Raw genomic sequence first — 98,991 nt, forward strand, 5'->3', positions numbered from 1 at the left:
AGGTCCTCGCGCAGCTTAGCGGCATTCTCCTCGCCTACACGACGGTCGAGTTCATCGCTGTCGATATCAACCTCCACCTTATCGGTTACACGCTGCTTGTCGGGTGTAAAGAGGTCGAGCTTCTGTTCGTAGATGTTATATACGCCCTTGAACTTAGCGCCCTGGTTGATGGGCCAAGACAGTGGACGGACCTTGATTTCGAGTTCCTGTTCCAGTTCGTCGAGGAGGTCGAAGGGGTCGCGACCCTCACGGTCCATCTTATTGATAAAGATGATCACGGGTGTCTTACGCATACGACAGACGGTCATCAGCTTACGGGTCTGGGTCTCCACACCCTTGGCACCGTCGACCACGATGATGGCCGAGTCGACAGCCGTCAGTGTACGGAAGGTATCCTCGGCGAAGTCTTGGTGACCCGGGGTGTCGAGGATGTTCACCTTATATTCTATATCTGAGCCTTCCGGCGTATAGTCGAACTCCATCACAGAGGTAGATACAGAGATACCACGCTGTTTCTCTATATCCATCCAGTCGCTGGTGGCGGTCTTCTTGATCTTATTGTTCTTTACGGCGCCCGCCACTTGTATCTGTCCACCGAAGAGAAGGAACTTCTCCGTCAGTGTAGTCTTACCCGCATCCGGGTGCGATATAATCGCAAATGTTCTTCTACGTTCTATTTCCTGATTCATACTTCTTTTACTTTTAGGCACGGATTACACGGCTTTTTATAAAAGACGCGGCTTTTTTTTCGTCCGGTGGCCATTCTTTCGTTACTTCCTTTTTACTTTTAGGCACGGATTACACGGATTAACACGGATTTTTTGTTTTTTCTGTTCCGTTGTATCGCTTGTTCTCCGTGAATATCTTTCTCTTTACCTGTACTGAATGACCAAAGTTTATCAGTAAGCCTACTTTCTTATTGCATGCCGTAAGATAGTTTACCAACTGCCATTCGTGCTCAGGTCTTAAATCTACAACTGCTTTTAATTCTACTATAACTTCATCTTCTACTAGCATATCGGGGATATAATGTCCCACGACTTCACCTTTATAAAATACATCTATCTGTTTCTGGCACTCACACTTCATTCCACGACCAGTTAATTCTTTGTAGAGAGCATTTCCGTAAACAGATTCAAGAAATCCGAATCCCAGTTCCCTGTGTACTTCCTGTGCAGCTCCAATAATCTTTCTCGTTATTTCTTCGTTATATAACATAAAAATAAATCCGTGTTAATCCGTGTCGCTCGGCTTTGCCGCTTGGCTCGTCCAAGAATCCGTGCCTAAAGATTTCGTGCCTAAAAATGCCAGCCTAAAAATCTAGCTTCTCGATGCACTGCTTGAGGCTCTCTTCCCAGTAGGGGATTTCGAGGGCGTAGGTGGATTTGATTTTAGTCTTGTCGAGCACGGAGTAGTGCGGACGGGCGGCGGGCGTAGGATACTCTGCGGTGTGCAGGGGGCGCACCTTGCAGTCCTTAATGCCTGCTATACGGTGGATGGCCTTCGCAAAGTCGTACCACGAGATGACACCCTCGTTTGAGAAATGATAGATACCTGGCACCACACCCTGATTGATGGCGGTGAAGATGGCCACGGCCAGGTCGCGCGCATAGGTGGGTGAACCGACCTGATCGAAGATAACGCCCAACTCACGTTTCTCGTTACCTAAGCGGATCATCGTCTTCACGAAGTTGTTGCCAAAGGTAGAATACAGCCATGCCGTACGAACGATCATGGTCTTGGAGCATGCCTGCAGAGCAGCCTTCTCACCATCGAGTTTCGTAGCGCCATAGACACTGTTCGGACAGGTGGGCTCATCCTCGGTATATGGGATATGATTGGTGCCGTCGAACACGTAATCGGTTGAGATCTGAATCATCCATCCCCCACGCTTCTCGATGGCCTTGGCCAGCAATCCCGGGGCGGTGGCGTTCAGCTTATGGCACAGTTCCTGGTTCTCCTCTGCCTTATCCACGGCCGTGTAGGCAGCGCAGTTCACGATGCCGTCGATCTGGTTGTCGGTGACAAAGCGGTTGATGGCTGCCTCATCGGTAATATCCAGTTCTTGCTGAGGCAAGCGACCTTGAAGGTCGAGCGCTGCCACATCGGTATTAAAATACACGTGCTGGGGATTATTCTTCTCCAGCAGCTGTATCTCGTTTCCAAGCTGTCCGTTACATCCTGTTATTAATATCCTCATATGCTTCTTTCTTCTTTAGGCACGGATTACACGGATTTACACAGATTCTTTCCGTATCCGTCTTATCCAATGCCACTCTTTATTCTCTTTTATTTTGGGCACGGATTAACGCGGCTCTCTTTTAGAGAAGCGCTGCTTTCCTTTCGCGCAGCCAGCCGTGTCTTTTTATTAAAAGCCGTGTAAATCCGTGCCTAATATTATCATTCGAACTTAAGACCTTCTTCTTTATCTTTTTTGTAATAATCAGAGAGCATGCCGATGAAGGTGGTGATTTCCTTGACGGCATGTTGCGTGTCGGGCGAGATGTCCTTATGCTGCAAACGCAACAGCATCACGCCATAGAGGGAATTGAAACAGGTCTCTATCTCGTTCTCTTCCTTATTGGCACCACGGTTGCGCAGTTCCACGATAAACGGGAGCACCTTGTAGTACTCTGTGTTGTAGAAAGGGAACTTGGTAGACTGAAGCAACTGACTGTGAAGCTCGATGAGCATCTGCATCGTCACCCGATTAATCTGCAGATGACCCTTCTCACGACAACCTTCCTGGTTCATCATCCGAATCAGGTTGCCATACCAGTCGATTGCCTCTTCTTTCTGTTCGTCGCTATAGTCGAAGCGTTCTATCCACTCGCGCTTGATACGCGTCAGCGAGCAGTCGAAAGCCCTGATAGTATCCTCGACCTGCCACATATACAGCAGATATTCGGCAATATTCTTTTTTCTTAAATCCTGTGCAATAAACATATATCCTAAAAAAATCTATACATAAAAAAGCATCACTTAGAAGAAACGCACCAGATTGGTGGTTGTTCCCAAGAGCATAATCACCGAACCGATAATCACGGCAACGCCGATAGCCTGATTGATAATCTTGATGCCGTTGTTATCGAACTTCGTACGAATCTTATCGACCAGCCATGTGAGGCCCCACCACCAGAGCAGCGCACCGCCCACAATGCTCGCAAAGCCCACCAGCATCTCGAAAGGATGGTTGGGCAGCACAAACGCGAACTGGGCATACATGGCCAGAAACAGGAATACGATAAGCGGATTAGAGAAGGTTACGAGAAAGGCCGTCCACGCGTTATACCAAAGCGAACCCTTCTGCAGGCCTGACTGGTGCATCTTTCTCGTCGGATCGGAACGGTAAGTGTAAAGACCGAAACAGAGCAGCATGATACTACCTGCGATCTGAAGATAGAAGCGATTCTGGTCATTGGTAATGAAGTCCATCACGAACGACATACCGAAACCTGCGAATGCTGCATATATAATATCGCTAAAGGCTGCGCCAAACCCTGTGGCAAGACCAAACCACCGGCCTTTGTTCAGCGTGCGCTGAACACACAGGATACCTACCGGCCCCATAGGGGCACTGGCAATTACCCCGATCATCATCCCCTTGAAGATGAAATCTAATATATTTATTGGTACATGAAACGGCATAACGGGTGCAAAGGTACAAAAAAAGGCTGAAACGGGAAAGAAAACAAAGGTTTTTCACAAAAGGGAATCGTTAATTTCCGTAAAAATGAGAGATATCCGCAAGTTTTTCTTTACCTTTGTGGCTTGTAAGCGAAAAATCAAAATAAAAATAAAACTATAACAATCATGAATGAACAAAATGCATTGCTAAAGCCGTATGTTATCGGCTTAAACTTAGGAGGAACAAACTCTGTATTCGGCATCGTAGATTCCCGAGGCGACATCAAGGCCACCACAGCCATCAAAACCGGTGGTTATGAGAAGGTTGAGGACTATGTTGATGCTTGTGTAGATGCCCTGCAGGTCATTATCGACCAGGTTGGCGGCATCGAGAAGATCAAAGCCATGGGTATCGGTGCTCCTAACGGAAACTTCTATAACGGAACCATTGAGTTCGCTCCAAACCTGCCATGGGCTCACGATGGCGTAGTGCCCCTCGCCAAGATGTTCAGCGACAAGCTGAATGGCATTCCCGTTGCCCTTACCAACGATGCCAATGCCGCTGCTATCGGCGAGATGGTCTATGGTGTGGCCCGCGGTATGAAGAACTTCATCGTCATCACCCTTGGAACGGGTGTAGGCTCTGGTATCGTGGTAAACGGCCAGCTGCTCTACGGACACGACGGTTTTGCCGGTGAGTTGGGACACGTGACAATGGTTCGCGGCGAAGAAGGCCGTCTCTGCGGTTGCGGTCGTACTGGTTGTCTGGAGTGCTACTGCTCAGCAACAGGTGTAGCACGCACTGCCCGTGAGATGCTGGCAAAGACCACCCGTCCGAGTCTGCTTCGCGAGATGAATCCCGATGATATCACCTCACTCGACGTATCCATCGCTGCAGGCAAGGGTGACGAACTGGCCAAGGAGATTTATGAGTTCACAGGTAAGATGCTGGGTGAGGCCTGCGCCGACTTCGCAGCCTTCTCATCGCCTGAGGCATTCATCTTCTTCGGCGGTATGGTTAAGGCCGGCGAACTGATTATGAAGCCCATACGCGAAGCCTACAACGAGCACGTGCTGAAGATATTCAAGAACAAGGCACAGTTCCTGGTTAGCGGACTTGACGGCGCTTCTGCAGCTGTACTCGGTGCTTCAGCTATCGGCTGGGAGGTTTAACAAGAAGAAACAAGGAAAGACTAAACAATGAAAAAACTACTATCTACTACTCTGCTGCTCATGGTCTCAGGACTATGGGCAGCAGCCCAAGAGGTGCCACAGATTGCCAATGTCATGGCCAGACAGACTACGTCGCTGAATGGTGAATGGAACTACATCGTGGATGTTCAGGAAGAAGGCTATTACGACTACCGCATGAACCCTATGCGTTCGGGATTCTTCGTCAACGCAAAGCCACAGCGCCCTGAGGATCTGATTGAGTATGACTTCGACAAGAACCCCACACTGAAGGTCCCTGGCGACTGGAACACACAAGACGACAGACTGTTCTTCTATGAGGGAACGGTATGGTACAAGAAGAGTTTTGAATACCACCCGCAGGCGGGCAAGCGCACACTGCTCTACTTTGGAGCGGTGAACTATGATGCGCACGTCTACGTGAACGGTCAGAAGGCCGGTCACCATCAGGGCGGCTTCACACCGTTCAACTACGATGTGACCGACTTCATGAAAGACGGAGAGAACGTGGTCATCGTGAAGGTTGACAACAAGCGCCATGCCGAGGATGTACCCACACAGATATTCGACTGGTGGAACTATGGCGGCATCACGCGCGACGTCTGTCTCGTCACCGTTGAGCCGACCTACGTTGAGAACTACAAACTGCAGTTGAAAAGCTTAGAAGGCAGATTAGTGAACTTCAGCGTGAAGCTGAATCGTGAAGAGGCAGGGAGACTTGTGACGCTAAGCATTCCTGAGCTGAAGATAAAGAAGACCCTCACCACGGCTGCCGACGGCACAGCCAGCATCAGCATGAAAGCCAAGCCTCAGCTATGGTCGCCCGAGAACCCTAAATTATATAAGGTGGAAATCAAGCTGGGCGAAGAAACCATCTGCGACGAGATAGGTTTCCGCACCATTGAGACAAAAGGCAAGCAGATTCTGCTGAACGGTCAGCCCATCTTCCTGAAGGGGATCAGCATTCATGAGGAAAAACCCAACGGCGGCGGACGCGCCAACTCTACGGAAGATGCGCATACGCTCCTGTCATGGGCCAAGGAACTGGGCTGTAACTTCGTACGTCTGGCTCACTATCCCCATAATGAGTATGCTGTTCGTGAAGCAGAGCGCATGGGTATGCTCGTATGGTCGGAGATTCCATGCTACTGGACGATTGCCTGGACAAACCCAGACACCTATGCCAATGCAGAGCGCCAGCTGACCAATATGATACTTCGCGACCAGAACCGTGCTAACGTCATCATCTGGAGCGTGGCCAATGAGACCCCGCACTCTGAAGCACGCGACGCTTTCCTCAGCAAGCTGGCCAAACGTGCCAGAGCTTTGGACGACAGCCGTCTGATCTCCATGGCTATGGAGGTGACCTCGGCATCGAACTATCACAACAAGTTGCAGGACAACATGCACGAATATGTTGATGTGGTCAGCTTCAACCAGTATATCGGCTGGTATCGCGATGTGAACGACGCACCGAAGATGACATGGGAGATTCCATACGAGAAGCCTGTCATTATCAGTGAGTTTGGAGGAGGCGCCAGATACGGTCTGCATGGCGAGAAGAACCAGCGATGGACTGAGGAATTCCAGGAGAATCTGTATCAGGAGAACACGGCTATGCTCGACAAGATCGATGGTCTGGCAGGTACCACCCCATGGATCCTGAAGGACTTCCGCTCACCACGTCGCGTGCTCACAGGCATTCAGGACTTCTACAACAGGAAAGGCCTCTTCAGCGATAATGGCGAGAAGAAGAAAGCCTTCTTTGTGCTGAAAGACTGGTATAGCAAGAAATAATCATCAACATAGACCAATATGGCAGATATCTTAGAAGAAATCGTTGCAAACAAAAGAAAAGAGGTAGAGGTATTCAAGCAAGAGCTTCCTTTTGCTCTGTTGGAAGAGAGAGTGAACAACATCAAAGGCGGTCTCTCAATATCCATGTCAGCCAACCTAAGGAACTCTGGTTCCGGCATCATAGCCGAGTTCAAGCGCAAGTCACCGTCGAAAGGATGGTTCAGCAAAGAGGCATCGATCAAGGTGATTGGCAAGAGCTATGAGGAAAACGGTGCCACGGCGATGAGCGTGCTGACCGACACCAAATACTTCGGTGGAAGTCATCAGGATCTGACAGACGCCCGTATGGCAGACATCAAGCTGCCCATACTGTATAAGAACTTCATCATCGACGAATACCAGCTGTATCAGGCCAGACTGTATCAGGCCAACACGGTTCTTCTGATAGCTGCCTGTCTGTCGAAAGACGAATGCAGACAACTGATAGCAAAGGCTCACGGACTGGGTCTGGAGGTGCTATTGGAGATGCATACGGAGGCAGAGACCGAATATGCGGAACTGGAGCCCGACATGTGCGGCATCAACAACCGCAACCTCGGTACCTTCGTGACCGATGTCAACAACTCCATCCGCCTGGCAGGGCTTCTGCCCGACAACATCGTCAAGGTGAGCGAGAGCGGCCTGTCGAACCCAGAGACCGTGAAGATGCTAAGAGGACTCGGTTTCAGAGGTTTCCTGATGGGAGAACACTTCATGACGCAACCTGACCCGGGAGCTGCCCTGAGTCAGTTTATAGCAAAACTGCAATAACACAAGAGGGGAACGATAACGTTTACGTTATTTTTCCCCTTTTTTAGTTCATGGTCTCACACTTTATTCGTATCTTTGCACAGCAAACTACTAGAAATAAATAATGTACTGTATGAAGAAGTATTTTCAATTACTGGCACTTTGTCTGCTGTTCCCCATGACCCTGTCGGCTCAAGGCTGGAACGACGCAGAATACAAACAGATAGAGCAAAGCATCCGTGTACCGCAGTTCGCAAACAAGACGTATCTGATTACGAAGTACGGGGCAAAGGAGACGAATGCCGCCGCACAGAACCAGAAAGCCATCCAGAAAGCCATCGACCTCTGTTCAAGGAAAGGCGGCGGTAAGGTCGTTGTACCTGCCGGGCATAAGTTTCTGACCGGAGCTATCACACTGAAGGACGGTGTAAACCTGGAAGTGCAGGAGGGAGCCGTACTTGAGTTTGTTTTCCTACCCGAGTTATACCCGATCGTTGAGACATCATGGGAAGGGCTGGAGTGCTTTAACCTCTCCCCATGCGTATATGCCTTTAAAGCCAAGGATATTGCCATCACCGGTAAGGGCATCATCGACGGTGGCGGCAGCAACGACACCTGGTGGCCCTGGAACGGCAGTCCGCGCTTCGGATGGAAAGAGGGCATGATCAGTCAGCGCGGTGGCTCACGTGCCCGTCTGCTGAAGAACGGCGAGGACGGCATCCCCATGTATAATGAGAAAGGCGAGCGTTCACCAGAACGTGTGTTCGGTGCGAAAGACGGACTGCGCCCACAGCTGGTGAGCTTCAATAAGTGCGAGGGCATCCTGCTGGAGGATATCACCCTGCTACGCTCTCCTTTCTGGGTGATTCACCCCCTCCACTCTACCGACATCACCGTACGACGTGTAAAGATGATCAACGATGGTCCTAATGGCGACGGCTGTGACCCGGAGTGCTGTGACCGCGTACTGATAGAAGACTGCTTCTTTAATACCGGCGACGACTGTATTGCCATCAAGAGCGGGCGCAACCGCGACGGCCGAGAGCGTAACATGCCCTCGAAGAATATCATCATCCGCAACTGTGAGATGAGAAACGGGCATGGCGGTGTCGTTGTCGGTTCTGAGATCTCTGGCGGTTGTCAGAATGTCTATGCCCACGACTGTGTGATGGACTCTCCTGAGCTGGAGCGTGTGCTGCGCATCAAGACCAACAGCTGCCGCGGCGGTATCATCGAGAACATCAACATGAAGAACATCAAGGTGGGTGTCTGCAAAGAGAGTGTGCTGAAGATCAACCTCGACTATGAGCACAACGAGATCTGCTGCCGTGGCAACTACCCTACCGTGCGTAATGTCTATATGGAGAATGTCACCAGCGAGAAGTCACAGTACGGTGTACAGATTATCGGGCTCGAAGAAGACACCTACGTCTATGACATCAACGTCAAGGACTGTCATTTCAACGGTGTGAAAGACGGAAACCTCATGAGCGGCAAGACGCGTAACATCAACTTCGACAACCTTTTCATCAATGGCAGTCTGGCTTTGCTCAAAGCCCCTTACGAGCATTACTCCGAGTGGCTCACCTATTCTGAGATGAAAAGGACACCGAAGTCCTACCTCCTCGACTTTGCCAAAAAGCCCCGATGGAGCTATGTGATGGGTATCGAACTGGAATCGATGCTCGACACCTACCTGAGATACGGTGGTGAGGACATCCGCAAGTACTGTCAGGAATATACCGACACCATGATCAATGCCCGAGGCGACATCCGTACTTACAAGATTGAGGACTATAACCTCGATCAGATTCGTACCGGTCACTTTGTGGCTCGCATGTATCAGCTCTATCCGGAGAAGAAGAACCTGCTGGCCATACAGACCCTGATGAAACAGCTGAAGGACCAGCCCCGCACCATTCAGGACAAGGTATTCTGGCACAAAGCCATCTACAGCTATCAGGTATGGCTCGACGGCATCTTCATGGGACTGCCCTTCTATACCATGACAGCCCGCGACCTGCTGAAAGCCAAGGACGCCAGGAGAATCTATGACGACGCCGTCGATCAGATTACCGTGACCTATCAGCGCACATACGATCCAAAGACTGGATTGAACCGTCATGCCTGGGATGAGACCAAGGAGATGTTCTGGGCTGACAAGGAGACAGGACAGACCCAGCACTGCTGGGGAAGAGCGCAGGGTTGGTTCTCGATGGCACTCATCGAGCTGCTTGATGCCCTTCCCGAGAGCTACGCGCGTCGTGCCGAGGTCATCGACCTGCTACAAAAGGACCTTGACGCCATCATCAAGTGGCAGGACAAGGACAGCGGCGTCTGGTATCAGGTGATGGATGAACCCGGACGCGAGGGCAACTATCTCGAAGCCACCTGTTCCTCCATGTTTGCCTATGTGCTGTTGAAGGCCTACAACAAAGGCTATCTCGGTACCAAGTACCGCGATGCAGGCATCAAAGCCTATCAGGGTATTATCAAGAACTTCATTCGTGTGAATGCCGACAAGACCATTTCCCTGACAAAATGCTGCGAGGTGGCAGGCCTGGGACCCGGTGTCAGTGCGAAAGTGCTGAAGGCGGCTCCCAACGTCAAAGAGAACAAACGGCGCGACGGCTCGTTTGAGTACTATATCAGCGAACCTGTACGCGACAACGATGCCAAGGGCGTAGGTCCGTTTATCTGGGCATCACTTGAGATAGAGAAGTTAGGATATAATATAAACAACGTGACGGCCTCCATAGACCGTCACGCTGTTGTTAATCGTAATAACCCCGTCATCACCGAGGCTGACAGGCTGTCGTCTCTCTCAGTGGGCAACGGCCACTTTGCCGCAACGGTCGACGTGACAGGTCTGCAGAGCTACCCTTTTGAGTATGAGACAGGTGTGCCCCTGAACACGATGTCGGACTGGGGATGGCATGAGTTTGAGAACACCAAGGGACTGACACCACAGGAGAGTGAGAAAGCCTTCGACTTCGGACACGGCCATCAGGAAGTCTACGCCGTGGAATACAAGAAGGATGAAGACGGGCGCCACAAGGAGGCTACGGAATATTTCCGTATCAATCCCCACCGCCTGAACCTTGGTACGATTGGCCTCAGCCTCAAAGACAAGCAGGGACAACCGCTGTCTCTGGCATCACTCAAGGCTATCCGTCAGGAACAGAAACTATGGGACGGGGAAATAGAATCGACCTTCAGAGCCGATGGCGAACAGGTGGAGGTAAGCACGGGCGTTCACCCAGACAAAGACGCCCTCTATGCCAGGATCAAGAGTAACCTGCTGAGAGACCAGCGGGCAACCGTCACACTGCGTTTCTCCTATCCGACAGGAAAACATGCCGATGACGCCAATGACTGGACGAAGGCAGAAAAGCACCAGTCTGTCGTCATCAGTCAGGACAACCACTCTGCACTCATCAGGCGGACGCTCGACAAGACCGTCTACTACGTACGTCTTCAGTGGGAAGGTCACGCAACGCTGCAAGTCTGCGACAATCATGTGTTTGAGTTGACGACAACCGACGACGTTCTGACTTTTGCCGCAGAGTATCTGAACGAGGCTCCTGCAAAGGCCATTGCCTATGAGTACGATCAATATCACAAGGCCACCCTGCGCCATTGGAACCACTGGTGGAAGGCAGGTGCCATCGTTGACTTCTCCCAATGCACAGCCCTGCAGGCCAAGGAATTGGAGCGAAGGGTGGTTCTCTCACAATACCTCACCCAGATCAACTGCGCCAACAACATGCCGCCACAGGAGACCGGACTGACGTATAACTCATGGTTCGGACGCCCCCATCTGGAGATGACCTGGTGGCACGTGACAGACTTTGCCTTATGGAACCGTCCTGAAACCGTTGCGCAGATTCTGAGATGGTATAACGATACCGCATACCCTGTCGCACGCCAGATTGCTGAGCGCCAGGGGTTCAAAGGCGTGCGTTGGATGAAGATGACCGACCCATGGGCCGGTGAGGCACCCTCTAACACGGGTTCCTTCCTCATCTGGCAGCAACCCCATTACATCTATCTGGCCGAAGAGATGTACCGGGCCAGGCCATCGGCAGAGACCCTGAAGACCTACGGCGAGCAGGTAGAAGCCACTGCCGAGTTTATGGCCGATTTCGTGACCTTCGATAAAAAGACCGGGCGCTATCAGCTCAGGGGAGCCACTGCCATGCAGGAATCCATCACCAAAGACATTGCCCATAACCAGCCCTTCGAACTCGCCTACTGGCAGTATGGTCTGGCAGTAGCACAACAATGGCGTGAACGCCAGGGTAAACAGCGCATCGCACTTTGGGATGATATCATCAACAAGCTCTCGCCCCTCCCCGAAGCTGGCGGCATCTATACTGCCGGAACACCCCTTGGCGGCACCATTATCTCAGAAGCCTTCGATCCCTTCGACGCCACAGGCAAACCCGCCCAGACCTTCGCCGACAAATGTCGCAACGACCACCCTGCCGTTCTGGGTGCCTGCGGTATGCTGCCCAGCGAGAACACCCCTTATACCTTATTATATGATAAAGAGCGAATGAAGCAGACGCTCAACTGGGTGATGCAGAACTGGAACTGGCAGACCACATGGGGATGGGACTACGGTATGATAGCCATGACTGCCGCCCGTCTGGGCGATCCAGAGACAGCCCTCAAGGCCCTGCTCATCGACAGTCAGAAAAACGCCTATCTACCCAATGGCCATAATTTCCAGACCCCAGATCGCCTGCGCATCTATCTGCCGGGCAATGGCGCCCTGCTCACCGCCATCGCCATGATGTGTGCCGGTTGGGACGGCTGCACCGAGCCCCTCAACCCGGGCTTCCCCCACGACGGCACCTGGAACGTCCGCTGGGAGGGATTGCAGAGAATGCAGTAAACAGATATCTAACGTAAACGTTTGCAGGAGAAAATCGATATGTTTTAGTATTATTTCATATAATAATCCGTAACTTTGTAGCCAATATATGAAATCTAGAATTATAAACTTAAAATATCTCTTTTAATAATTTATTTATCTATAACTAAAACTAACGTGTATGAATCATCAAATCAAAAGAGCCTCTATGGCTTTGCTTTTGTCTGTGTTCTGCTTCGTAGCTTACGCTCAGAAGTCAGTCACGGGTACAGTGAAGGATGCTACAGGTGAGCCCATGATTGGTGTAAGTATTCTCGTAGACGGCACTACCATCGGCGCAGTGACCGACTTCGACGGTAACTTCACCATCAAGGACGTTCCTGAGAAGAGTGTCCTGAAGATCTCTTACATCGGTTACAAGGATCAGAAGATCGACGTGGCTGGTAAGAGCAGTATCAATGTAACCATGCAGGAAGACGCTGCAGCCCTCGATGAGATCGTGGTTGTGGGTTACGGTACGATGAAGAAGAAGGACCTGACGGGTTCGGTTTCAAGTGTGAAGACCGAAGACCTGGCTAAGGTTGCCGGTGCCAACGCCCTGGCTGCCATGCAGGCTAAGGTTCCTGGCGTAGACCTTCAGCAGAGTAACGGCGGTCAGGCCGGTGAAGGCGTGAGCATGACGCTCCGTGGTAACCGTTCACTGCTAGCAGGTAACGGGCCATTGGTTATCGTCGACGGTGTGGAGTACGGCTCTACTCTTGACATCCCCGCCAGCGACATCGAGTCGATGGACATCCTGAAGGATGCCGCCTCTACCGCTATCTACGGTACCAAGGGTGCCAACGGTGTTATCCTGATTACCACCAAGCGCGGTTCTGCTGGCCGCACCAAGGTCAGCTTTAACGGCTATCTGTCGTTCAACAGCGCTACCGGTATCGTGAAGCCCATGTATGGCGACAAGGAGGTGCAGCGTCTCATCGACAAAAAGAACTACGAGGATGCTGCAGCTAACGGCTGGAACTTCACCAACTCGGCTACTGCTGCCGACGTGCTGACCTTCAACCTCGAAGACGGTACACCGACACTTGACATCTACAACAACAAGAGCTATACCGACTGGCTCGACATGGTGCTCGACAGCAGTGTTTCGCAGAACTACGAGGTATCAGTCCAGGGTGGTAACGAGAAGACGAACTTCAACATCTCTCTGGCTGCCATGGACGACAAAGGTCTGCTGAAGGGCGATGAGTACAACCGCTACACAGGTCGTGTGAACATCGACCACCAGATCAATAAGATCGTAAAGGTAGGTGCCAGCCTCTCTTATGCTTACAAGAGCAACGACAAGATGGCCGGCGGCGTATTCAACCAGGCACAGAAGATGACCACCATCACCCACGCCTACCTCAACGACGGCAGCATCAACGCGACACCTAACCCCTGGTATGCCGCCCACTGTTCGCCGCTGCTCAACGACGATGGCGCCTACCAGCGTAACATCGAGAGCAGCCGCTTCTTCGGCAGCGCTTATCTGCAGCTGAACCCCATCAAGGGCATGACGCTGAAGTCGCAGTTCACCGCCGACCGCAGCACCTCTCGCGACGGTCAGTATCAGGACTATCACAGTCAGGTTCGTTATCAGAGCCCTACAACGACCTATATCAGCAATGACCGCAGCACTGGAACGAAATATGTATGGCAGAACACCGCCAACTACAACAAGGAGATTGGCAAGCACGACTTCACCGTTCTGCTCGGTCATGAGATGTCGCAGTATGTTTCAGAGACCAGCAGCATCAGCGGTGACGCTGGTTCTGAGAGCTATAAGAAGAGTGCTTTCTACGATGTGAGCAAAATTGGCACTCCTACTGTTTCTACCAGCTACGTAAAGAGCTCTATGCTGTCATTCTTCGGACGTGTGAACTACTCGTTCGATGGTAAGTACCTGCTGCAGGCATCAGTACGTGCCGATGGTAGCTCAGTACTCGCCGAGGGTCACAAATGGGGTTACTTCCCCTCTGTATCTGCCGGCTGGCGCCTCTCAGAGGAGAGCTTCATGGCAGGCACCAAGTCTTGGCTCGACAACCTGAAGTTCCGCGTATCATGGGGTCTCTCTGGTAACTCCGCCATCTCGGCCTATCAGACACTGGCAACCATCTCTTCTATCGTTCCCAACTCTACCGACAAGGCACCCATGACCATGGCTAACCCCGATCTGACATGGGAAAAGACCGCCGCTCTGGACTTCGGTCTCGACTTCGCCATCCTGAACGGTCGCGTTTATGGTAGCATCGACTACTACAACAGCAACACCTACGACCTGCTGTACTACAAGACCGCACCTCCCTCATCGGTATTCACCAGCACCATCTCTAACGTCGGTAAGACCAAGGGCAGCGGTATCGAGATCTCGCTGGGTGCAGTACCCGTTAAGACCAAGGACTTCACCTGGGACCTGACAGCATCAGCAACATTTGCCAAGGACGAGGTAAAGGAACTGGCCGACGGTATCGAGCAGTTTGTCGATGGTATCAACATCCTGAAGGTTGGCGAGCCTGTATCAGCATACTATGCATACGACATGGACGGCTGCTGGGGTATCGGCGAGTTCGACCAGTACCTGGCTGCTCACCCCGGTTTCGAGAAGCCACAGGCTGACTACGGCGATCCCGGTACACCGAAGGTTGTCGACACCAACGGCGACAACAAGATCGACGACGCCGACAAGATTGTCTACAACCGCTCACCGAAGGCTATTCTCGGTCTGGGAACCACCCTTACCTATAAGGATTTCTCACTGAGCATTCAGACCATGGCCCGTCTGGGTGGCTACCTGAGCTACAGCGGCTACGGTCTCTACCTCTACGACAACGCAAACTGGGGCGACCTGAGCTATTGGACTCCCGACAATCAGGGTGCCGACATACCTTCTCCTGGATGCGCAGGTGCTACACCAACCTTCTACAAGAGCGCCATCCAGATCCAGAAGGGCGACTACTTCAAGATCAAGGACATCACCCTGAGCTACAATCTGCCGAAGAATATCGTGAAGAAGGCATTCATCAGTAATGCACGTATCTACTGTTCTCTGAAGAACTACTTCACCTTCAGTCACTTCGACAACTACGACCCTGAGCGTGGCGGTGCTGTAAACTTCCCGCTGATGAAGCAGGCTGTAGTAGGTCTTAACGTAACTTTCTAATCCAATAATGAGTATCGATATGAAAAAGATATTAAGCATGTTATTTGCTGCCACAGCCATTGGCTTCGGCGCAACCTCCTGCTCAGACTTCCTGGAGGAGGACAACAAGACTGGTGAGACTGCCGACCTGGCGTACAACACCATATCGGGTATCGACGGACTGATTCAGTCAGCTTACACCTACACACACGGCTGGTGGGGTAAGGAACCGTCACTCGGACTGTCTGAGATGGGCAGCGACCTGTTCTATTTTGGTTACGACAACAAGCAGAAGTCTATGCTGAAGTATGACATCTCTGCAGAGGCACTTGGCAGCAACGTGGCCGACAACCCCTGTCTCGACGAATACTGGGAGATGTTCTATGCCGGTGTCGACGTATGTAACAACGCCCTGAAGTATGTGCCCGAGTGCAGCGTGATTGACGACAACAAGAAGGCAGCCTACCTGGCTGATGCCTACTTCCTCCGTGCGCTCTACTACTCACAGATGGTAGCTCTGTGGGGTCCGATTCCCTATAACTCAGAGCCAGTGAACAGCATCAACAACACACCTGTACGTGTGCCGGAGGCTGAGGTATATGCCAATATCCTCGCCGACCTGAAGCTCTCGATGGAGAACTATAAGAAGGCCAACGTCATGACTGCCAAGGCAGCCACCGGTACCGGTCGCGCCTACTACTATTCTGCCGAGGCGCTCTATGCCCGTGTAGCACTCTACGCTGCTTCATGGCTGGGACAGAGCCAGTACTACAACGAGGCCCTGACTGCCGCTACCGATGTTATCAACAACTCGGGTGCCAAGTTCTACAGCCGCTACAGCGACACCTGGAACATGAATAACGAGGAGGCTACCGTTAACACAGAGAACCTCTTTGCCGTTCACTATTCAAACGACCTCTCAGCAGGTCGCGACAACTGCGTGCCCTACCGTTACTCTGGCGGTGGTACAGGTCAGTACAACTCGCTCATCACCCGTACAGGCTATGGCCGTCAGGGTGGTAGCGCCACTCACCTGATGTTCCCTTCACTGTGGAACAACGGATGTGACGACATCGGTCCTAACGGACAGACAGACAAGTCGATCTTCTTCCGTATGGCTGCCGGTAAGACCACCATCAAGAGTAAGATGACAGGCGAGAACATTGAGTGCGGCAAATACTACTCTCCCTACGGACGCGGATTCACCCGTTACCTGCCCTCACTCTACTTCTGGCAGCTGCTGGAGAGCGTGAAGGAGACCGACCAGCGCTACAACGGCACACTGCTTACCAGCTACCGCATTCCTTACGAGCTGTCGCAGAACGCTGCAAACTACCCAAAGATGGGTGAACAGGAGTTCAAGGACTACGAAGAGGCTTACAAGGAAGACGGCAACTATTTCAACGGTGGTGGTATCGCCATCCTCTACAGCATCCTCGACGGTGACTCTGAGGAAGGTAAGGCCCTCCAGGCTGAGGCTAAGGACAAGTACCGTCTGCAGTTTGCTTATGGTGGTGACATCCCCGTTTACACCAGCGGCGATCCTAAGACCGCTCTGCCCACCGAGGGTGGCAAGGCTGTTTCGGATGTATATGGCGACGCCCGCTACAAGAGTGAGAAGATCGAAGGCCGCCGTTCATACCCTTGCATCAAGAAGTACCTCGACGACCAGTACAATGCCAACTATCCCACTCACGACCTGAGCTATCGCGACATCATGGTGCTCCGTCTGGCAGAGATGTACCTCATCAAGGCTGAGGCCGAGCTCGCTACCGGCGGCAACGCTCTGGCTACGATCAACGAGCTGCGCAAGGCCCGTGCCATCAGTGGCAAGGACAACACCATCAGCGGCACCGTCGACATCGAGACTATCCTGAAGGAGCGCGCCCTCGAGCTCTGCGGTGAGTACCAGCGCTGGTTCGACCTGAAGCGTACCCACACGCTCATCAGCCACGTGAAGGCTTACAACGCACAGGCCAGCGGCAACATCGACGTGAAGCATTACTACCGTCCTATTCCTCTCAACGAGCTGGAGGCTGTAACCAACCGTGCTTCAGTATCAGTTGCTCAGGATGCAAACGGCGTACTGCAATACACTTCTACAGCAGAAGGTATGTGGCAGAACCCAGGCTATTAATCCTACAGATTAAGATAAGCTGAATAAGAAAGGTGCGTTCCGTTTCAGGGACGCACCTTTCTTTTCCATGCCCTACTTCGGGCAATGATATTTTTCCTCAGACACTCACTGTAAAGCTACGGTTCACAGCTGTGGATGTCGCCTACATTCAAGAAGTCCTTGTAGGCAGGATATTCAGAACCGCTATAACCGCTGACCACCAGCACATGATATTCAGGTCTTTCAGCAGTTTATTGATTCTGCTATGACGTTATTGTTATCGTCAGCACCAAGTTGATTACCTGATGCTGACAACAATCTTCTTCTGGTCTCTGTCGTCGCTGGAGTTGCCAACCATGAGCTCATACTTACCAGGAACGACCCGCATGGTGTTGGTCTTGACATCCCAACCCTCGAAGCAATTACGGGGCAGATCGATGGTGACATTCTTCGACTCTCCAGGCTTAAGGGACACCTGCTGATAGGCACGGAGCGTCTTCAGCGGACCTTCCTTGTCGGACAGATTGCGGATATAAACCTGAACAGTCTCAAGCCCCTCCTTGTCTCCCGTATTTCTCACGTTCACGCGCAGTTTCTGACCGTTATACGAGGGCTTACCTATCTCAAACCGCGTGTAGCTCAGTCCGAAGCCAAAGGGGAAGAGGGCCTCACCCTGATAATAGCGGTAAGTACGGTTCTTCATCGTATAATCGAGGAAATCGGGCAGTTCGTCGGTATTCTTATAAAAAGTCACAGGCAGTTTGCCGCTGGGGTTATAGTCGCCATAGAGCACTTCTGCCAAAGCCGTTCCACCTTGTTCGCCGCCATACCATGCCTGAATAATGGCATCGCACGATTCGAGTTCGGGCGTGAGCGCCATTGCCGAGCCAGAGCAATTGACGAAGACAACCTTTTTCCCTGCCTGATGAAGCATGGCCAACGTCTCGCGCTGAGCCTTAGGCAGTTCGATACTGGTGCGGTCGCCTCCCTTGAAGCCTTCTTCGTTGACACGCATCTCCTCGCCTTCGAGTTTGGGCGAGATACCGCCAACAAAGACAACCGTCTCTGTGTCGCCAATCTGTGCCAGCAGTTCCTGATGGGTAGGTGCCACCTTATGCTGGATATCGAAGCCAAGGAACGCAAAACCGCCCTCCTGCACATAGTCTATCTGTACGCGGTAGTGCTGTCCTGCCTTTACCTCCATCTCCTTCTGAGCGCCCTGGATGCGCTGACGCACCTGCCAGATGTTCACAAGCGTATCGCCATTTACGATGAGGCGCACCTTGTCATCGCCATTGATGCTGAAGATGACCGTCTCGTCTCTTGTAGGTATGAAGGTGGCATCCAGACGGGCAGAGAAGTTCTCAAGGTTCACACCAGGCGCAAATACAGTGTTACCGCCATTGCTCAGCATGATGGGCGACGTGAAGTTAGCCGTGGCAGCTGGCACTCCCTGCATCTCTGTATTATTATAATAGGTGGCCTGCATGCCTTTACCACCAAGAGGTGATTTCAATTCGCCAAACCGGCTCTCAAAGACCTCATTACGGGTCAGTCCGCATCCACTGATGAACTCGGCCTGTGGTGCCAGAGTCTGAATGCCTTCGAGGGCAGTAACGGTGCGAGTGGCGAAACCGGAGTAGTTGCCCCACTGCATCACACTGTCGACGGCATTAGCACCGAGCACAACAACCTTTGCGCTTTTCCGGAGAGGCAGCACGTTGTTTCTGTTCTGTAACAGTACGATGCTCTTACGGGCCATATCGAGCGCCAGTTGCTTATGGGCATCACAAGCCACGACACTCTCAGGAATCTTCGTCCACGGGTTCAAGTCATCACTATCGAGGTCGCCCAGTTCGATACGGGCTATCAGTAGGCGGCGCAGACTTCTGTCGAGATCGGCCTCCTTGATATCACCACGGCGCACGGCCTCGGGCAGATTCTTATATTCCGAACCGCACTCCACATCAGTTCCAGCCAAGACGGCCTGAGCAGAGGCTTCTGCCTGATCCTTGGCCGTATTATGCCATTTAGGCAGGAAATCCCGAATGGCACCACAGTCGCTCGTGATCAGTCCGTCGAAGCCCCATTCGTCGCGCAGGATCTGCTGCTCATAGCGGGTCTGTGAACAGCAGGGCTGTCCGTCTATACGCTGATAGGCACACATCACCTCAGCCACCTTGCCCTCCTGCACCAACGCCTTAAAGGCAGGAAGATAGGTTTCCCAGAGATCACGCTCGGGCAGATTCTCCACATTGAACTCATGGCGGTTCCACTCCGGACCACTATGTACGGCGAAATGCTTGGCACAGGCCAGCAGTTTGCGATACTTGCTGATACCGAGGTCCTCACCGTTATAGCCTACCCCTTGCAGACCGCGCACCACAGCCAGTCCCATCTTCGATGTCAGATAAGGGTCTTCACCATAGGTCTCCTGTCCACGTCCCCAACGGGGATCACGGAAGATATTGATATTCGGTGTCCAGAACGACAGGCTCTGATAGCGTTGGATGTCGCCGCTACGCTTAGCCTGTTGGGCTTTTACACGAGCCTCGTCGCTCACAGCCGTAAACACTTGGTGAAGCAGGGCATCATCCCACGAAGCAGCCATACCCATTGTGATGGGGAAAACGGTGGCGAAGCCATTGCGGCCGATGCCATGGAGCGCCTCGTTCCACCATTGGAACTGCGGGATGCCCAGTCGTTCGATGGCGGGAGATGTGTCCATCATCAGACTGACTTTTTCATCAAGGGTCAGTCTGCCTAACAGATCGTCGGCACGCTGGGAAGCAGTGAGATTTACATTCTGATAAGGAAGCATCTGGGCATGAAGGCCTGCCGCCAAACCAAGGCAGCACAGCAAAGAGAGTAGTTTGTTCATATTCGACTTTGTTTTGATAATCTTGAAATTATTGTTTTTGTTATTTCTGCGACAAAGTTACGAAAAGTCGAGAGCAAAACAAAGGAACTCGTTCCTTTTTTTGCCGAGACGGAGTAATTTCGCCATCTTTGATGGCAAAGTTACGAAAAAAAAAGAAGAAACATACCATATTCTATTTTTTTTCATATCTTTGTGGTCAGAAACATCTAAGGACCAATGAAACAAAAAAGACAATGGATACTGGCTGCCATCCTGACTTTATGGTGCAGCAGCGCAACAGAGACTTGGGCTCAGTTGCAAAGAACAGAGGATTTTCATAGTCGCTACACGCTGACAGAAGCGGTGGTACTGAGTCGTCACAACATACGATCTCCACTGTCGGGGCCCGAATCGGCACTTGGCAGAATCACACCCCACGAATGGTTCGACTGGTTGTCGGCACCAAGCGAACTGTCGCTACGAGGCGGCGTGCTGGAGACAATGATGGGACAGTACTTCCGCAAGTGGCTCGTGAGCGAGGGACTGATGAAAGAGAACGAGACACCAGCCGAAGGGACCATGCGTTTCTATGCCAACTCCATGCAGCGCACCATCGCCACAGCACAGTACTTCTCGTCGGGCATGCTGCCCGTGGCCAACATCGCCATCGAGCACCATTACGATGTGGGGACGATGGACCCTGTTTTTACACCACAATTGACTACCGTGAGCGATGACTATCGTGAGCGAGCACTACAACAGATAGCTGAACTTTTCGGCAATGGCGAGATGGCTGGTATTGGACAGAAGATGAGTGCCAGCTACGCGCTACTGGAGCAGGTGCTCGACATCAGTCGGAGTATGGCCTGCCAGCAGGGTGACACCTGCAACTTCAAGACCGACGACACGGTAGTGAAACTGGAACTGAACAAAGAGCCTGGCATGACGGGCGGACTGAAGCTGGCGTGCTCGGCTGCCGACGCTTTAGTATTGCAATACTATGAAGAGTCCGACAAACAGAAGGCAGCCTTCGGTAAAAACCTGAATGAAGAAGACTGGAAGAAGCTGGCCTCTATTCTGAGCAGGTATGGCGAGGTGCTGTTTACCGCTCCCCTGATAGCCGTCAACGCGGCTCATCCGCTCTTACAGGAGATGCTGACCGAGCTGCAGACTGAGGGGCGTCACTTTACGTTTCTCTGCGGTCACGACTCCAACATCGCCAGTGTGCTGGCTGCCTTAGGTGTGAGTGACTATGAGCTGAAAGGGGCCATAGAACAGAAGACACCCATAGGATGTAAACTCGTTGTGGAGAAATGGCTCGGAACCGACGGCAAGGAATATGCAGCACTGAACCTCTGCTATCAGAGTGTAGACCAACTGCGGCAGCTTCAGTTGCTGACACTAGAGAACCCACCTGCTGTGTACAGTCTGCGACTGGAGGGACTAACCGCCAATGACGACGGACTCTATCTGCTGTCTGACCTGAAGAAACGACTTCAGGAGCGGATAGACGAATACGACTCGCTGACAACGGGCATAACCACTACACGCCAAGAAGTGGCATCGCCGATTAAAACCTGAGACTGCCGTCGTAATTGAAGATAGACTTATCGGTATCTACCTCCTGATCGTAGAAATGAACGGCACTGTCGTTCATCTTAGGATGCTGGGTCTGAATCAACTTGATAATCTCTGCTCCAGCCCAAAGGGTCGGACCATAACCATGAGCAGCCATCACGTGGACAGGGCGATAGGCGTAGAAAGCAGCATCGAAAGCCATGCCTGTGCCTACACATACATTCTCTACCTGTCCATTCTCATTGACAGAAGCATTCACCGCCTGCCAGCCAAGAAGCGCTATTGGTCCGAAGGCCTTGGCATCGAGCCAGCCTTGATTAACAGCATGAGCCAAGCAATAGGTATAGATGGCTGTAGCAGAGGCTTCAAGATAGGTATCACTGCGGTTGAGCAACTGATGCCAATAGCCGTCATGATGCTGGAGTGCTGCCAGAGAGGTGGCGTGGGCCTTGAGCAGTTTCAGGATGTCAGCACGCTGGGGATGATCCTGCGGCAATACGTCGAGAACCTCACACATCGTCAGGATGGCCCAACCGTTGGCACGTCCCCAGAAAAAGGCGGGATGAGGATCCATCGACTCCACCCAACCATGACGGAACAGTCCCTTCTCGGGAACCCACATACGACTGGCAAACTGAAGCACCTGACGGGCAGCCTCATCGTAATACCCACCGTCGCCAGTGAGACGCCCCATATAAGCCACGGTAGGAATACCCATAAACATATCGTCGAGCCACACGGTATTCTTCTGTGGACGGAGGCGGGCAAAGGTGCCATCGCTCAAACGATACTCTTTGTTCATGATATAGTCGGCATAATTGTCGATGAGTGGGCGCAGAGGCTGTTTGGCATCCCTGAGCAACGACTTGATCATGGAACAGCATACGGCTCCCGCGTCGTCGAGGGCATGCGGATCGATGACCCTGCGGATATTCACATCAATGGTCTTATGCTTGGCATACACCTTCTGAGCGACAGGGAAAAGAGCTGCCAACAGCTGGTGGCGACGGGTGACATAAGCGAGATAAGCCTCATCGCCCGTAGCGTCGTAAGCAGCCAGCACACCAGAGTAGGTGACGCCCCACTCATAGCTGGTAAGGCGGAAGCCGCCCTGCTTCAGTTGGGTATCAGCATCGAAATCCTTCAGACTCACCTCTCTGCCCGTTGACTTATCGACCAGCAGAGCCGGGGTCTCCGCATCAATATAGCGGAGTACACGATCCATGGTCTGTTTCACGCTCTCGGCCGTCGGAATGCCATAGCCCAACTTGTAAGCGGGCTTCATGAGATGGAGCGGTGTGTTGTTATCGTTGATCTGCGCTCTTCCAGACAAGGGGAGAAGAGTAAAAAGACAAAAGAGCGAAGGGAATATTATTCTTGTTCTCATAACGTTTTTATTTCAGGAATGGATTAACGGTATTGTCAGGCCCCAGATAGAAACCGGGTTCTGAGGGTTGGTTATACCCTACGTTCTGAGCTGCCACTGAGAGACGATAGGGAATGTCCTGCATCAGGCAGTTGATGCGGTAGTCGGTAGGGATGGGCGATACGAAGATACGCAGTTCACTGCTGTCAGGCGTGCGTGCTATCACCTCCTCACGCCAGTCGCCCAGGATATCAGCCGACAGACATGGATTCGACTTGGTGCCGTTGTTGAACACCACACCTGGGAATCTCACCACATCGATGATAGCATGATTGGTCCAGTCGTACTTCGAAACGGTTTCGCGGTCGAGCAGTTCACGCAACAAGTCACCATCCCACCAGATACCAAAGTTGACCGAGAGGTGGCGCCCGTTGAGTATGAGATGCTGCTGGTGCTGGGGATCGTCGGGGTCTTGTGCTGAATAGATGACTTCGCCCTTGATATTACGGATGCCATGACTGTCGCTGCTCCACATCTCAAGTCCAGGATTAGCAGGATCGATATCAGCTGCCATACAACGGCCTACATCGCTCTTCGAAGGTACCTGGAAAATCACCTTACCAGTGGCGGCATCGCGGAGTTCTGAGCCGTCGCGACGGTTCTCATGACAATCCCACACCTGAAGGCGTGTGCTCCGGGGGTCAAAGGCCATCAGATGGATGGCATCACCATGCCCCATGCCTGTGTTATAGAGTCCACGGCCATCATGATCGACAGCCATCGAGCCGTAGGTAATCTCGTCACAGCCATCACCATCGACATCGGCCACACGCAGGTTATGATTTCCTTGTCCTGCATAGCTGGCCCACTCTGGTTTGTCGGTATCGAACACCCAGTGCTGACGAAGTTCATGTCCATCCCAATCCCAAGCCGCAATCACAGTACGGGTGTAGTAGCCTCGGCAGAAAATGGCAGAGGCATGTCTGCCATCGAGGTAGCCCACGCCAGCCAGCATACGGTCGGAGCGGTTGGCATAGCTGTCGCCCCAGTCCATCAGATTGCCACGCTCAGGGATATAGGGTTTGGAGTCCATCACCTCGCCAGTGAGTCCGTTGAACACACTAATGAATTCCGGACCTGCAAGGATGCGGCCTGTCATGGGTCGTTCCTGACGATTATACTTACCCCACTCCTTCTCGGGTGTGGGATTCTGAGCATCGGGCTGCGGACGATAGCGATAGTCGGCAAGGCTATCACCTATGACACGGCCCTTTGAGTCGCGGGTGCCGTCAGCAGTACGGACAATAAACTCTGCGCACCCGTCGCCATCAAGGTCATATATAATAAAAGGTACGTAGTGGGCACCACTACGAATGTTGATTCCCATATCGATACGCCAAAGCAGTGTGCCGTCAAGACGATAGCAATCGAAAAGCGTAGGACCAGTAAAGCCATCGTGAGCATTGTCGTGAGCGTTGGTGGGGTCCCACTTCAGGATAATCTCATATGCTCCGTCGCCATCGACATCAGCCACCGAGGCATCGTTGGCAGTATAACTATAAGAACGCCCGTCAGGGGTTACGCCGTCAGCAGGTTTCTGAAGTTTCACAGGAAGATAGTCTTCGGGGGCATCGGCTGCTAGGACGTACTTTCCTTTTCTGCCACCTCCTCGCACCTCATAGACGGCACCACCACTCAAAGGCTGCTCATCGATGAAGAAGGTACCACCCTTCTTCAATGGACTCTTGTTAAGTTTCTGACCGTTACGGTATACGTCGTATGGCTCTCCTACCCTATCCGACATCAGCGTTCGCCAACTGAGAATGACCTTTCCCTTTTGGGGAATGGCAACAACACCACGATCGAGATGTTCGATATTCATCTTCGTTAAGTTATAATGGGGGCCTTCACTTCCACAAGGCATCTCATTCTTGCTGGCACAACCGGAAATCATCCCCGATAGCATTGCGCCCAGCACAATCTGCTGTATCTTCATATCTAATTCAGTAGTTTATGCGTGCAAAGTTAGTCATTCCCGACTAATAATAACCATATTATTTGATATTCCAACCCTATTTTCTGATAAAACAAAAGCCAGTCCACATTCTGTTAAGCGGACTGGCTTGCTTATAGTCTGTATAGGAATGACTACTTCTTTTCCCCAGCCTTCTTGGTAGCAGTCTTCTTGGCTACAGCCTTCTTGACTGCCGGCTTCTTCTCGGCTGGTTTCTTCTCGGCCTTAGCAGGCTTTGAACTCTCAAGTTTCTCTAAACGAGCCTTGAGACGAGTAATCTCCTTGTCCTTCATCTCAATCTCATCACCCTGGTTCTTGATGGTGGTGAGCAGACTCTCGAGCTCATCATTATCAATATCGAGCGGATAAAGTGCATTCACCCTGTTGATGAAGTCGCCCAGGATATTCATATAGTTGGTGAAAGCATCGAACGGGCCGCTATAGATACCACGGTCAAGACCAACGTTAGAAGGCTTGGTGGTCATGAAGCGGAAATTGTTGCTTGCCTGCAGGTAATCCCAGTCCTGATTGATACGGGGGTCATCGGCAATACGCAGGCGATCGGCTACGCTATAAAGTTTATTAAATGCCTCGTGCTGCATAGCGTTACCAAGCCAGGAACTGACATCGCGCTCTTCATCGACCCACGACAGCGTATCGGGCACATCAAGCTGACTGACGCTCTTGCAGGCCTTGCAAATCTCAGTAGGCGTCATGAAGTTGATACCTTTTGCCTTGGCGCAGGCAGGCAGTGCACGGATAAAGTCGAGAATGTTGGAACTAAGCGGCTGGGCAATACCCAGGGCAGACAGTTCCATGAAGATATTAATAATCTGCTCTTCTTCAGGCATTCTGGCAATACGATCGATATAAGCGTCAGCAAAGAGAGGATAGCCATCCCACTCTGAGTTGTTAAAGCGCAGAGAGATATCATCACTCAACTCAATATCACGCAGCAACAACTTGAGGTTGGGAGCCTGATTGCAGTGATACAGATAATGAGGCGACTTCCAGCCCAACACATGTTTGGCACCTTCGGTGAGCATGCCCTTAAAGCCCAAGGCTGCAATCTGAGCACCGATATCATCGCTGTAGATGAGCGAAGAGTTGCGAGCTACGGTTGGCTTCCTGCCAAAGAGTTCTTCAATCTTGGCAGCCTGCTTCTTCACATCGAGCGCAAAAGTCTCGGGGTTGGCCAGTGAAGACAGACCATGGCTGTAAGGCTCGGCCAGGAACTCCACACAACCCGTATCGTTCATCTCCTGCAGTTTCTCAATCACCTGCGGGGCATGCAGTTCCAACTGTTCGATACCAGTACCCGACAGAGAGAATGCCACCTTGAAGAACTTGCCATTCTCCTTGATCATGTCATGGAGGGTATTGAGGGCTGGCATATAGCTACGCTCGGCAATGTCGGTGATGCTGCGCTCGTTCTCGTAATCGTCGTAGTAATAATGATCGGTACCGATATCGAAGAAACGGTAGCGCTTCAGATGAATAATCTGATGTATCTCGAAATATAAACAAATCGTTTTCATATCTTTTACTTTTTTACCTTTTTACTTTTTTACCTTTTATTCTTCCCATCCCAAAGTCCTTCTATAGAGCGTGCGTATCCAGCGCCCCACCTTCTCCCACGTTATCTGATCGACCTCGTTCTTACCCTCCTCCTTGAGATACTGGAAGAGCGACTCGTTGTGGCAGATAGAATAAATGGCATCGGCAAGCGCGTGGATGTCCCAGTAGTCAACCTTGATACAGTTGTCGAGAATTTCAGCACAGCCCGACTGCTTTGAAATGATAGTAGGCGTTCCGCACTGCATAGCCTCCAATGGCGAGATACCAAACGGTTCGCTTACAGAAGGCATAACATATACATCAGAGTCTTTCAGGCACTCGTAAACCTGTCGGCCACGCATGAAGCCCGGGAAATGGAAGCGATCGGCAATGCCACGCTCAGCGGCAAGCTGTATCATGGCATCCATCATATCGCCAGAGCCCGCCATACAGAAACGCACGTTACGGGTACGGTGAAGCACCATCGTGGCAGCCTCAACAAAGTACTCGGGCCCTTTCTGCATGGTAATACGGCCTAAGAAGGTAACCACCTTTTCCTTACCAGTATGGTCAGGACGGGGAATATCCTGGTATTCCTGCGGCAGCGGATATACGGCATTATGAACCGTATAGCACTTACGAGGATCCTGATGATACTGGTTGATAACCGTCTGACGTGTCAGCTCCGACACACACATGATACAGTCGGCCCAGTCCATGCCGTTCTTCTCTATCGAGTAAACTGTGGGGTTAACTTTACCACGGCTGCGATCGAAATCAGTAGCATGAACATGAATGCAGAGCGGCTTTCCGCTCACCTGCTTGGCATGGATACCGGCAGGGAAGGTGAGCCAGTCGTGAGCATGGATGATATCGAACTCCTCAGCGCGAGCCACCTGACCAGCGATAATAGAGTAGTTATTGATCTCCTCGTGCAAATTGCCAGGATAGCCCCCGGCAAACTCCATAGCACCGAGGTCGTTCACATTCATATAATTGAAATCGGCATAGATATGTTCACGAAGTTTGAAATAGTAATCAGGATCCATAATGTTACCTACACGCTGCTTCACATAGTCGTAACTGACATCGCGATAAGCTATGGGCACAGCATTCATGGCTACGATACGACAGGCATGCTGGCTTTCATCGCCGAAGGGATGAGGCAGACACAGCACCGTCTCTATATCGCCCTGAGCTTTCAGTCCTTCGGAAATACCGTAATTAGCTGTGGCGAGTCCACCGAACACATGAGGAGGATACTCCCATCCAAACATTAATACTTTCATAGTCTATCCTCCTTATTTTTGATATGAATACTTATCCATGAGCTGTAATGTACGGAGAATCTCTGCAACGTTCATAGCAAACGACATGGCACCGCGTCCGTTGAATGGCGGGTTACCATCGAACAGCTCAGAAATAGTTCCAATAGCATGATAATCCATCTCGTCCTCATAACCCACCAGCTGACGCTCGATGAAGCTGAGACGACTGCGCTTGTAAAGCTTCAGACAGGCTTCCATATAAAAGCCTCCCAGCCAAGGCCAGGCAGTGCCCTGATGGTAAGCGTAGTCACGCTGCGTCTGCGGCCCAACATAAATGGGGTTATAGCCACCGCTTTTCGGTGAGAGCGAGCGCAGTCCCTTTGGTGTCAGCAGTTCACGTGTACATATATCCACCACACTCTTCATCTGCTGCTGGTTCAGCGGCGAATAGTCGAGCGCTACGGCAAAGATCATGTTCGGACGTACACTCCAGTCCATCATATTTCCATCTACATAGTCGAGCAGATATCCATATTCGTTAACGAACGTATCAACAAACGAAGCCTTCACCTTGGCAGCAATGGCCTCAACTTTCTCAGCACCTTTGACATCGCCTTTCTCCGCTGCCATTGAAGCGCAGAACTTCAGCGTGTTATACCAAAGGGCATTGAACTCTACGATATAGCCAGAACGGGGAACAACAGGCCTCCCGTTAGCTGTTGAGTTCATCCAAGTGACAGCCTTATCACGACCATTAGAGTAAAGCAGCCCATTCTCGTCAAGGCGGAGGTTAGGATGCTTTCCATCCAGAATGAAACGTACAATGTCCTGAAGCAGTTTGCCATACATCTCAAAACACTTGTCGCGACCTACCTCCTTAGCATACTGCTGCATGGCCCAGACAGCCCAAAGGGGCACATCGGGCTGCTCCACCTCATACAACTTTCCTGTAATGGGTTTCTCGTCCATAAACTCACGAAGCGCCTTCTCTGCGGTCTTCATAACCTTCTCGAAATAATCGACCTCACCAATAGAGAGCGTCAATCCCGGAAGAGCAATGAATGTATCGCGAGCACGCGACTTGAACCAAGGATAGCCAGCCAACAAGTAACGGTCGTTGTTCTTCTCACGCTTATGGAACTGATGAGCGGCAGTCACCAGACAATGATAGAAGTTGTCACGAGGCACACGCTCGCCAACCTCTTCATCAAACAGAGCCTTCAGGCTCGAAGTCTTTATCTGCGAAGTCGATCCGGAGAAAATGATACTCTCGCCTTTCTCGATTGGCATTTCGAAGTAGCCCGGTACGTAGAGGTCCTCATTAGAAGCATAACCACGTTCCTGCTCCTTGGGATATTCCACGCCACGATACCAGTCGGGCTGGAATATGAACTCGTTTTTCTTTGAGAACTGCATGTAAAGGTCAGGGTATCCGGCATACATACAAGTCTTGATGCCATTGTCGACCTGACTGAACTCACGGCTGGCCGTATTGTTTTCATGAGTAAACTGGCGAACGGAACGGAACGCCAAGAAAGGACGGAATCTCAAGGTTGTGGCAGAATGAGCCTCTACCAATGTATAACGGATGAGAATACGGTCTTCATAATGCTGGAAAATCACTTCCTTCTTCAGCACTACGCCACCGACACGATAGGTTGTCGTAGGTACAGTCGTGGCATCAAACTCACGAATGTACTTGTGTCCATTAGGACTGAAGTTATTGCCTTGATACTTATGCAGCCCCAGGTTGAATGCTGCTCCATGCTGGATGACCGTACAGTCGAGCGAGGACAAGAGCACATGGTTATCATCGTCGAGTTCCGGTACAGGTACAACCAGCAGACCATGATACTTACGCGTATTACAGTCAACCAGCGTTGAACTGCTATAAGCGCCAGATCGGTTGGTCCTAAGGAACTCACGACGAAGACTCTCCTGCAGGTTTGTCATCACGGCTTTTTCTAATCGTAAATAACTCATAGTTCCTGTAAAGGTATTTTAATAATAGTAATACATTAGTCTTTAATTCCCCAAAGGTAGGTATTTTCAATCAAGTGGCAAAGGAATTCCCGATATTTAACAAATATTTAAGCAAAAGCTGGCAAGTTTCAGTAACTTGCCAGCTTTTTTATGCGGGAATCAGGAAATTAATCACTTCCAACTCGACATTGACACTGAAGGCTCCTACAGGTGTTTTCATCAGTCGTCCATCAACGCCAACCATGGCATGTTTAGCCGACTCCACCAATACTTCTTTCGTGCGGTAGGGGTGCACACTGCGGTGATTCAGGAACCTGCCAGTCACCAAGAGCCATAGTCCTTCAATAAGCTGAACCACCTCTGGGTGATAGACCACCGAGACATCAAGCATGCCATTATAAGGTACGGCATTAGGTGTCTGACCATACCCAAGACCACTACCAATACAAACGGTCATCACCTTACGGTCGATTACATCGCTATTGATCTTCAGTTTCATCTTATACTCCATACGATGGAAGAGCATGACAAACAGTGACGAAACAAAAGACAAGGTACGCGAACCAAACAGGCGACGGGTCTGACGGCGCAGATTCATGATATCAGCCGTCATACCGATATTGACGCAGTTAAGGAAATAGCGATGACACCGCTCTCCACGGGCATTAGAGTAACGGATACAGCCCAGATCGACCTTGCGCACTCTGTGCTGGACAAGCCAATCAACGGTCTGTTCAACCTTATACTCATCGAATTCCCAGAAACGTGCAAAGTCATTCATCACGCCATTGGGAATAACACCTAGAGCAATACTGTCTCTAACAGCCTTTTCTTCCATCATCAGACAGTTTACGGCATCGTTCAGCGCAGAGTCGCCTCCAACAATGACAATGGTTTTGTAGCCATTAGATATCATCATCTTCATCAGACGTTCCACACTATTACTCGTCTCGCTCTGCACAAAGTCATAATTAACCCCGCGCTCATCGAGCACTTTCTGGATTTTCTCCCAACGTTTACGTTTGTTGGTGGCACCTGCCTTTGGACAATACAAGATGCCCCACTTTCCTGTTTCTACTGCCATAATTGCCTAATACTATTTATCTTTTCCTCCATCGGGAGGGTCGCGTCTATCCAATGAATCACAAAGCCCCGTCGCTCCATTCCCCTGAACCACGTCATCTGACGTTTGGCAAACTGGTGGATAGCAATCTCCAGACGGGTAAACATCTCATCATAAGTGGACTGCCCTGTCAGATACTCCGTCACAAACTTATATTCCAGTCCGTAATAAATCAGGTTTTCTGCAGGAATACCCTCATTGAGCAAGGCCTTGACTTCATCAACCATACCGTTCTCCAAACGAGACTTCAGGCGACGGGTGATCTTCTCACGCCGCAGTTCACGATCGATATCAATACCGATAATCAGCGAATCCACTGACGGTAATTCACGCCGGGGCGTAGGATGCTCCAGATTGTAAGTCTCTATCTCAATGGCACGAATGGCACGCTGACACGAGTCCACATCGGTCTTGTTATGCATATTAGAACCGCTCTGCGCCTTCAGACCTACAAGCATCTCAGTAAGTTCGCCCAGCGACTTGCCTTCCAACCTATCGCGAAGTTCCTGGTTCTGAGGAACAGGCGACAGCTTATAACCTTTCAGTACGGCTTCGATATAAAGTCCTGTACCTCCACAGAGAATAGGCACTGTGCCTCGGTGCCGTATTGCTTCATAGACATCGAAGAAATCCTGCTGATATTCAAAAAGATTATATTTCGTACCCGGCTCACGGATATCTATCAGATGGTAAGGAATCGGCTGACCGTCAACGACATAGTCTTCCAAGTCCTTTCCCGTTCCGATATCCATCCGACGATATACCTGACGAGAGTCGGCCGATATAACCTCGCCACCAATCTCTGCTGCCAAGTGAGCTGCGACAGGCGTCTTTCCTGAAGCAGTGGGTCCAAGTATCGTTATCATCTTCTGCATATCGTTTGCAAAGATACATAAAAAAAGCCGTCCGACAAAATCAGACAGCCAGTTTTTTGATATTATATCCTTATTTACTTCCTGCTATGAATTCATTACCATTCCATGTCATACGCTTCTCAATCTTTCCAGCAGGTACGTAGAAGGTGTAGACAATGGTCTTTCCCCGACGAGGCAGACTATGCGTCGTAGCAAATGTGCCAGGAGGAGCATCGAACTCCAGACCTAAATCCACAGCAGAAGCCACTCTCATCTTACGGGTGGTATTGTCGTATTTATAAAATGTAACACCAGTATACTGTCCGGCAATGGCTTGTCCATTCTGGTAATAGTCATTAGAAACAGCCACCAGCTTGTGCTTCCTATCGGCATAATTCCAATAGCAGCACTCAATGACCATTCTGTTTTCCCCCATCTCAGATTCTTCGAAACCCACATAACCATTCTGCGTATCAACAATCAGCAGGATGTTTCTTTTCATACACCTTAAATTATATAATATTAGTTTTGTCCTATGCGTGACCTGACAGAGAAGCCACCCTTCAGATCCTCGACAGTCAGTTCCACCAGCTGTTTCTTGCTAAGGTTCGATTCGCCTGCCAAGCGGTTAGCCTGCTGCTGAATACTCTTTTCAAACACATTACGGGCAAAACGGGCATTACCGAAGTTACGGTCTTTATGAGCCACGACATCATTGAACTGTTCCTTAAGAAAAGCTTCGGCACCATCGGCCAGGACATACTGATTCTTCTTCATATACATCTTGAAGATTTCAGTCAATTCTCCGCCAGAATAGTCAGGGAAATCGATATAGCGATTGAAGCGCGACTGAAGTCCGGGATTAGAGTCGATAAAACGCTTCATCTCATCCTTATAGCCGGCAATAATCACCACCAGTCGGTCACGATAGTCTTCCATACGTTTCAACAGCGTTGAAATAGCCTCCTGACCATAGTCGTTGCTGTTGCCTCCTTCAGGAACAAGTGAATATGCCTCATCGATAAAGAGAACTCCATCAAGAGCCTGACGAATGACCGTATCCGTCTTAAGTGCTGTCTGTCCCATATACTTAGCCACCAATCCGCCACGGTCGGTCTCTACCGTATGTCCCTTCTTTAACACACCAAGATCTTTGTAGATACGTCCCACGATACGGGCCACAGTGGTCTTACCAGTACCTGGCGATCCATAAAACACGAGATGATAAGACACCTTGGCAGTTTTCAGCCCCTGTGCCTCACGCTGTTTCTGCAGTTTCACGAAGTTGGCCAGTGAGCGCACTTCTTTCTTCACATCACCCAAGCCAATGAGTTCGTCGAGTTCGGCATAAGGATCACCTTCCAACGGTTCATTTACGACGACGGAGTCATTCTTCTCCACCTGTTCTGTCTGTTGCACGGATTCATTAGCTGTATCTTTCTGCTCTTCGTCATCAACAAAGATACCGACAACGATCAACAGCACAACGAAACCTATACTCAGACAGCCACAGCCCTTGAGCGTTTTACCCATCATCTCCTTAAAGTCATTTATATCCATGCCAAAAGAATATCTTTATTTTCTACCTTACGTTATTCTGGAATTATCTGGGGCCGACATCTCGGGGCTTAATACTCGTGTCGAGCGGATTATCCACAAATTTAGTTTTCCCCTGCAATTGCTCAGATATGTCGATGCTGCCAAGATTCTGTATGGGGTGATATATCTCACATCTCATCAGATAGAAGGTATTATCGAGATCAAAAAGAGGTGCATCGCCCCAATTTGCGAAGAAGCGGCAGTCAGAGAACGACAGTCCCTCGTTGCCCCATCCTTCGACGAGTGCAAATTCACGGTTGTTAAAGAAGTCACAATCGGAAAACCTGACAGCTATGCAACTGCGCAGCTGCATGATACCATAGGTACAATCATGGACGTTAGAGTTAAGCATTGCGAAATCAGTGGTTTCCATGAGGTCGAGTCCGTATGTCCCACAGCCATACAAGTCGCAATCCTTCACCACGTTCTGTCGTCCGCCATTCACGCCGATAACACCTCCGGAGCAATAGCCGCCTTCTGTATGGCCGATGGTGAGGTTCTGCACTTCACAGTGGTCACAGTTTATGAAATAAAGACAATAAGAATAGCGGGGGTCTACCTCTATACTTGAATTCTTTCCACCTCTGATAATCAGATTACTCATATTGACAAGAGCCAGCTGCTGTCCGTCGAACACACTCTCACTCACTACCAGAGGGCTCTTACTGACAATCGCTGAGGCATCAGCAGTCCAGCGCCTTCCAACGCGACCATTAAACTCTTCTTCGTTCTCAAGAATACGAGAGAGGTTCAGGTGCACATTGTCAGCAATCTGCACGATATGGTTCGATCGCAGATTAGCAATAAAACCGGCTTCATTGTAGACCTCACTGACCTCCGCACCATCGAGCTCGTCAGGACCACGCCCATCATCGGCAAGTCCGCCAGGAAAGTCCTCTGGCTTGGGGAAATAGCCACGCTCTTCATCAGGTACCCGCTCCTCGCTCTTGATAAGCTGAATGTTCAATTGTTCAATGATATTAAGCCGAATGTCTTTATTGTTACTACCAGGCTTATACCAAGGCTGGGCGCCAAAATGCTCCTGAAGGTCCTTCGACTGGAACTTCCAGCCATGACGGGCAAGAATCTCGTTGCGCATCAACCGTAACTCTTCCTTAGAGAATCGGGCCAGATAAGTTGTGTTCAGCAGACAATTGGCAAGCTGCTCACTCACTGGTTGCTGCTCCATATATCGTTCAAAAGCGAGACTATTCTCCAGATTATCAGGCGTCAACGTCATCTCCCACACTGCGTCGCCCTTGAGATTACGCACGACGAGAAAGTACATACCCTCCTGACGGATATACTGCACCCTCCAGCCAACCTTAGCACGAAGAGCCTCAGCCTCCTCATCAGTACCAGTGAGAATATACTCACCAGACTTGTCGGCAACCTTTGTCAGATGGAATACGAATCCACCCTCATGATTACTTACGCCATTCATCGTGACACTGTTACCCACCACTTTTGCGGTAAAGAGTACAGCACCGTCAAACCACTTGCTGTTATTCAGAATGGTCTGTGCCTGAGCGCCACAGAGGACGCACAGACACAATACCATTGATAATACTATCTTCTTCATAAACGTTATTCTGATTTACACTTCTGTCACAGAAGCTGTTGCCGAACCTTTCTGTTTAGCCTTAGCAGCCAGCTCCTTCAGTTTATCCTTGCCTTTAAAGGCAAATACCCAGATGAGGAAACCTGCCAGAGCCAGGAGAGTGATGCCAAGCAGAGGACGATAGAACAGCCATGCGATGGCAATGATAATAAGACTCCATGCGATACCAATAACCGTGCATACAATACCAATGCCCCAACCAAAGATATTCGCGATAAAAGGAACAACCTTGAGAATCGTCGAGAGGAAGCCAAAGATGCCCTTCAATCCGCCAATCACCATCAGGATGCCGACCAAACGGAATATCCAGAGCAGGGCATTGTTCGACTCTTTAGCTGCGTCGATAATCTCATCACCGCTCTTTTTTCCCATCACCAGTGTTTGGAAACGCTTACCGTTCTTGGCTTTGAACGGCTTGAAGCTGTCGCCATCTACCACAGCCATCACAGTCACCTTGGCAGGTACCACCTTCTCGAATGTCACGCGAACGTCACCAACCTCAGGAGAACCTGGCACACGACCATAGTAAAGCACGTTTCCGGCCTGATGGATATACGCCAGATCTTTTTTGTTTTCGGCATTAGCCATCAGACTGTCTGTAACAGCCTTGATAGAGTCGTTATATGCCTGAATAGAATCAATCACCGCCTTGGCTGAATCAGAGAGCAAAGCCCTGACGGAATCGGGGATAAGCAACTGCTGAACAGGCTGTTGCTGTTGAACAGGTTGCTGTTTCTTGACGACGCCATAGAAGCGCTCATAGGCTGCCTGAGCAGCCTTATCAAACTGCTTCAGCAGATCCTCGCTGATGGCCAGTTCCATACCTTCGTCCGAAGATATCTGGTGAATCAGGCTCTCACTCAGCTTATAGGCGCCAAACGATACATTCTCGGCATACTGCTCAGCATCCTCAACAGTAGTGAGCACCATATTCTTCTTCTGATAGGCAGGATCCTTGAACTGACTCGAGTCAATAGGACGCCTCACCCACTCCTTTGAATATGTATAGGTTGTTGTGGTTACTTCCTTACCACCCAGTTTGTCTTCACTCTTCTCCTGGGCATGCTCTACCCACTGGTAGTATTCCACTGTACGATGCATGGCTATCGCCTTGGCACCAATGCCAAACTGAGCATCGATAAGCGAGTCTTCCGTAGTAGCCATCGCCGTACCACAGATCAATTCCCCTTCCAGCGATGCGTCTTTCTTGTTAGGATTCTCCATTTCCACATAGGCATTCCCTGCCTCGTTAAGCATCTTCTCTGTTTTCACGGCACGTCCTTCGTTCCACCACAATAATGCCGTTCCAAGTACGAATAACAGCAGGCCACTGCCAATAGCCCTGAACGAATTGCCCACACGAGTACCATACCCAGTAGTAGATGTTTCTGTATAAGCCATAATTTTAATGTATTAAGTTAATATGATCAAATGTCAATGAATACAGCTATAGTTTGAAGAATCCGAAGAAATACATCACGGCCACGCGACGCTTATTGGTCATCTGCTCTACCTTACCGATAATAGAACCATTCTTTCGGATATCGCCGTTATTCTCAACCTTTCCGACAATGGAACCTCCAAGACGGATATCACCATTCGACTCTACTCTACCGATGATAGAGCCGCGCTTGCGGATGTCGCCATTGTTCTCAATCCTGCCTTCGATGGAGCCGCCAACACGGATATCACCATTTGACTCGAACCGGCCCACGATGGAACCATTAAGGCGCACGTCACCATTCGACTCAATCTTACCAACCACACTGCCACCCTTGCGAAGCGTGTCGCCCATCACGTTGACATTCACTGCTATTAGTAAAGCAACGGCCATAGCCAGTCTCAAAAAGTTACTTTGTTTTTTCATCTCTCTCTTAAGTTTTTAATTTTGTTATTAATATGGTTTGATTTATTTATTATGCTTTTTCAACTGTTGACGGATTCGCTCGTCGACGAGGGCTTCTAACTCAGGTTGCAGTTCTGCCACCCGTTCATCAACCACCCGTCTGACGAGTCTTTCTTGGTCCATCAGAAAACCTAGATAGTCTGTTGCCAGTTGTCTGGCTTGCTTTTGTCGATCCGTCTTCTTTTGCATTTAGCTATTTATATCTATGGCTAAAGATTATATCGCTGCAAAGATACAAAGAAACTTTTTACATCATGTGAACATTTTCTTCCAAAACACCCTGCAAAATCTTCCAAACTGCCATATTACCCCCTAAAACGAATAAAAAACAGGTCTTTCGAGTACAATGGAAGAGAAATAATTGTATATTTGCAGAAAATATTCAATTAACTAAAACCAGCATCATTATGAAAGTAGGAATTCCAAAAGAGATTAAGAACAACGAGAATCGCGTGGGCATGACCCCTGCGGGAGTAGCAGAATTATCACGTCGCGGTCATGAAGTGAGTGTGCAGCACACAGCAGGCGAAGGCAGCGGTTTCTCTGACGACGACTATATCAAGGCCGGTGCCCGCATACTGCCCACCATCGAGGCTGTGTATCGTGAGTGCGACATGATAGTGAAGGTGAAAGAGCCCATCGAACCAGAATACGAGCTCGTTCGCCCCGGTCAATTGCTGTTCACCTATTTCCACTTTGCCTGTGAGCGCGAACTGACTGAGGCCATGCTCAAGAGTAAGGCTGTTTGTCTGGCCTACGAAACCGTCCAATTGCCCAACGGTTCACTTCCTTTGTTACAGCCCATGAGCGAGGTGGCCGGTCGCATGGCGACACTCAATGGTGCATACTACCTGCAGAAGACCAAGGGTGGCAAGGGTAAACTGATTAGCGGTGTACCAGGTGTGAGTCCTGCCAAGGTGCTTGTCTTGGGCGGTGGCGTGGTTGGCGAAGCAGCCGCAATGATGGCGGCTGGCCTAGGAGCTGATGTGACCATCGCCGATATATCCCTGCCCCGTCTGCGCCAGCTTGACATCGAGACGCCTGCCAATGTTCATACTCTCTACTCCTCTGAGCATAACATCCGACAGATGCTTCCGACAGTGGATATCATCGTGGGTAGCGTACTCGTACCAGGCGACAAGACTCCCCACCTCATCACCCGCGAGATGCTGAAACTCATGGAACCGGGCACAGTACTCGTCGACGTTGCCATCGATCAAGGCGGATGCTTCGAAAGTTCACGACCTACCACCCATAGCGACCCTGTGTATATTGAAGAAGGCATCGTACACTACTGCGTGGCAAACATCCCCGGCGCTGTACCCAACACCTCTACCCTTGCCCTGACCAATGCGACCCTGCGTTATGCCATTGCTCTGGCCGACAAGGGCTGGCAACAGGCATGCAAAGACGATTCCGCCTTGGCCAAAGGACTTAACATTGTAGAGGGGAAAGTGGTTTACAAAGCCGTAGCCGACGTCTTCAATCTTCCTTGCGGAAATATCTGATACAGACTTTCCGCAAGACAGAAAATATTACTGTCCTCGATATTGTGAGGGAGTAACGCCATAGGCACGCTTGAAAGAGCGGCCAAAGGAATTTGTCTCGTCGTAGCCACAAAGGGTGGCTACACGGGCGATAGACATATCAGGATTGTCGGTCAGGAGCTTGGCGGCACGCTCCATCTGGATGGCTGAGATGAAGGCTTTGGGCGACTCGCCTGTAACACTCATCAGACGACGGCGGAAAGTCTGCACACTCATATTCATCTCCGAGGCAACAGCCTCGACACCATACTGACCTGTAGAGAGACCATCGTTGACCACCTGAACAAGACGCATGACAAAGAGACGATCTTCAGTGGCTACGTCCTCCTGAGAATTCTGCTCAGTCTCCTCTTTTATTTGTGGTTCAACCTCGCCCACCTCAGCAATACGCATATTCTCTATCTGGCGGATGAGTTCCTGCATGCGCAGACGATCACGACGACTGCGCCAAAGGCCAAACCCAAGGAGAGCCAGCAGCATGATGACACCAGCGATGAGATAAATACGACGCATCTGAAGCAGGCTGATGTTCTCGGCCTGAAGTTGGCCGTAACCATACTCAACGGCATACTTGGTCAGCAGTTCACCAGTGTCCTTATCATAGATCGAGTCACGAAGCGCCATATACCGGTCGTTATGCTCCATGGCCTTATCCGGATCGGTGTGGCGAAGCGATTCGTAAAGTCCCTGACGACTCATAGCCTCATTGTAGAGGTCATGCTGGGCAAGGAAAATGTTCAAGGCCTCATTGAAATAAGTAACAGCCTCACCGTCCTTGCCTTCGTTATGCAGCATCAGTCCCATCTGATTACAGGCGATACCTAATGAGTGTATGTTGCCACTGGCACGTAGCCCGGGGATAGCCTCATCGAGCGCCTTACGTGCCTCATCATGACGTTTCAGGGCAATCAAGGCACTGGCACGTTCAGCCTGTCGGACTGCCATCTTATCCTTACGGCCCAACTTTTGCTCCATCTCATAAGCCATGGTGGCATACTGCAAAGAGCGCTCATCCTGCTTCAGGTAGTGGTACACCTCAGAAGCCATGCCATGCAGTATGGCCAGACGCTGTGGATTGTCGGCTTTCTTAGAATACTCTATTCCCTTGAGAACATATTTTTCAGCTTCCTTAGGCTGGCGCATCGACATATAGATAGCTGCCAACGTATTGAGGCTTGACGACATAGCATCAGGATCGCCCGACTTCTCATCGAGCACATAACACTGCTTTGCATACTTAGCTGCCTCATTGAAATCACCAAGACGGATATTGATAATTGCCAACAGGTTCAGGCAATCGGCCTCGCCCTCGGCATTACGCTCACTACGCATGGCATTAAGCGCCTGAGCAGCCACCCTCTGAGCCTCAGCATACTGCTGAAGACTATACAGGCTATCGGCCTCATTCGCTAGTAGTTCGCCCTTACTGCCATCAGCGGCCAGAGCCTCCAAAGGCAGCAACAGGGTCAAAAGGATACACCAGAAAAACGTCTTTAGTCTCATTTCGGCGACAAAGATAATAATAAGTGAGCGAATAACCAAAAAAAAGCACAAAAAAAAGCCACCCGATATAAAATCGAGTGGCTCATGGTTTACCTATATGGGCTAATATTATTTCAGCTCTGCGAGGTACTTAATGGTGCGAACCATCTGAGAAGTGTAAGAGTTCTCATTGTCGTACCAAGAAACAACCTGTACGAGTGAGTTACCGTCCTCCATCTTGCTTACCATGGTCTGGTTAGCGTCGAAGAGTGAACCGAACTTCATACCGATGATGTCGCTAGAAACGAGCTTCTCCTCGGTGTAACCGAATGACTCGTTCTGAGCAGCCTTCATGGCAGCGTTGATGCTCTCAACAGTTACATCACCCTTAACAACAGCGTGCAGGATAGTTGTAGAACCTGTAGGAGTTGGAACGCGCTGAGCAGCACCGATCAGCTTACCGTTCAGCTCAGGAATAACGAGACCGATAGCCTTAGCAGCACCAGTTGAGTTAGGAACGATGTTCTGAGCACCGGCACGAGCGCGCTGAACATCACCCTTGCGCTGAGGACCGTCGAGAATCATCTGGTCGCCAGTGTAAGCGTGTACAGTTGTCATGATACCGCTCTGGATTGGAGCCAGGTCGTTCAGAGCCTTGGTCATAGGAGCCAAGCAGTTGGTTGTACAAGAAGCAGCTGAGATAACAGTGTCAGCAGGAGTCAGAGTCTTGTGGTTTACATTGTAAACGATAGTAGGCAGATCGTTACCAGCAGGAGCTGAGATAACAACCTTCTTAGCACCAGCAGTCAGGTGAGCAGAAGCCTTCTCCTTAGATGTGTAGAAACCTGTGCACTCCAGAACAACGTCTACGTCCAGCTTACCCCAAGGCAGCTCAGCAGCGTTAGGAATAGCATAGATAGTGATCTTCTTACCATCAACTACGATGAAGTCCTCACCAGCCTCTACAGTGTGCTTGTTCTCACCGAACTTACCGCAGAAACCACCCTGTGCTGTGTCATACTTCAGCAGGTGAGCGAGCATCTTGGGGCTTGTCAAGTCGTTGATAGCTACTACTTCATAACCTTCAGCCTCGAACATCTGACGGAATGCGAGGCGACCGATACGGCCAAAACCGTTAATTGCTACTTTTGTCATTTTTACTTAAATATTTAAAGGGTTTATACCTAATTTACTAACTATTTTGCGCAAAAAATGCACTTTTTTCTTTTTTCGTGTGCAAAGTTACAAAAAAAAACCTATATTTGCATCAGATTTCTGTCTTAAATAAGATTAAACAGAACAAATTAGTCAACATTGGCACTTCAGAGAGAAGTATACTTTTGAGATTGCAAAATGCAGATTACAATTCTATAAACAATAAATATTAATCATTAACTATTAAACATTAAAAGTTATGGGATTTATTAAGGAATTCAAAGAGTTTGCCGTTAAGGGCAATGTAATGGACATGGCTGTCGGTGTTATCATCGGCGGCGCGTTTGGTAAGATTGTTACAAGTCTGGTAAACGACATCCTGATGCCTGTCCTCGGTATCTTGACTGGCGGTATCGACTTTACAGGCTTGAAGGCTACCATTGGCGATGCCAACATCACCTACGGACAGTTTGTTCAGAGTGTCATTGATTTCGTTATCATCGCATTCTGTATTTTCCTGATGATCAAGGGTATGAACAAACTCAACAAGAAGAAGGAAGAGCCCGCTCCCGAAGCACCTGCAGGTCCTACACAGGAAGAGCTGCTGGCAGAGATCCGCGACTTGCTGAAGAACAAGTAAGCCCCTATACCTTATTTATATAATAATAGCCCCACCGACTGGTGAGGCTATTATTTTTTCAATACTCTACCTTATCCGTTTTCTCGCTCCACAGACGAAACGTTTCCAGCGCCTCATCACGAAGCATGGGGATGATAGGAACACTGCGGTTCTCCAGCGGTTTATCCATTTCGTCGTAGATAAAATCGTCGGCAAAGTCGATCTCACGGGCATCCTTACGGTTGTTACCATAGTAGATACGCTCGATGTGTGCCCAATAGATGGCACCAAGACACATGGGACATGGTTCGCACGAGGTATAGATAGTGCAGCCAGTGAGGTCGAACGTGCCCAGTTTCCTGCACGCCTTGCGAATGGCGTTCACCTCGGCATGAGCCGTAGGGTCATTGTCGACGGTAACACTATTGGCACTACCAGCCACAATCTCACCATCCTTCACGACCACAGCCCCGAAGGGGCCACCGCCGTTCTTCACGCTCTCATTGGCCAGACGGATAGCCTCGCGCATCATCTCCTTGTCTTTCTCTGAGATATAAAACACTTTGTCCATAAGCATCAGGATAAAGGGGTTCTACTTATTCCCACTCGATTGTTGCGGGTGGTTTTGAAGAGATATCGTAGCAAACGCGGTTCACGCCACGCACCTTATTAATAATCTCGTTAGATACCTTAGCCATGAAGTCATAAGGCAGATGAGCCCAGTCGGCAGTCATCGCATCGGTAGAGGTTACGGCACGCAGGGCCACGGGATGCTCATAAGTACGCTCATCACCCATCACACCTACCGAGCGGACCGTGCTCAGAAGGATAGCACCAGCCTGCCAGATCTGATCATAGAGCGACACCTCGATCTCACCATCCTGCATCTCTGCAGGCACCCCGGCAGCCAGCACCTTACGTGCTTCCTCGCCAGAGAGGCGTACCTTATACTCACGGAGTCCGCGGATATAGATATCGTCGGCATCCTGAAGAATGCGCACCTTGTCAGGCGTGATATCACCGAGGATACGAACGGCAAGACCGGGACCAGGGAAGGGGTGGCGCGTAATCAGATGCTCAGGCATGCCCAGCTGACGTCCTACACGACGCACCTCGTCCTTGAACAGCCACTTCAGCGGTTCACAGAGCTGCAGGTGCATCTCCTTGGGCAGTCCGCCTACGTTGTGGTGGCTCTTAATCACCTTACCGGTGATGTTCAGCGACTCAATGCGGTCAGGGTAGATAGTGCCCTGAGCCAGCCACTTGGCATCGGTAATCTTCTTTGCCTCGGCGTTGAACACCTCCACGAAGTCGCGGCCGATAATCTTACGTTTCTGTTCTGGATCGGTCACACCAGCCAGGTCAGAGAAGAACTTCTCGCTGGCATCCACGCCAATCACATTCAGCCCCAGCACCTTGTAGTCTTCCATCACCTGCTGGAACTCGTTCTTACGCAACATGCCGTGGTCAACGAAGATACAGGTCAGGTTCTTGCCAATGGCACGGTTCAGCAACACAGCAGCTACTGAAGAGTCGACACCACCCGAGAGCCCCAGGATAACGCGATCCTGCCCCAACTGCTCTTTTAGTTCTGCCACGGTAGAATCAACGAATGAAGCGGCGCTCCACTCCTGCTTACTGCCACAGATGTCTACCACAAAGTTCTGCAGCAGCTGTTTGCCCTGCAACGTATGGAACACCTCCGGATGGAACTGCACTGCCCATACAGGCTGCTTGGTAGAAGCGAAAGCAGCATTCTTCACATCAGCCGTAGAGCCGATTACCTTGAAATCCTCAGGAATGGCAGTGATGGTGTCGCCATGACTCATCCACACCTGTGAGTGCTGTTCGAAGCCTTTGAACAAGGGATTAGTAGTGTCAACCGTCTGAAGGTTGGCACGTCCGTATTCACGAGAGTCGGCTTTCTCAACTCGTCCACCCAGGGTATGGCTGATGAACTGTGCGCCATAGCAGATGCCCAGCACAGGCAACTTACCTACGAACTGCGACAGGTCGACCTTGAAAGCCTCCGGATCGTGTACTGAGTAGGGCGAGCCACTCAGGATAACACCAATCACAGAAGGGTCATCCTTGGGGAACTTATTGTAAGGCATAATCTCGCAGAAGGTGTCCAGCTCACGAACACGACGACCAATCAACTGAGTCGTCTGTGAGCCGAAATCCAAAATAATAATCTTCTGTTGCATAAGTCTTATAATTGTTTAATGAATGTTTCTGCTTGTTCCAGCGTGTCGAGCTTGCCCACATCCATGAGTCGCAGGTCTTTCTTCTCCAGACCCATGAAGGCAAACTGATGACAGTACTTCAGATAGAAATCCATGATACCGAAACGCTCCGGCATCTCAGCGAAGAGGGGATATATGCGAGGCCACAGCACATGGATACCACTGAAGGCCAGACGCTTCATATCGTCAGGGTCGAGCCCGGCATACGGACTCTTCACCTCACCAGTCTCGATGTTCGTCCAGCCGTCGAGTATCATCTCGTCGTCGAAGAGCAGATAGCGCTTCGTCTGCCGCTGACTTACCACCAGCAGGGCGTCGGGTGTCGCCTCGCTGTCAGCAGCGATGAGCGAGTCGAAATCAAGATTACTCAGAATGTCCACATTATGAATCAGGATGGGACTATCCTTATCGAAGAGCGGCAGCGCTTTCTTGATGCCTCCGCCTGTTTCGAGCAGTCCACACGTCTCGTCAGAGATACGGATGTCGACATCAAAATTGTGATTTGCCTGAAGGTAGTCGACAATCTGCTGTGCAAAATGGTGGACATTGACAACGATGCGCTCATAGCCGGCAGCCTTCAGCTTCATGATGACATGCCACAGCAGAGGCTCTCCCCCTACCCTTACGAGTGCCTTCGGCATCGTGTCGGTCAGCGGTTTCAGTCTTGTACCGAGCCCTGCGGCAAAAATCATCGCCTGTTTCATCTTTGGCGTGCAAAATTACTCAAAAGTTTCCATCTACACAAATAAAACTCCTGTTTTTTTCCCGTCGGCATGCTTATTCCGCAGCCTCAAGGGTCTGTGTGATATTCTGTTCACGATGGGTGATGCGCACCTCAACGCCGAACTTCTCATGTATATGCTCAGCCAGATGCTGGGCAGAATAGACAGAGCGGTGCTGACCACCCGTACATCCGAAACAGAACATCAGCGATGTAAAGCCTCGCTGGATGTAGCGCCTCACATGAGCATCAGCCAGTTTATATACCGAGTCGAGGAACGTCAGTATCTCCCCGTCGTCTTCAAGGAAGCGGATCACGGGCTCGTCGAGTCCCGTCAGTTTCTTATATGGCTCATAACGGCCGGGGTTGTGCGTGCTGCGACAGTCGAACACGTAACCACCGCCATTACCGCTCTCATCCTGAGGGATACCCTTGCCGTAAGAGAAGCTATACACCTTCACCACCAGCGGTCCTTGGGCATCGTACTTCGAGAAAGTGGCGGGTCCGTCCTGCGGATGCGCCTTATAAGGGTTCAGCTCTGTGGTCTTATAGCCGTCGGCACGACTGGCCGTGGCCTCTATCTGCTGGAACTGTGGCAGTTCTGTCAGCTGTTTCAGTATCTCCATCAGATAAGGATAGTCGAACCGCGAAGAGCTGTTCAGGAGTTCACGCAGGTTCTGTATGGCAGGCGGTATGCTGTCGATGAAGTGCTTCTTCTGCTCGAAATAGCCACGGAAGCCATAAGCGCCCAGCACCTGGAGTGTGCGGAAGAGCACAAACAGCGACAGGCGGTTGGCGAAGTGGCGCACAGGAGGCACCTCGGTATAGTCCTTCAGCGAGTTGTAGTACTCATACACCAGATCGCGGCGCAGCTTGTGGGGATAGCGTGCGGAAGCCTGCCAGAGGAACGAGGCCAGGTCGTAATAATACGGTCCCTTGCGTCCGCCCTGATAGTCTATGAAGTAAGGTTTCCCATCGCCGTCCAGCATCACGTTGCGTGCCTGGAAGTCACGATACAGGAAGCAGTCGCCCACTTCGTATTCGTCGTTAGTCAGGTCCTTGGCCAGCAGTCGGAAGTCAGCCTCGAGCTTCAGCTCATGGAAGTCTATCTCCGTTGCCTTCAGAAAGCAGTACTTGAAGTAGTTCAGGTCGAACAGCACGCTGTCCACGTCGAACTCAGCCTGCGGATAGCAGTTCGAGAAGTCGAGGCCGCGCGCCCCGCGGATCTGCACGTTGGGCAACTCACGGATGGTACGCTTCAGCAGTTCCTGCTCCTTCAACGTGTAACGTCCGCCAGCCTCTCGTCCGCCACGCACGGCGTCGAAGAGCGAGGTCGAACCAAGGTCGGTCTGCAGATAGCGCAACTGGTCGTCAGATGCCGCCAGTATCCTGGGGACTGGGAGTTTGCGCCGTGTAAAGTGCTCCGTCAGGTAGATGAAAGCATGATCTTCGTCACGACTGGTGCCCACGACACCCACTACGCTCTTCCCGTCGCTGTCTGTCAGACGGAAATAGGTGCGGTTGCTGCCGGCACCAGGAATCTGCTGAACGTTAGCAGGCTCTTCCCCCTTCCATTGTTTATAGAGTTCTAACAACTTTTGCATATCGCCTGCAAAATTACGACTTTTTTACGAGACCTCCAAACTTATTGCAAAGTAATCGCCATCAATCCTATCACCACATCGTTAGAGAGTGTGCGCAGGGTGAGCGATTTCAGTTCCTTCTCCGGGTTCAGTGTCATGCGCAGCATCTGCGCCGCCCCACCGGGTATCTCTCGCCCATAGACACCTTGAATACCGAGTGCCTTACCCAGGTCACGGCTCACATCGCCTGTTGACAGACAAACGCGATAAGGGCGCAGGCCTGCCGTCTTGAAGGCCTTGCCGTCTACATAGTAGTCCTGCTCTATGGGGCACCAGTTGTCAGGATTCCTCAGTGCCAGCGTGTCAGTCGAACCGTCGGCATAGGTTACTATCACCAAGCCGTTGTCTATGCGACTCTGCATGTGGTTGGTCGACCCTGCCATCAGCAGGTAAACGCACTTAGCCCTGCCCTTCAGAGGGATGACCACAGAGTCGGGATAGTTGTCCCAAAGAGAGGTATAGATGATGTTCTCGCCCTCTGCCGGCGTACGGAACGGAACGCCTGCCACAGTAAAGACGCCTTTCCTGATGAGCGTACGGAACACGGAGTCGTTGATCTCTGCCGTCAGTTGCGGATGACACCATTCGCCAATGCCCTGCTTGGGAATCTGCAGCGTCGTCGACTGCGGGCGCGGACTCAGATATTCGTTCTTGAAGATATCATCCACCTCGGCATTAAACCGCCTGTCAATCTTCACCTGGCGGAACGCCTTCGTCAGGTCAGGCTCTGCCACTCCCGGCACGGAGGGACTACTCGCTTCTGCCGAGTCTGGCACTGACACAGAAGCGCCGTCCCTTGGTGTTGTCCGCTGTACAGAAATCAGCTGATGCGCCTCGTCCGTACCCTCGACATCACGATACGCACCGTCGCCAAGGTTCTGTCTCAGCACAATCTTCAGCGGCTGACGGAAATGCTGGGTAATCTCATAAACGTCGTAATCGTCCTTTCGTGTATATTTATATTCCAGATAAGGCGTCTTCACGCTGGCGTTCTCCCACTCCGCAGGGAATCCCGGACGGATGATGCACTTCCCGTCCAGCGCCTGAGGGATGATGCCGAACAGCCCCTGCAACAGCGTGCGGCTGCTGATGCCGATGCAGTCGCCGAAGTCGCGATAACACTCTCCACGGGCAGCGTCGTAATAGCTGATCTGTCCGAAGTTGCCGGGACTGGCGCCGTAATACATCTGATCCAGCACGTTCGCCTTCATCAGACGGTAGCCCTCCTCAGCCCTTCCTGCCTCGAAATAGGCCAGCGCCGTATGCATCACCTCGGCAGCCGCCACGTTGTTGATGCTCCACGAATAGGGCAGCCAGTCGCTCGTCGAGATGGTCTGATAGCCCGTATCCTCTACGTCGATATGAGGGATGTGCCTGTCCACATAACGGGTGGCCTCATAGGCCTGCTGAGGCGTACAGGCGCCGCAGTCGATGGGCGTATAGATGCTCCACACGGCAGGATGGTCATGCTTACGCTTCAGTCCCATCGCGTCCTGACACTCTGCCCACACGCCTTTTTCTGGCAGCCACAGGCGTTCGTTCATCGCCTTGAGGATAGCCTCGGCCTCTGTGCGATAGGGCGCTGCGTCCTCACCGAGCAACTCAGCGATACGAGCCGCCAGCTTATTGCCGCGATAGTTGTAAGCCGAACTGTGGGTCACGGCGCCGCCGCTGTAATAGAGGGCATCGGATGCCCAGATGCAGCAGTAGGCATCGTAGAGGTGATCGCCGTCAGGGTCGTAGTTGCGCTTCTCCCATGCCAGATGCGATGTCAGCACAGGCCACATCTTGCGCATATAGGTTGTGTCGGCGTCGTACTGGAAGTGCCACAGCAGTTCGTCGACGTAGTTCAGGTTCATATCATAGTGGTGCATCTGGTCGTTGCGCTCAGGATTGCGACAGATGTAGCCGTTCGAGTACATCTGCGTGCCCCACTTCTTCTCGGCTCTGGCAAGATTCATGGTCGTGTCCTGCGAGGGATGGGGAATCACGGGCTCTACCTCCGTCACCTGACTCTTGGCATAGGCGTCGAAGTGGCTCACAGCCCTGTCGTTCCACCCCAGCACATCGCCCAGATAGCCTGCCCGCCACCCTGCCAGCGGCATGCGCCAGCCTATGCAGCCATGCAGCCACGTCTGTCCGTCCCAGTCGCCATCAGCCGCCAGCGTCAAGGCCCCGCCAAGGGTATTGATAAAGGGGTCGGGCGTCTGGAACTGGATGCGGCCAGACAGTTCCTTAAAATATGAGACAGAAGAAGAGAACAACTGATTCGCCTCCTGGAAAGGCATATCCACGACTTGGTCGAGCTTAACGACAACAAACGCGACATCCCCTTCTTTTCCCATAATAGCTGAATCAACTGTCACCTCATCGGATAATGGTTCAAAAACGCCAGGAGGATCAGCCCCGATATCGCCGTTACGATGCAGTTTAGGCTGGGCAATAGGGGCCGACAGGACTTTTATGCTGAGCCTTTCCCTTATTGCCTCCAAATCAGAACACGACGCTGATTTGGAGAACATAAACACAGCCCCTTCCTCTTGAGGCAATGCGACAGCCATCACATACAGCGTCCACTTCCAACGTCTGTCTCCAACGAGGTAATGACGGATGCCATTACGATACCAGGCCCTGCACATAGCCGCAGAATCAAGTGGCACGCCATTCACCTCAAAACGGATATTGCGGTGATGCCCCTTCTTGACGACTGCGAATACTGGACGGTCACTGGTTTCCAACCGCCAGTCTGTATGACTGCCATAAAGCGCCCTCGTAAAACGATTCGTTCCGTTCTCACAGAAGAAGGCATTACCCTGAGGCTCATACTGCAGCCGTCGCTCTACCCCTATCTTGTCGAGGTTATACGACGTCGACTCAATAAAATCGCCTATTTTCTGCTTCTGCGCAGAAGCCAGCGTACTCAGAAGCACAGCGTATAGTAGTATCCGTTTTCTCATCGTGTTTGTTTTGGTGCAAAGGTACGATTAAACGAGAAGAAAACCAAATAATATCCGTTATTTCTATTAACTGCCAGACCTCAGAACGAGTAAAACAACACGACAAAGTGGCTCGTGAGAATCGTGTCTTTACGAGCAAGCCGCCCTTCGGCCGCAAATACGCGAGTTTTGAGCCATTTCCGTAAGTCATTGAGAACATGAACGTTACAAACAAGCCTTATTTCCAGCCCTCGTTCAGACGTCATCTTTCGGAACAAAACAAGTTGTTTTGTACCCGAAGAGACTATCTCCATCCCCCGTGGAGACTACTTGAGCGCGCATAAAACAACTTGTTTTACACAAAAAAGGGTAGACTTTACGCCGAATAAACCCTAAGTTTGCTACCGACAAACCCCAAGTTTCATTACGGCAAACCCATAGTTAGGCGTAATGAAACCCCAAAAGCGCCTCCCGCCGCCCTAGATTGAGCCAGCCGAGAGGCGCTTTTTCAGGCATGTTTTATTGACAATTATCTTATTTTACAGCCGATACGTTCCAAGGCATAATCTTAAATCTTGGGCTGTCATCATTTGAAAGTCAGAATGCAATAAACGCACGAACTGCGAGGAAGTCCATGGTCTTTGTTGGAAAGTTATCAATTATCATACCTGACTCTCCACCAAAAGCTACACGCACAACGTTATTGATACTATTCTCCGAGGTCGTCCAGTAATTACGATGTTGGACAATTCTCTCAGCACCTGAAATAATTAACTTAGAAGACAAATCATTAATCACGGAAATATTGACACTTCCTGACGTTACAGAGCCAAATGCCCCACCATTTGAACTGGTAGTAATACCAGCACCAAAGGTGTTCAGCACTTTAACCCATTGCCCGACACCTGGCAAGAACCAGTTGGATAGACCTGATGCAAAACTAGGGGCATAGGCACCTGCGGCTGCTCCTGTTGGATATCTTGCCACCAACGTATTGGTACTACTAATACCAGTCATGTCACTAATAGCAGAAGAAAGCGTTGTCCGCTTCGTCAGCCCGGCATCCTGCCCTGTTGGCCCCCATATAATACCAACGTGAGTATCTTTCATAGAAATTGCTAAACCACGATAAACAGAGCTACTTGCATCAGCAGAGCCTGCAGCACCAACATAAACTACTACAGCTTTGACTGTATGATTATGAACTTGAGCAAGAGTACCATAGGGATAGGCTTTACCATTTTCTACAATCACCCAGCCTGGCTTGATAGAACTGCTTGTGAGCGCCACACCTGGGTCAATCCTCGCTTCGCCAACACCTTCGTTGCGGAACAGACGGACAAGGAATGAGTTTGGTATATAATATGTATCTATGCATTTATCTACCCACAGATTTCCATTACCAAAGGAGAAACGACGGACATAACTATGACTGTTTTCCGTATACTCCTTAGTCGACCAATGTATGCCAAACGTATTTAACTGAGAATCAGCAGCACCACTAATAAGACTACCATTGTCATAACGCCACCCGGCAGCATAGAACTGGCGTTTCAGAGCTCCCTCATCTTCATTCAGCGAAGTCCAGAAAGAGGCATCGTTCATATAGGCCGCAAGCTTTGTGCCCAACGTTGCATCATTCTTATCCAAGTAATCAATTAGTTTGGCCGTAATGGTCATCACATGGGTGGATGCGTTGAACTCATATTTCCATGCGCTGCAATAAGGCGTACCAAGGAAGCGGAGGGCATAGCGGACATTGGCTGTCGTATAAGTGCTCCAATACGACCAGTCAGCAATACCGGCTTTAGTATCATCGCTGTAGCCGAAGATACAAGCAGGCGCAGAACCAACAAGACCGCCCGACGGCTGGAAGTCTGTACTGTTGAATACCTCATCGCTAACAGGCAACACACTATACCACTCCTTTAAAGTGGGCAGATGATACTTAAAACCTGTGGTGCCGTCTGTAATATCACCAGCCCAGTAAGTATCGTAAGAAGAGCCTGTTTTCGAGAAGTAGCCCATAGCGTCGTACCAACTATAGCACTGAGCAGAGCCTGCTGCAGCGGGATTGGTCTCTAAGGTGACAACCTTCGTGCTATAATTATAGCTCTTCACGTTGTTCTCGGCCACATACCATAGGGGATTCAGGCGTTTGTCTTTGTTATCACACTTCACGTTGTATATATACTTGGCGTTCTCGGCGAACGTGGCCACCGTGTTGGGAACGGTGACCGTGACATTGCCCATGGTGATTGTAAGCACGCCCGACGGTGCTGCCTGTGGCGGAATGACCGCCTCGAAGACACCATTACCAGTATGGCGGGCGGTGATGGTGGTGGCTGTGCCGCTGGCTGTGCCAAGGGCACCAGTAGAGGGATTGATCGTGATGGAGGGCTTCACGTTCCTTACCTTCACCGTGACATTGGTTACGTTGCTGGGGATCAGCCCGATGCCTGCCGTAAGGTTCACCTCGATCTTCGACAGCTTATGCGTGAAGTTCAGGGGTGCGCTGCCTACGGTCTCATAGCTGCCTGAGCCCTCACCATAGTGAAGGTCGGACTTCTCGTAGTTGCCCGTGGCGCTCTGGTCGGCCAGCACGGTATGCGTCAGCGTGCCGATGGCCGTGCCCTCAGCAGGAGCAGTAGAGAAATTGCCATGAACGGCACGGAAGGTGAGACCGTCGCCGTCACTGGGATAATACTTCGTTGAGCCCGTCAGACCGCCGCTGCCATCAGAGGTCAGCGTCCAGGCTTTCAAAAAGGCGTATGTGCCAGCACTGCCCTTATCGGCCCATACATAGACCTTCTCACCGTTGGCAATGGCCGTCTCGTAAAGGCCTCGGGTGGCGCGGCGGCTCGTCAGCTCCTTCCACGCCTCGCGGCTCCAGGCCGTAGCATCGCCTGGCGACAGCGTCTCTGCGGCTACAGACGCCGTCAGCTGTATGGACATGGGGGACACTGCCCGCCTTTCCTCGTAGGAAGTGCAAGCGCCCAACAACAGCAATGCCACTATAATCGTTATATTAGTTTTCATGTTCATAACTGATAGATTTACCTTACTTGGGGGCAAATATACGCAAAAATGTGTGAATTAAGAAGAAAAAAACGCAAAAGAAAGTTAAAGAGAGGTTATTTTGTCAAGATTCCGGTCAGTTAAGGGACTTAAAAAAGCGACTGTCTCACGACAACCGCTTCCAAAAAACAAACTACTTAAAAACTAATCTACTAAAACAAATCAAAAAAATATCTTTTACTCAAAAGTCTCTAATACTATCTTGATAAAGGAATAGACTCCTTTCCACGCTGCAAAGGTAATACCTTTTTTTATTTTGCCAAGCATTTAAGCGTAAAAATAACATTATTCGTCTATAAAATACTAAAAAAGAGGGATGAATTCAGAAATCCATCCCTCTTTTTGTTATGTTGGCTTAGCAAAAATATATCATTTCGCCAAGTGCATATTATACTCAATTGATTACATCATGCCACCCATGCCTGGGGCACCTGCCATCGGCATAGCGGGCTCCTTCTCGGGCTTGTCGCAGATGAGGCACTCAGTGGTGAGGAACATACCTGCGATAGAAGCGGCGTTCTCGAGAGCAACACGAGCAACCTTGGCAGGATCGATAACACCAGCCTCGCGCAAATCCTCGTACTTGTCGAGACGGGCATTGTAACCGAAGTCGCCCTTACCCTCGCGAACCTTCTGAACAACTACGGCACCCTCGCCACCAGCGTTGGTGACAATCTGGCGCAGAGGCTCCTCGATGGCGCGACGGATGATGTTTACACCAGTCTGCTCGTCGGCATTGTCGCCCTTCACGTTGGCAAGAGCCTCCTGAGCGCGGATGTAGGTAGTACCGCCACCAGCTACAACACCTTCCTCGATGGCAGCACGGGTAGCGCAAAGTGCATCGTCTACACGATCTTTCTTCTCCTTCATCTCGACCTCTGAGTTAGCACCTACGTAGAGAACTGCTACGCCACCAGCCAGCTTGGCCAGACGCTCCTGCAGCTTCTCCTTATCGTAAGAAGAGGTTGTATTCTCAATCTCCTTCTTGATCTGAGAGATACGATCCTGAATGCCTTGCTTGTCGCCAGCACCGTTTACGATAGTGGTGTTGTCCTTAGAAACAGTTACCTTGTCGCAAGTACCCAACATCTCGAGGGTAGCCTGCTCAAGCTTCAGACCCTTCTCCTCGCTGATAACTACGCCACCAGTGAGAACAGCGATATCCTCGAGCATGGCCTTACGACGGTCGCCGAAGCCAGGAGCCTTGACAGCGCAGATCTTCAGACCACCACGCAGACGGTTTACGACGAGTGTGGTCAGAGCCTCAGAGTCAACATCCTCGGCGATAACCAGCAAGGGGCGTCCGCTCTCGGCAGCAGGCTGCAGGATAGGCAGGAAGTCCTTGATGTTAGAGATCTTCTTATCGTAGATCAGGATGTAGGGGTTCTCCATCACGCACTCCATCTTCTCGCTATCGGTGATGAAGTAAGCTGATAGGTAACCACGGTCGAACTGCATACCCTCGACAACACCGATGTGTGTGTCGCGGCTCTTGCTCTCCTCGATAGTGATGACACCATCCTTAGAAACCTTGCGCATAGCCTCGGCCAACAGCTCACCAATCTCCTTATCGTTGTTGGCTGATACGGTAGCAACCTGCTCGATCTTATCGTAGTTGTCGCCAACCTGCTCAGCGCTCTTAGCGATGTGCTCAGTAACGGCCTTCACAGCCTTGTCGATACCACGCTTCAGGTCCATTGGATTGGCACCGGCGGTAACGTTCTTCAGACCCTCTGATACGATAGCCTGTGCCAGGATGGTAGCAGTTGTTGTACCGTCACCAGCGTCATCGCCAGTCTTTGAGGCAACGCTCTTAACGAGCTGAGCACCTGTATTCTCGAACTTATCCTCGAGCTCGATCTCCTTTGCTACGGTCACACCGTCCTTGGTGATCTGAGGAGCACCGAACTTCTTCTCGATAACGACATTACGACCCTTAGGACCGAGTGTTACCTTTACTGCGTTAGCCAACTGGTCAACGCCCTGCTTCATAGCGTCGCGGGCGTCAATATTGAATTTGATATCCTTTGCCATAATTCTTATTTATATTTAGGGAGACAGGTAAACAGTCTCCTTGTCTCCATTATTTAACTTTTACTTCTCGATGACTGCTAAAACGTCAGACTGACGCATCATAAGGTATTTTGTGCCTTCGAACTCGAGCTCGGTGCCAGAGTACTTGCCATAAAGGACCTCGTCACCCTCTTTGAGGACCATAGCCTCATCCTTGGTGCCCTGGCCTACGGCCTTGATTGTTCCATGAAGGGGCTTCTCCTTTGCGGTATCAGGAATAATAATGCCGCCGACTTTCTCTTCTGCAGGTGCTGGCAATACCAACACGCGATCTGCTAATGGTTTGATGTTCATAATCTTGAAATATTTTAATGTTTATACCTTATTAATATATATGGCGAGACAGTCTTACGACCATCTCGCCATATTCTCAGCCAAAACCGTGCCAACTCTTATGGTTGTGCCAACTTGTCAGCGACTTGTGCCATTGATCGTGACATTCTTAACCACAGAACGCTCTATCATGGTTTTGTCGAAGGCATCTTTCTCGTCGGTCACATCCACGTCCTCGAATGAGAAGTCCACCAGACGGTACTTGTCGGAGGTACCTACATCGAAGAAGTTCCTGGTCTTCATCTGAATGTTCCTGATGTATATATTATTGCACTGCGACAGGGGCATGTCGTCGCGCTGCTCGGGTTTATAGAACTGTGTCCAGGGGCGGATCACAAGGAACGAGCCACACTGTCCCTTGATATCCTCGACACGGACATACTCATAGTGTTGGGGAGTGTCAGGACGCATCTTCAGCCAAAGCACACGGCTGGCGGCTTTCACATCGATGCGGCGCAGGATGATGTTATGATCGAAAAGGCTCTCAGAGCCCAGCGTCAGGCAGCCATGCACCTTACCATAGGTACAATCCTCGATGATGATGTTGGAGCAGGGACCATTATCGGGATTCTGGTCGGCCCAGGTGCCCTTGCCGCCTTTCAGTACCACAGCGTCGTCGTTGACATGCATATAGCAACCATGGATGAGCACATTCTTGCAGACGTCGAGGTCGATGGCATCAGTACTCGGCCCACCCCGACGGGGATCAACGGGCGTTACGTTCTCGGTAGGCGCAAAGATGAAGCAGCCCAGATAGCGTACATTCTCACAACGATACAAGTGGTTGGTCCAGAAAGGAGAGTTGATGATCTTCACATCCTGAACAGTGACATTCCTGGAGTTGGAGATATAGACGTTTCGAGGGCGCATGGCCTCAAGGTTGGTGCACTGGGGATTGTACTTACGACGGATCCAGAACTCCTCCCAATATTTCTGTCCGTTACCGTTAATCGTGCCAGGACCTGTGATTGTAAAACCGTCGACGCCATCGGCATTGACCAAGGCTGCGAAGTAGTCGAGCGTCTGACCTTCCATACGGGTCTTCACAATCTGGAAGTCACGGATGCGGTCGGAACCTTTCAGTTCACCACCCTCCTCTATCTTCAGATGGGTACCAGGCTTGAAGAACAGTGAACCACTCAAGAACGTGCCACGGGGAATGACTACCACGCCACCGCCCTCGGCAGCACAACGGTCGATGACAGTCTGCAACTGCTGAGTCTGCACGCCATCGGCATAGCGATCGACACCATAGGCTGTAACGTCGTAGTGTTTCAACCCAGAGAGATCGACCCTGCTCGTATCAGAGAACCATGCCGAGATTTCCGTACCGTCGGGCCATAAATCAACAGCCTTGACTTTGCGTTTGCCAAAAGCTACTGCCGTAACAGCCAGCATCAGCACAAACAATAAGATTCTATTTTTCATTGCTTAAGTGATTAGTTTGGGGTGCAAAGATACAGAAAAACAGGATAAATACCAAATTTTTCGCTTTTTACTTTGGTTATTCGCTCTTTTTACACTATCTTTGCCCACAGTTTACGTAAACCAACAACTAATTATGAAGCAGTTTTTTAAAATGACTCTGGCCACAATATGTGGTATTGCCATCTTCCTGGTGGTATCTGGACTATTTCTCGTGATCTCACTGGTTGGCATGATTGCCAGCGATTCAGCATCGACCAAGGTAAGGGACAATTCTGTCTTCGTAATCAAACTGGACGGGATTGTCAACGAGCGGGCTGAAAGCGGTTCGCCTCTTGACGCATTTCTGAATATGGGAGACATGAGCGCCATGGGCCTTGACGACCTGAAATCATGTATTAAGAAAGCCAAGAACAACGACAATATAAAAGGTATATATCTGGAAGGTGGTGTGGCCTCCTTCGATTCGCCTGCCACTGCTCAGCAGTTGCGCGACGCTCTGAAAGACTTCAAGAAGAGCGGTAAGTGGATCGTGGCCTATGCCGACCAATATCTGCAAGGAGCCTATTATGTTGCTTCTGTGGCAGACAAGATCTACCTAAACGCCGAGGGTGCCATTGACTTCAAGGGACTCGGCGGCAAGGGCGAATACTATAAAGGGCTCTTCGACAAGCTGGGCATCAAGTATCAGGTGGCTAAAGTCGGAAAGTATAAGAGCTACGTGGAGAGCAACACCCTGACGGGCATGAGCGAGTACGACCGCGAACAGCGCACCGTATTATATAACGGCATCTGGCAGTACTGGCTGAAGGATATCGCCGAGAGTCGCAAGGTGACACCTGAGCAGCTGAACAAGTTGGCCGACGAAAGCATCGTGGCTTTTCTAAACACAGACGACTACGTGAAAGCCAAACTCATCGACAAGGTGCTGTTCCCTGAAGATATCAAGGCAGAGATCAAGGGGCGTCTGAAGCTCGACGAGGATGACGACGTCAACCAGCTGAGTCTGGCAGACATGCTGAACGTGAAGACAAAAAACAAGATGGATGGCGAGAAGATTGCTATCTACTACGCATATGGCAACATCGTTGACAGCGACGCCATGGATCTGCTGTCGGGCTCTGGCCACAACATCGTAGGTAAGTCCACTGCTGAGGATCTGCGCAAACTGGCAGACGATGACGACGTGAAGGCGGTGGTGTTCCGTGTAAACTCTGGCGGCGGTAGTGCTGTTGCTTCTGAACAGATCCGCCATGCCATCAAGCTGCTGAAGGCCAAGAAACCTGTGGTTGTATCGATGGGTGGTGCAGCTGCTTCCGGTGGTTACTGGATCAGTTCATTGGCCAACTACATCATTGCAGAACCGACCACCATCACCGGTAGCATCGGTATCTTCGGTCTTATTCCTAACTTCAGCGGCCTGGTAACTGACAAGCTGGGTGTGACCTTCGACGGCGTGACCACCAACAAGTTTACTGACTACGAGACCAACCTCATACTTAGCAAGGATAACGCTGAAGAGATGAAACAGTTGCAGACTTACATAGATCGTGGTTACCAGAACTTCCTGAACATCGTATCGGAAGGTCGCGGACTGAAGCCTGCCGAGGTTGACTCAATCGGACAGGGCCGCGTTTGGCTGGCTACTGATGCTGTAAAGATCAAGCTTGTAGACAAGATCGGCAGTTTGGGTGACGCCGTGAAGAAGGCTGCCGAACTGGCCAAACTGGATGAATACTACACGTCTGCCTATCCCACAAAAGGCAGTTGGCTGGATCAGTTCATGTCTTCTGAAGAGAAGGGCAGCTATCTTGACAGCAAGTTGCGCCAGGAGTTACAGGTACTGCTTGGCGACCTCTACGAACCTCTGATGGAGATCCGCCAGACCGTGAAAGACGGTAGCGTTATTCAGGCTCGTATGCTCGAAGATATCCGTGTAAAGTAAATACGGGATGGAAGGCGATTTCATCAATATCAATAAAAAGCTATTACCCCTGGGGTGGCTCTATGGCATAGGCGTAGGCTTCAGGAACATGCTCTTTGAGATGGGTGTCTTGAAGAGTCAGTCCTATAGTATACCTATTATATCTATAGGCAACATCACGGTGGGTGGCACTGGCAAAACACCACATGTGGAATATCTCATCAGACTGCTGAAAGGCAAGATGAACGTGGCCGTACTCAGCCGAGGCTATAAGAGGAAGAGCCGAGGGTTCCTAGTAGCTCAGGAGGACACACCCATGCAGAAGATTGGCGATGAGCCTTATCAGATGAAGCAGAAGTTCCCTGAGATTACGGTGGCTGTCGATAAGAAGCGTACGCGTGGTATTGAAAGACTCACTGCAGGAGCGGCGAAGAAAGACATTGATGTCGTTCTGCTCGACGATGCCTTCCAACATCGATACGTAAAGCCTGGCATTAACATCCTGCTGACAGACTATCACAGACTCTTCATCTATGATGAGCTGTTGCCTGTAGGCAGACTGCGTGAGCCGATAAGAAGCAAGGACAGAGCCGATATCGTGATCGTGACGAAATGTCCGCGAGACCTGAAGCCGATGGAGTTTCGTGTCATCACCAAGGCACTGAGCCTCTATCCCTATCAGCAGCTCTATTTCTCTACCCACGAATATGACACACCTCGTGCGCTGTTCCCTGAGGCGGCCGACCATCAGACAGCACCAAAGAGCATCGACTATCTGGCCGGCAAGAACGTTCTCCTCCTGACAGGCATTGCATCGCCTGAACAGATGGAACACGACCTGACACCTATCGTTGCAAACCTGACACCGCTCAGTTTCAGCGATCATCATCAATTCAAATCTAAGGACGTGACACGAATCAACGACACCTTCAACTCCCTGCCTGAGCCAAAGATGATTGTTACGACGGAGAAAGACGCAACACGACTTACTCAGGTTGAAGGACTCAGCGAAGAAGTGCGCAAGAGCCTATACGTTCTTCCCATTCACATCACCCTGATGCAGGATCAGGAGAAGGTGTTCAATAAAAACATTTTAGGTTATGTACGAAAGAATTCAAGAAACAGCATCCTGGCTAAAGGCAAGGATGACAACAAATCCAAAGACAGCGATCATACTGGGGACAGGCCTCGGACAATTAGCTTCAGAAATCACTGATAAGACAGAGTACTCCTACTCTGATATTCCCAATTTCCCCGTTTCCACTGTAGAAGGTCACTCCGGTAAGCTGATCTTCGGAAAGTTAGGTGATGTAGACATACTGGCCATGCAGGGACGCTTTCACTTCTATGAGGGCTACTCGATGAAGGAAGTGACATTCCCTGTTCGTGTAATGTATGAGCTGGGCATCAAGACGCTCTTTGTATCGAACGCAGCTGGTGGCATGAACCCAGAATTCAAAATCGGCGACCTGATGATTATCACCGACCATATCAACTTCTTCCCAGAGCACCCGCTTCGCGGCAAGAACTTCCCAACAGGTCCGCGTTTCCCCGATATGCACGAGACCTACGACCAGAAGCTGGTGGCCATAGCAGATGAGATAGCCCGCGAAAAGGGTATCAAGGTTCAGCATGGTGTTTATGTTGGCGTACAGGGTCCGACCTTCGAGACACCTGCAGAATATAAGATGTATCGCATATTGGGCGGAGATGCCGTAGGCATGTCGACTGTCCCCGAGGTAATCGTAGCTCACCACTGCGGCATCAAGACTTTCGGTGTTTCGGTGATTACCGATCTGGGAGGCTTTGACGACCCTGTTGAGGTGAGTCATGAGGAAGTACAGGAGGCTGCTAACATGGCACAGCCACTGATGACAGAGATTATGAGAGAAATGATAAAACGTAACTAAGCATGGATATAGCAAAACTGGGAGAATTCGGTTTGATTGACCGACTTACAAAAGACATAGAAATCAAAAACGAGAGCACAAAGTATGGTGTAGGTGACGACTGTGCCGTGCTCTCCTATCCTGATAAGGAAGTACTCATCACCACCGACCTGCTGATGGAGGGAGTACACTTCGACCTGACTTACATAGACCTGAAGCATCTGGGCTATAAGTCGGCCATGGTGAACATCAGCGATGTGTTTGCCATGAACGGTACACCTCGTCAGCTGACAGTATCCCTGGCCCTCAGCAAGCGTTTCACCGTAGAAGACATGGAGGAGTTTTACAGTGGACTCCGACTGGCCTGCGACAAATGGAACGTAGACATCGTTGGTGGCGACACCACATCTTCTTATACCGGACTGGCCATCAGCATTACCTGCATCGGTGAGGCCCGTAAGGAAGATATCGTGTATCGTAACGGCGCTAAAGACACTGATCTGGTATGTGTCAGTGGCGACTTGGGCGCTGCTTATATGGGACTACAACTGCTGGAGCGCGAAAAGAGCGTATACTACCAGCAGGTGGAGGAAGCACGTAAGAAGAACGACAAGCGTGCCTTGGAAGAGCTGTCACACTTCCAGCCCGACTTCAGTGGTAAAGAGTATCTGCTTCAGCGTCAGTTACAGACGGAGGCGCGTGGTGACATCATAGAGAAGTTGCGTGAAGCAGGCATCAAGCCTACCGCTATGATGGACATCAGCGATGGTTTATCATCGGAATTGCTTCACATCTGCAAACAGTCTGGTGTGGGCTGCCGTATCTTCGAAAAAAACATCCCCATCGATTATCAAACTGCCGTAATGGCCGAAGAACTGAATATGAACGTCACAACTTGCGCACTTAATGGAGGCGAGGATTATGAGTTGTTATTCACTGTTCCCATAGGCGATCATGAGAAAATCGAGCAAATAGAGGGAATCAAGCTGATTGGACACATCACAGACGCCAAATTCGGAAAAGTGCTCGTAACCCGTGATAATCAGGAGTTTGAGTTGAAAGCACAGGGGTGGAACCCACTTTCATAGATAACTTTTTTCAAAAAAAGTCGCTCAAATATTTGGTGGGTTCAAAAAAAGGTTGTACCTTTGCACCCGCAAAACGAAAGGAATTGCAAATTGACATGATGGTGCCTTAGCTCAGTTGGTAGAGCATCGGACTGAAAATCCGTGTGTCCCCGGTTCGATTCCTGGAGGTACCACTCCTCCTTTCATTAGCCCGGTTTCGCATAATGGCGGCCGGGTTTTTTCTTTATAACCTAAACAGTAAGCAATATGGGTATAGTTATTGGTATTGATGTGGGCATCTCGACCACAAAGATTGTAGGAATTAAGAACGGTAAGGTATCGGCTCCGATTCATATCACAGCTGCCGACCCCATCACTTCTCTTTATGGTGCCTTCGGAAAATACCTGCACGATAACGACATCGACCTGAAAGAGGTTGAACAGGTGATGCTGACTGGTGTAGGAGCTGCCTATATCGATCAACCCATCTACGGACTACCGACAGCCAAGTCTGAAGAATTTGTTGCCGACGGCCTCGGGGCCCGTTTTGAATCAAAACTCGATCACACCATCGTGGTATCTATGGGAACAGGTACATCGTTCGTGAAATGCGATGGCAACGAGATGAAGCATATAGGTGGTATCGGCGTTGGAGGCGGAACACTGCAAGGACTGGCTCGTATCATGCTCAACACCAGCGATATCAAACAAGTGGCAGAGATGGCCAAGCATGGCAACATACGCCATATCGACCTGACCATCGGCGATATCAGTGCAATCCCCGTTCCCGGACTTACAATGGACACGACAGCATCGAACTTTGCCAACGCCAAGAGCGATGCTTCAAAGGAAGATATTGCCGCCGGTCTTATACACATGGTACTACAGTCGATAGGATCAGCCGCCTGGCTCGCTTCGCTCGGCAGTGACATCCGCGACTTCGTGCTCATTGGCAATCTGTCGCTACTGCCCCAATGCAAGGAGGTATTCCCCGCCCTTGAGACGCTCTACAATATCCGGTTCCACATTCCCAAATATTCGCAGTATTGCACAGCCATCGGAGCAGCCCTCGACTATACAATCAATGGCACCAAATAAAAAAGTTATCAAAAAAACGCCAAAATATTTGGCAGATTGAAAGATAATACATAACTTTGCAGCCGAAACGTTACAAAAATAGCAAAATTAGAACAAAATGATTATATCAGCAAACAATTGGTGGTGGCGCAACTCAAGATTAAAAGAATCGTGAGAAGATAGCCGCGTACCTGAGTTTGTACAAGAAATAATAAAAGGCCTGTCGTTCTTACGACGGGCCTTTTAAAGTTTAAACAGGGATTCAATATAAAACAAATAAAAATATGAGCAATTATCAAGTTGACAAAAACGGTTTCTACGGAGAGTTTGGAGGCGCCTATGTGCCAGAGATTCTCTACAAATGTGTTCACGACCTGCAGGAAGCCTATCTGCCGATCATTGAGTCGGAGGAGTTCAAGAAGGAATATCATGCCCTACTGAAGGACTATGTAGGGCGTCCGTCACCTCTCTACTTTGCCAAACGAATGAGTGAGAAGTATGGCTGCAAACTCTATCTGAAGCGTGAAGACCTGAACCACACCGGTGCCCACAAGATCAACAACACCATCGGACAGATTCTACTGGCTAAGAAAATGGGGAAGACACGCATCATTGCCGAGACTGGTGCAGGACAGCATGGTGTGGCCACAGCAACAGTCTGTGCGCTGATGAACATGAAATGCGAGGTGTTTATGGGTGCTACAGATGTGGAGCGACAGCACACTAACGTAGAGCGCATGAAGATGCTGGGAGCTGAGGTACATCCTGTTCGTACAGGTAACATGACACTGAGCGATGCCTGCAGTGAGGCCATTCGCGACTGGTGTTGTCATCCCAGCGACACTTTCTACATTGTGGGATCTACCATGGGGCCTCATCCCTACCCCGACCTCGTGGCAAAGATGCAGAGTGTTATCTCAGAGGAAATCAAATGGCAACTTGAAGAGAAAGAGGGGCGCAACTACCCCGACTATCTCATAGCATGTATAGGAGGCGGAAGCAATGCCGCTGGTACCATCTACCACTACATGGATGACGAGCGAGTGAAGATTGTTCTGGCAGAGGCAGGAGGCCATGGATGGGAGACCAATCACACGGCGGCAACCATACATAAAGGCAAGACTGGAATACTGCATGGCGCAAAGATGCTTGTCATGCAAAACGAAGACGGCCAGATAGAGGAAGCCTTCACCATCAGTGCTGGTCTGGACTACCCTGGCGTTGGACCAATGCACTGTAATATGGCCAAGCAAGGTCGCACTCAGGTTCTGAGCATCAATGACGACGAAGCCATCTATGGCGGCTACGAACTGACTCGCATGGAGGGTATCATCCCCGCTATTGAGAGTGCGCATGCCATCGCTGCGCTGAAGAAACTGAAGTTCCAGCCCAACGATGTCGTCGTACTCACCGTGAGCGGACGAGGCGACAAAGATGTAGAGACTTACTTGAACAACAAACAAATGGCTAAGGAATATGGAAACTTTTAAATATACTACGACAAGTCGCACAATTCTGGCCGACCTGTATACGCCTGTTGGCGTATATATGAGATTGCGTGACCTCTATCCACAGAGTGCACTCATGGAGAGCTCAGACTATCACGACAGTAACAACTCCCACTCGTTTATCGGACTTAACCCCATTGCCAGTGTGGCCATTGGTCATGGCATTGCCACTGTGACTTATCCCAATGGCTCCACTTTTCAACATGAGGTGAACAAGACATATAGGTCTGACAAGGCCATCCACCAGCTCATCGACCACATTGAGGTGAACGGTGAGGATGCGAAGGCATGCGGACTTTTCGGCTATACTTCGTTCAATGCCGTTCGCTATTTCGAGGATATCCCCGTAAAAGACGAGACTCAGGCAAAGAACGATGCCCCCGACCTGCTATATATATTATATAAGGTGGTGATCGTGTTTGACCATCATAACAACACGCTAAAGGTGGTAACTCTTGGCGATGCCGAAGACATTGACAACGTGCTCCGTGCCATGAACAAGGCTAGCGTAAAGGCCTACGACTTCCACCCTGTCGGCGATGTCAGGAGCACACTGACCGACGAGGAACATAAAGCCAACATTCGTCGGGGTATTCAGCACTGCCTGCGCGGCGACGTGTTCCAGATTGTACTCAGTCGTCGTTTTATCCAGAAATACGAGGGTGACGACTTCAAGCTTTACCGCGCCCTGAGAAGCATCAACCCTTCACCCTATCTGTTCTACTTTGACTTCGGAGGTTTCCGAATCTTCGGTTCCTCGCCAGAAACCCATTGTCGTATAGAAGGCAACACGGCATATATCGACCCTATTGCCGGTACGACCAAGCGTACGGGCGATGCAGAAGCAGACCGACAAGGAGCTGAATATCTACGCAACGACCCCAAGGAGAACGCAGAACACGTGATGCTGGTAGACCTGGCCCGCAACGACCTGAGTCGCAACTGCCACAATGTGAAGGTAGACTTCTATAAGGACCTTCAGTACTACAGCCACGTCATCCATCTGGTCTCTCGCGTCAGCGGTCAGCTTGATGAAGGTGCCGACCCCATCAAAGCCTTTATCGACACCTTCCCTGCCGGCACTCTCTCAGGAGCGCCTAAGGTACGTGCCATGCAACTCATTTCAGAATACGAACCCCACAATCGCGGAGCATATGGCGGTTGCATAGGTATCATAGGTCTGGATGGTTCACTCAATCAGGCCATCACCATCCGCACCTTTGTTTCTCGCAATGGAGAGCTCTGGTTCCAAGCAGGTGGCGGTATCGTTGCTAAGAGCGATGAGGATTATGAACTGCAAGAAGTAAACAATAAACTCGGTGCTCTGCGTCGTGCAATATTAATGGCTGAAAAAATGTAAGATTATGAAGATTGTTATTATTGATAATTACGACTCGTTTACCTATAACCTGAGTCACTTAGTTAAGGAGTTGGGCGCTGAGGTAACCGTTCTACGCAACGATCAGTTTGAGCTGTCACAGCTCGAAGCCTACAATAAGATTATCCTCTCACCAGGCCCCGGCATCCCCTCCGAGGCTGGTCTGCTGCTCGATGTTATCAAAACATACGCTGGTAAGAAACCGATTCTTGGCGTATGTCTGGGCCATCAGGCCATCGGCGAAGCGTTCGGTGCTAAGCTTGAGAACCTCTCAGACGTGTTCCATGGCGTTGCCACTCCATGTCATATCGTAACCGATGATCCCATCTTCAGTGGTATCGGGCATGACATCACCATTGGTCGCTATCACTCATGGGTGGTTTCTAAGGAGGGACTGCCCAACTGTTTAGAGATTACGGCAGAGAGCGATGAAGGTCAGATCATGGCACTTCGTCACAAGACGCTCAACGTTCGTGGCATTCAGTTCCATCCTGAGAGTGTACTAACCCCCGACGGCAAGAAGATGATCCAGAACTGGATGTTTCTATAAAGTCAAGAGTAAAAAAGGAATAATAAGGCAAAAAAGTAAAAAGGTTAAAATATGGCACAGACAATGAAAGACATCCTGAACAGGATGCTGAACCACGAGGAACTGTCTCGTGAAGAAATGAAGAACATTCTGATTGGCATCACTCAGAGTGAGTATCCCACTGAACAGATTACCGCTCTGCTGACTGCACTCCAGATGCGTGGCGTGACTGTTGACGAACTGCTTGGTTTTCGTGATGGTATCCTGGAAACAGGCGTACCAGCCATTCTTGATTGCGACCGTTATATTGATGTGGTGGGTACAGGTGGTGACCGCAAGAACACCTTTAATATCTCTACCACATCGTGCTTCGTCATTGCTGGTGCAGGGTATAAAGTAGCCAAGCATGGCAACTATGCCGCTACCTCTGTCAGCGGCGCATCAAACGTCATTCAACATCATGGCGTTAAGTTCACCGACGATCTCGACAAGCTCAACCGTTCACTCAACGAAGCTGGTATCGTGTATCTCCACGCTCAGCTATTTGCCAAAGCCATGAAGTTTGTCGGTCCTATCCGCAAGGCTTTGCAGTTCCCGACAATCTTCAATCTTCTGGGTCCCATCGTCAATCCTTCGCAGCCTAAGTGTCAGCTTCTCGGAGTAGCCAACCTTGACCAGATGCGTCTCTATAACAGTGTTTACCAGAAGATTGGCATAGACTATGGTATCGTAAACTCTATCGACGGTTACGATGAGATTTCGCTTACTGGCGACTTCAAGGTCACGACCAACAACTACGAGCGCATCTTCAAGCCTCAGGATCTTGGCTTTGACATTGCCAAACCCGAAGAGTTGGTTGGCGGTGCCACAGAGGAAGAGGCCGCAGAGATCTTTGACGCAGTACTTGAGAACCGTGCTCTGCCTGCCCAGAAGAATATTGTCCTGGCTAATGCCGCCTTTGGCATCCAAGTGCTGGAGAAAGGTCAGAAGAGCATTGAGGAATGTATTGAGATTGCCCGCGAGAGCATTGACAGCGGCGCAGCCCTGCGCACCTTCAAGAAGTTTGCCGAACTTAACTCATAAAGCAGCATGATGCTCGTCAAAGTATGCGGCATGCGCGATGCAGACAACATCCGCGAAGTCGAGGCCCTGGGTATCGACCTCATGGGATTCATTTTCTGGCCTAAGTCAAGCCGTTACGTAGCTGAGCGCCCAAGCTATATGCCCACCAGATGCAAGCGTGTAGGAGTGTTTGTCGACGAGACATTGACTAAGGTGAAAGAAACCGCCAAGGCATACCAGCTCGATTTCATACAGCTACATGGCAAGGAATCGGCCGACTATGCGGCAGAATTATGCGACTACCGTCTGATCAAGGCTTTCAACATAGCAACAGTCGATGACTTCGCGGCCTGTGCGCCTTACGAGGGGAAAGTCGACTATTTCCTCTTCGACACAAAAGGAAAATGCGTAGGAGGAAATGGTGAAAAGTTCGACTGGAGTGTGCTCAAGGCGTACGACGGCAAGACGCCGTTCCTGTTGAGTGGCGGCATTGCGCCTGATGACGCAGCCCGTGTGAATGCCATCCACCACCCTCTGTTTGCCGGTATCGACCTGAACTCACGCTTCGAGCTCAGTCCTGCCCTTAAAGATGTTTCAACACTAAAAGAATTTATCCAAGCATTATGAACAAATTGAATAAGATCAATCAACTCTTCGCCCAACGTGGCAATGAGAAGCTACTGAGCCTCTATTTCTGCGCAGGCTGTCCAACACTCGAAGGTACTGCCGACGTTATTCTCGCCATGCAGCGCCGGGGCATTGCCATGATTGAGGTTGGCATTCCCTTCAGCGACCCCTTGGCCGATGGTCCCGTTATTCAGAGCGCAGCTACTCAGGCGCTGAAGAATGGTATGAGTCTCAAAAAGCTCTTCTCGCAGTTGCAGGCCATCAAAGATGAGGTACAGATTCCGCTCGTACTGATGGGCTATCTCAATCCCATCCTCCACTATGGCATTGAGCAGTTCTGCCAGTCATGTGTCGAGGCAGGCGTCAGCGGCGCCATTATCCCCGACCTGCCTTTCGACGACTATCTGAACATCGTTAAGCCCATCGCCGACAAATACGACCTGCGCATCATCATGCTCATCACCCCAGAGACCAGTGAAGAGCGCATCCGCTTCATCGACGAGCACACCGACGGGTTCATCTATATGGTTTCCTCTGCCTCTATCACAGGTACTCAGAAGAGCTTCGACGAGCAGAAGCAGGAATACTTCCGTCACATCAATCAGATGAATCTGCGCAATCCACGTATGATCGGTTTTGGCATCAGCAATGCCCAGACCCTCAAGGCAGCACAGGATAATGCGGCTGGTGCCATCATCGGTTCCAAGTTTGTGACGCTCCTGAATGAGGCTAATGGCAAGGCTGACGAGGCGCTCGACAGGCTCTTCGAGGCACTCAGATAAATTTCTTTAGAACAAAACAACTTGTTTTGTCTTCGAAGAGACTATCTTAAGCAGTTGAAAAGACCGTCTCCGTGACAACAAAACAAGTTGTTTTGTTGTCACGGAGATAGGGTTTATCTTACTGAAGGATTATTGTTACGAGAGAGGAAGAAGGCCTTCGTGGCTAAAAAGAAGCAGGCGACACCCGACGCATTGACTATCACCACCGTCCAAAAGGCAGAGCTATAGCCCAACAGCTCAGAGATAATACCGCCCAGAAGAATACCGAGTCCCATGCCCAGATCCCACGAAATCAGTATCGTGGAGTTAGCGGTGCCACGCTGTCTGTTGCTGGCCACGCTGATGGTCATATTCTGAAACGCAGGCCACATGTGACCATTACCCAGTCCGATAAGCAGGGCCGAACCATAATATCCTGCCATAATGGCTGTATGATTCTCAGGCATCAATGTCGGGAGCAATACAAACAGCGTATAACCAACCAGCGAAATCACCATGCCCGAACCCGCATTATGAGTCAGCCGTCCCTTTCTCAAAGCCCTGCCACCTTGCAGTCGTGAAAGAATCAAGCCTACCGAACAGAGCATAAAATAGGTACCCGTACCCCCCATGATGCCCATCACCTCCTTGCCATAGATAGCCAGGTAGTTGCTCAACACGCCGAAACTGAAGCCGAATGCCATCATATTTACGCCCAACAGCCAGCCACGCACCAAGAAGAACCTGTCGAGTGAAAGGCGCGATTTGTCCCTGACGATTTCCTTCTTCGGCAATTTCACCGTAGCGTCTATCAGCCACCCGCCACATGCCACAATCAGAGCCAGCCAAAACAGGAAAACAAAACTGTCGGTCAGCTGATATATAAAGATGCCTATGGTGGGAGCCAATGCCATGGCCAGATTGTTGCTCAGTCCATAGTAGCCTATTCCCTCTGTCCTTCGACTTGACGGCAGCACGTCAATAGCTACCGTTGAGTTCGATACCGTCAGCATGCCAAAAGGACCGCCATGCAGTGTTCTCACAATAGTAAACAATAACAACGTCGATGCAGCCAAGTAGCCGGCAAAGAAGATGGCGAAGCCCCCAAAGGCTATCATCAGTACGGTCTTACGTGGGAATGAGTCAACCACATAGCCGCTGAAGGGGCGGAATAGCAGTGCGGTGATGGTGTAACCCGAAAGCACCAGGCCTATCACGTCTTTTGTTGCCCCGAAATGCTCACTCAGGTAGAGGGGCAATAACGGAGTAAGCACATAAAAAGCAAAAAACAGCGAGAAGTTCGCCGCCATCACCTTACAATAGTTTCTATTCCAAAGTCTATCCATATGAGGGTACAAAGGTACGAATAAGTAGGAGAACTCACAAAGCCATAACGTTAATGTTCTATAAATTAGCATCATGGCGCTTTTACTTTTCCCCCTTTCCTGCGTTAAATAGTTAGTAACGTTATTATCAACAAATAAAAGGACCTTTTATGAAAAGACTATTTTCATCTCTCCTCATGGCTGTTGCCATAGGACTTACAGCCACATCGGCCTATGCTGCTGATGTGCAGAACGACAACGAGGGTAAATACACCATTAAGAATGGGCAGATGACCATGGTGATCGATGCCAACAAAGGTGGTAAGATTCTCTCTTTGAAGTACGACGACAAGGAAGTTATTTCCCAAATGAGATGGCCGGAGACCTTCGGTAGCACATTCTGGACAAGTCCCCAGAAAGAGTGGAACTGGCCTCCTGTACCCGAATACGACAAGAAGCCATACGAGGTAAAGCAGGAAGGCGATGTGCTCACCATGACCAGCGGCATAAACGAAAGACTTAAATATAGCATCCGCAAGGAGTTTGCTACCGACGAGAAGGACAAGGCCTTCGTCATCACCTATTATATTATTAATGAGAGCGACGAGACACGTCAGGTGGCTCCATGGGAAATCACACGCGTTCCCAACGACGCAAGCCTCATCTTCTTCGATGCCCCTGTTGACAGCATCTGGCCTGCAGGTCTTATGAACTTCCAGTCGGCCAATGGTGTATCATGGTATCAACCCGATGAAGCTAACGACAACCGCAAGGTTAATGCCGATGGCCAGGGATGGCTGGCCTACTGTAATAAGGGGAACGGCCTGCTGTTGGTGAAACGCTTCGACAATCTTGACGCCTCACAGCCTGCCCCAGGCGAAGCCGAGATTCAGGTCTATGTAAACAGAGGCAAGACCTACATTGAACTGGAGAGTCAGGGAGCCTACACAACATTAAAGCCCAAAGAGCAACTCAGCTGGACTGTGCGCTGGTATCTCCAGCCCTGCGAGCCAGAATCTGCTGAAGCACTTGTGAAGCAAGTAAACACTATCATACACAAGAACTAACAACATATATAACAACATGAAGAAACTGCTGCTTTTATCAATGATCTTGCTCGCTGCCAACATTAGCAGCGGGCAAGACCTGAAACTTAACGAGCTTGAATACTTTGAACGTCAAGGTGTCAATATTCTTGTCTATAGCAACAGCTTCAATGGTGGTTTCAACGACGAGAAGAACTCAGGCATTGAGATTATTCACCATGGCATACGTACCATTCAAGGCGGTGCCGTTCGTTTGAACAACACCCCAGAGCAATGGGATCTGGTACCCAAGATGACCAGTCGGAAGGTGGACAAGGAGAATGGCTCTATCGAGGTCGGCCTACGCTATGAAGACTACAACTTCGACAGTCGCATAGTTGTGACTGCCAAAGGGAAGGCTGTAGAGATTGCCGTCTGGCTCGATCAACCTGTTCCTGATGCCATAGCTGGCGAGGCGGGGTTCAACCTCGAATTCCTGCCATCACAATACTGGCTCAAGACATTTACGATGGACGGACGCTTGAACCGATTCCCTCGCTACGCCACAAGTCAGACCATCGCACGTCCAAACAGCGAGAAGCCCAGACAGTTCAAAGGCTTCAAGACCTATGATGACCGAGGCACTAATCGCTTTGTCGATCCTCTACCCCTTGAGACTGGTCACTCCATCGTCATGGCGACAGATGCGCCCGAACGCATGATTCGCATCAGTAGTACCGACTCAGAATTGAAACTGTACGATGGTCGCATGCTGGCTCAGAACGGTTGGTTTGTGCTGCGCAGTGTTCTGCCAAAAGGCAAGACTGGCAAGGTTGTCACCTGGACCGTAGAACCTAATGCCATCCCAGGTTGGATTCGTGAGCCTAACATTGGTTTCTGCCAAGTAGGCTATGTGCCAGATCAACCCAAGGTGGCTGTCATTGAACTCGACAAGCAAGACAAGGTACAGCCTACAGCCTCACTTATCCGCATAAAAGATGATGGCACAACAGAGGTTGCTTACAAAGGTGAGACAAAGATTTGGGGTTCTTACTTTAAATATAATTATGTGAAGTTCGATTTCTCGAGCGTCCAAGAACCTGGCATCTACTACATCCAGTATGCTGATACAAAGACCAATAACTTCTTGATTGACGCCCACGTCTACGATAAGATTACCGACGCAACTACCGATGTATGGGTGCCTATCCACATGAACCACATGTATGTCAACGAAGGCTATCGTACCTGGCATGGTGAGCCCTTCAAGGAGGGCTATTTGCAGGCACCAGAGAGCGATCACTTCGACCTACATCGCCAAGGACCAACAACAGATACGAAATACAAACCTCTCGAACTCATTCCCGGACTAAACATCGGTGGATTCTTCGATGCCGGCGACTTTGACATCGAGACGGGATCAAACATCAATGTGGTAGAGAACTTCATCCGTGCATGGGAGTTGTTCAAGCCTCAGCGCGACGAGACCTTTGTGAGCGAGGAGCAGCGTTATGTAGACCTGCATCGTCCTGACGGAGTGCCCGACATTCTACAGTTCATAGAGCATGGAGTCCTAAATCTCGTAGCTCAGGCAGAACAGATTGGACACATGGCACAAACTCTCTCGAATTCTGCACTTGACAACTATCATCATCTGGGTGATGCAGCCTCAATTACCGACGGATTACACTACGATCCCTCACTGAAACCTTATGAGGTATCGGCCGATGGTAAGCGCAGCGGTACGCCTGACGACATGTGGGCCTTCACCTCACGTGAGCCTGCCCTTGACCTGCGTGCTGCTACGATGTTTGCTGCAGCAAGTCGTGCATTGAGAGGCTATAATGACGCGCTCGCAGATCGCGCCCTCGTACAGTCGAAACGACTCATGAAAGAAGGGACGGAACTGTTGAATAAGCGCGCACAGAACCCACAGAACCAGATGGACTTCAACTGGCTTCTCGGCATTGAAAGCAGAAACGCAGGAGCACAGAAGCCCGACAAGAAGCGTTTGAAACTCATGGAGCGCAGTAGGAAGAATCGCGAAGAACTGGGTGAAATGTCAACCAATCTGCAGCTCTATGCCGCTACCCAAGAAAAGCAGTATCTCAACAACTTTGAGAAACAGATATGGGATGCACTCGAGCTGACTCTGCCTTTCAATTTGCAGACAGCCCTCGACGCTGTACCATATATGGACGAGGCCTACAGACAAAAGCTACGTCCTTACGTAGAAAAATACAAAGCATATATTGAGGACTTCGACAAGCAGAATCCCTATGGCGTGCCCATAGGACTGGGGAACTGGGCTGGTGTGAACATGATACTGAACTTTGGAATTACAGTAAACTATGCTTATCTGTATTTCCCCGACATTATCAGTAAAGAAGAGATTTATCGCGTACCCAACTGGCTATATGGCTGTCACCCCTATCACAACTACTCGTTTGTGGCCGTTGTAGGTGCTGCGCGTCCTAAACAGGTATTCTACGGGAACAACCGTGCAGACTTCTCTGCTATCCCTGGTAACGTAGCTCCCGGACTGCTGTCCCGTAAGCCAGACCACTTCGAGAACTTCGACGACTGGCCCTTCCTCTGGGGGCAGAACGAGGGCACCATCGCAGGCAATACCCAATATATCATCTTTGGGTCTGCTTTCAAAAACCTCGTTTCCCAATAAAACAAATCCCCGCCGTTTGGCGGGGATTTGTTTTATTATACCAACTGTTTGGCACGCTCAAGAGCCAAGTTGATGTGAGAACAAATGTTCTCTTCACCAAGCATCGCATCGAACCCAGCCTTATGGAGTACTGCCTGAACGCGATCGTTAACACCAGAAAGAACCACCTGAATGCCTTCAGCCTGCGACATCAGACAGAGATTCGTCAGGTTGTGAATACCTGTGGAATCAACAAACGGCACTTTTCGCATACGAATGATACGAACCTTAGGATGCTGATGACGCAGAGCACCCATAATTTCCTCAAACTTATTACCTGCTCCGAAGAAATAGGGGCCATTGATTTCATACACCTCCACACCCTCAGGAATAGTGAGATGCTCAAGGTTACCCATTTGGAAGTCACTGTCTTCCTCCTCAGGATTAATCTCATCGCTGACAACCTTCACATCCGTAGTCTCGGCCATGCGACGCATGAAGAGCAGACAAGCACAGATAAGACCAACCTCAATAGCAATAGTCAGATCGAAGACTACTGTCAGCAAGAACGTTACACAAAGCACAATCACATCACTCTTGGGGTTTTTCATAATGCTGAGGAATGAACGCCAACCACTCATGTTATAGCTGACGATGACAAGAACACCAGCAAGACAGGCCATTGGGATATACTGTGCCAACGGCATAAGGAACAGGAATATGAGTAGCAATACGGCAGCATGAACAATACCGGCAATAGGAGATCGGCCACCATTATTGATATTGGTCATAGTGCGGGCGATGGCACCAGTAGCAGGGATACCACCGAAGATGGGCGAAGCGAGATTTGCCAGTCCCTGAGCAATAAGTTCTGTATTAGAATCATGACGATCGCCTATAACACCATCAGCCACAGTAGCAGAAAGCAATGATTCGATAGCACCAAGGATGGCTATGGTGATTGCCGGAGAAACCAGTCCTTTGATGACATCCCACGTCAGTGAGGGCACCTGAGCTCCTGGCAACTGATTAGAGATAGAGAATCGGTCTCCAATAGTTTCGATAGTATCAACACCCGCATATAGTTTCAACAGCAGAGCCACAACAGTCATCACAATAATGGCAATAAGACTTCCTGGCAACTTACGCAGCAGATTCGTAAAAGCCAGCTTAGGCCAAAGGGCTATCACAGCTACAGAGCCGATACCAATAGCTGCGCTCCACCAGTCGATAGTAGGGAACGATCCAATGTAGGCAACCCACTTCTCGATAAAATCACTGGGCACAGAGGTCATGGTTAGTCCGAAAAGATCCTTAATCTGTGTGGTGAAGATTGTCAAGGCAATACCACTCGTAAAGCCCACCACAATGGGATAAGGAATATACTTGATGATAGTGCCGAGATGTAACACACCAAACATAATAAGAAAGACGCCTGCCATAAGCGTAGCAATGGTGAGTCCTTCAAAACCATACTGTTGGATAATGCCGTAGATGATAATGATAAAGGCGCCTGTAGGACCGCCTATCTGGACTTTTGACCCACCAAATACGGAGATGATAAGACCTGCCACGATCGCAGTGATAATACCTTTCTCTGGCGTCACACCTGACGCGATACCAAAGGCGATTGCCAATGGCAAAGCAACGATACCCACAATGATACCAGCCAGCAAATCGGTTGTAAACTGACGCTGGTCATAACTCCTCAAAGTGGAAAAGAGCTTTGGCTTAAATGCTAATGTTGTCATCTTAAATCTATTATGTTATCATGAAAATAGGGCGCAAAATTACTAAAAAAAGATAAAAAAGAGTAATTCCATGCACCAACTTATTCAAAAAAACGTATTTTTGTTGCCAAATATCAAGGTCGCATAAGCGATTTAGTCATGTAAATCATCTAGTGTTTAATCATTAAAAGAAAGGAAGCATTATGAAAAAGGTGTTATTCGCAGTATTGGCCATGGTTGCCATTTCGTTTGCAGCATGTACTAACAAGGCTCAGGCTCCTGCTGATGCAGCAGCTCCCGATGTTGAAGCAGCAGTAAGTGAGATTACCTCAGCTCTCTCAGAGCAAATTGAGGCTCAGGATGCCAACAAGCTTCAGGAGGTTCTGGCTACGGTAACCGAAAAGGTTAAGGAGTTTATCACCACGAACCCAGAAGCAGCCAAAGAGTATGTTGCTAAGGTTCAGGATTTCCTGAAAGAAAACGCAGACAAGATCAAGGCTTTTGCTGGTGACAACGAAGCAGTAAACACAGCTATCAGTTCATTGACAGCTGCTCCGGCAGAGAGCATTGTAAGTGGTCTGAGTTCAGCTATTGATGGTATACAAAACGCAGCTAGTGATGCTGCTGAAGACGCTCAGAAGGCTGTAGAAGACAAAGCCAATGAGGTGAAAGAGGACGCCAAGGAGAAAGCAGGCGAGGCAGTTGACGCAGCTGCCGATAAAGTTAAAAAAGGACTCGGTATATAATTTAGATGAAGAAAATACTACTCGGTGTCGCCACTCTGCTGGCGACACTTTCAACTAAAGCCATCGACAATAATGTGGTGGCTATTACTTATAGCGGCAATACCGCTACTATAGAGATTGCCAGCAACATTACCAATTATGTTAGTTGTACAAGCGGCACCTCGTCACATGTAAAACTTGTGCAGAATTCCACATCATCTGCCAACCCTGGTGAGATTATCTATCAACTGAGTGGTACGAGTGATAATGGCGAGTTTTACATGGAGGGCGAATACAAAGCTACCATCCAGTTGAACGGACTGACGCTGACTAATCCCGACAGTACTGCCATACATATCAAGAATGGAAAACGCATCAAAGTGAGTCTCGCCAATGGGACGACCAACACCCTTGCCGACGGAACCACAGACCCTGAGTCGAAAGGCTGTTTCCACAGCAAAGGGCATACGGAGTTTGCAGGAAAGGGCACACTCAACATCAGTAGCAACATACGCCACGCCATCTACAGCAAGGAATACATAACGGTAAAGAACTGTACCATCAATGTGAGCAGCGCTAAAAAGGATGCTATCCATTGCCAACAGTACTTCCTCATGCAGAGTGGCACTATTAATATAACAAGTACTGACGACGACGGCATACAGGTGGAATACAAAGATCCCACGAATCCTACAGGAATCACAACAGACCATGAGGACGAGGATAGTGGAAACTTCTACATGACAGGTGGCACACTGAACATGACCAGCGTGACTGACAAGTGTGTGAAAGCCGATGGTAACATCTCTATGACGGGAGGCACACAAGGCTTCGACACAACCAACATCCTTGAAAAGGCTGCCACTTCCAGCATCGGCCACATTGAAACAGAAAAGGATGCAGAAGGAAGCATCTACGACCTGAACGGACGCATGATGCCAAAGGGCACACTGCAGAAGGGTGTCTATATTATTATAGAAAAAGGAAAGACGAAGAAAGTTGTTCGCTGATGTCGTTTAAGAAAGACAATATTCAAGAGGTGAACAAGAACCGTGTCATCATGGACAGCGACACATATCTGCCCATTGGCGACAACTACCGAGAGGCTTTCAACGACTACCTGAACCAAAAGTTTCTTGGCAGATGAAGAGATATACCGACTTATTCCTTGATTTCGACGACACCCTCTATGACACACATGGCAATGCCGTGATAGCATTGGAGGAGCTCTTTGACACCCTGCAACTAGGACGTTATTTTAAAGACCCTTCCCTTTTCTACGATGAATACTGGAAAGCCAATATCGACTTGTGGACCCGTTATTCGAAAGAAGAGATCACCCGCGACTACCTGATTGTAGAACGATTCAGGAAACCACTGAGTTTTGGAGAGGGCATGAAACCAACAGAAGAGTATTGTCGCATGGCAAGCGACCTGTTCCTGGACTATTGCAGCACAAAACCCGGCCTGGTGGAGGGCGCGCAAGAACTGATTGACTATCTGAGCAAGCAAAATTACAGAATGCATATCTGCAGCAACGGCTTCCACGAGGTACAATACAAAAAGCTGAAAGCCTGTGGACTATACGGACGTTTCGATAGCATCATACTGAGCGAAGATGCTGGTGCCAACAAACCGTCTCAGATGTTTTTCGACTATGCCATGAAGATTTCTGAAGCTAAGCCCGAGACAACGCTGATGATTGGCGACAACTTCAACACAGATATATTGGGTGCTAAAGCAGCAGGACTCGACACGGCCTATTTCAACCGATATCCAGACTATCCTGCCCCAGAACCCGTCACCTATGAGATAACCAAGCTTCAGGAACTTATTGGTATTCTGTGACGGGTGTTTTGTTTTAAAAAAATATAAAATGCTCTTTATATGCACGGATTTTCGTACCTTTGAACGCCAATTTCGGTATTAATTTAGCATAAACATTGATGAGACGACTAATCACGACTATAGCAATCCTAACATTTGTACTTGGTATAAGTGCACAGATATCGAATCCTGTTCATTTCTCGGCCCAGCTGAGAACAGAAAATGGTGTTGATGCGGAAATCATATTCACAGCAAAAATCGACGCAGGCTGGCATGTATACTCTACAGAGCTTGGAAACAACGGTCCCATCTCTGCAACCTTTAATGCAGTGAAGATGGATGGAGTTGAGACTATAGGGAAACTACAAGCAAGAGGTAAGGAAATAAAGCAGTTCGACAAACTCTTCGAGATGGAACTTCGCTATTTCGAACAGGCAGCCACCTTCGTTCAGAAAGTAAAGTTCACCAAGCCCGACTACGATATAGACTGCTACTTAGAATACGGTGCTTGCAATGACCAGGCGTGTCTGCCACCGTCAGAAGCCGCTTTCAAGCAGAAGGGAAAGAGTCCAACAGTTAAGGAAAAGACAGAGAAGGCTGAAGACGTGACAGACCAAGTCACACCTGTCCCTTCCCTCTCAGGAGAGGATACAGACACTGCAGCGATAATGCCGCCACTACAAACAGTAAGCAGCGACAGTCTCTGGTCGCCTGTAGTTGAAGAACTTCGCGCCATGGGTGGTAACGACGCCATTGCCGATCACTCGCTCCTATACATATTACTAATGGGGTTCATTGGCGGGTTATTGGCAGTATGTATGCCTTGCATATGGCCTATCATCCCCATGACTGTCAGCTTCTTCTTGAAGCGAGCTAAGTCGGACAAGAAGAAAGGTATACGCGATGCCTTCACCTATGGCATCTCTATCATCGTGATCTACCTCGGACTGGGTCTGCTTGTAACAGCACTTTTCGGAAGCGACACGCTGAATGCCATGTCAACTAATGCTGTATTCAACATCTTCCTGTTCCTACTTCTGGTGGTGTTTGCACTCTCCTTCTTCGGATGGTTCGAAATAAAACTGCCTGAGAGCTGGGCCAACAGCGTTGACACAAAAGCCACAGAGACCAGCGGTCTGATATCCATCTTCCTCATGGCCTTCACACTGGTGTTGGTGTCGTTCTCATGCACAGCCCCCATTATTGGTCTGCTACTGGTAGAGACCACCACCAGCGGTAATTGGCTGGCCCCTGCCCTTGGCATGCTGGGCTTTGCTGTGGCTTTGGCTTTGCCCTTCACCCTTTTTGCCATGTTCCCTTCATGGCTTAAACAGGCTCCGAAGTCAGGTTCATGGATGAACACACTGAAGATCGTGCTAGGCTTCATCGAACTGGCCTTTGCGCTAAAGTTCTTCTCCGTTGCCGATCTTGCCTACGGATGGCATCTGCTCGATCGCGAAGTGTTCCTCTCACTCTGGATTGTAATTTTCGCATTGCTGGGAGCATACCTCTGCGGATGGCTTAAGTTCCAGACTGATGAGATTGGAGGCAACCTGCATAAGCCCATGCCCGTTGTCTGCATCATGGGCGGATTAGTGTCACTAGCCTTTGCCGTCTATATGATACCCGGTCTTTGGGGAGCTCCCTGTAAGGCTGTAAGTGCCTTCGCTCCCCCTATGAACACGCAGGACTTCAATCTGAACACCAAAACCGTAGAGGCGAAATACACCGACTACGACGAGGGCATGGCCGCTGCAAAAGCACTGGGCAAACCCGTATTGATAGATTTCACAGGCTTTGGCTGTGTGAACTGCCGTAAGATGGAGGCCGCTGTATGGACTGATCCTACTGTGGCCGACATGCTGACGGATGACTTTGTACTCATATCGCTCTACGTAGACGATAAGACACCGCTGGCAGAACCCTTAGAAGTAACTACGAGTCAGGAAGAGACCAAAATCCTGCGCACCGTTGGTGCCAAGTGGAGCTGGCTTCAGAGCCAAAAGTTTGGTGCCAATGCCCAGCCCTTCTACGTGATGCTCGACAACAACGGAAAACCTCTTTCAGCCAGCCGGGCATATGATGAAGACGTGAATGGCTATATCAACTTTCTGAAACAAGGACTATTGAAATACCAGCAGTAAAGAAAATCCTCCGTTGATGACGGAGGATTTTCTTTAGAACTTGAACTTATAACTAATACCGATAAGGTGGCGGTTAGGCTCGTTATCGTCATCGTCAGTGTTCACGCTCTGATAGCGATAGAACGCTCCTAAACTATGCTGCTTTGACAGTTTCCAGTCGACACCTGCGGTATAACGCACTTTCTGCAGGCTCCAGGCATTAAACAACTCCACATTGGCATAAGGTGTCAGAGCCAGTCCCTTCTTATCGTATTCTATCTGCAGGCGGCTGCGCAGTACGTTTTTACCCTTGCCATCATAGGTATGCGCCTTACCATCGTAAGACTTCGTAAGATAGCTCCAGCGCTCATCGACGGTGTATTCAGGACGATAGGTGTACTGCCAGCGTTCACGAAGCGAGAATTTCCAGTCGCCGAACTTCTGACTGGCTGTGAGTGAGACGCTGAATCGATGGCGCGTGCCCCAGTATTTAGCACATTTTTTCGGTTCTCCCACCTCAGCATCGCCATCGAGCACAGCCTCGTCTGTAGCATTGTAATAGCTGATCTTCACATTATTATCGTATAACAGGATATAGCCTGCAGAAGCTTTCAGCCACTTTGCCAGCTTATAGTCAGCTCCCACTCCCACGCTCCAGCGGTCGTTGGTACTGGCATCATCGCGGGTACGCAGCTCACCTTCTAAGTTCAGACTCCACTGCTTATTAAGTTTTTTCTCAGCCTCAAGCGTGAAGTCGAGTCCGAAATCATCAGATTGCGCAAAGCAGAATGACGAATAGGAAATGATAAGGGATAAACCAATCAGTAGTCTTTGTCTGTTCATACTAAAATTCTTTCAATTGATCTTTCGTGAGTTTCAGCGCGTCGCTCATCGCGGGCTGCTCGCCTTCAAAACTCACACGAATCATCGCCATATCGCGCAGGAAGTCGATAGAGCCTATATCTACTTTCACTACCTTCACACCCAGACGTTTTTCCAAATCGGCGATAAGCTCAGGTCTGCGCTCCGGAGTAATCAGGTCAATACGGTCATACTGAATCATGCGTGAGGGATGCGATTTAAGGTGCATCTCACAGAGCCATACAGCCACAGAGATGATGGCATTGGTAAGAATCAGCTCGAACAACGGCACATTTACCGAGACAGCATTTACTAGCGAGAGGGCAATGATGACAAACAGATAAGTCATCTCTCTTACAGGCATTGTATCCGTACGATAGCGCATAATTGAGAAGATGCCAAACAAACCGATACCCACACCCATCGACGTTTTGCCTTTCAGGTCTTCAAGCACAAAGATCATGAAGAAGACAATGAAGAAAATGGCAATCGAGATGAGCATGAACGTGAAGTAGAAGTCACGTCTGCGACTCTTGCGATAATACAAACGGTCGATGATGAGCCATGTCACGACCACGTTAATCAGCAGGCGGACAAACATCATCAGGAAATCATTGGATAACATTAAAAATTCCATATTTTATTCTTTTTACTTTTTCATAATCTTCTCTATGCTACGCAGACGAGGCTTGATGCGATTCCTTCTCAGGCTGTCATTAGTCAAAGCCGAGCCTATGCAGTATTTGCTGAAACCATGTGGATGAATTCTCAACTGAGTGAGCAATGGCAGAATAGGCGAAGGCTGCAATCCGTCGCGCTTCAGCTCTATCACCACGACATCGTTCATAAAACGATAATTACCCGTAGCGATGTTGTGGAACCTCAGGTTTGTGTCTATTGTCAAGCGTTCCGTCTTTGCCTTGTTTACCAGCGTGATACGGTCAAAACGATTCTCCACCTGCTGCAACAGCCCTTCAGGATCGTAGCCCAGATACTGATGCAGGAAGTTCTCGTAGACCTGAGCCTTCACGTCGAATGCAGTGCTTGCTTCAGGATTAAAGCCCTCAGCGGTAATACGTTTTTTCTTCGTACGCCCATGGTTGTTCTTTGTCTTTACCTCCAGAAAGTTCAGTCCAGCGTTCAGATACGAGCGTACCCTCACCTTCTGTCTGCTCAGATGACCAGCTTCGTGGCGATTGTACATCTGACAATCCTCGGTATCAAAATATAAAGTATAATAAGGTGAGATTCTTAAGCCCTGTGTCTCCTGTACGAAGTAATCCTCCTTCGCCAACATGAGCAGCCTGCGAAGCACTGGCACCGTCGTCACGAACTTGGTGTCGATACGGTTCATCAGACGGATGCCACGCATCTCGTCGAGCGTTATCGTGTCATATAGGTTCAGAATCTCTGTCATTGCTTACTCTTTTCTTGCTGCAAAGATAACTATCAATATATTACCGGCCAAAACATTTCAGCGAAACGCTCTGAATCTTCAACGAAGCGTCAGCTCTACCGGACAATGGTCGCTACCCATGATGTCGGTGTGTATCTTCGCATCATCCAAGCGGTCACGCAAGCGGTCTGATATCACAAAGTAATCAATACGCCAGCCAGCATTCTTCTGGCGTGCCTGGAACCGATAGCTCCACCACGAATACTTCACCTCCTCAGGATACTTATAGCGGAAGGTATCGGTAAAACCACAGGCCAACAGGTCGCTGAACTTCTCGCGTTCCTCATCGGTAAAGCCCGCATTGTGGCGATTGGTCTTAGGATTCTTGATGTCTATCTCCTCATGCGCCACATTCAGGTCGCCACAGAGTATCACTGGCTTCACAGTGTCCAACCGTTTCAGATAGCTGCGAAAAGCATCCTCCCACGACATACGATACTCTAGTCGTTTCAGTCCGTCTTGTGAGTTGGGCGTGTAACAGCATACCAGATAAAAGTCTTCCATCTCAAGCGTCACGACACGTCCCTCATGATCGTGCAGGTCGATACCTATACCCAGTTTCACGCTGAGTGGCTGATGTTTAGTGTAGATGGCCGTTCCCGAATAGCCTTTCTTATCAGCATAGTTCCAATAGCTCTGATAGCCATCAAACTCCAGATCCAGCTGTCCGGCCTGCATTTTTGTCTCCTGCAAACAGAAAAAGTCAGCATCCAGTTGCTTGAATATCTCACTAAATCCCTTACCCTCACAAGCACGAAGGCCATTCACGTTCCAACTAACAAACTTCATATGATAATTATTTTGTCTGCAAAGATACAAAAAACTCCCAATTCTTTATTCTAAATTCTTAATTATTTGTACCTTTGCCACCACAAACATTAAAAACCATAACCAAATATGAAAAGAAGCCACTTATTATCACTTTTTCTGATTGGCTGCTCACTATCAGCCTCAGCACAATTGTCAAAGCCACAGGTCGACCTGCCAGACCCTCTGTTAATGAACGACGGCACCACTCGTGTAGAGAATCTCGCTGACTGGACCATACGTCGCCAGCAAATCAGTGAGATGATTCAGCATTTCGGTATTGGCCAAAAACCTGAGGTGAGCCCAGAGGCTATCAAGGCCCGTATGGTAGGTGATACACTCATTGTCGATGTCACCGTGGGCACCGAGACACTTACACTCAGTTCATGCATCCGCTATCCCAACGTAGGCCAACCGCCTTACGCCCTCATGATTGGCACCAGCATGCTCTCGCTGCCCAAGCAGCTTTTCGACAACCGTCCCATTGCCGTGATGAACTATAACGAGGCTCAGGTAAACGACTATACGCAAGGACGGTGGCGTCCTCGGCACGAAAGGGGTGAGCACAACTTCGACCGTCTCTATCCTCATCTTAAAGATAATGGCGCTTATAGCGAATGGGCTTGGGGGTTCAGCCGCCTCATCGACGGTCTCGAACAGTTAGGCCCGGAAGTAACGAAGATAGACGTCAAACGTATTGGTGTCAGCGGCTGTTCATATGCAGGCAAGATGGCACTCTTCTGCGGCGCCTTCGACGACCGTGTAGCCCTCACCATCGCCCAGGAGCCTGGTGGCGGCGGTGCCGCTTCGTGGCGTTATAACTGTGGTGTCGACAGCGTAGAGAATCTCGACCGTACCGACTATCACTGGTTTCTCGAGTCCATGCGCGAACAATTCCACGGCGACAGCGTCTACCTTATGCCCTACGACCACCATGAGCTATGTGCTATGGTTTGCCCACGCGCTCTGCTCATGCTAGGCAATACCGACTATCGCTGGCTAGCCGACGAGGCTGCCTACGTGTCGCTCAATGCAGCACGTAAGGTTTGGGAAAAACTTGGCATCACTGATCGCATTGGCTACTCCATTAACGGAGGCCATGGACACTGCCAATTGCCCGAAAGTCAGTTTCCCGAGGTAGAAGCTTTCCTCGACAAGTTTCTCCTAGGGAAATCTGATATAGACACAAACAACATTCTTATTGCTCCAGACCATTTCAAGAAGACCATTGATCTAAATAAATGGATTAAGTTTTAAGAGAAAAATTAAAAAGGCTCGCAAATCTGCGAGCCTTTTTAATTAATCTTATGGGGGTTAAAACTTCGCCATTTTAATAGCAACTACGGCGCACTCATCGCCCTTATTGCCCAAGCGGCCTCCTGCACGATCCTGAGCCTGCTGCAGGTCGTTAGTAGTGAGCAGACCATAAATGACAGGGATATTACTGGTGGCATTAAGACGTGCAATACCTTCAGTGACACCTTGGCAGATATAATCGAAGTGAGGAGTCTCACCACGGATAACAGAGCCAAGAATAATAACGGCATCATAGCCATCGTTAAGAGTCATCTGACGTGCGCCATATATGAGCTCGAAAGAGCCAGGAACAGTCTTCACATGAATATTCTCTGGCAGAGCACCGTGCTTCTCAAGCGTAGACACACAGCCCTCGAGCAGAGCACCAGTAATCTCGGGATTCCACTCAGCTACTACTACACCGAAGATCATGTTCGATGCATCGGGCACTTTCGTGATGTCGTAGTCAGAGAGATTCTTTGTTGCCATAACTTATTTTGCTGATACGCGCTCAATGTAAGCGTCGATAGTCTGATAGGCCATTGAGTTGAAGTACTTCTCCTTAACGGTCTGATAGAGCTTCAGAGCTTCATCGTTCTTGCCCTGACTCTCAAGAATCTCACCAGCCTGAATGAGGAAAGTGGGTGAAAGAGAGTTGTTGTCGGCCTTCTCTGCAGCCTTCTTCAGATGAGAGACAGCCTTATCGAGCTGATTGAGGTGAGCATAGGCATTACCCAGCGCCCCCTCGGCAGCAGGAGAAATCATCTGATCGTCAGCACCATCATAGTCCTCGAGATACTTAACAGCATCTTCCCACTTGTCAAGCTTAGCATAGCAGAGGCCTGCATAAAGCTTTGCCAGATTGCCAGCCTTGGTGCTGCTGTACTCGTCAGCGAGCTTTGCAAAGCCTTTGAAACTGGCGCTGTCGCCATTGAGAGCCTTCTGATAGTCAGAGGCCTGGAACAACTGCTGTCCCTTGGCTATAGCTGTGCTTGCCTCAACCTCACGGGGTCCTGACACGTAGGTCTTGTAAAGGAATACGCCTGCAATGATGACTACGAGGGCTACCACTGCAGTGATAATGGCCTTCTTATACTTCAGGAAGAAGGCTTCGCTCTGATTCAGGGTCTGCTCCATAGTGGGAGCTGCCTGCTGTTGGTTTGTTGTATTTGCCATATTTATTTTATTTTTTATTATTCACAGCGTTTTTTATCAAAATCGCGTGCAAAGTTACAAAAAATAAATCACAAAGGACACAAAGAACAAAAAAAAATCATTAATGTGGCAAAAAACTTGTAACTTTGCGCCCATGATTCTGAAAAAACTCTCTATCATTAATTACAAGAACATAGCCGAGGCTGAGTTGGAATTATCACCGAAGATTAACTGTATCTTAGGTCCAAATGGTGTGGGAAAGACCAACGTGCTCGATGCAATCTACTATCTTTCGTTCTGTCGCTCATCCAACAACCCCATTGACTCACAGGTGATTAGGCATGGCGAGGAGTTCTTTATGCTGGAGGGAACGTATGAGCCGGCTCTCTGTATCACGGCAGCCATGAAAAGGGGCACGAAGAAACACTTTAAAAGAGACAAGAAAGAGTATAAACGACTGTCGGAGCATATAGGTCTGATACCTATTGTAACGATAACGCCCTCTGATACTTTGCTGATAGAAGGTGGCAGCGAGGAACGACGAAGACTAATGGATATGGTGATTTCGCAATATGATCGCAGTTATATTGAGGCCATGAACCGCTATAACAAGGCTTTGCAACAACGAAACATCATGCTCAAACAGGACGAGGAACCTGACACAGAGGTACTGAGTCTGTTTGAGGAGCAGATGGCTACCGAAGGTGAACACATTTTCAAGTTAAGGGAGGCTTTTGTGAAAGAGCTTATGCCTATCTTCCAGCATATACACGAGACAATAGCCGAGAATCGGGAGCAGGTGAGTCTGAGCTACATATCACACTGCCAACGAGGTCCTCTGATCGACGTGATACAACGTGACAGGCACAAAGACCGTGCGATTGGCTATTCGCTACACGGCATCCATCGCGACGACCTGGAGTTCTGTCTGGGCGGACACCCAATGAAGCGTGAGGGTAGTCAGGGACAGAACAAGACGTTTGCCATAGCACTGAAACTGGCGCAGTTTGATTTCCTGAAGCGAACGAACTCAAAGACGACGCCACTTCTGCTGCTTGACGACATTTTTGATAAACTGGATGCCAGAAGGGTCGAACAGATTGTGAAACTCGTGGCAGGCAATGACTATGGCCAGATATTTATCACAGACACCAACCGCGACCATCTGGACCAGATATTATCAGCCTCGTCGCACGACTACAAGATATTCCACGTAAACAACGGAGAAATCAATGTTTAAAAGAGACGTTCTGCAAATAAAAGACCTGATTATGAAGAATCTGCGGGCACAGGGGCTAGAGACACCTCTGCTACAGAAGCGACTCGTAGACTCATGGCAGGAAGTGGCTGGCGAGATGGTAGCCAGCTACACTAGAGAAGTGTATATCAGGAATCAGACGTTGTACGTTCATTTAACTAATCCCGCCCTAAGAGCAGACCTCTCGATGATGCGTACAGAACTAGTGAAGAAGCTCAACAACCATGTTGGCAGCCAAGTTATTGCCGATATCAGATTCTGCTAAACAACTTCACAGACAGAGATATCGTTTGGGGTCGTTGGCACTTTGTCTATCTTCTGGAAATCAAAACAAACACCGATGGTTCGCGTTCGCACCTTGGAAATCTTACGCAAGAAACGATCGTAATATCCTCGTCCCCTCCCCAACCGATGTCCTTGAGCATCGAAAGCCACGCCAGGCACCATAACAACATCAATCGACGATAAATCAGTAAAAGGCTCTCCTATGGGTTCCATGATATGAAAAGCACCTAAACGCAAATCCTTACTACCTGTGTATCGGCACAACTCCATGGTTGTATCGTCGATGACTTTTGGTAGCAAGACCGTTTTACCATCGGACACCAGTTCATCGATGAGCTGATGGGTACAAACTTCATCAGGCAAAGAATAATATGCCATAATAGTCTGAGCATCTGATAACAGCAGACGAAGACGAGATAGAACAGGAAGCGACAATTCACTCAACTGCTGATGAGTGAACTGTCGCTTGATGGTTTTGATATGCTGTCGGAGTTCAGACTTAAGCATGTGCCATCAACATATCAGAGTGATGAACATGATAGTCGTCGTACAACATAGCAATCCGCTTGCCTTTAGTGGGCTTGACGGGCTTCTGCGGGAAGGCAGTGCCCTCGCGGAACAAACGGAGTGCCTCCTTAATAGAGGGATCATCCTGATTCAGATATTCTGTCCACGCCTGTTCGCTATGGATATTGTAGATGATACGACTCACGACAAAACGTTCCAGGAGTTTATATGATCTCTGAATCATCAAGTTACGACGCTTCAGACCATTCTTATCGGCAAAAGTCACGAACTTCTCTACGATATTCTGGCGTTTGAGATAGTTCTCCATCTCCTTGACTTCTTTCAGCTCAGACAACTTTGCACGATTCTCGTCAGTATAGTTGAAAGCGAACTGCAAAATCAATCCACTCATAGTAGCCTCTTTATAATATGAGGTCATATCAAGTGTGTCTTCTGGAATAAAGATGTCGGGGGTGATTCCGCCACCGCCATAAACAATACGTCCATTATTTGTATGATACTGAGGTCCAGTATGTTTGATACTGTCTTGAGAGAAGAACTCACCATGCTGGAAACGGGTAAGCCAATCATCGTCGTAACGTCCACCATCGTTATATGGTTTCTGAATACAACGTCCAGAAGGAGTGTAATAACGGGCAATGGTAAGACGAATCATTGAATGGTCACTGAACTCCATAGGTTTCTGAACGAGCCCCTTACCAAACGAACGACGTCCGATGATAGTACCACGATCATTGTCTTGAATAGAACCTGCAAGAATCTCAGATGCAGAGGCTGAAGCTTCATCGACAAGCACGACTAAGGGAAGTTGCTGATATGAACCACGACCATCAGCACGATAGTCCTGACGCGGATAGCTACGACCTTCGGTATAGACAATAAGCTGACCACGTGACAGGAACTCGTTGGCTATCTGTACAGCCGACTCAAGGTAGCCACCTGTATTGCCACGAAGGTCGATAACCAGATTACTGAATTTCTGTTGCGACAACTTAGCCAGAGCAATCAGCAGTTCAGGATATGTATTCTCGCCAAAGTTCTTAATCTTAATGTATCCACTCTCATCATCAAGCATATAACAGGCAGTAACACTCTTGGTAGGAATTTCCCCACGAGTGATCGTGATATGCCGAATCTTATTCTCGCCATAACGGATGACACCCAGTTTTACTTTAGTGTCCTTAGGTCCCTTCAGACGATGCATGGCCTCTGCATTGGTACATATCTTACCAACAAAGGCAGAATCATCAACCTCAACAATCTTATCGCCTGCCAAAACACCAGCACGCTCTGCAGGACCATTACCTATGACATTCTGTACACGAATCGTGTCCTGACGAATCACGAACTCAATGCCAATACCAAAGAAAGAACCACGCAAATCATCGTTAGCAATCTCCCCCTCACGGGCTGTGATATAGACAGAATGAGGGTCAAGTTCAGCCAATATCTGAGGCATGGCTTTTTCTACTAGGTCGTTGATATTTACAGTGTCGACATACTGATCATCAATTATGCGGAGCAGGTTGTTAAGCTTGTTACCACTCGAATTGATGATATTAAGTCGATTGCCAGAGAAATGGTTGGCATAGAAGGTGCCAACAAAGATTCCAATGACAACACATAACGCCATCCAGAATGGGATAAAGCGATTTGACTTATTCTTACTCATAATTTCTCACTTTTTTCTTCATCCACATCCATATAAATAACCTCTACACCAGCACGTCGGAGCAGTTCGATACCATCGGTGAGACGGTACTTCTCGCCATAGACCACACGTTTGATACCTGCTTGGATAATGAGTTTTGCACACTCAATACAGGGCGAGGCTGTGATATAGATAGTGGCACCATCGCTATTATTATTACTACGAGCCAGTTTGGTAATGGCATTAGCTTCAGCATGAAGCACATATGGTTTGGTGACATTATTATCATCCTCACACACATTCTCAAAGCCACTGGGTGTACCATTATAACCATCGCTGATGATCATCTTGTCTTTTACCACCAAGGCCCCTACTTGACGTCGTACACAATATGAGTTTTCAGCCCATATACGCGCCATACGCAGGTAACGCTCATCTAGTTTTTGCTGTTTTGATTCCATTTCTTTTCAGTAATGCGTCAATGGTGGGTTCGCCACCCTTGAACCGTTTATATAACACCATAGGATTCTCTGTTCCTCCCTTTGAGAGGATATTTTCGCGGAAGCTCCGTGCAGTATTCTTATCAAAGATGCCATGTTTCTTAAACACAGCAAAGGCATCGGCATCAAGCACTTCAGCCCACTTATAACTATAATAGCCTGCGGCATAACCGCCAGCCATGATATGGGAGAATTGTACCGTCATACAGGTGTCAGGGAGCTGCGGCAAGACCATAGCTTTCTGCCAGGCTTTTTTCTCGAAGGGGATAATATCATCAGTAAAGGCATCTTTCTTTGTGTAATATGCCATATCTAGCAAGCCGAAACTGACCTGACGCATACAGGCGTAAGCCACATTGAAATTGCGGCTCTTGACTATACGATTGATAAGCTCGTCTGGCAATGGCTCTCCCGTCTGATAATGAAAAGCAAAGGTACGCAGGAATTCTTTCTCGATAGCGAAGTTCTCCATAAACTGTGAAGGCAGTTCGACAAAGTCCCACCACACATTAGTACCACTAAGGCTTTCGAAACGGGTATTGGCAAACATTCCATGTAGAGAGTGGCCAAACTCGTGGAGGAAAGTCTCCACCTCGCCCAGTGTCAGTAACGCAGGTTTTTCGTCTGTAGGTTTCGTGAGATTCATAACCACACTGACATGAGGACGCACATCTTTCATATTGTCTGGGCCGAAAGGTTTCTTCACGTCTATGCGTTCTTTCCATTGTCCCTGATATTCCGTCATCCATGCTCCGCCCTGTTTACCTTTTCGCGGATGAAAGTCTGCATAGAAAACGGCAAGGAAAGAACCATCCTCATCGAAAACTTCATAGGCCTTAACATCGGGATGGTAAACGGGGATATCCTTATTCTCCTTAAAAGTGATACCATAAAGACGATTAGCTAAGCCAAACACACCTTCAATAACCCTCGACAACTCGAAATAAGGACGTAACATTTCTGCGTCAATATTATATTTGGCGAGTTGAAGCTTATGAGAATAATATGAAAAATCCCATGGTTCAAGTCTAAAACTCTTACCTTCAATTTTCTTTGCCATGTTTTCAATGGCAGCCACTTCTTTTTTAGCCGTTGGCTTGTAGGCTGTAATAAGGTTGTTGAGTAACTTATATACACTACGTACATTACCTGCCATGCGATGTTTTAAGACATAGTCGGCATAGGTCTTATGCCCCAACAACTGTGCCAGTTCACGACGTAGGTTAATGAGTCGTTTGCATATCTCGATATTATTCTCTGTATTGTCATGTGTACACTCCGTGTTCTTTGCCATATACAACTGACGACGCAGTTCACGCTGAGTGCTATAGGTCATAAAAGGAGAATAAGAGGGGAAGTCGAGCGTAAATACCCACCCTTCTATCTCTTGTTCCTTAGCAGCCAACGCAGCAGCCTCTCTGGCAGTGTCAGGCAGACCATCGAGCTGTGACTCGTCAGTGATATGCAGGGTAAAGGCTTTGTTCTCTTTCAACAAATTCTGTGAGAATTGCAAACTAAGCATTGAAGCCTCCTCGGTAAGTTGGCGCAAACGTTCCTTTCCCTCGGCATCAAGCAAGGCTCCACTACGCACAAAGCCATCATAGCAATTGTCGAGTAGCATTTTCTCCTCTGCCGAAAGTTTACGATGATGACGGTGGACATATTTGATACGCTCAAACAGTTTCTCGTTTAGACGAATATCGTTAGCATGCTTGGTGAGAATTGGACTCATTTTCTGCGCCAAGGCATCCATCTCATCATTGGTCTCTGCTGAAAGCAGGTTGAAAAACACTGTACTGACACGACTGAGCAAATCGTAATAGCCCTCACCATCTTTCTCGTCATCGACATTGATGATTGTATTGTCGAAAGTAGGTTTTTCGGGATTATTAATTATCTTCTCTATCTGCTCATCATCACGGCGGATACCTTCAAGCATTGCCTCCTCATAATCTTCCATACGAATACGATCGAAGGGGGCAGTGTTATGTGGCGTGCCATAGGGCAGGAAAAACGGATTCTGTCTCTCTTTATTTTCGTTCATGATAATACTAACTTCGTTTGAAATACAATTTCAAAGCGCAAAGTTACGACAAAAAAGCGATACAATAATGCTATACTGCATTAAAAAAGCTGAAAATGAAGAAGATTGATGGTTATGGCCTAACAGAAAGGAGGCGTTCGAGTTGTGGAATATTAATCTTTCCGCGACTCAGAGAGATCAGTCCATCATGCTGCATCAAGTTCAATTCATGTGATATATTCAGACGACTGTCATTCAACTCGTCAGCCAGACGATTCATCAGAATATTAAACTGTTTATGACCTGCAGGATAGACACAATGCTGTACAAGAAAACGTATAATACGCTCTCTCAGTGTCAGGGGCTGTCGGAGCCATGTTTGGTGGAAATGCTTCTGAACTTGGGTTGCAAAACTATTCAGTATATTAAGACGGAAAACTAGGAAGTCTTCTGACAGTCGCACCAGTTCTTCTTTATCAATGGTTATGAAATTGACGTCGGAAACAGCAATGAAATCATGCGTATAGCGTTGATGATAGCCAAAGATTCCCTCTAGTTGAACGATATAGGGAGCCGAGATTTGTTCCTCGACAGAATAACCATAATCATCAGCATAGGTCTTAACCCTGACTGTTCCGTTGATTAGGAAATAAAGATGGACACAAGCATCGCCCTTCTTGACGATAGGACGACCAGAGGCAATCTTCAGGAACCCAAAACGAGTATGACCTGCAACGATTTCCAAATCATCACGGCTCATTCCCTGGAACAAGGGGAACTGTAGCAGTTTATCATAAATTTGCAGCACAGGCATGATTATTTCGCTATTTTATCACGTAATGATGGCGAGAACCATACGGCATCATGACCATTCTGATCGCTATAGATAAAGTAAGCCATTAACTCTGGATGTCGATCAAGCACTTGCTGCGCCTTCTCCAACCCCATCACCATAAAAGAAGTCGCATAAGCATCAGCCATCGCACAGCTTTTGGCAAGAACAGTAGCCGAAAGGATGCTATGTTGCACAGGATATCCTGTTTTGGGGTCAACGGTATGTGCGAATTTCTTTCCATCTTTATAATAGAAATTGCGATAATTTCCACTCGTCGCCATGGCCTTATCAGTGACATTTAAGATGGTTTGCAACTCATGACTGATATTCAATGAATCATCCGTTGGCTTGGTAACACCTACGCTCCATGGCTGTTTTTTTTCATTCACTCCACTTGTCACTATCTCACCACCAATCTCAACCATGAAATTCTTAATACCACGGTCTCTAAACAATTTAGCCACTACATCACTGCCATAGCCTTTGGCAATGGCAGAACAGTCGAGCATCATCCGAGGATCCTGTTTCTTTACATATCCATCAACAATTGCCAATTTCTGATAACCCACCAACTGCATCAAGCTGTCAACCTGCTGCTTTGTTGGATGCTGTCCACTCTTAAAGCCAAACCCCCATGCATTGACCAGTGGAGCAACAGTGATATCGAAAGCGCCATCAGTATCTGCAGAGATATTCATTGCCAACTGGAATACATCCATAAACATAGAATCAGGCATTACATCCTTGTTTTGGTTAATGGCAGTGATAATGGATGATTTATTGAAAGGTGACAGCGAGTTATCAACCTTCATAAGTTCCGCCTTGATATATGGTGTAAGATCGGAATCACACTGATAGGTGATGTGGAAAGTCGTTCCGAAGATAAAATCTGTACTTTTCTGATAAGGTACAGACCGTTGCTGATGGATAATCAAGAATGTTGCTACAATCAGGAAAGTGAGAAATGGCAGTTGCCAAAGCAGCTTCTTATTCTTCATATATCAATAATCACATTAAATGTTCCACCTAGACGTGTATCACCATAAATGCCATAACCTGGTACATACCATGTTTTTCCGAAATCGCCATCCTCTGAATGAGAGATGCGGCGCTTATAACGCAAACTCCATCCTAAATGCAGGGGACCGAAAATCTTAGAATCGACACCTACAACAGCCTCAATCCAATGATGACTGCATGAAGCATCTTTAACATCATAGCCCGTATTCCACAACCAAACAGGATCTGGGAAATCAGGACGTGAAATATTGACTTTATAGGATGTGAAAGCATAACGTAAACCTGCATATAGGCGGTTCGAGCCATGCTTATCCTTCAGCATATTCTTATCAATACCAATTCGAAAATAGGGAGCTGATGTATCGTAATGGATATGCGTTACATCGTCGCTGTGATTTGCCTTTCCAAGACCTGCTTCAACAATGGGAAACCACTCATCGTGCAAATTAATTCGCAAGGCACCTTCGTATTGTCCGTTATCTGTAAATGCCATTAATCCCGCCCCAACAAGATCAAAAGAAACAGCAAAACCACGAAAAACAGGAACCGAGTCTTTCTGCAAAGAGAGAAACTTGGTTTGTGCCGTGGCATTAACAGAGGCCACCAGCAATAGCAGGCTAAAGACTGCCCTTCGGATAGAAATAGAAATGAACCGTCTGATAGTCATAAGTCACTGATGGATTTTTTATCACAATAGAATCAATATAGTTACGTGTATATCGAATACCTGTCAGCGTATGAAAGAAAATTGCATTGCAGTCTACCGACTCGAAATGGGGATAGTCGTCTTTCTTTATCCACACCGTATCCGTCACATGCAGATTGTTGTTGCCATTGTCAAAATGGAACATCAGCATATCTTCGGCATGCGAATAGCTAATAGGTAGATTAAACGTTTCTTTATCCACCAACTTATTCAGCAGCGTAGTATCCTGTCCGTCCATCCGAACGGATGTCACTGTCAGCGTGTCGCTGAGCGCCAACTCGTTGCCCTCACTATCATAGACATTATATATCGTTTCTACAATACTATTTACAGGGCAGTCGACACTAGAGCATGCCGCCAGCAACAACACAAACAATATGTAGGGTAAGCGTTTCATATTGTTTCTTCTATTTGGTAGTCATTGCGTCCACTCGACGAACGGCTAATCAAGTCGCCAATAAATCCTGTCAAGAACAACTGGGTTCCTATGATCATCATCGTAAGTGCAATATAGAAATAAGGAGAGCTTGTCACTAAACGCTGGGGGATATTGTTTGCAAGACACCACAATTTGTCAGCTCCAATCCAGCTTGCTGCTACAAAACCGATGAAGAACATGATAGTGCCCAAGAATCCGAATACGTGCATGGGTTTCTTACCGAATGTAGAGAGGAACCAAAGTGTCAGCAGGTCAAGATAACCATTCACAAAACGGTTGAGACCCATAAATTTGGATGAACCATATTTTCGTGCCTGATGCTGAACAACTCTCTCACCAATTTTATCAAAACCCGCATTCTTAGCCAAATAAGGAATATAACGATGCATCTCGCCATAGACCTCAATATTCTTAATAACCGCCTTGCGATATGCTTTCAAACCGCAGTTGAAATCATGAAGGTTCTTAATACCGCTGATTTTACGGGCTGTTGCATTGAAAAGCTTTGTAGGAATCGTCTTCGAAATTGGATCATATCGTTTCTGCTTATAGCCGCTTACCAAGTCATAGCCTTCTTCTTTAATCATACGATAAAGTTCAGGAATCTCGTCTGGCGAATCCTGCAAATCAGCATCCATCGTAATAACCACATCGCCCTGTGCTTTCTCAAACCCACAATACAGAGCCGGACTTTTACCATAGTTACGACGGAACTTGATGCCCTTCACAATATCGGGCTGTTTCTTGTTCAATTCCGAAATAATCTCCCAAGAATGATCGGTAGAGCCATCATTGATAAAAATCACTTCGTAACTGAAGTTATTCTCATTCATCACACGCTCTATCCAACTATAGAGCTCAGGAATCGACTCATCCTCATTATAAAGAGGTATAACTACTGATATATCCATATTCTTACTCTTTTACTTTTACCGTATTACGCTGCTTTATTAATCCAATAGGCACACCTAACAGGAAACCTAATGATATATTAATTGTCAGCATATTCAGTGCATAATCAATCGGTCGGGTATTGGACATCTCTTTCAAACTTTCATCCATCATCTCTGTCATACGATATTGCTGAAGCATCTGCCGCGTCTCATCAGACATTACCATCTTCGAAAACTCACTCAGAAGATAGCCATGATCTATAAAGGCGAAGTAGATATACTGAGCAATGGCAAAAAGAATACCGCCATAAAAGAACACAAAGACAGTATAAGCATAGCCACGGCGGAAAGAAATCAGTCCTTCAAGACCATGGTCACGAAACTTCCCGAGCCTTGAACCAACAAAAAAGGGTGTATAAATCATTAATAAAATAGCTGCCAAACCAAACATCTGATTTTTCACACCTATTATATATAATGAGAATGCAGCCACCCAAAGAAGTGCCAACAACGCACCATCCTGTCGGGCAAAGGCCTTTAACTGTATATATTCTGGAGCTGTCATTTTTAACAATTATCACTTACAAGGTGCAAAAATACGCATTTTCTCGCAGATAAGTAGTGGTTTGGCCCAAAAAATCGTTAAAATACAAAACTTTTCACTTCTCACTTCTCACTTCTCACTTTTTTGTTGTACCTTTGCACCCGCTTTCGAGCAAAAACGGGCAGTCCCGTACGGCCAGCTCCCTCGGAATCCCCCAGGGTGGGAACGCAGCAAGGGTACTTGGTTGTAGCGGCGCGATGCGGGTAGCTGCCCACCCGCCTCTTTAGCTCAGTTGGCCAGAGCACGTGATTTGTAATCTCGGGGTCGTTGGTTCGAATCCGACAAGAGGCTCAAAAGTTATTATACGGTATGTATCGGATGATACATGCCGTATTTATTTATCCATCCACTCGTCCTATAGCTATAGATAATTATTGTTAAATAAGAAGACATATCCATTGCTGGACGGAAAGAATTTCATATCTTTGCGATATCAGATTGATATCAAAAGAATAATTCAACTTATAAAAACTTATCATTATGGAGAATAAGGAATATACTTTCAAAGGAACAGTTTTGAACGGATTTCTGATGCTGTTCGTCAACAGCATCATTCTAGTTTTATCATTAGTCGGCATCGTATATAGCATCATCCTGCTCGACGGCACTAAAGGTACCGAAGGAGGATGGCTGCTTGGTGGCTGCATTCTGATGCTCATAGCAGATATCATCATGTGGTTCGGACTCATGATGCTCGAGCCCAACGAAGCAAAGGTTACCACCTGGTTCGGCAAGTATAGCGGCACCTTCGCTCAGACAGGCTTCTATTGGATTTGTCCTTTCTATGGAGCCAAGAAAGTATCGCTGCGCGCCCGTAACCTCGACGCAGAACCTATCAAGGTAAACGACAAGACAGGCAATCCTATCATGATAGGCCTCGTACTCGTATGGAAACTGAAAGATACCTACAAGGCTCTCTTCGAGGTCGACTCACAGACCATGGCCTCGAATCCAAATGCCATTGGTTCCGACACAAAAGGACTGATGAACGCCCTCGAAAACTTCGTCCGTGTTCAGAGCGATGCAGCCCTTCGACAAGTGGCGGGCCAATATGCCTACGACGATGAAGACACAAAGGCTGGTGAACCGACCCTCCGTTCAAGTGCCGACGAGATCAACGAGCAACTAGAACAGAAACTCGACGAACGTCTGGCGCTTGCTGGCATCGAGGTTATCGAGGCACGCATCAACTATCTCGCCTATGCCCCAGAGATTGCCGCTGTCATGTTACGTCGTCAACAAGCATCAGCCATCATTACAGCACGTGAGAAGATTGTTGAGGGGGCAGTATCCATGGTGAAGATGGCGCTCGATAAACTCTCTAAGGACAACATCGTCGACCTCGACGATGACAAGAAGGCTGCCATGGTCAGCAATCTGCTCGTCGTGCTCTGTGGCGATGAATCAGCACAGCCAGTAGTCAATACAGGAACACTGAATCACTAATCAATGGCTGAGAAAACGACCAAAAGTTTCATCCTCCGCGTTGACGCAGAGACGATGAACGCTATAGAGGCCTGGGCTGCGGACGAGTTCCGCAGTACCAACGGCCAGCTACAGTGGATCATTACAGAGGCCCTGCGCAAAGCCAAACGCCTGCCCAAAAAGAAACGACCAAACACCAACGACGAAAATAATAATGAATAAAAGATGAAGGAAGAAATAAAAGTATACAGGACGAAGGAGGGAACCATCTTTGAGGTAATCTTCCTAATACTAGCTATTGTGGTATGGGGACTAATTATCTGGTTCGTTAAACAAGCACCGGACATTGTTCCCACACACTTCGACGCTTCAGGTAGCCCCAATGCATGGGGCTCGGCTGTGAGAATCAGTATTCCATGTGCTATCATAACGATAGTGGGGATCAGTATGATGATCTTATGCTATTTCCCAAAATGCTTCAACTTAGCAGAAAAGCACAAGACACCACGTAACTACGCCCTCAGCATCCGTATGTTACGAATCTTCGGCCTATTTATGCTACTTCTGGCACTAGTCATTGCCTGGACATCCTTACGATCGACAAGCCATAGCCCTATCCCTATCATCTCCATTATCGTTATTATGGTCATCATTGCCATCTACACATCCATTGCAACTCATAGAAACTAACATGTCATTCTGACTTCATAATATCTTTCAGCGATAGTTTGTACTTGATGATTTCGCGGGCTGTCTCTTTGTCAATCGTGAAGACATGATTGAACACCCCAACTGACACCATTCTAAAGTCCCCTTTGTAAATGATTACTCCCACATTGTAGAAGGTGTGATCACGCACGATTAGATTCGATTTTAAATAAGCATCAACCACATTGATAGCTAATACAGTACCAATAGAAGCTATCGTTTCTTCCACATTACTCTCATTCATCTCAGCATTAATCACCTCAGATGCCACCCTCTTCACAGCCTCATAATGAGTAGTTCTGTCAGGACAGGTCATCATCAACATCACACCAATAACAACTGGTAATAAAATAACAAATAATAGTTTCTTCATCTCAATATGAATGATCTCATATAATTCAATATCTTCAGTAACAAAACGAAAGAGCCCTGAACCTTTTCGGATTCAGGGCTCTCAAATAAAAGTGGCGGCTTCCTACTCTCCCGCATTGCATTGCAGTACCATCGGCGCAGGCGGGCTTAACTTCTCTGTTCGGAATGGGAAGAGGTGGGACCCCGCTGCAATAACCACCTGATATGGGTATTGACACTGTCGACACAAGAAACCTCAGTAGAAGCCCGTTTCAGAAACAACTACATCTGATAATATCAGCATACAGCGAAAGATCTCGGGCAATTAGTAGTGCTCGGCTTTGACGTCACCGTCTTTACACCTGCACCCTATCAACGTCATCGTCT

82 protein-coding genes, 2 tRNA genes, 1 rRNA gene and 1 other RNA gene (1 of these 86 running past the window's edge) are annotated in these 98,991 nt (G+C 49.1%); 36 read left to right on the forward strand and 50 right to left on the reverse strand.

The features are described from left to right. From T325_RS10245 to T325_RS10265, 5 genes are all read right to left on the reverse strand, one after another. Positions 1-689 carry the beginning of a peptide chain release factor 3 gene (locus tag T325_RS10245; protein ID WP_036913715.1) on the reverse strand. 898 nt of this gene lie to the left of the window's left edge, so only the first 689 of its 1,587 coding nucleotides appear in the window; it begins with the start codon at positions 687-689; its stop codon lies off the left edge, out of view. 118 nt (positions 690-807) lie between these two features. Further along, the gene (locus T325_RS10250; protein ID WP_036913255.1) at positions 808-1,218 is read right to left on the reverse strand and encodes a GxxExxY protein; all 411 of its coding nucleotides are present in this window, start codon (positions 1,216-1,218) and stop codon (positions 808-810) included. Positions 1,219-1,312: 94 nt separating this feature from the next. Then, positions 1,313-2,200: a dTDP-4-dehydrorhamnose reductase gene (rfbD, locus tag T325_RS10255; RefSeq protein ID WP_036913258.1), complete on the reverse strand. Its 888-nt coding sequence runs from the start codon at positions 2,198-2,200 to the stop codon at positions 1,313-1,315. A 200-nt stretch (positions 2,201-2,400) separates the two neighbouring features. Beyond that, on the reverse strand, positions 2,401-2,946 hold the full coding sequence (locus tag T325_RS10260) for a DUF4924 family protein (RefSeq protein ID WP_036913261.1): 546 nt from the start codon (positions 2,944-2,946) through the stop codon (positions 2,401-2,403). Between the two features lie 36 nt (positions 2,947-2,982). Beyond that, positions 2,983-3,648 (reverse strand): LysE family translocator, encoded by a 666-nt coding sequence (locus tag T325_RS10265; RefSeq protein ID WP_036913263.1) that lies wholly within the window; start codon positions 3,646-3,648, stop codon positions 2,983-2,985. Between the two features lie 165 nt (positions 3,649-3,813). On the opposite strand from T325_RS10265, the gene T325_RS10270 reads away from it, so the two are divergent. The 6 genes from T325_RS10270 (at position 3,814) to T325_RS10295 (ending at position 17,601) form a co-directional block, all read left to right on the forward strand. Beyond that, on the forward strand, positions 3,814-4,800 hold the full coding sequence (locus T325_RS10270; protein WP_036913267.1) for an ROK family protein: 987 nt from the start codon (positions 3,814-3,816) through the stop codon (positions 4,798-4,800). A 27-nt stretch (positions 4,801-4,827) separates the two neighbouring features. Beyond that, positions 4,828-6,615: a glycoside hydrolase family 2 protein gene (locus T325_RS10275; protein WP_036913270.1), complete on the forward strand. Its 1,788-nt coding sequence runs from the start codon at positions 4,828-4,830 to the stop codon at positions 6,613-6,615. 18 nt (positions 6,616-6,633) lie between these two features. Continuing rightward, positions 6,634-7,425: an indole-3-glycerol phosphate synthase TrpC gene (gene trpC / locus T325_RS10280; protein ID WP_036913273.1), complete on the forward strand. Its 792-nt coding sequence runs from the start codon at positions 6,634-6,636 to the stop codon at positions 7,423-7,425. 112 nt (positions 7,426-7,537) lie between these two features. Continuing rightward, positions 7,538-12,304: a glycoside hydrolase family 88 protein gene (locus T325_RS13025; protein WP_081911181.1), complete on the forward strand. Its 4,767-nt coding sequence runs from the start codon at positions 7,538-7,540 to the stop codon at positions 12,302-12,304. A gap of 160 nt (positions 12,305-12,464) precedes the next feature. Continuing rightward, entirely contained in the window at positions 12,465-15,485 is a 3,021-nt protein-coding gene (locus tag T325_RS10290) for a SusC/RagA family TonB-linked outer membrane protein (protein ID WP_036913276.1), read from the forward strand. Positions 15,486-15,504: 19 nt separating this feature from the next. Further along, the gene (locus tag T325_RS10295; protein WP_036913720.1) at positions 15,505-17,601 is read left to right on the forward strand and encodes a RagB/SusD family nutrient uptake outer membrane protein; all 2,097 of its coding nucleotides are present in this window, start codon (positions 15,505-15,507) and stop codon (positions 17,599-17,601) included. Between the two features lie 277 nt (positions 17,602-17,878). Here T325_RS10295 and xyl3A read toward each other — a convergent pair whose 3' ends face one another. Further along, complete coding sequence (xyl3A, locus tag T325_RS10300) at positions 17,879-20,461, reverse strand: xylan 1,4-beta-xylosidase (RefSeq protein WP_036913279.1); 2,583 nt, start codon at positions 20,459-20,461, stop codon at positions 17,879-17,881. 216 nt (positions 20,462-20,677) lie between these two features. On the opposite strand from xyl3A, the gene T325_RS10305 reads away from it, so the two are divergent. Beyond that, positions 20,678-22,021: a histidine-type phosphatase gene (locus T325_RS10305; RefSeq protein WP_051949840.1), complete on the forward strand. Its 1,344-nt coding sequence runs from the start codon at positions 20,678-20,680 to the stop codon at positions 22,019-22,021. On the opposite strand, the gene T325_RS10310 is transcribed toward T325_RS10305, so the two are convergent. From T325_RS10310 to T325_RS10370, 13 genes are all read right to left on the reverse strand, one after another. Next, entirely contained in the window at positions 22,011-23,405 is a 1,395-nt protein-coding gene (locus T325_RS10310; protein ID WP_036913282.1) for a glycoside hydrolase family 88/105 protein, read from the reverse strand. The two genes, T325_RS10305 and T325_RS10310, sit on opposite strands and share 11 nt — an antisense overlap. Before the next feature lie 7 nt (positions 23,406-23,412). Then, entirely contained in the window at positions 23,413-25,308 is a 1,896-nt protein-coding gene (locus tag T325_RS10315; RefSeq protein ID WP_369794049.1) for a rhamnogalacturonan lyase, read from the reverse strand. Between the two features lie 224 nt (positions 25,309-25,532). Next, entirely contained in the window at positions 25,533-26,936 is a 1,404-nt protein-coding gene (locus tag T325_RS10320; protein WP_036913287.1) for a glycoside hydrolase family 57 protein, read from the reverse strand. A 36-nt stretch (positions 26,937-26,972) separates the two neighbouring features. After that, the gene (locus T325_RS10325; RefSeq protein WP_036913290.1) at positions 26,973-28,244 is read right to left on the reverse strand and encodes a glycosyltransferase family 4 protein; all 1,272 of its coding nucleotides are present in this window, start codon (positions 28,242-28,244) and stop codon (positions 26,973-26,975) included. Positions 28,245-28,256: 12 nt separating this feature from the next. Further along, the gene (locus tag T325_RS10330; protein WP_081911147.1) at positions 28,257-30,206 is read right to left on the reverse strand and encodes a glycogen debranching enzyme N-terminal domain-containing protein; all 1,950 of its coding nucleotides are present in this window, start codon (positions 30,204-30,206) and stop codon (positions 28,257-28,259) included. A 148-nt stretch (positions 30,207-30,354) separates the two neighbouring features. Beyond that, a complete protein-coding gene (locus T325_RS10335) occupies positions 30,355-31,290 on the reverse strand; it encodes a diacylglycerol/lipid kinase family protein (RefSeq protein ID WP_036913294.1) in 936 nt (311 codons plus the stop codon). After that, positions 31,281-32,195, reverse strand: coding sequence for a tRNA (adenosine(37)-N6)-dimethylallyltransferase MiaA (miaA, locus tag T325_RS10340; protein ID WP_177172008.1), 915 nt, complete (start codon positions 32,193-32,195; stop codon positions 31,281-31,283). The genes T325_RS10335 and miaA overlap by 10 nt, the downstream gene beginning before the upstream one ends. 79 nt (positions 32,196-32,274) lie before the next feature. Then, positions 32,275-32,685: a hypothetical protein gene (locus tag T325_RS10345; protein ID WP_036913299.1), complete on the reverse strand. Its 411-nt coding sequence runs from the start codon at positions 32,683-32,685 to the stop codon at positions 32,275-32,277. Positions 32,686-32,705: 20 nt separating this feature from the next. Next, complete coding sequence (locus tag T325_RS10350) at positions 32,706-33,743, reverse strand: AAA family ATPase (RefSeq protein WP_081911148.1); 1,038 nt, start codon at positions 33,741-33,743, stop codon at positions 32,706-32,708. Positions 33,744-33,786: 43 nt separating this feature from the next. Then, a complete protein-coding gene (locus T325_RS10355; RefSeq protein WP_081911150.1) occupies positions 33,787-35,364 on the reverse strand; it encodes a YARHG domain-containing protein in 1,578 nt (525 codons plus the stop codon). A 15-nt stretch (positions 35,365-35,379) separates the two neighbouring features. Then, on the reverse strand, positions 35,380-36,804 hold the full coding sequence (locus T325_RS10360; RefSeq protein ID WP_036913304.1) for a TMEM43 family protein: 1,425 nt from the start codon (positions 36,802-36,804) through the stop codon (positions 35,380-35,382). A gap of 46 nt (positions 36,805-36,850) precedes the next feature. Further along, on the reverse strand, positions 36,851-37,270 hold the full coding sequence (locus tag T325_RS10365) for a bactofilin family protein (protein WP_143058301.1): 420 nt from the start codon (positions 37,268-37,270) through the stop codon (positions 36,851-36,853). Between the two features lie 42 nt (positions 37,271-37,312). After that, entirely contained in the window at positions 37,313-37,498 is a 186-nt protein-coding gene (locus T325_RS10370) for a hypothetical protein (RefSeq protein WP_036913307.1), read from the reverse strand. A gap of 218 nt (positions 37,499-37,716) precedes the next feature. Here T325_RS10370 and ald point away from each other — a divergent pair, with 218 nt between their 5' ends. Continuing rightward, positions 37,717-38,817, forward strand: a complete 1,101-nt coding sequence (ald, locus tag T325_RS10375) for an alanine dehydrogenase (protein ID WP_036913310.1) — start codon at positions 37,717-37,719, stop codon at positions 38,815-38,817. Positions 38,818-38,844: 27 nt separating this feature from the next. Here the strand turns inward: ald and T325_RS10380 are convergent, their stop codons facing one another. Next, positions 38,845-40,359, reverse strand: a complete 1,515-nt coding sequence (locus T325_RS10380; protein WP_036913313.1) for a helix-turn-helix transcriptional regulator — start codon at positions 40,357-40,359, stop codon at positions 38,845-38,847. 108 nt (positions 40,360-40,467) lie between these two features. Next, a complete protein-coding gene (gap, locus tag T325_RS10385; protein WP_027451058.1) occupies positions 40,468-41,493 on the reverse strand; it encodes a type I glyceraldehyde-3-phosphate dehydrogenase in 1,026 nt (341 codons plus the stop codon). A gap of 259 nt (positions 41,494-41,752) precedes the next feature. On the opposite strand from gap, the gene mscL reads away from it, so the two are divergent. Further along, positions 41,753-42,133, forward strand: a complete 381-nt coding sequence (mscL, locus tag T325_RS10390) for a large conductance mechanosensitive channel protein MscL (RefSeq protein WP_036913316.1) — start codon at positions 41,753-41,755, stop codon at positions 42,131-42,133. A gap of 58 nt (positions 42,134-42,191) precedes the next feature. On the opposite strand, the gene T325_RS10395 is transcribed toward mscL, so the two are convergent. The 9 genes from T325_RS10395 to T325_RS10435 all read right to left on the reverse strand — a co-directional run bounded on the left by T325_RS10395 (position 42,192) and on the right by T325_RS10435 (position 56,570). Beyond that, positions 42,192-42,683: a nucleoside deaminase gene (locus tag T325_RS10395; protein WP_036913730.1), complete on the reverse strand. Its 492-nt coding sequence runs from the start codon at positions 42,681-42,683 to the stop codon at positions 42,192-42,194. A gap of 25 nt (positions 42,684-42,708) precedes the next feature. Further along, positions 42,709-44,319 (reverse strand): glutamine-hydrolyzing GMP synthase, encoded by a 1,611-nt coding sequence (gene guaA, locus T325_RS10400; protein WP_036913318.1) that lies wholly within the window; start codon positions 44,317-44,319, stop codon positions 42,709-42,711. 5 nt (positions 44,320-44,324) lie between these two features. After that, complete coding sequence (locus T325_RS10405; RefSeq protein WP_036913321.1) at positions 44,325-45,062, reverse strand: nucleotidyltransferase family protein; 738 nt, start codon at positions 45,060-45,062, stop codon at positions 44,325-44,327. Positions 45,063-45,135: 73 nt separating this feature from the next. Then, positions 45,136-46,683, reverse strand: a complete 1,548-nt coding sequence (locus tag T325_RS10410; RefSeq protein ID WP_036913324.1) for a RapZ C-terminal domain-containing protein — start codon at positions 46,681-46,683, stop codon at positions 45,136-45,138. Positions 46,684-46,724: 41 nt separating this feature from the next. After that, the gene (locus T325_RS10415) at positions 46,725-49,679 is read right to left on the reverse strand and encodes a lipoprotein (RefSeq protein ID WP_036913327.1); all 2,955 of its coding nucleotides are present in this window, start codon (positions 49,677-49,679) and stop codon (positions 46,725-46,727) included. Positions 49,680-50,255: 576 nt separating this feature from the next. Then, positions 50,256-52,703, reverse strand: a complete 2,448-nt coding sequence (locus T325_RS12460) for a fimbrillin family protein (protein ID WP_081911151.1) — start codon at positions 52,701-52,703, stop codon at positions 50,256-50,258. Between the two features lie 435 nt (positions 52,704-53,138). Beyond that, a complete protein-coding gene (gene groL / locus T325_RS10425) occupies positions 53,139-54,770 on the reverse strand; it encodes a chaperonin GroEL (protein ID WP_036913329.1) in 1,632 nt (543 codons plus the stop codon). Between the two features lie 60 nt (positions 54,771-54,830). After that, entirely contained in the window at positions 54,831-55,103 is a 273-nt protein-coding gene (locus T325_RS10430; protein ID WP_036913332.1) for a co-chaperone GroES, read from the reverse strand. Positions 55,104-55,220: 117 nt separating this feature from the next. Then, a complete protein-coding gene (locus T325_RS10435) occupies positions 55,221-56,570 on the reverse strand; it encodes a rhamnogalacturonidase (protein ID WP_036913335.1) in 1,350 nt (449 codons plus the stop codon). Between the two features lie 133 nt (positions 56,571-56,703). On the opposite strand from T325_RS10435, the gene sppA reads away from it, so the two are divergent. The 12 genes from sppA to trpA all read left to right on the forward strand — a co-directional run bounded on the left by sppA (position 56,704) and on the right by trpA (position 68,410). Then, on the forward strand, positions 56,704-58,512 hold the full coding sequence (sppA, locus tag T325_RS10440) for a signal peptide peptidase SppA (protein ID WP_036913338.1): 1,809 nt from the start codon (positions 56,704-56,706) through the stop codon (positions 58,510-58,512). Positions 58,513-58,519: 7 nt separating this feature from the next. Continuing rightward, positions 58,520-59,707: a tetraacyldisaccharide 4'-kinase gene (lpxK, locus tag T325_RS10445; protein ID WP_036913341.1), complete on the forward strand. Its 1,188-nt coding sequence runs from the start codon at positions 58,520-58,522 to the stop codon at positions 59,705-59,707. Further along, positions 59,637-60,401: a purine-nucleoside phosphorylase gene (locus tag T325_RS10450; protein ID WP_036913344.1), complete on the forward strand. Its 765-nt coding sequence runs from the start codon at positions 59,637-59,639 to the stop codon at positions 60,399-60,401. Before lpxK ends, T325_RS10450 begins: the two co-directional genes overlap by 71 nt. A 2-nt stretch (positions 60,402-60,403) precedes the next feature. Then, complete coding sequence (thiL, locus tag T325_RS10455) at positions 60,404-61,468, forward strand: thiamine-phosphate kinase (RefSeq protein WP_036913346.1); 1,065 nt, start codon at positions 60,404-60,406, stop codon at positions 61,466-61,468. A gap of 100 nt (positions 61,469-61,568) precedes the next feature. Then, a tRNA-Phe gene (locus T325_RS10460) sits at positions 61,569-61,641 on the forward strand. A 73-nt stretch (positions 61,642-61,714) separates the two neighbouring features. After that, on the forward strand, positions 61,715-62,545 hold the full coding sequence (gene coaW, locus T325_RS10465) for a type II pantothenate kinase (protein WP_036913349.1): 831 nt from the start codon (positions 61,715-61,717) through the stop codon (positions 62,543-62,545). 263 nt (positions 62,546-62,808) lie between these two features. Further along, a complete protein-coding gene (gene trpB, locus T325_RS10470; protein WP_036913352.1) occupies positions 62,809-64,014 on the forward strand; it encodes a tryptophan synthase subunit beta in 1,206 nt (401 codons plus the stop codon). Beyond that, complete coding sequence (locus T325_RS10475) at positions 64,001-65,392, forward strand: anthranilate synthase component I family protein (protein ID WP_036913354.1); 1,392 nt, start codon at positions 64,001-64,003, stop codon at positions 65,390-65,392. The genes trpB and T325_RS10475 overlap by 14 nt, the downstream gene beginning before the upstream one ends. A gap of 4 nt (positions 65,393-65,396) precedes the next feature. Beyond that, positions 65,397-65,960 carry an anthranilate synthase component II gene (locus T325_RS10480; RefSeq protein ID WP_036913357.1) on the forward strand — a complete coding sequence of 188 codons (564 nt, stop codon included), beginning with the start codon at positions 65,397-65,399 and terminating at the stop codon, positions 65,958-65,960. Positions 65,961-66,023: 63 nt separating this feature from the next. Continuing rightward, the gene (gene trpD / locus T325_RS10485; protein ID WP_036913360.1) at positions 66,024-67,022 is read left to right on the forward strand and encodes an anthranilate phosphoribosyltransferase; all 999 of its coding nucleotides are present in this window, start codon (positions 66,024-66,026) and stop codon (positions 67,020-67,022) included. Positions 67,023-67,031: 9 nt separating this feature from the next. Beyond that, a complete protein-coding gene (locus T325_RS10490) occupies positions 67,032-67,628 on the forward strand; it encodes a phosphoribosylanthranilate isomerase (RefSeq protein WP_369794050.1) in 597 nt (198 codons plus the stop codon). A 5-nt stretch (positions 67,629-67,633) separates the two neighbouring features. Further along, complete coding sequence (gene trpA / locus T325_RS10495) at positions 67,634-68,410, forward strand: tryptophan synthase subunit alpha (RefSeq protein WP_036913735.1); 777 nt, start codon at positions 67,634-67,636, stop codon at positions 68,408-68,410. Positions 68,411-68,523: 113 nt separating this feature from the next. Here the strand turns inward: trpA and T325_RS10500 are convergent, their stop codons facing one another. Beyond that, positions 68,524-69,735: an MFS transporter gene (locus T325_RS10500; protein ID WP_036913364.1), complete on the reverse strand. Its 1,212-nt coding sequence runs from the start codon at positions 69,733-69,735 to the stop codon at positions 68,524-68,526. Between the two features lie 149 nt (positions 69,736-69,884). On the opposite strand from T325_RS10500, the gene T325_RS10505 reads away from it, so the two are divergent. Together T325_RS10505 and T325_RS10510 are read left to right on the forward strand one after the other, a co-directional pair. After that, positions 69,885-70,781 (forward strand): hypothetical protein, encoded by an 897-nt coding sequence (locus T325_RS10505; protein ID WP_156097675.1) that lies wholly within the window; start codon positions 69,885-69,887, stop codon positions 70,779-70,781. Positions 70,782-70,797: 16 nt separating this feature from the next. Continuing rightward, entirely contained in the window at positions 70,798-73,419 is a 2,622-nt protein-coding gene (locus T325_RS10510) for a cellulase N-terminal Ig-like domain-containing protein (protein WP_036913367.1), read from the forward strand. A gap of 35 nt (positions 73,420-73,454) precedes the next feature. Here T325_RS10510 and T325_RS10515 read toward each other — a convergent pair whose 3' ends face one another. Then, entirely contained in the window at positions 73,455-75,149 is a 1,695-nt protein-coding gene (locus tag T325_RS10515) for a SulP family inorganic anion transporter (protein WP_036913369.1), read from the reverse strand. 182 nt (positions 75,150-75,331) lie between these two features. Here T325_RS10515 and T325_RS10520 point away from each other — a divergent pair, with 182 nt between their 5' ends. The 5 genes from T325_RS10520 to T325_RS10535 all read left to right on the forward strand — a co-directional run bounded on the left by T325_RS10520 (position 75,332) and on the right by T325_RS10535 (position 79,824). Beyond that, a complete protein-coding gene (locus tag T325_RS10520) occupies positions 75,332-75,874 on the forward strand; it encodes a hypothetical protein (protein WP_091766112.1) in 543 nt (180 codons plus the stop codon). Between the two features lie 5 nt (positions 75,875-75,879). Beyond that, complete coding sequence (locus T325_RS10525; protein ID WP_036913375.1) at positions 75,880-76,863, forward strand: carbohydrate-binding domain-containing protein; 984 nt, start codon at positions 75,880-75,882, stop codon at positions 76,861-76,863. Then, positions 76,863-77,000, forward strand: coding sequence for a hypothetical protein (locus tag T325_RS12740; RefSeq protein WP_177172002.1), 138 nt, complete (start codon positions 76,863-76,865; stop codon positions 76,998-77,000). The genes T325_RS10525 and T325_RS12740 overlap by 1 nt, the downstream gene beginning before the upstream one ends. Beyond that, positions 76,997-77,701 (forward strand): YjjG family noncanonical pyrimidine nucleotidase, encoded by a 705-nt coding sequence (locus tag T325_RS10530; protein ID WP_036913378.1) that lies wholly within the window; start codon positions 76,997-76,999, stop codon positions 77,699-77,701. The genes T325_RS12740 and T325_RS10530 overlap by 4 nt, the downstream gene beginning before the upstream one ends. Before the next feature lie 98 nt (positions 77,702-77,799). After that, complete coding sequence (locus T325_RS10535; RefSeq protein WP_036913380.1) at positions 77,800-79,824, forward strand: protein-disulfide reductase DsbD family protein; 2,025 nt, start codon at positions 77,800-77,802, stop codon at positions 79,822-79,824. 33 nt (positions 79,825-79,857) lie between these two features. Here the strand turns inward: T325_RS10535 and T325_RS10540 are convergent, their stop codons facing one another. The 4 genes from T325_RS10540 to T325_RS10555 all read right to left on the reverse strand — a co-directional run bounded on the left by T325_RS10540 (position 79,858) and on the right by T325_RS10555 (position 82,909). Then, positions 79,858-80,646, reverse strand: coding sequence for a DUF2490 domain-containing protein (locus T325_RS10540; RefSeq protein ID WP_036913383.1), 789 nt, complete (start codon positions 80,644-80,646; stop codon positions 79,858-79,860). Position 80,647: 1 nt separating this feature from the next. Then, positions 80,648-81,301, reverse strand: coding sequence for a DUF4956 domain-containing protein (locus T325_RS10545; RefSeq protein WP_036913385.1), 654 nt, complete (start codon positions 81,299-81,301; stop codon positions 80,648-80,650). Positions 81,302-81,313: 12 nt separating this feature from the next. Continuing rightward, positions 81,314-82,081, reverse strand: coding sequence for a polyphosphate polymerase domain-containing protein (locus T325_RS10550; protein ID WP_036913387.1), 768 nt, complete (start codon positions 82,079-82,081; stop codon positions 81,314-81,316). Between the two features lie 78 nt (positions 82,082-82,159). Continuing rightward, positions 82,160-82,909, reverse strand: coding sequence for an exodeoxyribonuclease III (locus T325_RS10555; protein ID WP_036913390.1), 750 nt, complete (start codon positions 82,907-82,909; stop codon positions 82,160-82,162). Between the two features lie 108 nt (positions 82,910-83,017). Here T325_RS10555 and T325_RS10560 point away from each other — a divergent pair, with 108 nt between their 5' ends. Then, positions 83,018-84,184 (forward strand): glucuronyl esterase domain-containing protein, encoded by a 1,167-nt coding sequence (locus T325_RS10560; RefSeq protein WP_036913392.1) that lies wholly within the window; start codon positions 83,018-83,020, stop codon positions 84,182-84,184. 57 nt (positions 84,185-84,241) lie between these two features. Here the strand turns inward: T325_RS10560 and ribH are convergent, their stop codons facing one another. Together ribH and T325_RS10570 are read right to left on the reverse strand one after the other, a co-directional pair. Beyond that, positions 84,242-84,712 carry a 6,7-dimethyl-8-ribityllumazine synthase gene (gene ribH / locus T325_RS10565; protein ID WP_036913395.1) on the reverse strand — a complete coding sequence of 157 codons (471 nt, stop codon included), beginning with the start codon at positions 84,710-84,712 and terminating at the stop codon, positions 84,242-84,244. 3 nt (positions 84,713-84,715) lie between these two features. Then, on the reverse strand, positions 84,716-85,399 hold the full coding sequence (locus T325_RS10570; protein ID WP_036913398.1) for a tetratricopeptide repeat protein: 684 nt from the start codon (positions 85,397-85,399) through the stop codon (positions 84,716-84,718). A gap of 133 nt (positions 85,400-85,532) precedes the next feature. On the opposite strand from T325_RS10570, the gene T325_RS10575 reads away from it, so the two are divergent. Both T325_RS10575 and T325_RS10580 read left to right on the forward strand, forming a co-directional pair. Then, the gene (locus tag T325_RS10575) at positions 85,533-86,618 is read left to right on the forward strand and encodes a DNA replication/repair protein RecF (protein WP_036913401.1); all 1,086 of its coding nucleotides are present in this window, start codon (positions 85,533-85,535) and stop codon (positions 86,616-86,618) included. Continuing rightward, entirely contained in the window at positions 86,611-86,901 is a 291-nt protein-coding gene (locus T325_RS10580; protein ID WP_036913403.1) for a DciA family protein, read from the forward strand. Before T325_RS10575 ends, T325_RS10580 begins: the two co-directional genes overlap by 8 nt. Here T325_RS10580 and T325_RS10585 read toward each other — a convergent pair. The 10 genes from T325_RS10585 to T325_RS10630 form a co-directional block, all read right to left on the reverse strand. Further along, positions 86,898-87,428 carry a 5-formyltetrahydrofolate cyclo-ligase gene (locus tag T325_RS10585; RefSeq protein ID WP_036913407.1) on the reverse strand — a complete coding sequence of 177 codons (531 nt, stop codon included), beginning with the start codon at positions 87,426-87,428 and terminating at the stop codon, positions 86,898-86,900. The genes T325_RS10580 and T325_RS10585 overlap by 4 nt on opposite strands. Next, entirely contained in the window at positions 87,421-89,121 is a 1,701-nt protein-coding gene (locus T325_RS10590) for a S41 family peptidase (protein WP_036913411.1), read from the reverse strand. The genes T325_RS10585 and T325_RS10590 overlap by 8 nt, the downstream gene beginning before the upstream one ends. Further along, the gene (locus T325_RS10595; protein ID WP_036913414.1) at positions 89,118-89,561 is read right to left on the reverse strand and encodes a deoxycytidylate deaminase; all 444 of its coding nucleotides are present in this window, start codon (positions 89,559-89,561) and stop codon (positions 89,118-89,120) included. Before T325_RS10595 ends, T325_RS10590 begins: the two co-directional genes overlap by 4 nt. Next, on the reverse strand, positions 89,533-91,644 hold the full coding sequence (locus T325_RS10600; protein WP_036913416.1) for a M3 family metallopeptidase: 2,112 nt from the start codon (positions 91,642-91,644) through the stop codon (positions 89,533-89,535). Before T325_RS10600 ends, T325_RS10595 begins: the two co-directional genes overlap by 29 nt. 112 nt (positions 91,645-91,756) lie before the next feature. Further along, entirely contained in the window at positions 91,757-92,437 is a 681-nt protein-coding gene (locus T325_RS10605) for a Crp/Fnr family transcriptional regulator (RefSeq protein WP_036913418.1), read from the reverse strand. Positions 92,438-92,439: 2 nt separating this feature from the next. Then, positions 92,440-93,456 carry an FAD:protein FMN transferase gene (locus tag T325_RS10610; RefSeq protein ID WP_036913421.1) on the reverse strand — a complete coding sequence of 339 codons (1,017 nt, stop codon included), beginning with the start codon at positions 93,454-93,456 and terminating at the stop codon, positions 92,440-92,442. Next, a complete protein-coding gene (locus T325_RS10615) occupies positions 93,453-94,145 on the reverse strand; it encodes a DUF6048 family protein (protein WP_036913423.1) in 693 nt (230 codons plus the stop codon). Before T325_RS10615 ends, T325_RS10610 begins: the two co-directional genes overlap by 4 nt. Beyond that, positions 94,096-94,581, reverse strand: coding sequence for a DUF6452 family protein (locus tag T325_RS10620; protein ID WP_036913426.1), 486 nt, complete (start codon positions 94,579-94,581; stop codon positions 94,096-94,098). Before T325_RS10620 ends, T325_RS10615 begins: the two co-directional genes overlap by 50 nt. Beyond that, positions 94,578-95,534, reverse strand: a complete 957-nt coding sequence (locus tag T325_RS10625; protein WP_036913428.1) for a glycosyltransferase family 2 protein — start codon at positions 95,532-95,534, stop codon at positions 94,578-94,580. Before T325_RS10625 ends, T325_RS10620 begins: the two co-directional genes overlap by 4 nt. Before the next feature lie 4 nt (positions 95,535-95,538). Continuing rightward, entirely contained in the window at positions 95,539-96,081 is a 543-nt protein-coding gene (locus T325_RS10630; RefSeq protein ID WP_036913431.1) for a DUF4199 domain-containing protein, read from the reverse strand. Positions 96,082-96,238: 157 nt separating this feature from the next. Here T325_RS10630 and ffs point away from each other — a divergent pair. The 5 genes from ffs (at position 96,239) to T325_RS10650 (ending at position 98,235) form a co-directional block, all read left to right on the forward strand. Then, an RNA gene (gene ffs / locus T325_RS12620) (signal recognition particle sRNA small type) lies at positions 96,239-96,337 on the forward strand. Then, positions 96,338-96,411, forward strand: a tRNA-Thr gene (locus tag T325_RS10635). It abuts the RNA gene before it with no gap. 189 nt (positions 96,412-96,600) lie between these two features. Continuing rightward, entirely contained in the window at positions 96,601-97,566 is a 966-nt protein-coding gene (locus tag T325_RS10640; protein WP_036913434.1) for an SPFH domain-containing protein, read from the forward strand. 3 nt (positions 97,567-97,569) lie between these two features. Then, on the forward strand, positions 97,570-97,767 hold the full coding sequence (locus T325_RS10645) for a type II toxin-antitoxin system antitoxin (protein WP_036913436.1): 198 nt from the start codon (positions 97,570-97,572) through the stop codon (positions 97,765-97,767). A 3-nt stretch (positions 97,768-97,770) separates the two neighbouring features. Beyond that, a complete protein-coding gene (locus T325_RS10650) occupies positions 97,771-98,235 on the forward strand; it encodes a DUF1648 domain-containing protein (protein WP_036913440.1) in 465 nt (154 codons plus the stop codon). Positions 98,236-98,239: 4 nt separating this feature from the next. Here T325_RS10650 and T325_RS10655 read toward each other — a convergent pair whose 3' ends face one another. Both T325_RS10655 and rrf read right to left on the reverse strand, forming a co-directional pair. After that, the gene (locus tag T325_RS10655) at positions 98,240-98,581 is read right to left on the reverse strand and encodes a hypothetical protein (RefSeq protein WP_146063128.1); all 342 of its coding nucleotides are present in this window, start codon (positions 98,579-98,581) and stop codon (positions 98,240-98,242) included. A 134-nt stretch (positions 98,582-98,715) separates the two neighbouring features. Then, positions 98,716-98,828, reverse strand: a 5S ribosomal RNA gene (gene rrf, locus T325_RS10660). Between the last annotated feature and the right edge of the window lie 163 nt (positions 98,829-98,991).

It is taken from the genome of Prevotella sp. FD3004, from assembly GCF_000746155.1.
GTDB lineage: Bacteria > Bacteroidota > Bacteroidia > Bacteroidales > Bacteroidaceae > Prevotella.

What these genes read in the sequence shown, in the direction of transcription:
- T325_RS10250 (WP_036913255.1), bottom strand. Translation starts at nt 1,218, where the DNA reads ATGTTATATAACGAAGAAATAACGAGAAAGATTATTGGAGCTGCACAG.
- rfbD (WP_036913258.1), bottom strand. Translation starts at nt 2,200, where the DNA reads ATGAGGATATTAATAACAGGATGTAACGGACAGCTTGGAAACGAGATA.
- T325_RS10260 (WP_036913261.1), bottom strand. Translation starts at nt 2,946, where the DNA reads ATGTTTATTGCACAGGATTTAAGAAAAAAGAATATTGCCGAATATCTG.
- T325_RS10265 (WP_036913263.1), bottom strand. Translation starts at nt 3,648, where the DNA reads ATGCCGTTTCATGTACCAATAAATATATTAGATTTCATCTTCAAGGGG.
- T325_RS10270 (WP_036913267.1), top strand. Translation starts at nt 3,814, where the DNA reads ATGAATGAACAAAATGCATTGCTAAAGCCGTATGTTATCGGCTTAAAC.
- T325_RS10275 (WP_036913270.1), top strand. Translation starts at nt 4,828, where the DNA reads ATGAAAAAACTACTATCTACTACTCTGCTGCTCATGGTCTCAGGACTA.
- trpC (WP_036913273.1), top strand. Translation starts at nt 6,634, where the DNA reads ATGGCAGATATCTTAGAAGAAATCGTTGCAAACAAAAGAAAAGAGGTA.
- T325_RS13025 (WP_081911181.1), top strand. Translation starts at nt 7,538, where the DNA reads ATGAAGAAGTATTTTCAATTACTGGCACTTTGTCTGCTGTTCCCCATG.
- T325_RS10290 (WP_036913276.1), top strand. Translation starts at nt 12,465, where the DNA reads ATGAATCATCAAATCAAAAGAGCCTCTATGGCTTTGCTTTTGTCTGTG.
- T325_RS10295 (WP_036913720.1), top strand. Translation starts at nt 15,505, where the DNA reads ATGAAAAAGATATTAAGCATGTTATTTGCTGCCACAGCCATTGGCTTC.
- xyl3A (WP_036913279.1), bottom strand. Translation starts at nt 20,461, where the DNA reads ATGAACAAACTACTCTCTTTGCTGTGCTGCCTTGGTTTGGCGGCAGGC.
- T325_RS10305 (WP_051949840.1), top strand. Translation starts at nt 20,678, where the DNA reads ATGAAACAAAAAAGACAATGGATACTGGCTGCCATCCTGACTTTATGG.
- T325_RS10310 (WP_036913282.1), bottom strand. Translation starts at nt 23,405, where the DNA reads ATGAGAACAAGAATAATATTCCCTTCGCTCTTTTGTCTTTTTACTCTT.
- T325_RS10315 (WP_369794049.1), bottom strand. Translation starts at nt 25,308, where the DNA reads ATGCCTTGTGGAAGTGAAGGCCCCCATTATAACTTAACGAAGATGAAT.
- T325_RS10320 (WP_036913287.1), bottom strand. Translation starts at nt 26,936, where the DNA reads ATGAAAACGATTTGTTTATATTTCGAGATACATCAGATTATTCATCTG.
- T325_RS10325 (WP_036913290.1), bottom strand. Translation starts at nt 28,244, where the DNA reads ATGAAAGTATTAATGTTTGGATGGGAGTATCCTCCTCATGTGTTCGGT.
- T325_RS10330 (WP_081911147.1), bottom strand. Translation starts at nt 30,206, where the DNA reads ATGAGTTATTTACGATTAGAAAAAGCCGTGATGACAAACCTGCAGGAG.
- T325_RS10335 (WP_036913294.1), bottom strand. Translation starts at nt 31,290, where the DNA reads ATGGCAGTAGAAACAGGAAAGTGGGGCATCTTGTATTGTCCAAAGGCA.
- miaA (WP_177172008.1), bottom strand. Translation starts at nt 32,195, where the DNA reads ATGATAACGATACTTGGACCCACTGCTTCAGGAAAGACGCCTGTCGCA.
- T325_RS10345 (WP_036913299.1), bottom strand. Translation starts at nt 32,685, where the DNA reads ATGAAAAGAAACATCCTGCTGATTGTTGATACGCAGAATGGTTATGTG.
- T325_RS10350 (WP_081911148.1), bottom strand. Translation starts at nt 33,743, where the DNA reads ATGGATATAAATGACTTTAAGGAGATGATGGGTAAAACGCTCAAGGGC.
- T325_RS10355 (WP_081911150.1), bottom strand. Translation starts at nt 35,364, where the DNA reads ATGAAGAAGATAGTATTATCAATGGTATTGTGTCTGTGCGTCCTCTGT.
- T325_RS10360 (WP_036913304.1), bottom strand. Translation starts at nt 36,804, where the DNA reads ATGGCTTATACAGAAACATCTACTACTGGGTATGGTACTCGTGTGGGC.
- T325_RS10365 (WP_143058301.1), bottom strand. Translation starts at nt 37,270, where the DNA reads ATGAAAAAACAAAGTAACTTTTTGAGACTGGCTATGGCCGTTGCTTTA.
- T325_RS10370 (WP_036913307.1), bottom strand. Translation starts at nt 37,498, where the DNA reads ATGCAAAAGAAGACGGATCGACAAAAGCAAGCCAGACAACTGGCAACA.
- ald (WP_036913310.1), top strand. Translation starts at nt 37,717, where the DNA reads ATGAAAGTAGGAATTCCAAAAGAGATTAAGAACAACGAGAATCGCGTG.
- T325_RS10380 (WP_036913313.1), bottom strand. Translation starts at nt 40,359, where the DNA reads ATGAGACTAAAGACGTTTTTCTGGTGTATCCTTTTGACCCTGTTGCTG.
- gap (WP_027451058.1), bottom strand. Translation starts at nt 41,493, where the DNA reads ATGACAAAAGTAGCAATTAACGGTTTTGGCCGTATCGGTCGCCTCGCA.
- mscL (WP_036913316.1), top strand. Translation starts at nt 41,753, where the DNA reads ATGGGATTTATTAAGGAATTCAAAGAGTTTGCCGTTAAGGGCAATGTA.
- T325_RS10395 (WP_036913730.1), bottom strand. Translation starts at nt 42,683, where the DNA reads ATGGACAAAGTGTTTTATATCTCAGAGAAAGACAAGGAGATGATGCGC.
- guaA (WP_036913318.1), bottom strand. Translation starts at nt 44,319, where the DNA reads ATGCAACAGAAGATTATTATTTTGGATTTCGGCTCACAGACGACTCAG.
- T325_RS10405 (WP_036913321.1), bottom strand. Translation starts at nt 45,062, where the DNA reads ATGAAACAGGCGATGATTTTTGCCGCAGGGCTCGGTACAAGACTGAAA.
- T325_RS10410 (WP_036913324.1), bottom strand. Translation starts at nt 46,683, where the DNA reads ATGCAAAAGTTGTTAGAACTCTATAAACAATGGAAGGGGGAAGAGCCT.
- T325_RS10415 (WP_036913327.1), bottom strand. Translation starts at nt 49,679, where the DNA reads ATGAGAAAACGGATACTACTATACGCTGTGCTTCTGAGTACGCTGGCT.
- T325_RS12460 (WP_081911151.1), bottom strand. Translation starts at nt 52,703, where the DNA reads ATGAACATGAAAACTAATATAACGATTATAGTGGCATTGCTGTTGTTG.
- groL (WP_036913329.1), bottom strand. Translation starts at nt 54,770, where the DNA reads ATGGCAAAGGATATCAAATTCAATATTGACGCCCGCGACGCTATGAAG.
- T325_RS10430 (WP_036913332.1), bottom strand. Translation starts at nt 55,103, where the DNA reads ATGAACATCAAACCATTAGCAGATCGCGTGTTGGTATTGCCAGCACCT.
- T325_RS10435 (WP_036913335.1), bottom strand. Translation starts at nt 56,570, where the DNA reads ATGAAAAATAGAATCTTATTGTTTGTGCTGATGCTGGCTGTTACGGCA.
- sppA (WP_036913338.1), top strand. Translation starts at nt 56,704, where the DNA reads ATGAAGCAGTTTTTTAAAATGACTCTGGCCACAATATGTGGTATTGCC.
- lpxK (WP_036913341.1), top strand. Translation starts at nt 58,520, where the DNA reads ATGGAAGGCGATTTCATCAATATCAATAAAAAGCTATTACCCCTGGGG.
- T325_RS10450 (WP_036913344.1), top strand. Translation starts at nt 59,637, where the DNA reads ATGACAACAAATCCAAAGACAGCGATCATACTGGGGACAGGCCTCGGA.
- thiL (WP_036913346.1), top strand. Translation starts at nt 60,404, where the DNA reads ATGGATATAGCAAAACTGGGAGAATTCGGTTTGATTGACCGACTTACA.
- coaW (WP_036913349.1), top strand. Translation starts at nt 61,715, where the DNA reads ATGGGTATAGTTATTGGTATTGATGTGGGCATCTCGACCACAAAGATT.
- trpB (WP_036913352.1), top strand. Translation starts at nt 62,809, where the DNA reads ATGAGCAATTATCAAGTTGACAAAAACGGTTTCTACGGAGAGTTTGGA.
- T325_RS10475 (WP_036913354.1), top strand. Translation starts at nt 64,001, where the DNA reads ATGGAAACTTTTAAATATACTACGACAAGTCGCACAATTCTGGCCGAC.
- T325_RS10480 (WP_036913357.1), top strand. Translation starts at nt 65,397, where the DNA reads ATGAAGATTGTTATTATTGATAATTACGACTCGTTTACCTATAACCTG.
- trpD (WP_036913360.1), top strand. Translation starts at nt 66,024, where the DNA reads ATGAAAGACATCCTGAACAGGATGCTGAACCACGAGGAACTGTCTCGT.
- T325_RS10490 (WP_369794050.1), top strand. Translation starts at nt 67,032, where the DNA reads ATGCTCGTCAAAGTATGCGGCATGCGCGATGCAGACAACATCCGCGAA.
- T325_RS10500 (WP_036913364.1), bottom strand. Translation starts at nt 69,735, where the DNA reads ATGGATAGACTTTGGAATAGAAACTATTGTAAGGTGATGGCGGCGAAC.
- T325_RS10505 (WP_156097675.1), top strand. Translation starts at nt 69,885, where the DNA reads ATGAAAAGACTATTTTCATCTCTCCTCATGGCTGTTGCCATAGGACTT.
- T325_RS10510 (WP_036913367.1), top strand. Translation starts at nt 70,798, where the DNA reads ATGAAGAAACTGCTGCTTTTATCAATGATCTTGCTCGCTGCCAACATT.
- T325_RS10515 (WP_036913369.1), bottom strand. Translation starts at nt 75,149, where the DNA reads ATGACAACATTAGCATTTAAGCCAAAGCTCTTTTCCACTTTGAGGAGT.
- T325_RS10520 (WP_091766112.1), top strand. Translation starts at nt 75,332, where the DNA reads ATGAAAAAGGTGTTATTCGCAGTATTGGCCATGGTTGCCATTTCGTTT.
- T325_RS10525 (WP_036913375.1), top strand. Translation starts at nt 75,880, where the DNA reads ATGAAGAAAATACTACTCGGTGTCGCCACTCTGCTGGCGACACTTTCA.
- T325_RS12740 (WP_177172002.1), top strand. Translation starts at nt 76,863, where the DNA reads ATGTCGTTTAAGAAAGACAATATTCAAGAGGTGAACAAGAACCGTGTC.
- T325_RS10530 (WP_036913378.1), top strand. Translation starts at nt 76,997, where the DNA reads ATGAAGAGATATACCGACTTATTCCTTGATTTCGACGACACCCTCTAT.
- T325_RS10535 (WP_036913380.1), top strand. Translation starts at nt 77,800, where the DNA reads ATGAGACGACTAATCACGACTATAGCAATCCTAACATTTGTACTTGGT.
- T325_RS10540 (WP_036913383.1), bottom strand. Translation starts at nt 80,646, where the DNA reads ATGAACAGACAAAGACTACTGATTGGTTTATCCCTTATCATTTCCTAT.
- T325_RS10545 (WP_036913385.1), bottom strand. Translation starts at nt 81,301, where the DNA reads ATGGAATTTTTAATGTTATCCAATGATTTCCTGATGATGTTTGTCCGC.
- T325_RS10550 (WP_036913387.1), bottom strand. Translation starts at nt 82,081, where the DNA reads ATGACAGAGATTCTGAACCTATATGACACGATAACGCTCGACGAGATG.
- T325_RS10555 (WP_036913390.1), bottom strand. Translation starts at nt 82,909, where the DNA reads ATGAAGTTTGTTAGTTGGAACGTGAATGGCCTTCGTGCTTGTGAGGGT.
- T325_RS10560 (WP_036913392.1), top strand. Translation starts at nt 83,018, where the DNA reads ATGAAAAGAAGCCACTTATTATCACTTTTTCTGATTGGCTGCTCACTA.
- ribH (WP_036913395.1), bottom strand. Translation starts at nt 84,712, where the DNA reads ATGGCAACAAAGAATCTCTCTGACTACGACATCACGAAAGTGCCCGAT.
- T325_RS10570 (WP_036913398.1), bottom strand. Translation starts at nt 85,399, where the DNA reads ATGGCAAATACAACAAACCAACAGCAGGCAGCTCCCACTATGGAGCAG.
- T325_RS10575 (WP_036913401.1), top strand. Translation starts at nt 85,533, where the DNA reads ATGATTCTGAAAAAACTCTCTATCATTAATTACAAGAACATAGCCGAG.
- T325_RS10580 (WP_036913403.1), top strand. Translation starts at nt 86,611, where the DNA reads ATGTTTAAAAGAGACGTTCTGCAAATAAAAGACCTGATTATGAAGAAT.
- T325_RS10585 (WP_036913407.1), bottom strand. Translation starts at nt 87,428, where the DNA reads ATGCTTAAGTCTGAACTCCGACAGCATATCAAAACCATCAAGCGACAG.
- T325_RS10590 (WP_036913411.1), bottom strand. Translation starts at nt 89,121, where the DNA reads ATGAGTAAGAATAAGTCAAATCGCTTTATCCCATTCTGGATGGCGTTA.
- T325_RS10595 (WP_036913414.1), bottom strand. Translation starts at nt 89,561, where the DNA reads ATGGAATCAAAACAGCAAAAACTAGATGAGCGTTACCTGCGTATGGCG.
- T325_RS10600 (WP_036913416.1), bottom strand. Translation starts at nt 91,644, where the DNA reads ATGAACGAAAATAAAGAGAGACAGAATCCGTTTTTCCTGCCCTATGGC.
- T325_RS10605 (WP_036913418.1), bottom strand. Translation starts at nt 92,437, where the DNA reads ATGCCTGTGCTGCAAATTTATGATAAACTGCTACAGTTCCCCTTGTTC.
- T325_RS10610 (WP_036913421.1), bottom strand. Translation starts at nt 93,456, where the DNA reads ATGAAGAATAAGAAGCTGCTTTGGCAACTGCCATTTCTCACTTTCCTG.
- T325_RS10615 (WP_036913423.1), bottom strand. Translation starts at nt 94,145, where the DNA reads ATGACTATCAGACGGTTCATTTCTATTTCTATCCGAAGGGCAGTCTTT.
- T325_RS10620 (WP_036913426.1), bottom strand. Translation starts at nt 94,581, where the DNA reads ATGAAACGCTTACCCTACATATTGTTTGTGTTGTTGCTGGCGGCATGC.
- T325_RS10625 (WP_036913428.1), bottom strand. Translation starts at nt 95,534, where the DNA reads ATGGATATATCAGTAGTTATACCTCTTTATAATGAGGATGAGTCGATT.
- T325_RS10630 (WP_036913431.1), bottom strand. Translation starts at nt 96,081, where the DNA reads ATGACAGCTCCAGAATATATACAGTTAAAGGCCTTTGCCCGACAGGAT.
- T325_RS10640 (WP_036913434.1), top strand. Translation starts at nt 96,601, where the DNA reads ATGGAGAATAAGGAATATACTTTCAAAGGAACAGTTTTGAACGGATTT.
- T325_RS10645 (WP_036913436.1), top strand. Translation starts at nt 97,570, where the DNA reads ATGGCTGAGAAAACGACCAAAAGTTTCATCCTCCGCGTTGACGCAGAG.
- T325_RS10650 (WP_036913440.1), top strand. Translation starts at nt 97,771, where the DNA reads ATGAAGGAAGAAATAAAAGTATACAGGACGAAGGAGGGAACCATCTTT.